At 39.6% G+C, this 115,343-nt stretch carries 105 protein-coding genes, 7 tRNA genes and 1 pseudogene (2 of these 113 running past the window's edge); 33 read left to right on the top strand and 80 right to left on the bottom strand.

Going from position 1 to position 115,343, the window contains the following annotated elements:
* From murJ to ndk, 4 genes are all read left to right on the top strand, one after another.
* On the top strand, window positions 1–1,483 hold the 3' portion of the coding sequence (gene murJ / locus ACZ5V8_RS02325; protein ID WP_464218186.1) for a murein biosynthesis integral membrane protein MurJ. The gene continues 62 nt to the left of window position 1, outside the view; only the last 1,483 of its 1,545 coding nucleotides appear in the window; its start codon lies off the left edge, out of view; it ends in the stop codon at window positions 1,481–1,483.
* Between the two features lie 63 nt (window positions 1,484–1,546).
* Window positions 1,547–2,620 (top strand): LysM peptidoglycan-binding domain-containing protein, encoded by a 1,074-nt coding sequence (locus tag ACZ5V8_RS02320; protein WP_464218185.1) that lies wholly within the window; start codon window positions 1,547–1,549, stop codon window positions 2,618–2,620.
* A gap of 9 nt (window positions 2,621–2,629) precedes the next feature.
* Complete coding sequence (locus tag ACZ5V8_RS02315) at window positions 2,630–3,091, top strand: hypothetical protein (protein WP_464218184.1); 462 nt, start codon at window positions 2,630–2,632, stop codon at window positions 3,089–3,091.
* A gap of 101 nt (window positions 3,092–3,192) precedes the next feature.
* The gene (gene ndk / locus ACZ5V8_RS02310) at window positions 3,193–3,618 is read left to right on the top strand and encodes a nucleoside-diphosphate kinase (RefSeq protein WP_464218183.1); all 426 of its coding nucleotides are present in this window, start codon (window positions 3,193–3,195) and stop codon (window positions 3,616–3,618) included.
* A 13-nt stretch (window positions 3,619–3,631) separates the two neighbouring features.
* Here ndk and ACZ5V8_RS02305 read toward each other — a convergent pair whose 3' ends face one another.
* Window positions 3,632–5,728, bottom strand: a complete 2,097-nt coding sequence (locus tag ACZ5V8_RS02305) for an ATP-dependent helicase (protein WP_464218182.1) — start codon at window positions 5,726–5,728, stop codon at window positions 3,632–3,634.
* A 131-nt stretch (window positions 5,729–5,859) separates the two neighbouring features.
* Here ACZ5V8_RS02305 and rsfS point away from each other — a divergent pair, with 131 nt between their 5' ends.
* A complete protein-coding gene (rsfS, locus tag ACZ5V8_RS02300) occupies window positions 5,860–6,204 on the top strand; it encodes a ribosome silencing factor (RefSeq protein ID WP_464218181.1) in 345 nt (114 codons plus the stop codon).
* A gap of 15 nt (window positions 6,205–6,219) precedes the next feature.
* Here rsfS and ACZ5V8_RS02295 read toward each other — a convergent pair whose 3' ends face one another.
* Window positions 6,220–6,489, bottom strand: a complete 270-nt coding sequence (locus ACZ5V8_RS02295; protein WP_464218180.1) for a hypothetical protein — start codon at window positions 6,487–6,489, stop codon at window positions 6,220–6,222.
* A 264-nt stretch (window positions 6,490–6,753) separates the two neighbouring features.
* Between ACZ5V8_RS02295 and mltA the strand changes: the two genes are divergently transcribed.
* The 8 genes from mltA to ACZ5V8_RS02255 all read left to right on the top strand — a co-directional run bounded on the left by mltA (window position 6,754) and on the right by ACZ5V8_RS02255 (window position 16,481).
* On the top strand, window positions 6,754–7,875 hold the full coding sequence (mltA, locus tag ACZ5V8_RS02290) for a murein transglycosylase A (protein WP_464218179.1): 1,122 nt from the start codon (window positions 6,754–6,756) through the stop codon (window positions 7,873–7,875).
* Between the two features lie 113 nt (window positions 7,876–7,988).
* On the top strand, window positions 7,989–9,323 hold the full coding sequence (locus ACZ5V8_RS02285) for a TldD/PmbA family protein (RefSeq protein ID WP_464218178.1): 1,335 nt from the start codon (window positions 7,989–7,991) through the stop codon (window positions 9,321–9,323).
* Complete coding sequence (locus ACZ5V8_RS02280) at window positions 9,324–10,238, top strand: LysO family transporter (RefSeq protein WP_464218177.1); 915 nt, start codon at window positions 9,324–9,326, stop codon at window positions 10,236–10,238.
* Window positions 10,239–10,254: 16 nt separating this feature from the next.
* Window positions 10,255–10,611, top strand: coding sequence for a (2Fe-2S) ferredoxin domain-containing protein (locus ACZ5V8_RS02275; RefSeq protein WP_440616266.1), 357 nt, complete (start codon window positions 10,255–10,257; stop codon window positions 10,609–10,611).
* 407 nt (window positions 10,612–11,018) lie between these two features.
* The gene (locus ACZ5V8_RS02270; protein WP_440616264.1) at window positions 11,019–11,189 is read left to right on the top strand and encodes a hypothetical protein; all 171 of its coding nucleotides are present in this window, start codon (window positions 11,019–11,021) and stop codon (window positions 11,187–11,189) included.
* Window positions 11,190–11,241: 52 nt separating this feature from the next.
* On the top strand, window positions 11,242–14,553 hold the full coding sequence (locus ACZ5V8_RS02265) for a UvrD-helicase domain-containing protein (protein WP_440616262.1): 3,312 nt from the start codon (window positions 11,242–11,244) through the stop codon (window positions 14,551–14,553).
* Between the two features lie 154 nt (window positions 14,554–14,707).
* A complete protein-coding gene (locus ACZ5V8_RS02260; protein ID WP_464218176.1) occupies window positions 14,708–15,790 on the top strand; it encodes an MFS transporter in 1,083 nt (360 codons plus the stop codon).
* 16 nt (window positions 15,791–15,806) lie between these two features.
* Entirely contained in the window at window positions 15,807–16,481 is a 675-nt protein-coding gene (locus tag ACZ5V8_RS02255) for a transaldolase family protein (RefSeq protein ID WP_464218175.1), read from the top strand.
* Here ACZ5V8_RS02255 and ACZ5V8_RS02250 read toward each other — a convergent pair.
* The 3 genes from ACZ5V8_RS02250 to ACZ5V8_RS02240 all read right to left on the bottom strand — a co-directional run bounded on the left by ACZ5V8_RS02250 (window position 16,468) and on the right by ACZ5V8_RS02240 (window position 17,488).
* Window positions 16,468–16,743: a helix-turn-helix domain-containing protein gene (locus ACZ5V8_RS02250; protein WP_117003486.1), complete on the bottom strand. Its 276-nt coding sequence runs from the start codon at window positions 16,741–16,743 to the stop codon at window positions 16,468–16,470. The genes ACZ5V8_RS02255 and ACZ5V8_RS02250 overlap by 14 nt on opposite strands.
* The gene (locus tag ACZ5V8_RS02245; protein ID WP_440616257.1) at window positions 16,733–17,059 is read right to left on the bottom strand and encodes a type II toxin-antitoxin system RelE/ParE family toxin; all 327 of its coding nucleotides are present in this window, start codon (window positions 17,057–17,059) and stop codon (window positions 16,733–16,735) included. The genes ACZ5V8_RS02250 and ACZ5V8_RS02245 overlap by 11 nt, the downstream gene beginning before the upstream one ends.
* A 352-nt stretch (window positions 17,060–17,411) precedes the next feature.
* Window positions 17,412–17,488, bottom strand: a tRNA-Ile gene (locus ACZ5V8_RS02240).
* A 157-nt stretch (window positions 17,489–17,645) separates the two neighbouring features.
* Here ACZ5V8_RS02240 and ACZ5V8_RS02235 point away from each other — a divergent pair.
* Window positions 17,646–19,094 carry a M17 family metallopeptidase gene (locus ACZ5V8_RS02235; protein WP_464218174.1) on the top strand — a complete coding sequence of 483 codons (1,449 nt, stop codon included), beginning with the start codon at window positions 17,646–17,648 and terminating at the stop codon, window positions 19,092–19,094.
* Window positions 19,095–19,218: 124 nt separating this feature from the next.
* On the opposite strand, the gene polA is transcribed toward ACZ5V8_RS02235, so the two are convergent.
* From polA to ACZ5V8_RS02135, 20 genes are all read right to left on the bottom strand, one after another.
* Entirely contained in the window at window positions 19,219–21,939 is a 2,721-nt protein-coding gene (polA, locus tag ACZ5V8_RS02230; protein WP_464218173.1) for a DNA polymerase I, read from the bottom strand.
* A gap of 982 nt (window positions 21,940–22,921) precedes the next feature.
* On the bottom strand, window positions 22,922–24,112 hold the full coding sequence (gene ftsZ, locus ACZ5V8_RS02225) for a cell division protein FtsZ (RefSeq protein WP_440616252.1): 1,191 nt from the start codon (window positions 24,110–24,112) through the stop codon (window positions 22,922–22,924).
* Window positions 24,113–24,202: 90 nt separating this feature from the next.
* The gene (gene ftsA, locus ACZ5V8_RS02220; protein ID WP_464218172.1) at window positions 24,203–25,438 is read right to left on the bottom strand and encodes a cell division protein FtsA; all 1,236 of its coding nucleotides are present in this window, start codon (window positions 25,436–25,438) and stop codon (window positions 24,203–24,205) included.
* Between the two features lie 215 nt (window positions 25,439–25,653).
* Window positions 25,654–26,373, bottom strand: a complete 720-nt coding sequence (locus ACZ5V8_RS02215) for a cell division protein FtsQ/DivIB (protein WP_464218171.1) — start codon at window positions 26,371–26,373, stop codon at window positions 25,654–25,656.
* Complete coding sequence (locus ACZ5V8_RS02210; RefSeq protein ID WP_464218170.1) at window positions 26,370–27,278, bottom strand: D-alanine--D-alanine ligase; 909 nt, start codon at window positions 27,276–27,278, stop codon at window positions 26,370–26,372. The genes ACZ5V8_RS02215 and ACZ5V8_RS02210 overlap by 4 nt, the downstream gene beginning before the upstream one ends.
* A 315-nt stretch (window positions 27,279–27,593) precedes the next feature.
* The gene (locus ACZ5V8_RS02205) at window positions 27,594–28,307 is read right to left on the bottom strand and encodes a tetratricopeptide repeat protein (RefSeq protein WP_464218169.1); all 714 of its coding nucleotides are present in this window, start codon (window positions 28,305–28,307) and stop codon (window positions 27,594–27,596) included.
* 5 nt (window positions 28,308–28,312) lie between these two features.
* Complete coding sequence (locus tag ACZ5V8_RS02200) at window positions 28,313–28,969, bottom strand: OmpA family protein (RefSeq protein ID WP_464218168.1); 657 nt, start codon at window positions 28,967–28,969, stop codon at window positions 28,313–28,315.
* A 54-nt stretch (window positions 28,970–29,023) separates the two neighbouring features.
* Complete coding sequence (gene tolB / locus ACZ5V8_RS02195; protein ID WP_464218167.1) at window positions 29,024–30,346, bottom strand: Tol-Pal system beta propeller repeat protein TolB; 1,323 nt, start codon at window positions 30,344–30,346, stop codon at window positions 29,024–29,026.
* Between the two features lie 5 nt (window positions 30,347–30,351).
* Entirely contained in the window at window positions 30,352–31,446 is a 1,095-nt protein-coding gene (gene tolA, locus ACZ5V8_RS02190) for a cell envelope integrity protein TolA (protein ID WP_464218166.1), read from the bottom strand.
* An 11-nt stretch (window positions 31,447–31,457) separates the two neighbouring features.
* Window positions 31,458–31,889: a protein TolR gene (gene tolR / locus ACZ5V8_RS02185; protein ID WP_464218165.1), complete on the bottom strand. Its 432-nt coding sequence runs from the start codon at window positions 31,887–31,889 to the stop codon at window positions 31,458–31,460.
* Window positions 31,889–32,584: a protein TolQ gene (gene tolQ / locus ACZ5V8_RS02180; RefSeq protein ID WP_117002196.1), complete on the bottom strand. Its 696-nt coding sequence runs from the start codon at window positions 32,582–32,584 to the stop codon at window positions 31,889–31,891. Before tolQ ends, tolR begins: the two co-directional genes overlap by 1 nt.
* 339 nt (window positions 32,585–32,923) lie before the next feature.
* The gene (gene mazG / locus ACZ5V8_RS02175; protein WP_464218164.1) at window positions 32,924–33,712 is read right to left on the bottom strand and encodes a nucleoside triphosphate pyrophosphohydrolase; all 789 of its coding nucleotides are present in this window, start codon (window positions 33,710–33,712) and stop codon (window positions 32,924–32,926) included.
* Window positions 33,702–34,478 (bottom strand): hydroxyacylglutathione hydrolase, encoded by a 777-nt coding sequence (gloB, locus tag ACZ5V8_RS02170; RefSeq protein ID WP_464218163.1) that lies wholly within the window; start codon window positions 34,476–34,478, stop codon window positions 33,702–33,704. Before gloB ends, mazG begins: the two co-directional genes overlap by 11 nt.
* The gene (locus ACZ5V8_RS02165; RefSeq protein ID WP_464218162.1) at window positions 34,475–35,647 is read right to left on the bottom strand and encodes a hypothetical protein; all 1,173 of its coding nucleotides are present in this window, start codon (window positions 35,645–35,647) and stop codon (window positions 34,475–34,477) included. Before ACZ5V8_RS02165 ends, gloB begins: the two co-directional genes overlap by 4 nt.
* Window positions 35,644–36,894, bottom strand: coding sequence for a hypothetical protein (locus tag ACZ5V8_RS02160; RefSeq protein ID WP_464218161.1), 1,251 nt, complete (start codon window positions 36,892–36,894; stop codon window positions 35,644–35,646). Before ACZ5V8_RS02160 ends, ACZ5V8_RS02165 begins: the two co-directional genes overlap by 4 nt.
* Window positions 36,895–36,908: 14 nt before the next feature.
* Window positions 36,909–37,649 carry a uroporphyrinogen-III synthase gene (locus ACZ5V8_RS02155; RefSeq protein WP_464218160.1) on the bottom strand — a complete coding sequence of 247 codons (741 nt, stop codon included), beginning with the start codon at window positions 37,647–37,649 and terminating at the stop codon, window positions 36,909–36,911.
* The gene (locus ACZ5V8_RS02150; RefSeq protein ID WP_464218703.1) at window positions 37,630–38,052 is read right to left on the bottom strand and encodes a SufE family protein; all 423 of its coding nucleotides are present in this window, start codon (window positions 38,050–38,052) and stop codon (window positions 37,630–37,632) included. The genes ACZ5V8_RS02155 and ACZ5V8_RS02150 overlap by 20 nt, the downstream gene beginning before the upstream one ends.
* Before the next feature lie 58 nt (window positions 38,053–38,110).
* Complete coding sequence (locus ACZ5V8_RS02145) at window positions 38,111–38,644, bottom strand: TIGR00645 family protein (RefSeq protein ID WP_464218159.1); 534 nt, start codon at window positions 38,642–38,644, stop codon at window positions 38,111–38,113.
* 27 nt (window positions 38,645–38,671) lie between these two features.
* On the bottom strand, window positions 38,672–40,081 hold the full coding sequence (locus ACZ5V8_RS02140) for a TolC family outer membrane protein (RefSeq protein WP_464218158.1): 1,410 nt from the start codon (window positions 40,079–40,081) through the stop codon (window positions 38,672–38,674).
* 29 nt (window positions 40,082–40,110) lie between these two features.
* On the bottom strand, window positions 40,111–40,779 hold the full coding sequence (locus ACZ5V8_RS02135) for a protein-L-isoaspartate O-methyltransferase family protein (protein WP_440616228.1): 669 nt from the start codon (window positions 40,777–40,779) through the stop codon (window positions 40,111–40,113).
* Between the two features lie 668 nt (window positions 40,780–41,447).
* Between ACZ5V8_RS02135 and trpR the strand changes: the two genes are divergently transcribed.
* Both trpR and ACZ5V8_RS02125 read left to right on the top strand, forming a co-directional pair.
* Window positions 41,448–41,744: a trp operon repressor gene (gene trpR, locus ACZ5V8_RS02130; protein ID WP_464218157.1), complete on the top strand. Its 297-nt coding sequence runs from the start codon at window positions 41,448–41,450 to the stop codon at window positions 41,742–41,744.
* An 11-nt stretch (window positions 41,745–41,755) separates the two neighbouring features.
* Complete coding sequence (locus ACZ5V8_RS02125; protein ID WP_464218156.1) at window positions 41,756–42,256, top strand: GNAT family N-acetyltransferase; 501 nt, start codon at window positions 41,756–41,758, stop codon at window positions 42,254–42,256.
* Window positions 42,257–42,294: 38 nt separating this feature from the next.
* Here the strand turns inward: ACZ5V8_RS02125 and murG are convergent, their stop codons facing one another.
* Window positions 42,295–43,398, bottom strand: a complete 1,104-nt coding sequence (gene murG, locus ACZ5V8_RS02120) for an undecaprenyldiphospho-muramoylpentapeptide beta-N-acetylglucosaminyltransferase (RefSeq protein ID WP_464218155.1) — start codon at window positions 43,396–43,398, stop codon at window positions 42,295–42,297.
* Window positions 43,399–43,592: 194 nt separating this feature from the next.
* On the opposite strand from murG, the gene purD reads away from it, so the two are divergent.
* The 7 genes from purD to ACZ5V8_RS02085 all read left to right on the top strand — a co-directional run bounded on the left by purD (window position 43,593) and on the right by ACZ5V8_RS02085 (window position 49,125).
* Entirely contained in the window at window positions 43,593–44,885 is a 1,293-nt protein-coding gene (purD, locus tag ACZ5V8_RS02115; protein WP_464218154.1) for a phosphoribosylamine--glycine ligase, read from the top strand.
* Window positions 44,886–45,066: 181 nt separating this feature from the next.
* The gene (locus ACZ5V8_RS02110) at window positions 45,067–45,855 is read left to right on the top strand and encodes a hypothetical protein (RefSeq protein WP_464218153.1); all 789 of its coding nucleotides are present in this window, start codon (window positions 45,067–45,069) and stop codon (window positions 45,853–45,855) included.
* 142 nt (window positions 45,856–45,997) lie between these two features.
* Window positions 45,998–46,879 carry a hypothetical protein gene (locus ACZ5V8_RS02105; RefSeq protein WP_440616220.1) on the top strand — a complete coding sequence of 294 codons (882 nt, stop codon included), beginning with the start codon at window positions 45,998–46,000 and terminating at the stop codon, window positions 46,877–46,879.
* 3 nt (window positions 46,880–46,882) lie between these two features.
* Window positions 46,883–47,248, top strand: coding sequence for a hypothetical protein (locus ACZ5V8_RS02100; protein WP_440616219.1), 366 nt, complete (start codon window positions 46,883–46,885; stop codon window positions 47,246–47,248).
* A gap of 103 nt (window positions 47,249–47,351) precedes the next feature.
* Window positions 47,352–48,071, top strand: a complete 720-nt coding sequence (locus ACZ5V8_RS02095) for a hypothetical protein (protein ID WP_440616218.1) — start codon at window positions 47,352–47,354, stop codon at window positions 48,069–48,071.
* Window positions 48,072–48,520: 449 nt separating this feature from the next.
* Window positions 48,521–48,700 (top strand): type II toxin-antitoxin system HicA family toxin, encoded by a 180-nt coding sequence (locus ACZ5V8_RS02090; RefSeq protein ID WP_117003371.1) that lies wholly within the window; start codon window positions 48,521–48,523, stop codon window positions 48,698–48,700.
* 14 nt (window positions 48,701–48,714) lie between these two features.
* Complete coding sequence (locus ACZ5V8_RS02085) at window positions 48,715–49,125, top strand: type II toxin-antitoxin system HicB family antitoxin (protein ID WP_464218152.1); 411 nt, start codon at window positions 48,715–48,717, stop codon at window positions 49,123–49,125.
* Window positions 49,126–49,605: 480 nt separating this feature from the next.
* Here ACZ5V8_RS02085 and ACZ5V8_RS02080 read toward each other — a convergent pair whose 3' ends face one another.
* The 15 genes from ACZ5V8_RS02080 to ACZ5V8_RS02010 form a co-directional block, all read right to left on the bottom strand.
* Window positions 49,606–49,968: a hypothetical protein gene (locus ACZ5V8_RS02080; RefSeq protein WP_464218151.1), complete on the bottom strand. Its 363-nt coding sequence runs from the start codon at window positions 49,966–49,968 to the stop codon at window positions 49,606–49,608.
* 52 nt (window positions 49,969–50,020) lie between these two features.
* Window positions 50,021–50,320, bottom strand: coding sequence for a hypothetical protein (locus tag ACZ5V8_RS02075; RefSeq protein WP_464218150.1), 300 nt, complete (start codon window positions 50,318–50,320; stop codon window positions 50,021–50,023).
* Between the two features lie 334 nt (window positions 50,321–50,654).
* Complete coding sequence (locus ACZ5V8_RS02070) at window positions 50,655–51,611, bottom strand: AAA family ATPase (protein WP_464218149.1); 957 nt, start codon at window positions 51,609–51,611, stop codon at window positions 50,655–50,657.
* Entirely contained in the window at window positions 51,608–52,504 is an 897-nt protein-coding gene (locus tag ACZ5V8_RS02065) for a toprim domain-containing protein (RefSeq protein WP_464218148.1), read from the bottom strand. Before ACZ5V8_RS02065 ends, ACZ5V8_RS02070 begins: the two co-directional genes overlap by 4 nt.
* On the bottom strand, window positions 52,491–53,060 hold the full coding sequence (locus ACZ5V8_RS02060) for a hypothetical protein (protein WP_464218147.1): 570 nt from the start codon (window positions 53,058–53,060) through the stop codon (window positions 52,491–52,493). Before ACZ5V8_RS02060 ends, ACZ5V8_RS02065 begins: the two co-directional genes overlap by 14 nt.
* Window positions 53,057–53,347, bottom strand: coding sequence for a hypothetical protein (locus ACZ5V8_RS02055; protein WP_464218146.1), 291 nt, complete (start codon window positions 53,345–53,347; stop codon window positions 53,057–53,059). The genes ACZ5V8_RS02060 and ACZ5V8_RS02055 overlap by 4 nt, the downstream gene beginning before the upstream one ends.
* A gap of 4 nt (window positions 53,348–53,351) precedes the next feature.
* Complete coding sequence (locus tag ACZ5V8_RS02050) at window positions 53,352–53,873, bottom strand: antA/AntB antirepressor family protein (protein ID WP_464218145.1); 522 nt, start codon at window positions 53,871–53,873, stop codon at window positions 53,352–53,354.
* Window positions 53,870–54,082 carry a helix-turn-helix transcriptional regulator gene (locus ACZ5V8_RS02045; protein WP_464218144.1) on the bottom strand — a complete coding sequence of 71 codons (213 nt, stop codon included), beginning with the start codon at window positions 54,080–54,082 and terminating at the stop codon, window positions 53,870–53,872. Before ACZ5V8_RS02045 ends, ACZ5V8_RS02050 begins: the two co-directional genes overlap by 4 nt.
* Window positions 54,083–54,283: 201 nt before the next feature.
* Entirely contained in the window at window positions 54,284–55,321 is a 1,038-nt protein-coding gene (locus ACZ5V8_RS02040) for a hypothetical protein (protein ID WP_464218143.1), read from the bottom strand.
* Between the two features lie 232 nt (window positions 55,322–55,553).
* Window positions 55,554–56,816, bottom strand: coding sequence for a tyrosine-type recombinase/integrase (locus ACZ5V8_RS02035; protein ID WP_464218142.1), 1,263 nt, complete (start codon window positions 56,814–56,816; stop codon window positions 55,554–55,556).
* A gap of 185 nt (window positions 56,817–57,001) precedes the next feature.
* Window positions 57,002–57,084: transfer RNA gene (locus ACZ5V8_RS02030), tRNA-Leu, on the bottom strand.
* Window positions 57,085–57,090: 6 nt separating this feature from the next.
* A tRNA-His gene (locus tag ACZ5V8_RS02025) sits at window positions 57,091–57,166 on the bottom strand.
* A 179-nt stretch (window positions 57,167–57,345) separates the two neighbouring features.
* Window positions 57,346–57,422, bottom strand: a tRNA-Arg gene (locus ACZ5V8_RS02020).
* A gap of 30 nt (window positions 57,423–57,452) precedes the next feature.
* Window positions 57,453–57,529, bottom strand: a tRNA-Pro gene (locus tag ACZ5V8_RS02015).
* An 11-nt stretch (window positions 57,530–57,540) separates the two neighbouring features.
* Window positions 57,541–57,616: transfer RNA gene (locus ACZ5V8_RS02010), tRNA-Phe, on the bottom strand.
* A 200-nt stretch (window positions 57,617–57,816) separates the two neighbouring features.
* On the opposite strand from ACZ5V8_RS02010, the gene ACZ5V8_RS02005 reads away from it, so the two are divergent.
* Window positions 57,817–58,305, top strand: coding sequence for a dihydrofolate reductase (locus tag ACZ5V8_RS02005; RefSeq protein WP_440616215.1), 489 nt, complete (start codon window positions 57,817–57,819; stop codon window positions 58,303–58,305).
* A gap of 135 nt (window positions 58,306–58,440) precedes the next feature.
* Here the strand turns inward: ACZ5V8_RS02005 and lolD are convergent, their stop codons facing one another.
* The 4 genes and pseudogenes from lolD to carB form a co-directional block, all read right to left on the bottom strand.
* Window positions 58,441–59,136, bottom strand: a complete 696-nt coding sequence (gene lolD / locus ACZ5V8_RS02000; protein WP_464218141.1) for a lipoprotein-releasing ABC transporter ATP-binding protein LolD — start codon at window positions 59,134–59,136, stop codon at window positions 58,441–58,443.
* Window positions 59,129–60,379 carry a lipoprotein-releasing ABC transporter permease subunit gene (locus ACZ5V8_RS01995; protein WP_440616280.1) on the bottom strand — a complete coding sequence of 417 codons (1,251 nt, stop codon included), beginning with the start codon at window positions 60,377–60,379 and terminating at the stop codon, window positions 59,129–59,131. Before ACZ5V8_RS01995 ends, lolD begins: the two co-directional genes overlap by 8 nt.
* Window positions 60,380–60,919: 540 nt before the next feature.
* Window positions 60,920–62,545: pseudogene (locus ACZ5V8_RS01990) on the bottom strand (ABC-F family ATP-binding cassette domain-containing protein); the annotation flags it as partial.
* Window positions 62,542–65,760, bottom strand: coding sequence for a carbamoyl-phosphate synthase (glutamine-hydrolyzing) large subunit (carB, locus tag ACZ5V8_RS01985; protein WP_464218140.1), 3,219 nt, complete (start codon window positions 65,758–65,760; stop codon window positions 62,542–62,544). The gene carB and the pseudogene ACZ5V8_RS01990, both read right to left, overlap by 4 nt.
* Window positions 65,761–66,383: 623 nt before the next feature.
* On the opposite strand from carB, the gene ACZ5V8_RS01980 reads away from it, so the two are divergent.
* Together ACZ5V8_RS01980 and ACZ5V8_RS01975 are read left to right on the top strand one after the other, a co-directional pair.
* A complete protein-coding gene (locus ACZ5V8_RS01980; RefSeq protein ID WP_464218139.1) occupies window positions 66,384–66,755 on the top strand; it encodes a type II toxin-antitoxin system RelE/ParE family toxin in 372 nt (123 codons plus the stop codon).
* Window positions 66,752–67,057: a helix-turn-helix domain-containing protein gene (locus tag ACZ5V8_RS01975; RefSeq protein ID WP_464218138.1), complete on the top strand. Its 306-nt coding sequence runs from the start codon at window positions 66,752–66,754 to the stop codon at window positions 67,055–67,057. Before ACZ5V8_RS01980 ends, ACZ5V8_RS01975 begins: the two co-directional genes overlap by 4 nt.
* Before the next feature lie 9 nt (window positions 67,058–67,066).
* Here ACZ5V8_RS01975 and ACZ5V8_RS01970 read toward each other — a convergent pair whose 3' ends face one another.
* From ACZ5V8_RS01970 to ACZ5V8_RS01960, 3 genes are read right to left on the bottom strand one after another with little or no spacing between them, the layout of a single operon-like run.
* Window positions 67,067–68,257 carry an acetyl-CoA C-acyltransferase gene (locus ACZ5V8_RS01970; RefSeq protein ID WP_464218137.1) on the bottom strand — a complete coding sequence of 397 codons (1,191 nt, stop codon included), beginning with the start codon at window positions 68,255–68,257 and terminating at the stop codon, window positions 67,067–67,069.
* A 17-nt stretch (window positions 68,258–68,274) separates the two neighbouring features.
* Window positions 68,275–70,956: an acyl-CoA-binding protein gene (locus ACZ5V8_RS01965; RefSeq protein WP_464218702.1), complete on the bottom strand. Its 2,682-nt coding sequence runs from the start codon at window positions 70,954–70,956 to the stop codon at window positions 68,275–68,277.
* A gap of 60 nt (window positions 70,957–71,016) precedes the next feature.
* On the bottom strand, window positions 71,017–73,314 hold the full coding sequence (locus ACZ5V8_RS01960; protein ID WP_464218136.1) for an acyl-CoA dehydrogenase: 2,298 nt from the start codon (window positions 73,312–73,314) through the stop codon (window positions 71,017–71,019).
* A gap of 552 nt (window positions 73,315–73,866) precedes the next feature.
* On the opposite strand from ACZ5V8_RS01960, the gene ACZ5V8_RS01955 reads away from it, so the two are divergent.
* Entirely contained in the window at window positions 73,867–75,561 is a 1,695-nt protein-coding gene (locus ACZ5V8_RS01955; RefSeq protein ID WP_464218135.1) for an AMP-binding protein, read from the top strand.
* A 29-nt stretch (window positions 75,562–75,590) separates the two neighbouring features.
* Here the strand turns inward: ACZ5V8_RS01955 and coq7 are convergent, their stop codons facing one another.
* The 3 genes from coq7 to ACZ5V8_RS01940 form a co-directional block, all read right to left on the bottom strand.
* Window positions 75,591–76,229 (bottom strand): 2-polyprenyl-3-methyl-6-methoxy-1,4-benzoquinone monooxygenase, encoded by a 639-nt coding sequence (gene coq7, locus ACZ5V8_RS01950; protein ID WP_464218701.1) that lies wholly within the window; start codon window positions 76,227–76,229, stop codon window positions 75,591–75,593.
* Window positions 76,230–76,328: 99 nt separating this feature from the next.
* Complete coding sequence (locus ACZ5V8_RS01945) at window positions 76,329–77,207, bottom strand: LysR family transcriptional regulator (RefSeq protein ID WP_464218134.1); 879 nt, start codon at window positions 77,205–77,207, stop codon at window positions 76,329–76,331.
* Between the two features lie 198 nt (window positions 77,208–77,405).
* A complete protein-coding gene (locus ACZ5V8_RS01940; protein WP_464218133.1) occupies window positions 77,406–78,596 on the bottom strand; it encodes a thioester reductase domain-containing protein in 1,191 nt (396 codons plus the stop codon).
* Window positions 78,597–78,786: 190 nt separating this feature from the next.
* On the opposite strand from ACZ5V8_RS01940, the gene ACZ5V8_RS01935 reads away from it, so the two are divergent.
* The 4 genes from ACZ5V8_RS01935 (at window position 78,787) to clpA (ending at window position 83,435) form a co-directional block, all read left to right on the top strand.
* Window positions 78,787–79,428: an alpha/beta hydrolase gene (locus tag ACZ5V8_RS01935; protein WP_464218132.1), complete on the top strand. Its 642-nt coding sequence runs from the start codon at window positions 78,787–78,789 to the stop codon at window positions 79,426–79,428.
* Window positions 79,422–80,342, top strand: coding sequence for an oxygen-dependent coproporphyrinogen oxidase (gene hemF / locus ACZ5V8_RS01930; RefSeq protein ID WP_464218131.1), 921 nt, complete (start codon window positions 79,422–79,424; stop codon window positions 80,340–80,342). The genes ACZ5V8_RS01935 and hemF overlap by 7 nt, the downstream gene beginning before the upstream one ends.
* Before the next feature lie 410 nt (window positions 80,343–80,752).
* Window positions 80,753–81,076, top strand: a complete 324-nt coding sequence (locus tag ACZ5V8_RS01925; RefSeq protein WP_440615969.1) for an ATP-dependent Clp protease adaptor ClpS — start codon at window positions 80,753–80,755, stop codon at window positions 81,074–81,076.
* Between the two features lie 124 nt (window positions 81,077–81,200).
* Window positions 81,201–83,435 carry an ATP-dependent Clp protease ATP-binding subunit ClpA gene (clpA, locus tag ACZ5V8_RS01920; RefSeq protein ID WP_440615970.1) on the top strand — a complete coding sequence of 745 codons (2,235 nt, stop codon included), beginning with the start codon at window positions 81,201–81,203 and terminating at the stop codon, window positions 83,433–83,435.
* A 72-nt stretch (window positions 83,436–83,507) separates the two neighbouring features.
* On the opposite strand, the gene cyoE is transcribed toward clpA, so the two are convergent.
* The 8 genes from cyoE to ACZ5V8_RS01880 all read right to left on the bottom strand — a co-directional run bounded on the left by cyoE (window position 83,508) and on the right by ACZ5V8_RS01880 (window position 91,368).
* Window positions 83,508–84,392, bottom strand: coding sequence for a heme o synthase (gene cyoE / locus ACZ5V8_RS01915; RefSeq protein ID WP_464218130.1), 885 nt, complete (start codon window positions 84,390–84,392; stop codon window positions 83,508–83,510).
* Window positions 84,350–84,688, bottom strand: a complete 339-nt coding sequence (gene cyoD, locus ACZ5V8_RS01910) for a cytochrome o ubiquinol oxidase subunit IV (protein WP_440615973.1) — start codon at window positions 84,686–84,688, stop codon at window positions 84,350–84,352. The genes cyoE and cyoD overlap by 43 nt, the downstream gene beginning before the upstream one ends.
* 1 nt (window position 84,689) lies before the next feature.
* Window positions 84,690–85,295, bottom strand: coding sequence for a cytochrome o ubiquinol oxidase subunit III (gene cyoC, locus ACZ5V8_RS01905; RefSeq protein ID WP_440615974.1), 606 nt, complete (start codon window positions 85,293–85,295; stop codon window positions 84,690–84,692).
* Window positions 85,292–87,322 carry a cytochrome o ubiquinol oxidase subunit I gene (cyoB, locus tag ACZ5V8_RS01900; RefSeq protein ID WP_440615976.1) on the bottom strand — a complete coding sequence of 677 codons (2,031 nt, stop codon included), beginning with the start codon at window positions 87,320–87,322 and terminating at the stop codon, window positions 85,292–85,294. The genes cyoC and cyoB overlap by 4 nt, the downstream gene beginning before the upstream one ends.
* 24 nt (window positions 87,323–87,346) lie before the next feature.
* A complete protein-coding gene (gene cyoA, locus ACZ5V8_RS01895; RefSeq protein ID WP_464218700.1) occupies window positions 87,347–88,213 on the bottom strand; it encodes a ubiquinol oxidase subunit II in 867 nt (288 codons plus the stop codon).
* A 578-nt stretch (window positions 88,214–88,791) separates the two neighbouring features.
* On the bottom strand, window positions 88,792–90,441 hold the full coding sequence (locus ACZ5V8_RS01890) for a CTP synthase (RefSeq protein ID WP_464218129.1): 1,650 nt from the start codon (window positions 90,439–90,441) through the stop codon (window positions 88,792–88,794).
* Window positions 90,442–90,588: 147 nt separating this feature from the next.
* Complete coding sequence (locus ACZ5V8_RS01885) at window positions 90,589–90,798, bottom strand: helix-turn-helix domain-containing protein (RefSeq protein WP_440615978.1); 210 nt, start codon at window positions 90,796–90,798, stop codon at window positions 90,589–90,591.
* Between the two features lie 9 nt (window positions 90,799–90,807).
* Window positions 90,808–91,368, bottom strand: a complete 561-nt coding sequence (locus ACZ5V8_RS01880) for a DUF2975 domain-containing protein (RefSeq protein ID WP_464218128.1) — start codon at window positions 91,366–91,368, stop codon at window positions 90,808–90,810.
* 396 nt (window positions 91,369–91,764) lie between these two features.
* Between ACZ5V8_RS01880 and ACZ5V8_RS01875 the strand changes: the two genes are divergently transcribed.
* Entirely contained in the window at window positions 91,765–92,412 is a 648-nt protein-coding gene (locus ACZ5V8_RS01875) for an outer membrane protein (protein ID WP_464218127.1), read from the top strand.
* A gap of 284 nt (window positions 92,413–92,696) precedes the next feature.
* Here the strand turns inward: ACZ5V8_RS01875 and nuoN are convergent, their stop codons facing one another.
* The 18 genes from nuoN to glmM all read right to left on the bottom strand — a co-directional run bounded on the left by nuoN (window position 92,697) and on the right by glmM (window position 110,165).
* Entirely contained in the window at window positions 92,697–94,139 is a 1,443-nt protein-coding gene (gene nuoN / locus ACZ5V8_RS01870) for an NADH-quinone oxidoreductase subunit NuoN (protein ID WP_464218126.1), read from the bottom strand.
* A 6-nt stretch (window positions 94,140–94,145) separates the two neighbouring features.
* Window positions 94,146–95,759 carry a complex I subunit 4 family protein gene (locus ACZ5V8_RS01865; RefSeq protein WP_464218125.1) on the bottom strand — a complete coding sequence of 538 codons (1,614 nt, stop codon included), beginning with the start codon at window positions 95,757–95,759 and terminating at the stop codon, window positions 94,146–94,148.
* A gap of 27 nt (window positions 95,760–95,786) precedes the next feature.
* Entirely contained in the window at window positions 95,787–97,796 is a 2,010-nt protein-coding gene (gene nuoL, locus ACZ5V8_RS01860) for an NADH-quinone oxidoreductase subunit L (protein ID WP_464218124.1), read from the bottom strand.
* A 4-nt stretch (window positions 97,797–97,800) separates the two neighbouring features.
* The gene (gene nuoK / locus ACZ5V8_RS01855; RefSeq protein WP_440615989.1) at window positions 97,801–98,118 is read right to left on the bottom strand and encodes an NADH-quinone oxidoreductase subunit NuoK; all 318 of its coding nucleotides are present in this window, start codon (window positions 98,116–98,118) and stop codon (window positions 97,801–97,803) included.
* Entirely contained in the window at window positions 98,111–98,749 is a 639-nt protein-coding gene (locus ACZ5V8_RS01850; RefSeq protein WP_464218123.1) for an NADH-quinone oxidoreductase subunit J, read from the bottom strand. Before ACZ5V8_RS01850 ends, nuoK begins: the two co-directional genes overlap by 8 nt.
* A gap of 6 nt (window positions 98,750–98,755) precedes the next feature.
* On the bottom strand, window positions 98,756–99,247 hold the full coding sequence (nuoI, locus tag ACZ5V8_RS01845) for an NADH-quinone oxidoreductase subunit NuoI (protein WP_464218122.1): 492 nt from the start codon (window positions 99,245–99,247) through the stop codon (window positions 98,756–98,758).
* Window positions 99,248–99,258: 11 nt separating this feature from the next.
* Window positions 99,259–100,272 (bottom strand): NADH-quinone oxidoreductase subunit NuoH, encoded by a 1,014-nt coding sequence (gene nuoH / locus ACZ5V8_RS01840; protein WP_464218121.1) that lies wholly within the window; start codon window positions 100,270–100,272, stop codon window positions 99,259–99,261.
* The gene (gene nuoG / locus ACZ5V8_RS01835) at window positions 100,269–102,671 is read right to left on the bottom strand and encodes an NADH-quinone oxidoreductase subunit NuoG (protein ID WP_464218120.1); all 2,403 of its coding nucleotides are present in this window, start codon (window positions 102,669–102,671) and stop codon (window positions 100,269–100,271) included. Before nuoG ends, nuoH begins: the two co-directional genes overlap by 4 nt.
* Window positions 102,672–102,743: 72 nt before the next feature.
* Window positions 102,744–104,015: an NADH-quinone oxidoreductase subunit NuoF gene (nuoF, locus tag ACZ5V8_RS01830; RefSeq protein WP_464218119.1), complete on the bottom strand. Its 1,272-nt coding sequence runs from the start codon at window positions 104,013–104,015 to the stop codon at window positions 102,744–102,746.
* Between the two features lie 3 nt (window positions 104,016–104,018).
* Entirely contained in the window at window positions 104,019–104,522 is a 504-nt protein-coding gene (locus ACZ5V8_RS01825; RefSeq protein WP_464218118.1) for an NADH-quinone oxidoreductase subunit NuoE family protein, read from the bottom strand.
* 13 nt (window positions 104,523–104,535) lie between these two features.
* Window positions 104,536–105,789, bottom strand: coding sequence for an NADH-quinone oxidoreductase subunit D (locus ACZ5V8_RS01820; RefSeq protein ID WP_464218117.1), 1,254 nt, complete (start codon window positions 105,787–105,789; stop codon window positions 104,536–104,538).
* 11 nt (window positions 105,790–105,800) lie between these two features.
* Window positions 105,801–106,469: an NADH-quinone oxidoreductase subunit C gene (locus tag ACZ5V8_RS01815; protein ID WP_440615999.1), complete on the bottom strand. Its 669-nt coding sequence runs from the start codon at window positions 106,467–106,469 to the stop codon at window positions 105,801–105,803.
* A 2-nt stretch (window positions 106,470–106,471) separates the two neighbouring features.
* Window positions 106,472–106,957, bottom strand: a complete 486-nt coding sequence (locus ACZ5V8_RS01810; RefSeq protein ID WP_117002266.1) for a NuoB/complex I 20 kDa subunit family protein — start codon at window positions 106,955–106,957, stop codon at window positions 106,472–106,474.
* Window positions 106,948–107,343 (bottom strand): NADH-quinone oxidoreductase subunit A, encoded by a 396-nt coding sequence (ndhC, locus tag ACZ5V8_RS01805; protein WP_170137198.1) that lies wholly within the window; start codon window positions 107,341–107,343, stop codon window positions 106,948–106,950. Before ndhC ends, ACZ5V8_RS01810 begins: the two co-directional genes overlap by 10 nt.
* Before the next feature lie 20 nt (window positions 107,344–107,363).
* Window positions 107,364–107,449, bottom strand: a tRNA-Leu gene (locus ACZ5V8_RS01800).
* A gap of 93 nt (window positions 107,450–107,542) precedes the next feature.
* Window positions 107,543–108,037, bottom strand: coding sequence for a preprotein translocase subunit SecG (gene secG, locus ACZ5V8_RS01795; protein ID WP_464218116.1), 495 nt, complete (start codon window positions 108,035–108,037; stop codon window positions 107,543–107,545).
* A gap of 13 nt (window positions 108,038–108,050) precedes the next feature.
* Window positions 108,051–108,824 carry a triose-phosphate isomerase gene (tpiA, locus tag ACZ5V8_RS01790; protein WP_464218115.1) on the bottom strand — a complete coding sequence of 258 codons (774 nt, stop codon included), beginning with the start codon at window positions 108,822–108,824 and terminating at the stop codon, window positions 108,051–108,053.
* Window positions 108,825–108,836: 12 nt separating this feature from the next.
* Entirely contained in the window at window positions 108,837–110,165 is a 1,329-nt protein-coding gene (gene glmM, locus ACZ5V8_RS01785) for a phosphoglucosamine mutase (RefSeq protein WP_464218114.1), read from the bottom strand.
* Window positions 110,166–110,427: 262 nt separating this feature from the next.
* Here glmM and ACZ5V8_RS01780 point away from each other — a divergent pair, with 262 nt between their 5' ends.
* Complete coding sequence (locus ACZ5V8_RS01780) at window positions 110,428–111,984, top strand: ATP-binding protein (RefSeq protein WP_464218112.1); 1,557 nt, start codon at window positions 110,428–110,430, stop codon at window positions 111,982–111,984.
* Here the strand turns inward: ACZ5V8_RS01780 and dsbD are convergent.
* The 3 genes in view from dsbD to xseA are tightly spaced (each overlapping or abutting the next) and all read right to left on the bottom strand, a layout consistent with a single transcriptional unit that may run on beyond the window.
* The gene (gene dsbD, locus ACZ5V8_RS01775; protein ID WP_464218110.1) at window positions 111,958–113,811 is read right to left on the bottom strand and encodes a protein-disulfide reductase DsbD; all 1,854 of its coding nucleotides are present in this window, start codon (window positions 113,809–113,811) and stop codon (window positions 111,958–111,960) included. The genes ACZ5V8_RS01780 and dsbD overlap by 27 nt on opposite strands.
* Window positions 113,789–113,998 (bottom strand): exodeoxyribonuclease VII small subunit, encoded by a 210-nt coding sequence (gene xseB, locus ACZ5V8_RS01770; RefSeq protein WP_117003579.1) that lies wholly within the window; start codon window positions 113,996–113,998, stop codon window positions 113,789–113,791. Before xseB ends, dsbD begins: the two co-directional genes overlap by 23 nt.
* Window positions 113,988–115,343: the 3' portion of an exodeoxyribonuclease VII large subunit gene (gene xseA / locus ACZ5V8_RS01765; RefSeq protein WP_464218108.1), read on the bottom strand. Its footprint extends 123 nt past the window's final position; the window shows 1,356 of its 1,479 coding nt (coding positions 124–1,479); its start codon lies beyond the right edge, outside the window — the gene reads right to left on this strand; its stop codon occupies window positions 113,988–113,990. The genes xseB and xseA overlap by 11 nt, the downstream gene beginning before the upstream one ends.

Below are 115,343 nucleotides of genomic sequence, written 5' to 3'. Positions count from 1 at the left end.
CTCGCGTATTTTCGGATTTATTCGCGATATGCTTTTTGCTAAATACTTTGGTGCTACTGCAACGATGGAGGCTTTTTTGGTTGCCTTTCGTGTCCCTAATTTTATGCGCCGCTTGTTTGTCGAAGGATCATTGACACAGGTGCTTGTGCCAAGCTTAAGCAAACAATCATCTCATAAACGGTTAAATTACTTATTCTCTACCTTGCTCAACATTATTGCCTTAGCAAGCTTTCTGATCTCATTAACAGGTATTATTTTTGCCAGCATTTGGGTGATGATTTTCGCCCCTGGCTTTTATCATGATCAAGCGCAATTCATCCTTGCCAAAGAGCTACTACAAATCATGTTCCCCTACGTGTTTTTCATTTCCATTTCTGCTCTTTTCTCCGCTCTTTTGAATCGTTATGAACAATTTAATATCCCCGCATTCATGCCCTGTATTTTAAACATCTGCATGATAATCTTTATTCTAAGTGCCTCACACTTTAAAGCGCCTATTTACGCCGTTGCTTGGAGTGTGTTTATCGCAGGATTCATTCAAAGTGCCATTCTATTTATATGTGTACGCCGTTTGAGATTTAGGCTCACACTGATTTTGCGAAAACCCAGTTACCATTTAAAGCGCATATTAAAATCACTATTACCCGGCATCTTCGGTGCTTCAGTCGTGCAAATCAGTTTATTGCTTGACACTATCTTTGCCTCATTTTTAACTGTTGGCAGCTTGTCATGGCTCTATTACCCTGATCGCTTAAATCAGTTTCCTTTAGGTATTTTTGGCATTGCGATTGCCACAGCCATCTTGCCCAAGTTAAGTAATATCAAAACCTCAGCACACAATTTTAGTCAAATCGTTAATTGGGGGATGAAGCTTAGCCTTATCATCACAATTCCTGCGGCCTTTGCGATGAGTGTATTATCCGCACCGATTCTAATTACGCTATTCCAATATGGCAAATTTAGTGCCTTTGATGTCATCCAATCGCAACGTGCCTTGATCTGTTTCGCCATTGGACTCATTGCTTTTGTGCTTATCAAAGTATTTATTTCAGCACTCTACGCTAAAGGACATACCAAAGCGGCATTAAAAATTGGTATGATTTGCATTATCTGTAATATTCTAAGTAATATCCTATTCATTCTAATTCTTAAAACACACCATTTAGGTTATCTGGCATTAGCTATTTCAACGACCATTACTGCCAGCATCAATGCATGGTTGTTATATCTAACCTTAAGGCGTATTACTCATGTGCGCCTTGATCTTGCGACATTCACTCTTATTATCAGAGCCATTATCGCCTCAAGTATTATGTTTTTTGTTTTGTATTATCTTAAACAGGATATAGGGTATTGGTTAGCACTGAACTTTGAATCCCGCGTTTTAAATTTATTGATTATTATTGGCATTGGAAGTATTAGTTATGTTTTTTGTTTGTTTCTCGTGGGTGTGCGCTTGAAACATATTAAGCTTAGCATATAGTCATTGCTGCTATTTTCGATTACAATCACGCCTTAGATTGATGACTTATATTAAGGAGAGGCTGTGAAAAAAAGTACCAGACTTTATCTCAAATCACTTACTCTAATGACTGCGGCATTTACTGTGCCAAGCTTTGCGATTACCACCTATACCGTTAAGTCAGGTGATTCACTGTGGCGCATTGCCAGTAAACACAGTATCTCAGGCATTCCTAACAAAGATATGATTGCCGCGATTAAAGGGATCAATGCTAAAGAAAGCCCTTCAATTAATGATAATATTGTTAATGTTAATCAGAAGCTTTTAATTCCAAGCACCAAGGCAGAACTTGAAGATGGTTTAAAGCTTTATAACCTAAGACATACACAATACCTCACGCCAAAAGCGCCCACACCCGCTCCAGTTAAAACTAAGCCAACAGTTGACGCACCAAATACAACTGAGGGACTAGAGAGCGCAAATACCAACACACCTACTTCTGATAATCAGCAAACCACAGTAGTGTCTAGTAACAACACATCTAGTAGCGCTAATAGCTCGATAGATAATACCAGAGAAAACACACAAGAGGGTGTTGTTATTCCTACAGCAAATACTGACAATCAATCTCAATCCACCAGTGACACACAGACCACAGTCACTACTGAAACAAAAAGCTATAGTAGTAAGTGGTATATTATTCTATTAATTATCATTATTGCCCTGTTGGTATGGCGTCGCCGTTATAAACGTAAATCATCAAAATCAAATGACGATAAACGCCTATTAAAAGAGCAGTTTTATGCCAGACAGCCTGAGGTAAAGGTTAATATCGACACACCAGTTAACGCATCAAATGATAAAAAGACTACCAAAAAGAAATCCAAAGATGAACTTGCAGTTCTGCTTAAAAAGGCCGATGAATTAATTGAAACACATGATATTACTCAAGCTAAAGCCCTCTTACAAGAGGCGTTAAATAGCGATGCTAAGAATCTAAATATTCGTCTTAAGATCTTAGCAGTCTACGCTGCTGATGGTGATGAGATTTCATTTAATAGTGAGCGCGATTATTTGGCATCTAATCTTTTACCTTATGATGATAATCGTTGGCTAGAAATTAACGCACTTTATAATAAATATTTTGGTATTAATTAAGGATATCCCATGAGTGAACAAACAACGACAACTAGCAAGAAGGCCTCTAGTGGCAAGCAAACCGTTGCCATTTTGGTACTACTTATCCTTGCTGGTGTCTTACTGTATATGGCTTTTATTTTCTTTGCTAAATTTCAAGCTTATAAGAAAATCTCAGAGAACTTAAAGGTTGAACTACAAAGCAATTACAATCAATATTTAGCACTTAATCACACCACGGTGAATAATGTCATTCATATGCATAACTATGACTATGCACAAACCATTAAGGCACTTGGTGGCGTGTTTGGCAATATTCAATGCACAACCCAGTACAGCTGTGAGATTAATGGGATTGTTTATCATTTTGAGGTTAAAAACCAAGGCAGTAGCGCGCGTATTGCAGGTTATCATGCTAATTTATCCAATGAAACGGTAAAGGCTGCAGATAATAGTTTTGTCGTGGCGCAAACTTATTCAAAATATTTTTAAATTTCTTTTCATTCCTTTGCCATCAGCTTAATCTTGCAATCCCTTCGTTCATTTGTATAATGCCCAAGACTTTTATCAAACATAAAATAAGGAAAATACACATGACTATTGAAAGAACCCTTTCGATTATCAAACCTGATGCAGTTGCTAAAAATGTCATCGGTCAAATTTACTCACGTTTTGAACAAGCAGGTCTTAAAGTCATTGCCGCTAAAATGAAACAATTATCAGCGCAAGAAGCCGGTGAGTTCTATGCCGTGCACAAAGAGCGCCCCTTCTATAATGACCTTGTAAAATTCATGAGCTCAGGTCCTGTGATGATTCAAGTATTAGAAGGTGAAAATGCTATTCTTAAAAACCGTGAATTAATGGGTGCTACTAATCCTAAAGAAGCTGCAGCTGGTACCATCCGTGCTGATTTTGCTGATAGCATTGATGCCAATGCCGTTCACGGCTCAGATGCGCAAGAAACAGCTGCTGTTGAAGTCGCTTTCTTCTTCAGTGGTTTGGAAATTTGCGCACGTTAATGTTAATTTTTCTTTACTGTATTGCTGCTGCTAACTTCTTAAGATAATTTGCCATAGGGACGCTGTGTTTTGACTTTTGCTTTAAAGCGGTCTGATCTTGATCTAAGTGTGCTTTTAGCAACATCTCACATTGATGCAGATGGCTTTCATATAAGAATCGCACTGAATTGGTTTTGCGTAAACCTTGTGGTGCGCCACTGATACCTTCAAAAAACCATTTATTAAGTTTAGCAACATCATTGCCTGCGACAATACTTAGCTTTGAAATTGCGCGCGTGATTGCCACATAAAATAAACGACGCTCACTTTCTATTTCATCAGGTGTAGGCGGTTTGTCTTTAGTATTACTAAAAAAGCTTTGCTCTGTCATGTCACATAGAATCACATGCTGCCACTGTAGCCCTTTTGCTTTATGAATCGAGCTAATAAGCAATCCATTTTTATCATGCTTTGATAGATTTGCCTGCACCTGCAAAGCATTAAAATGATCTAAAAACTCAGTAATTGTCTGCTTTGTTTCCAAGCTAAAATTAAGCCATGCATCAGCAACATCACTGTCGGTGTAGACAGGACTCACTGCTGCTTTTTTTGCCAAATAGGCGGCAAGATCCAATAGTGTATATAGCATTTTAACCACTGTTGACGCTGGCGTTTTTGGCTTAACACCAAGCATATCTTGCCAAAGCTCCAGACGCTCTTTAATGCGTGATACTTGATAAAACGGCAGGTCATATTGTTGTTTGAAGTTTTGTAATGCCATCATTGGTTTTAATGGATTTACACTGAGTAACTCACTTAAACACTCCAGTTGCGAGATATTTAGATATAAACTTGGAAATGACAACATTTGCACAACTTTTTCTTTGCGTATCTGCTCTGGCAATTGCTGAAAATATTTACTTTTATCTACCAATGATAAATAGCCAAAAATCGATTGTGTTAACGGCAGTTTAAAGACGCTTTGACCTCCGGCAATATGATAATCCAAACCTTCTTGCAAACAAGATAGCTCTAGCAGCACACCTGAGCTATATTTTCTGACTAACACGGTAATATCATTAAGTTTGTATTGACCATTACGAATGCTTTTCGCAACCTCTTGAATCAATACCTTCAATTTATTTTTACTGATGATATTGACATCGGTTTTCTTCGCTGCTTCAGGCGCTGAGAAGCATAATGTTTTTAACCGTTGTTTATTATGTTGAATCACTTCATTTGCCATTATTGACAACAAATGACCATAGCGGAATGTCAGCGATAAAGTATACGTTTTGGCATTTTTAAAATCCTGTGCAAAACCTTTGAGCATATAAAAAGGGCGCGAACCTCGCCATTCATAAATTGTCTGATCAATATCGCCAACTGTAATTACCGATTGCGCATTACTTGAAATCAATTTAAGTAATGACTGCTGTACATCATTGATATCTTGATACTCGTCAACTATGACATAGCGGTAGCGATTACCAAAACGTGCTGCTAACGTTTTATTGGCAGTTAATACTTTCATAGGCTCGTATAGCAAGTCATCAAATGTTCGCCAACGATAATGTGCTCTTAATTGCTCATAAAAACGAAAGAAATTCTCCACCTTGCTCTCTTCAGACTGCTCTACCTGCTTTAGCATCTTTTTAAGATCCAAACTTGATTTCAAAAGCCCAATATATTGTTGATAGCGATCGATAACCTCGGGCGTTATCGGTTCTTTTTCATTAAGTAGCTGATTGGTTTTCTGTAGTGCTTCACGCACCAGCTTCTCAAGCATACTATTTCTATCAATGAGTTGCGCTGTTGACAATAATCCCTTTTTCTCCAAGAAACCAACTGTTTTAAGCCCCAACGCATGAAAGGTCTTGATATCTATAACTGCATTAATATTCAGCGCGTTCAATCTTCGCGTGAAGTCGTTTGCTGCAGACTTGTTAAACATCAACACCAAAATCTCACTTGGATTAACGTTATTTTTCAGTAAGAACTCAATGCGAGCAATTAAGGTTTGCGTTTTACCACTACCTGCAACTGCAGAAACTAATGCATGCTGAGATAGACTATGCTCAATAATCGCCTGCTGTTCAGGGGTGTAGCAAATAGTTGTCGCCTTATTCACAGGTGGGGCTCCTAACAACAAAGACTCACATTGTAACTAAGTTTTTGGCAATGAGATATACCGCTTGCTTGTCTTTTCAACTTCGACTAAACTGCTATGCTTTGAAAATAGACAAAGCATCCTATCAAATTATGGAAACAAAAGAAATTCTAGATCTAGCTGTTAACGCTTTAGAAGATGTTAAAGCTGAAGACATCACGGTTATGAATGTGGAGCATTTAACTGAACTGATGAGCTATGTCGTGGTTTGCACTGCAAATTCAGGTACACATGCCAAAGCATTAGCTAGTAATCTTGAGATGACTGCCAAGAAAAATAATGTCACAATTTTAGGTATCGAAGGTGAAGTTAAGAGCGACTGGGTTCTTGTTGATTTGGCAGATATCGTTGTCCATATTATGAAAGCAGAAACTAGAGAATTTTATCAACTAGAAAAATTATGGGATATCAAGCCAAACTCACCTAAAACGGTTTAAGGTCTATTGTTAAGCTTATACACTGATTAATAACAGTTTCATCTCCTCAGGAGATACAAACCCCGCTAGACGCTTGGCACCTTTGCGAATCTCAGTCACTGGCAACACTGTATGGCATAGCCTCTCTAAAAACATCGAACTTGACTTGCATCCTCGTGCTGCTGCTAATTTCATAATATAGCGCAGACGCTCAAGTGTCTTTTTATCTTTATTTGCAGCTTGGTTAAATGATTTAAAATAATTAACAACCCAATCAAAGGTGAGCAAAAATTTTCCTTTCAACATGCGAACTCCTTATTTGACCGTTAAGTTCATATCCTCTTAAAATAATGGCTTGAAGCTTTCAAATTTTCAAGATTTATCAGCAAATTAATAGTAGGTAGATTCGTATAATAAGCACACAACACTTCTAGAATAGTAGTAGTAAAAGAGATTGTTTACTGACAGAAACAACTTAGGATATGATCACAAAAAATACACTTGACATCTGGCGGTAGATCGCGACAATAGCAACATCTTAAAATATAAATGCCTGTTTTAGATACGTCTATGCGAATAAAATACTTGCTTTGCTTAAGCACATTGACCTCGTTTTTGCCTTTGTGTTTATCGGCAAATACAAGTATTAGCTTTGAACCGGTTGCCTATCAAGCACTACCCGACTGGGATTGTGGCGATCAGATGCAAGCCTATCAAGCACTACAGATTTCGTGCAAAGCCATTGTTAAAAACAATAATTATAATAAAGACTGGCAAGGTAGCTGCCAAAATATATTAGCCGTATCAGCGCATACCGATCGACGTGCGCGTGAGATGATTGAACAAAACTTCTCCCCTTTTTTGGTGCGTTATAATGATGAATCACAAGGTCTTTTTACTGGTTACTACGCGCCAGCCATATCAGGCAGCCTATATCCTACAGCAGAGTTCCAAGTCCCTATTTATAAAACACCTGCTAATTTAATCCAAAAAAAGACATCCTCAGGCACACAGTACGGACGCATGGTTAATGGGAAATTCACACCTTTTTACACCCGTGAAGAGATCGCCAAGAATAATTTTTTCACACGAAAAGACGTCATTGCATGGGTGAGTTCACGTATTGAGCGCACCTTTTTACAGATTCAAGGATCTGGTCGTATTGAGCTGACTAATGGCGATAGCATTCTTGTCGGTTACGACAGTCAAAATGGTCACCCTTACCGCCCAATTGGTCGCTATTTACTCGAAAACAAACTCATGCCCCGCGAAGATATCACCATGCAATCGATTAAGAAATGGCTATATAAACACCCAAAAGATGCCGATAAGGTTTTAAACTATGATCCTTCTTTTGTCTTTTTTCGAGTGCTTAGCCATGGTAATCCCATTGGTGCCCAAGGCGTGCCATTAACGCCTGGTTATTCCATTGCCATTGACAGCAAGTTCTATCAATATGGGACACCTGTTTGGTTAAGCACAACCTATCAAGGTAATCACAATAAAACACATAAACTCGATCGTTTAATGATTGCTCAGGATACTGGCGGGGCGATTCGTGGTGCGATTCGTGGTGATGTTTTTTGGGGCAGCGGTGAAGAAGCTGAGTATTACGCGGGGCACATGAAGAACCTAGGAAAGATGTTTGTCCTTCTTCCAAGAGCAGATGCCCTTCACCTTGCTAAAAAATAATTCCCTTTAAATCGTCAAAACGCATAAAAAAGCGGCAATCAAGATTTGCCTTATCTTAAGCAATTGCTGATAATGTAATACATTAAACTTTAAAGATTTCAATATTACTAAACATGTCTATTCTCGATAAAAAGCGCTATTTACAAGATGTCCTTCGATTTGCAAGTCGCGTGTTGCATAAGAAAAATATCGATGCTTTTGAAATAAATTGTAGTTATGACCAAGGACATGTTATTGCCGTTCGCGATCAACAGACCGAAACTTTGGAGTATAATGTCACCCAACAGTTGAGCGTCACCATTTATCACCAAGGAAAAACTGGCTACGCTGAAACCTCTGACCTAAGTGAAAAAAGTATTCTATCCATTATTGATAATGCCAAAACTATCTCTAACTTTACCGAGAAAGACCCTTTTGCCGGAGTTATCGATAAGCGCTTTCTATGCACGCCACCTGAAATGCCCGAGCTTTACCAACCGATTGCAAACTTTAGCATTGATAAACTCATTGATCATGCTAAGCATTGCGAGGCAATTGCACTAGAGAATCATGATATTGACCATTCTGAAGGTGTTGATATCGACAGCTTCGAGATTTTGCATGGCTTTGCTAATAGTCACGGTTTTTTGCATGTTTATCCTGAAACACGTCATAGTATTGGCATGGGACTTATTGCCAAAGATAATCATGGAATGCAGCGTGATAATGCTTACTATAGCGCGCATGATTTTACTACACTGCCGAGTATTGAGCACATTGCTAAGCTCGCACTTAAGCGCACACTCAATCGCAGGAACCCGCGACGCATTCAAAGTCAACAATTGCCCATTCTGCTGTCGCCAGCTATTGCCCGCTCATTTTGGGGTGCCTTATTATCCGCCATCAAAGGACAACGCCAATACCATAAAGATACTTTCCTTTTGGATAAAATTAATCAATCCGTCATTTCTGAAGATATTAGCCTTATTGAGAACCCTAATATTCCACAAGCGCTTGGCAATCAACCTTATGATAACGAAGGGGTGAACCTGGGTGAAAACCCGATTATCACCCATGGCGTTTTGAATCGCTATTTATTAAGTAGTTATAGCGCGCGCCAGCTAAAGCATGAAACCACAGGCAACGCCGGTGGCATAAGTAACTTAACGGTTCATAGCAGCAGTACGCAATCGTATGATGACTTGATTAAATCGATCGATAAGGGCGTGATTATCCATGAAACCATGGGCCAAGGCTTTCATATTACCACGGGTGATTATTCACAAGGCGCGATGGGCTATTATGTTGAGAAAGGTGAAATTTGCTATCCGATTGATAACTTCACCATTGCCGGCAATCTAAGCGATATGCTACAAAACATCATTGCAATGGGTGATGATATTGAGCCTTTTTCACGCATTCAAAGTGGTTCACTGCTCATAAAACAATGTAGTATCAGTGGTGAATAAATGATTCAAGCACTTATTATTCTATCAGCATTGATTCTTGGTTATTTTATTGACCTGAAAGTCTTATCTAACAAGCTGATGAATAAACTACTGTCAGCGATGATTAGCCTGATTATTGCCGTCATGGGCTATAACTTTGGCGAGCTTATCTACAAACTGCAAGGTGAGCTTGTTTCCATGCTTGGCATTACCTTAAGCTTTATTGCCGCATTATTTGCTATCAACGTGTTAGCAGTCTATGGCTATTTGCGCTTAAAGCCAAAGCGCGCAATCAAAGCGCATCACGACATGGTCAAAGCACAAAGTCCATTGAAACCCATACTGACCAGTTGTAAATACCTATTGTATCTTGTCATTGGTACTTTAGTTGGACTATTTATCAATAAACCCCTTGTGCATATCGGACTAATTATTGATGGTATTTTAATTCTTATTTTATTTATTATTGGGATCCAAATGCGGCGTGAAGGTCATTCACTGACACAAATTCTCAAGAATAAAACGGGCATTATGATTGCGATTATTTTAATGATCAGCTCCCTTGCTGTTGGTGCCATCTTGGGCGTTTTCTTTGATATTCCATTATCACATGCACTCATGCTCACAAGTGGCTTTGGTTGGTATAGTTTAGCCAGTATCTTAAATGCTCAGCTGATTGATGCTCACTTTGGCACGATGACATTTTTTATCGATTTCTCACGCGAAATTATCGCCATTATTGTAATTCCCATGTTAGCCAAACGTATTCCTACCGAACTGGTGAGTTATAGTGGCGCCACAGCGATGGATTTTAGTCTACCTGTAATCAAAGATCATATCGGCATTCAAGCCGTACCTGTCGCCATTAGTAGTGGATTTGTATTAACATTGGCAACGCCGATTCTTATTCCACTATTCAACCTGATTCCCTTTTAAATTTTTAAGGATTGCTATGCAAGATGAATTATTAACCCAAAAAGCGCAAACATTAGGTTTGAATAATATTAAACGCCATATTTTTTTATGTTGTGACCAAAGTATTGATAAATGCTGTAATAAAGAGGCATCACTCGTTGCGTGGGACTATCTGAAAAAACGTCTATCTGAGCTTAAACTCTCGCAATCTGGTGAAATCTATCGTACCAAAGCCAATTGTCTACGCATATGTATACAAGGGCCAATTGCTGTTGTTTATCCTGAAGGAGTATGGTATCACTCATGCACTCCCGAAGTGCTTGAAGACATTATCCAATCACACCTTATTAAAGGTGAAATTGTGACACGATATCAAATTAAAAATGAGCGTTAAAAACCATAACCAACTGGGTGAACTCATGCTCAACGCTTAAATAATCTTTCCCTTACAATGACTTACCAATGCGGCGCGCTCCCCATAGGAAAGTTGACTGCCACTCTGGTAAATTTAACTTTAAAATACGTTTGAACATTTTCTCTAACTTTTAGTGGAACTATCTAGCAAAAAGTAAGCCAATTTGTTGAATAAAACAACAAATAGCTGCCCTATTTGATGAGTTACACAACATAAAATCACAAAACTAACTGTCTCTGACTACTTAATTAAAACGCAACTGATCGTTAATTCATTGCAGGGAAATTCTCAAAGACAAAAATCACCTCTGAGTTGAATTAAAATTATTCGCATACTACCAAGTTTTACGCTACTATGTTTTAAACAATTAAAAAGGAGATCGTATTATGGATATGCAAAATGGATGCAATACACAGCCATTACAGACACACGTTTATAATGACGCTATGGCAATGCTTAAAATGGGTGTGCCGATTTCTGTTGTCGCTAAAACTTTACAGATTCCAAGTGAACAGATTCGCCATTTGAAAAATGAACGCAGTAACAATAATGAATAAAGCATAAGAATCGATTAGGATAATACTCAATTTAACAAACCTTCCTTCAGTTATGATTCCTAATGATGCTGCGGCACGCAATGAAGCACTGAACCCCAGAAAATCCTTTATCGTACAAGCACCTGCAGGCTCTGGCAAAACCGAGACCTTGACACAACGTTATTTAAATCTACTGGCTCATGTTGAAGCACCTGAGGAAATTATTGCCTTAACCTTTACCAATAAAGCTGCTAATGAAATGCAGCAGCGGATTTATCAATCCCTCTTAGCGGCACAAAATAATCCTGAACCAGATGAGCCACATAAGAAGCTTACTTTTAAGCTTGCCCAACAAGCCCTATTACAAGACAAATGCAAACAATGGCAGCTGTTAATGAGTCCTAAGCGCTTGCGCATTATGACCATTGATGCATTTTGTCAGAGCCTATCCAAACAACTCGTGTTTGAAACCGATGAAGCATTTAATGCCGAGATTAGTGACGCCCCTGAGCTGTTGTATGAACAAGCCATTGATGATTTTATCAATGACACGCAACAACAAAGTCCTTATTATCAGGATTTACATGATCTGTTAGCTCATCTTGATAATGATATTACTCGCGTAAAGAGCCTGCTTAGCAGTATGCTCTCAAGACGCGAGCAATGGCTTGGCATCTTGCTATCATCTCAACTGATAGATACCGATACAACACACAGCAAAAAAAGTAAAACAATTATTGAGTCTGGCTTTACAGCGCTTTTTGCTGAGCTTCAACGGCGCTTAAGTACATTGTTAAACATCGATCAAAATCAATTGATCTTAAATGAAATACTGGCATTTTGTGATAATAAACATAACGACACCCTGATAGATCAAGACAATCCGATCTTTTGGCAACGACTCATTAAACTGCTTTTTACCAATGACAATACTTTTCGTAAAACTTTTAATGCAAGACAAGGCCTACCCGCCAAAGATGCTAAAGCAAAAAATTATGCCCAATGGCTTATTGAATATACGCAATCGTTTAGCGATAACAGTATATTACACATTTATCCATTAGTTGCTGAAATCCGTCTGTATGAAAACTTATTATTAAACGATCAAGAGTGGCTGATATTAAGTGCGATCGCGCGTATTGCATTGCGCTTGGTTCAATATTTAAAGCTTGTGTTTAAAGCACGCGCTTTGCTTGATTTTAATGAAGTGTCGCTACAAGCGTTATCAGCCCTTGGCAACAGTGAGGCACCAACTGATTTGATGCTTTATCTTGATCACCAAATCAAGCATCTTTTGATCGATGAGTTTCAAGATACCTCAATTTTACAATTTAAGTTACTGCAAATGCTCACGCTTGAGTGGCAACCCAATGATAGTAAAACACTGTTTATTGTTGGTGATCCAATGCAGTCTATCTATCGTTTTCGCCAAGCGGAGGTTAATCAATTTATAGATGTTAAAACACATGGCATCAATCAAGTAGCACTTGATTTTCTACCGCTTGATTGCAATTTTCGCTCACACAAATCAATTGTTGATTGGGTGAATCATCATTTTTGCAGCATCTTTCCTAAAGAAGATGATAGAAACTATGGTGGCATTAGCTACGCGCCGGCAACAACGTTATCGCAAGAGACTAATCAAGAGGCTATTAATTATCGATTATTTGCAGATTCAACACAAGAAGCATTGTTTATTGCCGATAGTATCAAAACGCATCTTAATAAACATCCAGATCATCAAGTTGCTATTTTAGTGCGTACTCGCAGCCATTTAAAACATCTTGTGCCTGAATTAAAAGCTCAAGGGATTGACGTTGTTGAAAATGAAATAGAAACATTCTACCACCAACCAATGATTATGGATCTATTGTGCCTTTGTGCACTTTTAAACAATCCTGAGCAGTCTATTTACTGGGTGAGTTTATTACAGTCACCCTTGTTTGGCTTTTCTTTAAATGAACTGCAAACGATTGAAAAAATAGAATTAAATGAGCAACAAAGTCAGATACCTCATTCGTTTTATGACAAGTTAGCACGTTATCTTGGTACGCACCGAACACACCCTCATCAACAAAAAGCATTTTATTTTATAAGCTGGATCAACGATGCTTTTTTTAATGGTGTGCGCAGCAGTTTGATAGCGCGCTCAAAGATTATTTGGCAAGCACTCGATGGCTTTAGTATTCATCAAGATCATGCGCTGTTTGCAAACTTTATTAACCTTTTGCAAAATCATTTAACCGACGACAAAACGGCTATTGCACAATTTGATCGCTTTGTCGCACAATTAAAACGCAAGTTCGTTAGTAGTCCATCACAAAGCAATGTATTGATTATGACTATCCATAAATCCAAAGGTTTGGAATTTGATTTTGTGATTTTGCCGCAACTTGATAAGCGCGGCAAAGCAGATGGCACCCCCCTTTTCTTGCATGATACGGTACGCTTGAGCGATGGCAAAGATCATTTATTACTAAGCCCTATTAAACATAGCTGGGACAAAGACACACCGCCACTTTTCAAAGTCATCCAAAGCATGCAAAAAAAGCGTGCTGAGTATGAGCTGCAACGGCTCTTATATGTTGCTGTCACTCGCGCGAAATCAACGCTTTTATTTACTGCGGTTACTGACAATGGCAATGATATCAAAGCTGCTAATAATAGCTTTTTAGCACTTCTAGCTCCACTGAATCTCCCTTGGGTGACGTGTGAGGATTCAAATACTGATATTTCAGCTGATAAAGAGCCAAGCCCACGCTATAAAGTAATCAAGCAAATCCAAAGCTACTCAACCACTACCGTACCCAACTTTGAACATTATCAAACATTACTTGAAACAGATAAAGCAGATGATTTAAATCACCCTGATCTTAGTGAACTAGTGCTCAGTAGTGAACGTCAAATCGGCTCGGCATTGCATCAACTGTTTAATTACTTAAGTAGCTCCAAAGATAACATCAACCATTGGCAAAATTATTTTGCACTTTGCTTGCATCAACACGCGATTACCAAAATCAATCACGCGCAATCATATGCTTTAGCTAAAGAGGCAATAGCCAATACACTAACGCAATATCCTTCTATTCTTACTGCTTCCGGCATGCATGAACAAGTTATACTCCATTCTAGCTTTGGCAAAACTCAAAAACACATAGCTGATCGAATTATTATCGAGAATGATCAATATCATATTATTGATTATAAATTTGCTAGACCACTGAGCAATGAGTCTTTAGAGGACTTTGCAAGCACCCAGATAGCAACCTATCGTGTACAACTTATCAACTATCAAAAGCTGATTGCTCGCTACTTTAGAATAAACTCTGGGGATATCAAGCTGTCACTTTATTTTCCATTGATTCCGCACCTTCAAAATTTGTAAAATACTGAAAACTCCCCAAAAATTTAAAAGTGTGCACAATACGCCCGTAGCAATGATACAAGAACAGGAATCACAAGGATGGCGCACACTACTTTTGGTAACCACATGAGTAAACTATTAAACAAAATGGCATCAAAGGTGTCTTTTAAAAAATGTGAAGACAATACTGGAAAAAGTTTTAGAGCATGGCAGCTTAAACCTTTACTCAATCAGTAGCAGCCAAAAGGAGTACGAAAAATTGAGACGGACAATTACAGGTGACAATAAGCTAAATGACTTTGACCCTGAGCAAATTAGTGAAGTGTTATGTACTGAAACAGCCAAGAAATACGAAGCTGCCGATAATGTTATTTTGATTCATGATCCTAGTGAGATACGCAAAAAATATACCAAGCAAGCAGAGCCTATAGGAAAAGTAAAGGATCTGAATAAGAAAACCATTAATGGCTACAGCAGCTTCAATACAATTGCCGTTAATTTAGATAACAAGCAGATTGATTTATTAAGTCATGAGTTGTACAGCAACAAGCAGCCAGAGTTCTTATCAAAAGAAACGATTGAACAGTTAAGTGCCGGTGAAGATATCGTGATTTCACAGGCGTCTAGAGAAGCCTTTGATGAACCGATGCTTTTAATCACGAATAAGCAACTTGTGAATCAATATGACGTTTACAACGTATATGATTGCTATTTAAAGCGCTCTCGTATTGAGGGTGTGTTTAAATTTATCAAAGGTGAGCTTGGCTGGGAAGAGTTTAGACTTAAAAATTTTGAGGGAATTAAAGCCATTACTGCTATTGGTTTCTTTGTCGCATCTTATTTATATGAAATTGGTCAAGGTGAAGTTTATGATGACTTTGTTGTATTGATTTGCCTATTCAGTTATATATTTTACAATCAGCTGATCGATGGATATCTAAACACTCTTTTGCTAATGCTTATTTTTGCCTTTTTTGGAATGCTCGCATCAACCTACACTGTTATAATAGCCGAAATATCTCAAGCAAACTTTAGATGTAGAAGCATCGGGCTATCCTACAATCTTAGCTATTCAATATTTAGCGCGCCAGTTCCTGCGTTATCAATACTCATTTTAGACTCTACAAATTTAATAATGCTACCATTTTGGTTAATCGCTTTAAGTTCAATCATTGGCATAATCGGAACTGTAGCAACACTAAGCATATGGAAAAATATAAAGCAACATCAAACCTTAGCATACAATCAAACCACATAAATTTTAAGGAAACACTATGGAAATCTGGCTAGACAGTTCAAACTTAACAGACGCTACATATTTTGATGCCATAGGGTTAATAAATGGCATCACAACTAATCCTAAGATATTAGCAAACAGTCAAGACAGTCCCTTGACTACGCTGCAAAATCTGCTTGCCGTAAATAAGCACCCCGTATGCGTTCAGGTTACCGCAACTGATGCAAATGCGATTATTGCTCAAGCTCAGCATCTAAGGACTATATCTAATCGTTTTATAATAAAAATCCAAGCCAATGAGCAAGGCTTTAAGGCTATGAAAGAGCTTGAAAACATTCCCGTATTATCAACAGCTGTTTTTACTGCCGCGCAGGTGCTTACATCTTGCAAACTCAACGTTGACTACATTGCGCCATATTTAAATCATATTAAACAATCAAATCAAGACTGGCAAAAAGAAATTCAACGCATGTCTGATATTGTCAAAAGCTTTAACTGCAAAAGTAAACTGATGATGGCAAGCATAAAAAAAAGCATTGATGACATTTACTACAGCATGGACATTGGTGCGCAAGCGGTGACTGCACCAAGTGATGTTTTACGACAATCAACCGCAGAACCGATGCAAACATCTGACGCGTTAAAGATGTTCAGCGACAGCTGGGCGACTGTCGAGGATGATTTGTTTGGTCACCAAATTATAAGTGGCTAAACTTGAATCCAAGCTTAAATCCACAAGCTCTGGCATAATTTTCTAAAGTGCTGACTTTTGGGTGAGTTCCAAGCTTCTCTAGCCGACACACATTACTTCTTGTGGTGCCCATCTTTAAAGCTATTTGCTCTTGAGTAAGACCTGATTTTTTACGAAGATGTATTAACTCATTAATCAACTCAAACTCCGCACCAAGCTTATTGTATTCGTGCTTGACATTATCATTTTTAAAAGCTTGCTCTTTTAGCTGTTTAAGATTCACTTTTAACCTCCTTCATTCGGTTTATAGCTACCTCAAGTTCTTTCTTTGGTGTTTTCTGGGTTTTCTTTACAAAAACATGCAAAACTATTATCTTTTTACCATCAACATAACAGAATATGCTTCTAGCGATACCTTCTAACGCTTTGGCTCTCAGCTCAAACAAGCCATTGCTTAACGCCTTAGTATGAGGCTCGCCTAACTGCGCCCCATGTTCTTCCACTAAATCAAACAATCTTAACATTTTTGCTTGCAGCTTAACTGGAAGTTCTAAAACATTTCTTTCAACTCCAGAATAAAATTCTACAACCCAAGACATCACAATCATCCTCTTACAATGTTATCCCTTATGATAACATCAAAATGCAGAATATCAAGAATATTGCAGTAACGATTGGAAAACTGCCGAGGATGATTTGTTTAATAGCCCAACTACAGCAAATAACTTTGTGTAGCAAAAATTTAAAATTTACACAAACTCAACTCATACCATCAGTTATCTTAAATCAAAATTTTTATCAGTTGTGCTACCTTGCTTTGTTACCTGCAGTGGATATTTCTCAGGTAACAATATTTTTCTTGTTACCTATACGTTACCTATAGTTTAAATTTTATTTTGAAAGCTTCGCAATTAATTTCTCTAAAAAGCTTATGGGAAAAGGATTTGAAGGTGGTGGGCCCTGCAGGACTCGAACCTGCGACCAACGGATTATGAGTCCGCTGCTCTAACCAACTGAGCTAAGAGCCCTTAAACTTCCGGCTATTTTAGCCCATCATCTTAGTTTTGCAAGCATAATTCTGCTGTTTCCCACGCAGTTTTACGAAAAATAGGTAATTCTGGTTCATACTACCTAAAAGTGTGTTTATACTGTAATCTGACAAGATTTCTCAACAAGGTTAAATCAATGCATTCATTACACACATTAACATCAGCACGTTTACATTTTTCCGCTCACTTTGATGAAAACCACCATAGTGCAGATCTCATTATTGCGATTGCCGATAACGAAGTACAATGGCAAAGTTTGCCTTCAGGAGAGCTCCTTTACGCACGCAAACAATCTCAAGCGCCAAAGTCCAAAAAAGGCTATCACACACAACTACCCAATGCCAAAGGCACACACATTATCATCAAAGAAAATGTTGGCGAATGTGAGCTCTATTTATGGCTTAAAGATTTATCTGAACTACTTAAAGGTACAAATATCGCCAAGGTCAAGCATATTGTTTTCCTTGCCGAAAATGCTGTCGAATCAACAGCTGAGGCTTGCATGCGCGCACTATTGGCACATACTGAAGAGATGCCTAATTATAAACGTGAACATAAAGCACAAGAGGTTAGCATTGAGATCATTGGCGATTATAGCGAAAGTGATTTTCTCGATGTACTTGCTAAGCACAAAGGTAATGCTCTTGCTCGCCGCCTAACTATTTTCCCAACCAATTATTTAACTCCGCAGATTTATATCAACCTACTAAAAGATATCGCCAAATGCGAGAATTGGCAATACACGCTCTATGACAAAGAAACCTTAGCTAAAATGGGCGCTGGTGCCTTTAGTGCGGTAGCACGCGCCTCTGAGATTGCGGGCATTGTCAAGTTAACCTATACGCCTAAAGACTATAATAAAACAATTGCTTTGGTTGGCAAAGGAATTTGCTTTGACACCGGTGGCGTAAGCTTAAAGCAACCACAATATATGTATGGCATGAATGATGACATGATGGGCAGCGCGGTTGCTGTTGGCAGCTTGCTGTCATTAAGCCTCTTGCAAGTGCCTTATCAAGTACACTGTTATCTTGCAATCACCAACAACAACATTGGTGAGCGCGCTTTCCTACCCAATGAAGTGGTCACAGCCTTAAATGGTAAGACAATTGAAGTGGTTGATACCGATGCTGAAGGGCGCATGGCTTTATCTGATACCTTATGTTTAGCAAGCCAAGATAAACCTGAAATGATCATTGATTATGCGACACTAACAGGTGCTGCGGTGCGTGCACTCGGCACTGAATACTCCGCCATCTTTAGTAATAACTATGATTGGCAACCAAACTTAGTTAAATATGGCGCCAAATGCGCTGAAAAAGTCTGGCCTTTCCCAATGGATAAACATTATCTTAAGGCACTTGACTCGGATATTGCGGATTTAAAACAATGCTATGTTACAGGTAATGCTGATCATATTTTGGCTGCTAAATTCTTACAACAATTTGTCGGTAAAGACATTCGTTGGTTACATATGGATTTGGCTTCATGCCGCCATAAGGATGGACTAGCACCCATACCTACTGAAATCAGTGGTGTTGGGGTTTGGTATACCTGTGAGCTTGTTGAACAATTCTTAGCTTAAGATCGTTAGTAATGATGGAAGAATAAGTTGAGTTTTAATTACCCCCTCACCCGCGCAGCTTAAGCTGCACGACCTCTCCCACAAGGGCAGAGGTGCTAGCTGATGCAACTTATTTTTAATATACTTAATGCGCCTCATCCCAATTATCGCCAATGCCAACATCGACAATAAGCGGCACTTGTAATAATGCGGCTAATTCCATAAATTGTTTAATCTCTTTGCTTATTTGCTCTATTTGATCTTCTTTGACTTCAAATACTAGCTCATCATGCACTTGCATAATCATTCGCGCATCAATTTTTTCTTTGATTATCCATTCATCGATTAAAATCATCGCGCGCTTGATAATATCAGCGGCTGAACCTTGCATCGGCGCATTAATAGCAACACGTTCTGACGCGCGCCTTTTTGCCATATTACGTGAATTAATCTCAGGCAAATGCAAACGTCTACCAAAAATCGTCTCAACAAAACCATGCTGCATAGCATACGCCTTAGCATCTTCCATATAGCGCTTAACCCCAGGATAACGCGCAAAATAGATATCAATATACTCCTGTGCCTCGCCGCGTGGAATACCTAATTGCTTTGCCAAACCAAATGCGCCCATGCCATAGATTAAGCCAAAATTGACTGCCTTAGCTTGACGACGTTGCTCGGGTGTCACATCATCCGGCTTAATACCTAATGTTTCCGCTGCTGTTGCACGATGCACATCTAAACCTTGCTGAAATGCATGAAGCAAATTAGGATCTTGTGATAAATGCGCCATGATTCTAAGCTCTACTTGTGAGTAATCAGCGGCTAGTATCTTATAACCTTTCTCAGCAATAAATGCCTTTCTAATCTGGCGCCCAACACTTGAACGAATCGGGATATTTTGCAGATTAGGCTCAGTTGATGATAAACGCCCCGTACTTGTCACTGCCTGCTGATAGGAAGTATGCACTCTCGATGTTTTGCTATTGATCATCAATGGTAGTTTGTCAGTATAGGTTGTCTTTAATTTCACTAAATGGCGATGCTCGATAATAAGCTTAGGCAAGTCATATATCTCTGCCAACTCCTGAAGTGCATCTTCTGCGGTTGATGCTTGCCCTCCTTGTGTTTTTTTCAAGATTGGTAAACTCATCTTATCATAGAGAATCTCACGCAATTGTTTGGGTGATGATAGATTAAAATCTTCCCCCGCCAATTCAATACACTCTTTTTCTAACTGAGCTATTTTTGCCGTGAGTGAGGCACTTTGCGCTTTTAACAAGTCCGCATCAACTTTTACACCGATACGTTCCATGCGATCAATAACAAAGCTCACCGGTAATTCTTCTTTGATATACAACTGGCGTAAACTGTCGATATATTTTAATTCAGTCCAGATACGCTCATGCAAACGATAGGTAATATCGGCATCCTCCGCGGCATAAAATCCGGCCTTAGTAATATCGATCTGATTAAAGGTAAGTTGGTTTTTACCTTTACCTGCTAACTCTGTAAAACTGACTGTTTTAATTTGTAGATAATGATTAGCCAATGAATCCATATCATGCCTTGTTGCTGAGCTATTTAACACATATGACTCAAGCATCGTATCATATTTAACACCTTTTACATTAATGCCCACACTACTTAAAACTTTTAAATCAAACTTGGCATTTTGGGCAATTTTAGCAACCTGGTCATCTTCTAAAATCGGCTTAACTTTATTAACAACCCACTCTAGAGGTAATTGTATTGGTGCACCTTCATAATCATGTTGCAATGGAATATAGACCGCGTGATGTGGCTTTAATGCAAATGACATGCCAACAAGACGCACATTAAAGGTATCTAAAGAATCTGTTTCGGTATCAAAAGAAAAAATTTCAGCTTCTGCTAATTCAGCATAAAAGGCATTGAAATCATCTTTCGTTAAAATAACCTGATAGTTTAAGGTTGATTGAGCATCAACAGGTTCCACTGGATTGTTTGGAGCATCAGTCACAATACTTGCTTGATACTCAAGCTCACGCAACCAACCTTTAAATTCATATTGTGTAAACGCTTTCTTAAGGTAACCAACATCCGGCTTAACACAAAGCATATCTTGAACTTTATATGGTAGTTCTAGGTCGCATTTAATCGTAGCTAGCTGATAAGACAGTGGCAGAAAGCCAATACTATCCCTTAGATTCTCACCAACCTTCCCAGATATTTTATCCGCATTATCGATGACTCCTTGCAGGCTTTGATATTCTGCTAACCATTTGACTGCCGTTTTTGGTCCAACCTTTGGCACACCGGGGATATTGTCTGATGTATCTCCAACCAAGGCTAAATAGTCAATAATCTGTTCAGGGGTGACGCCAAATTTAGCAATGACTTTTTCGCGATCAGTGATTTCATTCTTCATGGTATCTATTAAGGTGATATGCGTATCAACCAATTGCGCCATATCTTTGTCACCCGTTGAAATGACTATCTCATGCCCTTGACTGGCAAAGCGTTTAGCCAATGTACCGATGACATCATCGGCTTCAACCGCATCGATGACGATCAATGGAAACCCAAGCTTTTGCACCATCTCATGTACAGGAGATATTTGAGCTCTTAATTCATCCGCCATTGCCTTACGATTGGCTTTATATTCAGGGTAAAGATCATGCCTGAAATTTTTACCCTTAGCATCAAATACGACAGCAATATGATCGGTGTTTAGCTGTTTAGGCAATTTTTTTAACATATTGATTACACCGAAGATTGCACCTGTTGGTTCACCTTGGCGATTGGTTAATTGGGGTAAGGCGTGAAACGCACGAAAAAGATAAGATGATCCATCAACAAGAACGATTTTTTGAGTGTTTGACATACAAGCAATCTGATTTATAAAAAGATAAGCTATCATACCCGATCAGGCTTTAAAGATGTAGTACTCTCAGCGGTAGTCACTGAAATAAAGATATCCTGCTTAGTAATGATCTCAAATTGCATCCGTCAGTACCTCTCCACTTGCGGGATTGCTCGTGCAGCTTAAGCTGCATGGGTGAGCGTCCCCAACTGTTTTGCGCTGATGGTACCAGAGTGAATGCGCAGAGGAGGTGTGCTTTTTGTATTTGAAAGTCACAAGTATTAGGTTCCAATGTCATTTTTGATGTGTTGGCGTTGAGACAGTCATTCCTTACTCGCTTGTTTGAAGTCATAATATTTTTTACTTACTTTCCTTTACATTATTTATCAAAAGTAGCCTTGGCGAGAATATTAATAATAAATAAACAATAAAACTTAGTAATGTATACAAATTCATACTTGACCATTCATTTTCTTTTAAAAATATATTAATTAAACTTAAAGGTAATGACAAAATTGTTAATACTCCTTCGTATATAGATATATAAAATAGAGACATAACAAAAAAAGAAAATGCACTTAGTTCATGAATACTTTTAATCCTTATATTTAATGGTACTAATAAATCAGTCAATGGCTTTCTATAAAAATAAAAAATAAAGGAAATTAAAAAAAGCAATAATGGTGAAAATATCAATGCGTAGTATTTCAATATAAAACTAGAATTATAATCTACCTTAAAAGATAGGCTTTGTATATTTAACAAAACAGTCATAACTGCTCTTGTAAAAACAAATGCTGAAAAAAGTATAAATAATTTACGTGAAATCGATTCAATCATAAAAAATTTCATTCTTGACCTCATCATCTATAAACAAAACCTCACCCAATTCAAACCGATCTCCCCGTCAATGTGGGACACTTTTGATTTTCGGATTTCATAATATCTTCAAACTGTTTTGGTTTCATATAATTTATCGTTGTGCATAACTTGCCAAACTCTATTAATCCGCCTTACGACGTAGGAAAGTAGGAATATCTAAATATTCATTATCACCTTCAGCTGCCACTTTCTGTTCTTTTTCAACTTCTTGCGCTTCAACTGATGGTGCTTGACGTCTTAACGTATTATTTGTATTTGCACCATTTTCTGATGATTTAAATGATACATTTTGTCGACCATAAGGACTTGCTGATTTTTGACCTGTCGCACCACTGACAAATTTCGCATGCTCATCAGCTGTATCAAGACCAGTCACCACAATAGTAACACGCAACTCATCCGACATATCTGGATCAATCACCGTACCGACAACAACAGTTGCTTGATCTGAAGTAAACGCTTTAATCACATCGCCCACTTCTTCAAACTCACCGATAGACATATCCATACCTGCCGTGATGTTAACAAGCACACCTTTAGCGCCCGCTAAGTTGACATCTTCTAATAATGGACTTGCCACAGCGGCTTCTGCTGCTTCACGTGCACGATTTTCACCGGCTGCCGTTGCCGTCCCCATCATTGCCACACCCATTGCGGACATCACCGTTCTCACATCCGCAAAGTCGACGTTGATTAAGCCAGGACGTGTGATCAATTCAGCAATACCTTGTACCGCACCTTGCAATACACCATTAGCTGCTTTAAATGCATCTAATAAACTAATATTTTTGCCCAACACACTCAGTAATTTCGCATTAGGAATGGTAATCAATGAATCAACACTTTGTGATAATTCGCTAATACCATACTCAGCCAACTGCATTCTGCGACGCCCTTCAAATGGGAATGGCTTAGTGACCACAGCCACGGTTAAAATACCCATTTCTTTAGCAACTTCAGCAATAACAGGAGCAGCACCCGTACCCGTGCCACCGCCCATACCTGCGGTAATGAACACCATATCAGCACCTTCTAGTGCTTGCTGAATACGTGCACGATCTTCTTGTGCCGCGCGCTTCCCCACTTCAGGATTAGCACCAGCGCCTAGACCTTTCGTCAACTCATTACCGATTTGAATCGCATGACGCGCACTTGAATTTTTAAGCGCTTGCGAGTCAGTATTGGCACAAATAAATTCAACGCCTTCGATATTTTGTGTCAACATATGCTCAACAGCATTGCCGCCGCCACCTCCAACACCAATGACTTTAATAACGGCATTGTCTGTCAACGATTCTGAAATTTCAAACATGTAATGGACTCCTTTTGTAACACTGTATTTTAATTCTTAATTCTTAATTCTTATTAGGCTTACTACATTTATTTAAATGCTTTTTAAATATTAAAAATGCTTACCAAACCAACCTTTCATTTTACCCCACATACCAGAGCTTTCAGCATCTTCTTCATACATCAGCTGCCCTTCTTCAATCTGCATATGACTATATTTAATTAAACCAACACCTGTCGAGTGCACAGGATTATGTAGTACATCTTGAACACCCGTTATATTAGTAGGACCTCCAATACGCACAGGCACTTTAAAGATTTCCTCTGCTAATGGCGCAATACCTCTCATCTTAGCAGCACCACCGGTTAAAACGATACCGGCTGAAATTGCTTCTAATAAGTTATTCTTATCTAGCGCCTCATATACGATACCAAACAATTCTTCCGTTCTTGCTTCAATAACACCGGCTAGTGTTTGCAACGGCACGCGTCGCGCTAAACGATCCGCAAGTCCTGGAATCTCAATCGCATCATCCGATTTAACCAAATTACTCATTGAGCAACCATATTGAATCTTGATCCGCTCAGCAGTATCTGTCGCGACACGCAAAGCATGCGCTATATCACTAGTGATCTGGCTTCCTGCAATTGGAATAACTGAAGTGTATTTAATCGCTCCTTCGACAAATACAGCCACGTCAGTCGTTCCAGCTCCGATATCAATCAAGCAAACACCCAACTCTTTTTCATCATCGGTTAAAACGGCATAGCTTGAGGCAAGCTGTTCAAGTACAATATCTTGAACTTTAATACCGCAACGATTCACACATTTTTTGATATTCTGCACAGCACTTGAAGAAGCCGTCACCATATGAACTTTGGCTTCTAAACGAACACCAGACATACCTAATGGTTCTTTGATTCCATTGTGATTATCAATCATAAAATCTTGATACAAAATATGCAAAATCTCTTGATCTGCGGGCATTGGCACGGCTTTTGCTGATTCGATAACACGATCTAGATCACGTTGTGATACCTCTGCACTCTCAATAGCAACAACACCATGTGAGTCAAAGCTACGAATATGACTTCCAGCAATACCAATATAAGCTTCTTTGATGCTAAAGCCGCACACATCTTCCGCTTCTTGCACAGCTTTCTGAATGGCTTTAACCGTTGCATCAATATTGACGATCACACCCTTTTTAAGGCCTTTTGAAGGCTGTGTACCAATGCCAATAATATTGATCTGCTCATCTTCATTTAACTCTGCCACCAAAGCCACAACTTTTGACGTTCCGATATCAATGGCACATAATATCTTCTTTTCCACGATTTCAGACATATTCTAGATACTCATTCCAGTTTTAGTGTTTTAACTTACGTCGCATTCTTTTGTTACTTACCCTGAGCCTCAATGATATCATGTATCATTTTCAACCAAAAACAAGGGCAAACCAACCTAAGCTAAGGGTTTCAACCAAATTGCTGTATACTCTAACATAAATTCGGCAAAACTGAATCTTGCTTATACGGTAAACTTACGATTTTTTGTTAATTTTAAGCCTTTTGAGCATCATTATCCGTCGCTTTGAAGCCAACAGCAAAACCACTATGATAACGCATATCAACCGTCGCTAATTTCTTACCCTTAGGAATTTCAATACTTTTATAGTTCTGTAATAACTGTAACAGCTTTTGCTCGATCTGACTCGAGCCAAGCCATACTCTAACATCCGTATTTAATGTCACTTGCCATTGATTACCTTGGAAACTAATATCACGAATGCTAAAGCTATTATCTAGCGCTATATTTTGCAAATGCTCATAAGTCTTTTCTATTGTGTCAATATCATCTTTCTGCCCATAGAAAACAGGTAAATTTCCTATGCCTGAGAAATATTTTGGTGCAATAACCTCTTTATCTTCAAGTAGTATTTCATTGCGCGAATTCCAATAGGCTTTTGGTTGATACTCTGTTAATTCAACAACTAGTTGGTCAGGCCACTGTTTTTGCACTTTGATTTCTTTGATGCCTGGGTATGCTTGAATGGCTTGTGTCACATTCTCAACATCAAGTTCCCACCACGTGTCTTGTTGAAAGGGTTTAATCAAATCAATAATCTGTGGCTTTGAGATATAATCAAGCTCGCCTTTTGTGACAATCGCAACTTTCTGTAAATGCGCACTACTTTCCTTAAACACATAGCGCACACCCAACAAAAGTCCGACAAAAATTAAGACGAAACAGGCTGACTTGATATATAGCTTTAGTTTCATAATGAGCTTTCTAGTATTTTAAGTACAAGGGTTTCAAAATCCCAACCATGTGCCTTAGCTGCTTGCGGCACTAAACTTAGGTTGGTCATTCCTGGCACTGTATTGACTTCTATCAGGTATAATTCATTATCTGTAGATAGCATAAAATCAACACGCCCCCAACCACTGCATCCTACCGCTGCAAATGCTTTCAGTGCAATACTTTTAAGATTTTGCTCCATGTCTGCTGTTACTCCACTTGGACAATGATAGCAAGTCGCAGCTTCCTTAGTATACTTAGCTTCATAGGTATAAAACTCAAGCTTTGGTTCAATCCAAATAGATGGCAACGCGACCTGATCAACGATCGAAACAGTAAGCTCTTTGCCTTCGATCCATTCTTCTGCCATCACCTCACCATATTGCGCGGCATCTTCATATGCTTCAACTAAGGTTTCTATTGATAATGCCTTATGAATACCGACACTTGAACCTTGGGTTGTCGGTTTTATTGCCAATGGAAACTTAAGACCCGATACATCAAGCCGCTCATCAATTATTTTTGACTTAGGTGTTAACAAACCTTCGGCTTGCCATAGTTTTTTGGTACGCATTTTATCCATTGCTAAAGCGCATCCCAGTGTATTAGAACCGGTATATGGAATACCAAGTTGATGCAATAAGGCTTGCACATGTCCATCCTCACCATCACCGCCATGTAGCATTATTAAACAGCGATCAAGACTAGCATTGGCAATCTGATTAACTAACTCTTTACCTGAAGCATCAATGGCAACCACATCAATACCAAGCTTCTCTAATGCGTCAATGACTGCAGCTCCTGAACGTAATGACACCTCACGTTCAGCAGAGCATCCGCCATACAATACTCCAACCTTGCCAAATGCACGCTCTATGTGTGACAAGTAAAACTCCTAAAACAGCAACTCATTCAAATGACAAATATGTTAGTCAGATTCTCTTGTTTTATCTAGCGCAATCTGGCAGCAAATATACAGATGAATTGAATCAAATTAAAAATTACGAAAACAACAGTTAATTACGTGTAATTAATAGATGCATTACATGCTTGCTTGACTACCTTGCGCAACGGGCTCAAAACTTTAATGGACATTAAGTCATACAATGAATCAAGAATAAGTTGAACTTAATCACCCCTCAGCCGCGCAGCATAAGCTGCACAACCTCTCCCGCAAGGGGAGGTGAAAATGGGTATATACTTACTTTAATTTAGCAAGTTGTGTTTTTGCTTTGTCAGCCACATATGGATATTTGTCGACAACACGTTTTAAGTAGGTGCTTGCTGTTTTGGTATTACCTTTGCTTAACTCCAATAATGCCAAAGCATAAGTGGCATCCGCAATTTTAATGCTTTTTGGATAACGAGTGACAATCGTTTTGAATTGTGCATAAGCGTCATCTATATTGCCATCAATAAGATATATTTGCCCTAATAGATATAATGATTCGGAGTAATGCTCACCATTGTAATAGGCTTTGAGATACTGTTTAAATAATTGCTCAGCCTCTTTATAATTCTTGGCTAATAATGCCTTATTGGCTTTATCAAAGGCTGCATTATCTTGTTGTAACTTAAGCTCTTTAGGTGATGGCTTATTTACTTCAGCTTTAAGGCTTTCAAGTTCTTTTTCAAAAGCGGCTAACTTAGTCGACACCACATCATTTAGTTGACTTATTTTATAACTATTAACCTCAATCTTACCGCGCAAATCAGCTAGCGTTTGACTAAAGTCCTGATTGCTCGCATTGGCTTGTTGATTAATCAAATATTGCACTTGATTATTCAATTTAGTTGTTTGCAATTGTAGTGTTTGTATATCTGACTCAACACTTGCAAAATTGACACTAGGCAATAAAGCAATTGCCAATATGCCAATACCAATACTTTTGGTTTTGTTAAACGAAAGAAACATAAGAGTTAACCGCAAGTTTGTCCAAAGTCAAGTTCAGCACGTCGATCTAAATAATAGGCATGCTGCTGTGCTTTGGCTTTTGACATCTCACCATAAAATTGTGAAGGTGCTGCCACAGGTTGCGACTTGCCATAGCTCACCGTACATAGCTGGCTGCCACTAACGCCTTGTTGTAGTAAATATTGACGCACGCTATCAGCACGACGCTGCCCAAGATTTAAGTTATATTTCTCACTCCCGCGCGGGTCAGTATGCCCTGCCAAACGTAGTGGTTGATTATATTTCAATAAATAACTTGCTACTTGATTTAGACATGTTTTCGCATCATTGGTTAATGAAGTACTATCAAAGGCAAAGTAAACTGTCTTACATGAGCTCATACTGTTTAACGCCGCAATCATTGCTTGTTGTTGTGCTGGCGTATATTGTCCGATATTGGCAATTTGACTTTGTAAATCAGCAATACTCTGGCTATCTAAGCTGCCTGCTTGCCCTAACGCATTCGTCTCAACACCACTGCCTTGTGCTGACATGCCTGCACTTCCCTCAGGACCAATACCTTCAATCGGTGCTTGACGCTGTGAAGCACATCCTGCGATCAATAATACTGACAAAATGCCTGCTGCCGCCAGTGAAGTGGACTTTTTAATTCTTAATTTCATTGGGTTTCCTTAAGCTTCTAGTTGTTTTTTAATTTAATTATTGGAGTTACGCTATTACACAGCTGGTGACCATGCGGGTGATTGAATGGCGCCTTGTGTGTTAGATGGTAAGCTAATTTGAACCTTGCCGTCAATCGACACCATCGCAAGATTGGCACCCCCTGAAGGCTGACCTTGTGCATAGATAATCATGTTGCCATCTGGAGACACACTCGGAGATGAGTCCATTGAACCATGCGTTAATACCGTAATCTTCTTATCTCTTAAATCGACTTTGGCGATCTGCGTACCTGAGCTACTGTCTTTTTGATACATAAACACAATACTTTGACCATTTGCCGTGTATTGCGGATCAAACGCTTGTTTTGTGCCATATGTTAAGCGCTCTGAAGCAGGATATTTGCTATCAATATCGGTGGTATAAATTTGTGGATTGCCACCACGGTTTGAGACAAAAGCAACCTCTTTACCTGATGGCGAGAAGGTTGGCGCTGTATTAATACCATTTAAAGTCAGCTTCTTATACAGTTTATCATTATTCAAATTCATTAAATAAATATTGGTATTCTCAGAATAGCCTTGAGATAACGCCATTGCCAAAGTTGTACCATTGGGTGAGAATGCTGGCGAGCTATTAATCCCTTCATAGTTCGCAACCTTTTTACGCTCACCGGTATAGACACCAATCGTATAAATTGCCATGCCACCCTTGTGATAACTGACATAGGCAAGATATTTGCCATCTTTCGACCAAGTCGGTGACATAATCGGTTCTTTGGTTTGGCGCAACAACACATGTGGATTAAAGCCATCATAATCCGATACAACTAGCTGATAAACTGCCTTTTTTACATTATAAGGATTCTCAACATCGATATATGCTAATTTTGATGTAAAGTAGCCTTTGCTACCGGTAATCGCCTCATAAATATAATTACTAATGGTATGCGCTAATAATCGCAATTGACTTTCTTGAAGATTGGTAAATTTACGTGCACTTAACACCTTGCCACTGAGCTTACTGGCTAGCTCATACGTGATATTATAGCGTCCATTGTTTTTATCAATCTGTCCGATAAGTACATAATCTGCTGACCATTTCGACCAGATGATTTGTTGTACATTATCAACCTTTTGTGCAAAGTCTGACGTCTGTGGCTCAATACGCCCTGAATTGCGAAGGTCATCAGCAATAACCGCTGCAATACCATCTGGCAGCTGACTATTTTTAATCATTTGCCCATTAAATGGCATCACTGCCACAGGAATTTGTTGAGACACCCCCTGAGTAATATTAATGGTCAAACGTGCCTGCGCTGAGCAGGCTACTATCAATGTTAAAAAAAGCAACCAATATAGTTGTATCATTTTGCGCATATTTATCACCCTTGTTGTCCAAATTTAAAATCAATACCTTGTGCAATAAGCTCTCTTGCTTTTTTATCCTGCGGTAACGCTGGAGCTTGTGCATTTTTAAAGGCTAACAGCAGTGAACGATCACACTGTTTACTACCACTGGAAACAGAAATTGCTGGATCAGCTCCAGGGACAATCATTACTGTAGGTAAATGATCTGCACTTATTTTGCGACAATCATCCATTATCCACACCGCTTCAATTCGCGCCTTATAAGCACTTGCATATGCTTGTAGCGCTTTTTCAGTAGCGCTTTGCGCCGAGGCTTCCGCACTTTGCGCGTTTAGATCATTTAAAGCAGACTGCCTTAAGGCATCTAACGCGGCTTTTCGCGCCGCTGCTTCTTTTGCCTCTTTCGCTTCTTTTTCTACCTGAGCTTTCTTGGCTTCGGCTAGTTTTTCAGCTTCTTGTTGCGCTTTTAGTTGCTCCGCCTTTTCTTTAGCAATCTTTTGTGCTTTCTTTTGTGCTTGTTGTTGAGCTTTTAACTGTTTTTCTTGTTTTTCCTGCTTTTCTTTTTCCGCTTTCTTTGCTTCTTCTGCTTGTGCTAAGGCTTTTTGCTTTTGCGCCTCTTTAGCTCGCGCCTCTGCCTCTGCTTTTAACTTGGCTTCTACTAATGCTTTTTGTTTGGCAGCCTTTCTTGCCTTTAATTCCTCTTGACGCTTTATCTCCGCAGCATGTGCTTTTGCAATCTTCTCTTCAATCGCTTTGATCTTCTGTTGACGCTGTTCTTCTTTAGCAAGCTTTTCTTGTTTTATTTGCTGCTGTTTTTGATCAAATGCAGCAACTTGCTGATCGACACTTTCACTGGAAATTGCTGTTGCTTGGACAATCTCCTTGCTATTCAATGTCACAACAGTACGTCCACCAGTAAGATTAAGCGTGTTCTTTTTTGTTTGCAAAACACTGGCAATGATAATTAAACCAATCACTAACGCCACATGCAACAAAACAGAATAGCAAAAGCTCAAACGCTCAGGTGTTGCAGTGGCCGCCACATAAAGCCTCTTAACACATGCCTTTAGTTGATTAAACTTGCTTGATTGCTTTGACTTATTGGTCATAAATACGTCGCTTACTCTTTAGGATCATCAGTAACCAACCCAACACTCGCTAAACCTGCTTTTTGCAGCAGAACCATCGCTTCAACCACTTGACCATAACTTGCATTTTTATCACCACGCACATAGATCTGCTTGTCTTTATCTTGCGCTAATGTCGTGGCAACAAGCTCACTTAGTTGACTTGCTGTTAATGCGTTTTGCTCATCATTGCGATTTATAAAATATTGACCTTGTTGATTGACTGTCACAATCAACGGTTTTTGATCAGAAGGTGGGATTTTCTTGGCTTGTGCTTGCGGTAAGTCAACCTTGACACCCTGTGTTAGCATCGGTGCCGTAATCATAAAAATGATTAATAACACCAACATCACGTCGATATACGGAACGACGTTGATCTCAACCATCGCTTGACGTTTGGTTCGACGCGAGTTTCTTCGACGCATTATGCTTCCTCGCTTATCTCAGATTTATACGCTTCGCGATAAAGCAAAGTACATAATTCATCTTGAAAGTTTTCATACTCAAGCAACACCCCATCGACCAAACGTGAATAGCGGTTATAACCAACCACCGCAGGAATTGCCACAAACAGACCTAAAGCTGTAGCAATCAAGGCTTCAGCAATATGTGGCGCCACCATTGACAAAGTGGCTTGCTCCACACCACCTAAGGCGGTAAACGATGCCATAATACCCCATACCGTTCCTAACAAACCAACATAAGGCGCAATAGAACCAATCGTCCCTAATAGCGAAATTTGATGTTCAAGTTTTTCACTTTCTTGCATCATTGCCACGCGCATTGAGCGCTCAACACCTTCTAAAACAACATCACCATGTAATTCACCTTGTTTACGTAACCGCATAAATTCACGAAAGCCACAGCTAAAAAGGTAGGATAACCCTTGGTTTTTGTGTTTATTGTGCTGCAGCTCTTGATAGACTTTATTGATATTTCCACTCGACCAAAAACGCTTAGCAAAAGCTCTTGCTTCAGTTTTGGCAGACTTCAGCACTTGATAACGCTGAATCATAATCGCCCACGACCAGATAGAACCAACGATTAAAATTAAAATAATTAACTGCACAACGATGTCAGCATTTAACACCAAATGCCAGAAAGACAAATTATTGGACACACAAGATCCTTTTAAACTTAAATAAAACAGGTGCTTTATTGTATTATGATTACATAAATTACCAAAGGAAATTACGGCGGATTTCTTATCTTGTTACAGCGCATAAGTAATATGAAAAAGCTTTTTTCACTTTAATGGCACTACCTTAATAATTAGCTTATGAATATAGGCTTTGCAACGAACTTAACTCTACCATCCCTGACAAAAATGGATTGCCGCGCATCCATGCTCGCAATGACACCTTCTGACTCGTCATCCTGAGCCAGGATGGCGTGAGGATCCAATGCGAAGCTGCCATGGATGGTTAGAGATCCTGCTAAAGGTAGTGCTATTAACTTTTCACTTAACTTGCTTTTGCAAATCCCACAACCTGTTTAGCTCATCAGCATCCGTATCAAGCATACTACGATCTTGCGCTTTTAATGCAGCTTCCACGCCGCGAAAACGTCTGGCAAATTTTTGATTCGCTTGACGCATTAACATCTCAGGATCTGCTTTTAAGTGTCTGGCAAGATTGACACAGCTAAAGAGTAAATCACCAAGCTCATCTTGTGCTTTTTGCTGATCATGTAATAGCACTTCTTTAAGCTCATCCACCTCACTTTCAAGCTTGTCAAAGACATCTTCTATTTTCTGCCAATCAAAACCGACACCTGAGGCTCTTATTTGCATTTTCTTGGCGACAGTTAATGCCGGAAGATTCAAGGCAATACCATCAAGCTCACTGTTTAATTTGCCGCGTTCACGCCGTTTTATATCTAGCCATTGTTGCTCTAGCGCCTCAACATCTTTGATATTACCTTTAGCAAAAACATCTGGATGGCGTTCAATCAATTTTCGGGCTAACGCATCCACTATATCGCCAAACTCGAATAATGCCTGCTCTTTGGCAATTTGCGCATAAAAAACCACTTGGTTTAACAGATCTGCCAACTCATATTTCACCGCTTCACTTGAGTTATTCTCTATTGCATCCACTAACTCATAAGCTTCTTCAATCGTATATTCTGTTAAGCTTTGCCACGTTTGCGCTAAACTCCATGCGCACCCCTTATCTTTATCACGCAATGCTGACATGACATCTAAGAGATCAGAAAGTTGATATTTTTCCAAAGTTTTAGAAGACATCTTTACGCGCTCTTAATTCACAAAATGCTGTTTGCGCATCAATGACATGCTCATTTTGCTGGCGTAGAGTTGCTTGAAGTCCACTTTCGTTTGCTCTAAAGAAAATATTCATTTGATTCTCATCAGCAAGCGTTGTGATAGGTTTATCCTCAGGCGCTATGTCCGTGACTTTATCAAACCATTGACGATAATAGCTATCTTGCGGCTGAATTGATTGCGCAAAAGACAAATTATTTTCAAAATAATCATGCGCTGGATACAGTTTTGTTGTTTCCGGCAGTGATCGCAGTTTCTCAATGCTATGATATAAACGCAGCACATCCGCCGTACTATCTTTGACATTGCCAACACCTGCTGTAAATATCGTATCCCCACAAAAAAGAAGCTCTTGTTGCGGGAAATAAAAACTGACATGCGAGGCAATATGTCCAGGACATTTAATTACCTGACAATTCGCTGTATTAAAGTTCAGTATTTCATTATCCTGAACATAATGATCAACCTGATGACCGCGATAATGCTCAAAATGTGCATAAACGGGAATATTGTATTTCGCCTTTAACGCAGCCACTGCTGCAATATGGTCACCATGATCATGCGTGAGTAAAATAGCTTCTGCTTCAATATTATATTCAGTTAAAAATTGTTCATAATGATCCGCCATTGTTGGATCAATAATCAACGCCTTATGATTGACGTCGTTGACAACAAGATAATTATAATTTCTAAGTGGATTGTTCAAATACCAACGTTTAACATATATCATAAATGCTCCAGTAATAACTGATCATGCAGCGCACGGTACTTTTGTGCTTGATTTGGCATCGATTGCTTATAAGCTAGTCGCTCTTTTGCTAATAAATATTTCAACTGTTCAGCTATCGTTAAAGCGCTTTCATGCACCTTGGATAAGTTTGCAGCGACAAATTCATCATCTTGATAAATCAAGGCAAAACTTATGATCAAGATATTCAAGCTTTGATCATCTTGCTTTAACTGTTTAAGCCAACATGAACGCACAAATTCATACGCCGCATTCTCTTTTGTAAGCTCTAAATATAAGCTAATAAGTGGTTTATCAAATGATGCAAGCAAGCGCTTTTGCATGCGCTCTTTAAATTCATCTTGCGGCACCAAGCTATATAAACGATTGAAATATGCATATTCTGCATCAAGTGACAGATTATGTGTCCGTGGCACACTTTGCCAGATTTCATTTAAATCGCGTAAGGAAATCGCATGACGAAATAACTGCTGAAATGCATTATCAGCAGTTAATGAAGATAAAACTCGATGATATTTTAATAGCGTGTTTTTCGCATCAATAATTCTTTTTTCAGCCAACTGACTGTTAATTAACGCCTCAATAATTTCAATGCTATTTGGTGAGTCTTTGATTAATGTAAGCAACAACGGCATCGCTTCATCAAATGCTGCCACCTTATAAAAAACCATTGCCTGATAATAGCGCCAAACAAATGTCTTTTTGTTGGCTTTACTTGAAGTTTGCAAGATGCTTTGCAGTTCCTGAAATTTTCCCTGCAAAAGTAAACTCTGCCAATACAACATCACCAAACCATCACCAACTATAGGCATATTAAGCTTTGCTAGCGTATATTTTTTCTCTAATCGATGATGGTCTTTTAATAAATATGCCCTTTGCATTTCAACCAACTTATAAGTCAATCTATCACGCCTACGTACACGCAAACCTTGCCACCACTGTTTTGGGCTCAACAATACAAGCCTTAATAAGTGATATAAAAGACCAAGAATACAAAAGAGCGCGACAACCAATACCACAAAAAGCCATAGTGGTAATTTGATCAAGGTATCTTTTACAAAAAACGCCACAACCCCAGGATTAGCAATTACCCATAAACTAATTAATACGGCTAACGCACAAACCAACACCAACCAGATGATTTTTTTCATGGCTGATTACCTTTGGTTTCAGTTGCCGGAATATCTTTGGATGAAACGTTACTTCCTTTTAATATTGCATGAGTTAATGCATCAATATCACTATTCATCACATCGGTATTGATAACGTGAACCTTACTTATAACATCTATGATTTTCTTGCTAGAGTCATCAGTCTTAAAATACTGCTCAAGCGTTTGTTTAAACTGTGTTTTCACTTCAGTAAGCATCTGTGAGTTGTTATTAATCACGGCAAGCTTTAACTGCCAGAGCAACTGATAGAGACTTGCTAACACTTTCATCTGCGCCTGTTGGCTTAATAATAATTGATCCTGAGGTTTCATTTTCTCAACTTGGATAAGTGACTTCATTTGTTGCCAAGAATGCGATAATGCATCCTGCCAAGTATTCTTTTGATTAATTTCATTCACATCATTTTTGTCTGACTGATTATTTTTAACCAAAGTCAATGGTGGCTGAATATGCAAACTTAATAGTAGTTGCTGTAGGTTATTAATTTTAGCCAAGCTTTCATCAATACTCGGTTCATTATTAATTTGCGTAATCAGTGCATCTAAAGCGGGCATCCATTTAGCGGCACCATCAACATTCATTAATAACGCTTTTGCTTGATTTAGGAAAAATAAACTCTGCGTTTTACTACCTAAAACCTGCCAAGCCTGTTTGGCAAATTGCAGATTAATAACAACCGCTTGTTTATGCATTTGTTGAATCTGTTGACTAAGCTGTGAACTAGGAAGCAAATAACTTTGTTTTAGTTGTGCTACATTTTGTGCTAGTTGCACTTGATTAAGCTGATTGGCTTTTAGCGCTTCAGTGACCGCATTTTGCTGATTTGCCTGCTTTGCTTCAAGCGCATCGATCATCTTGGCTTGATTATCAAGTTTTACCGTCTGAGCGTCTAACTTACTTTGTAGAAGCTTCGCTGCTGTATCATCGGTCTTAACAGGTGCTGACACCACTGATTCAAGTTTTTGCAACGTTTGGTTATAGCTTTGCTGCTTATATAACACAAACATACTTGCTGCCAAGCCTGAAATCGCAAAAATAAACACGACAATGACAATAGCAACGTAGCCTCGCCAACAACTTATTTTACTTTCCTTGCTAGCCTTCTTTACCACTTTACTCTCGCTTTTAGATTTGTCAGCAGTCAAGCTTCCATTATCTTTCTTTGCATGAACTGTCGCTTCGGCTAAATCAGCGTCGTTACCCTCATGAGTTCTTTTTTCTGACATACTGTCACATCCTCTTATCGTAGCTTAATGATCTGTGCTACAAGCTGATCATGGGTTAAATTCTCTAACAGATATAATTTAACAAAACCTTGGCGTTTAGCCCAGTCCAACATTCGCCTATTTGTCACAGTAACCGTACATTTTTGCTGCCAATCACTAAAAATATGAAAAATGGGCATTGATGCTTTGAGTGCATCAAAGCTTGTATAGAGTAAAACTTTAGGATGCCTAGTGCACCAATCAATCTGCTGCACTTTCCTTAGTAACTCCCTTTTATCACAAGGCTTACGTTCATAACAATTGATCAGTGAAAAACTTGCCGCTTGTTGTTGTAGCACATTGGTTAATAATTCACGCCCACCTACGCCTTTAATCAGCAAAAAATGGCGATCACTTAGCGATTGATCAGTATCTGACAAGATTGCTAACAGATGCTCTGAATCGGCTTTATCAGGATAATGCGCCTTAATACCATGCTTATGTAAGGCTAACGCTGTGGCGCTACCAACTGCCCAAATAGTCGCATTAACCATTATTGCATGATCAGGAACAGCACTGAAAAATGATTCCACCGCATAGGTACTGGTAAAAATAATATCTGTATATGCCGCATTCGCTATTTCAAAAGGAATATATTTAATCGTAAATGGCTCAACTGCCAACGCAGAAATATCATGGCAATGAAGTGCATCAACCAATAGAGAAGCTTTTGGTTCAGGTCTAAAAACAATAACCTCAGGCGCTAACATCGACATATTTCTGTGCCGTACCATAGATATAATTAATCATTGCATGCAGCCCATTGTTGCGCGTGGGACTTAAATGTTTTGCTAAGCCAATCTCGCTCATAAAATCAGTATCTGATGCTACAATTTCTTTTGGCGTAGATCCGCTATAGACTTTCAATAACAATCCAATTAAGCCTGAAACAATTGCCGCATCACTAACCGCATAAAACTTGAGTTTGCCATCATCGAAAATGGCATCAAACCACACTTGTGATTGACAACCTTTGACCATATGCGCTTCATCTTTTTTATCCTCTGGAAATGGCTCAAGACTCTTACCTAAGCCAATAAGATAGGCGTATTTATCACTCCAGTCATCAAAAAAATCAAAATCATCAACTATTGCCTGTTGGCGGTTTTTAATTGTCATCATCTATCCAGTAGTTTTTAGTGACACGCCTTGCATTCAGGCGCTTAACCACATATGTCTATTCTTTAATTTTCTTCTCTAGCAACCCAACAAACACCAAAATAAGTGCTGAGATTAAAAACGTCAAATGCAATACAACATACCACAGTAACTCACGGTTTGATAACTGCGGGATATCTAGAAATTGTTTTAACAACGAAATCGATGAAATCGCTACAATTGAACCTGCAATTTTAAGCTTAACCCCCGTATGTGATAAACGCTTAATCCAAATCGGCTCACCAGATTTGTGCTCAACGTCAATCTTAGAGACAAAATTCTCATAGCCACTAATAATAACAATAACAATCAGGTTTGCAACTAAAACGGTATCACAAAGTGTCAACCCCAACACGATTAATTCATGCGGCTTAAGCACATTGATACTGGTAAAAAGATGCAATACTTCATTGGCCATTTGATAAACAAATGCCAAAAGCACCAATATCAAAATAAGATAAATCGGTGCCTGAATCCAACGGCTAGCAAAAACAATGCGTTCGAGAAAAACTTCTAGGTAGCTTAGTCTGCCGTCTTTTTTATTATTTGACATTTAAGGTATGCCTTCTATTAACTAATACTAAATTTTGCCACTACTTTTAGTAGAAACTTTATCTGCAGTTAGCCACTTATTAATCGCATTGATATCTTTGTAACTAATCACACCGGCAGTATTCTTGAGTGTTAGCAAGTCATTAATATAGGCGTATTTCGACTGTGCATATTGCTGCTGCGCTTGGAAAAGCTGCTGTTGCTGCTGCAAAAGATCAACAATCGTATGCGTTCCCACCTCATAGCCAGCTTTCATTGCTTTCACGGAAGCCTCTGCGGCAATCACCGCCTGCTTATAAGCTTCAACTTGCGCAATGTCAGATAAAACGGTCAAATAAGCTGTTTTCAACTGGCTTTCGGTCGCTCTTTGCGCTTCTAGTAACGTATATTTTGAGGCTTCTTTTGTATATTGCTGCTGTTTTAATGAGGCATAATCACTGCCACCGTTTAACACATTCCAAGACACACCGACACCAACTGATGCACTATTGCTTCCTGAAGTGTAATTAGTATTTTGATAGTTTAGTCCTCTTGAAGCTTTGGCTGTTAATGTTGCTGCGGGTAAAAAATTACCCCATAAACCACTGACACCCGCCTTAGCAGCCTCCAAAAGAAACTGATTCTGGACGATGTTATAATTTTGCTTTAAGGCAATATCCATCCATTTATCCATATTATCTGGATCTGGCTTATCAAACGGGAAGTTATTACTTAAATTTTCAATTGAGGTCACTTGTTGACCGATAATTTGACTTAATGTCGCATAGGATGTTGCCAAATCATTTTTTGCTTGAACCGTTGCCGCCACAGCTTGCTCATATTGTGCTTTGATTGCCTGAACATCGGTAATGGCAGATAAACCAACTTTGTATTTCTCTTGTGTTTGATTTAAAAGCTCTTTGTTCCATGATTGGTTCGCTTGTGCATATGCTAGATTATCCTGAGCTTGCAACACCGCAAAATAAGCACTGGCAACATTGGTAATCAGACTTGCTTGCGCCATTACAAAAGTAATTGCATCAGCTTTTGCCTGATAATCTGCATAATTATAACCACCCCAAGCACCCCAGTTAAAAAGTGCTTGAGTTGCTGTTAAGCTTGGTGATTGTGTAAAGTATTTTGACTTTGCCCCAGTAGATGCATCAGCAGTCGAGCTGTAGTTGCCTTGTGCATTATAACTTAGCGTAATATTTGGCAAAAGCTTGCCTAATGCCGCTGGCACGGCCTCTTGAGTAGAGTGAAATGTAGCTTCTGCCGCCAAATACTGTGCATTTCGTTTTTGCGCTAACTGATAAATATCCGATAAGTTTTGCGCTTGTGTCTGTGATACATTCGCTGTAGTAGTTGTTGTTTGCGTTTTTGTCGGAGAATCAGCAGGCTCTGCTGATGCATATCCCAAGAAAAGCAATCCACTCATTATTAAGGTGATTTTTTTCATCTATTTACCTAACCTTTTATCATTATTACCTAAAATTGAAATGTTTCATCCTGCACTTTTTGCCCTACTGGCTTATAAACATCAAACGTTGACATTTGCTGGTAAGATCCATCCGCATTCTTTTGTACCAAAACAGCCTTAGCATAGCTATCTTTTTCAAGAAAGTACAACATTCTACCATTGGCAGCGAGATATTTTAGATAATCCGTAGGCTCTGATTTTTGCATCTCTTTAACAATCACTAAGTCAAAAACATTATGCTGTTGCAGCAACTGGTTTAAAACATCCACGCTATTTTCTTTATTCACATGATATTTAGCATTGTAAACGCCAATCGTTTTTAGCGCATTTCTGACATGATTTAACATATCTTCATGCTGATCGACCACATCAACTAACTTGGTGAGCTTTGCCAAAAGTGCTGTTAAATAACCGCTACCACAGCCAAGTTCAAGTACTCTTTCATGCTTTTTAGGTTGTAGTAATTGCAGCATTTTAGTCACTGTTTGTGGTGTTAATTCATATTGATGGTGATTAAGCGGAATCTCAACCTCTGAATATGCAACCTCTTTATAATTACTAGGAACAAAAACCTCACGCGGGGTGTCAATAATCACACTGAGCAAATCACCATAGGGTACACCTAATGTTCGTATTTGCTGTTTGATCATATTTTCTTTTGCAAGCTCTATATTCATGCACAAAACCTTTTTATCTACTTTGATTATTTCAAATCTTAATCTATTGAGTCAGTGGCAACTTTGGTCACTTCAACTTCACATTTTCAATTAACGCGCACTATACCACAATTTAGTGCTGGTTATTCTAAATGCATTGATGAATATATTCAAATACTGTTAGCGCTTATTACATAGCTTTTACGCCCATCGTAAATCATTTTGCGGTGTTTAGTTGCAAAGCAGTTTATGAGGGTTTTACAAAGTTGGATTGCAGGTAATAGCTAGGACTATTGCCAAAATTCAACTTTGTAAAGGCGCGGCAAATGCAAAGCAAGAGATTCTGTAAAATGGTTTATGATGTAATGGCGCTACCTTAAGAAGTAGCTTATAAATATAGGCTTTGCAACGACGTTAAATCAATCATCCCTGATAAAATGGATTGCCACGCATCCATGCTCGCAATGACAGCCTCTGACTTGTCATCCTGAGCCAGGATGGCGTAAGGATCCAATGCGGAGCTGCCATGGATGGTTAGTCATCCTCCTAAAGGTAGTACCATTAGTTTATGATGGGTATATGTCATTATATTTTGCCAAGCACTGAACGCGTTTTTAAATTTTTCCAATTTTAGCTGGACAGATCACAATCACGCATGTATCGTTACACTAATACAAAGATTTGGTCGCATGATCATGGAATCCAACTGGAAAAACTTAGTTAAACTGTTACAACAGACAAATGATGAAACTGAAATGACAACATTATTGGATTTTTTGTTCACACTTGAGGAAAAAAATCAGATAGCTAACCGCTATGCTTTAGCAGAACTTATGATATTAGGTGAAAAGCCTCAGCGTGAAATTGCTAAAAACTTAGGGGTCAGCATCAGCACTGTGACGCGTTGTTCTAACGCATTAAAAGTGTTACCTGGCGAAATAAAACAAAAGTTCATACAACCCAAAGCTAAAAAAGCTAATACTTAAAGGAGCGCCTTATGACGATTCAAGCACTAACAAAAGCACATCAATCACAAGTTCAACAACTTTTTGCTGATGTAAACTTTTTTAATGCTGAATGGTTTTTTAGCCCAAGACAGCTCTTTTTTGGCTTTTTTACTAAGCGCAACGAACTTGCCGGCGTTGCTCACATCGAAATTTATCACAATGCCATGATTGTTAAAGCATTAACAACACACAAAGCACACCGCAATCAAAAAATTGCAGCGAAATTACTCAATCATATCGAACAGCTTGCTGATAATCTTAATTGTGATGCGTTATATGCGTTTACACACTTTGGAGCCAACTATCTTGAGTGCGCAGGCTTCGAACAAACAATCAAGATCAAGTTACCACTGCAAATCAGCGATTACATCTCTAATCAAAATCTAAGTGATATTATCATTATGAAAAAGGTGTTATCCAGCGCAAAAAAGCATCTAATGCGGCAAGAATCGCCAATAGCTCAAGTTCAATTGAGCCATCTTGTCGCATAAACTAATTTCTTGATTTAAATACGGCTATTTACTTTAATTCAGACAGCAAAGTATTTTTTAGTTTCTGCCACAACTTTTGCAACAGCATCTAACTTTGCAACACCCTTTGCATGATTCGACATTTTCTCAAGCTGAGCACGATTCATATCCATCGCACGCACAAAAGCCATTAACTTTTGCGCATTAAAATTCTGCTCACGGATGCAAATTGCTGCCTCTGCCTGAACTAGAAATTGCGCATTGTGATATTGATGATCATCTACCGCTTGGGCAAACGGCACAAAAAAAGCAGGTACACCGGCGCAAGCAACCTCGGAAACAGTTAGAGCACCCGCACGACAAACAACAATATCTGCCCACCGATAAGCAGCTGCCATATCACTGATAAATGGCTCAATTTTAAGCTCACATTTATAATCAGGAGATAATGAATTATAGGCATCTTTAGTCTCTTGATACGTTTTCTCACCTGTTTGGTGCCATAGATTAACGCAAGCATCCTTTGGCAAATCACGCACAAATTCTGGCATCGCGTCGTTTAATAGCTTAGCTCCTTGACTGCCTCCTAATACCAAAACATTTAATACATGCTTATAAAAATCATGGTTTTGCTCATGCAACACCTTTATCTCATCACGAATCGGATTACCAATCACCTCAATACTTGACTTTGTTTTAAAGGCACTGGTTGGAAAAGCGCACAGCACTTTACGCGCAAATTTAGCGAGTGTTTTATTGGTCATCCCAGGACGCGCGTTTTGCTCATGGACAATCAAAGGCACACGCATAAGGCGTGCGGCTAACCCACCAGGACCTGCTGCATAACCGCCAAAGCCAATAACCACTTTGATTTTTTGTTTGCGAATAACTCGCACTGCCTGCAAGACCGCATAACTTAAGCTAAAGGGCAAACACAGTTTTTTTAGCATGCCTTTTTTACGCACACCACGAACAGATAGATAATGCAGTGGATAACGCTCACCAACCAGTTTAGTCTCTAGACCATATTCAGTCCCAAGCCAAAACACTTCAATGCCTTGCTCTTTAAGCTCATCTGCTACCGCTAACGCTGGGAATATATGCCCACCAGTTCCTCCTGCCATAATAAGCACACTGTGTTTTGAATTATGATTGTGCTTCACGCCATCCCTTATCTATTTCATCTCACAAGTTTTGCTAAATTGTACAGCACATCTTAGTTGCAGCAAATGATTATGCACTAATTTGTATATCCACCTCCAGTATACGCTTAGCAAATAACACCTGCAAAATGATTTCCCAATGATATACTAACGAGCATCTAAAACTTACAAACTTAACGCCAAAGGAATCCTGCATGAAAATATTAGTTATTGGTAACGGTGGTCGCGAACACGCACTGGCGTGGAAGCTTGCTCAATCTGAGCATGCCAAACACATCTATGTCGCCCCTGGTAATGCCGGCACTGAATGTGAGGCAAAGGTTAGCAATGTTGACATTGCGGTGACTGATATTCCACATTTAATAAACTTTGCCAAAGATAATGAAATCGAGCTGACTATTGTCGGCCCTGAATTACCCTTGAGCCTTGGAATTGTCGATGAATTTGAAGCCCATGGTTTAAATTGTTTAGGACCGAAAAAGCAATGCGCACAACTGGAATCCTCTAAAGCTTTTAGCAAAGACTTTATGACCAAATACAACATCCCAACAGCGCGCTATCAAAATTTCACCGAAGTTGACAAAGCCAAGGCTTATCTGAAAGAAGTGAGCTTACCGATTGTTATCAAAGCTAGCGGTTTGGCTGCAGGCAAAGGCGTTGTTATCGCTCAAAGCATACAGGAAGCCGAAAGCACTATTGAAGATATGCTTGATGGAAATCGCTTTGGTGATGCCGGTTGCGAGATTGTTATCGAAGAATTCCTTGATGGCGAGGAAGCAAGCTTTATTGTACTGTGCGATGGCACACATGCATTAGCCATGGCAAGTTCACAAGATCATAAAGCACGTGATGATGGTGATAAAGGACCAAACACAGGCGGTATGGGCGCTTACTCACCAGCACCAATTGTTACTAATGAAATTCACCAACAAGTGATGCAACACATTATTCAACCGGTCATTGATGGTATGAAAAATGAAGGTGAAGCCTATAAGGGTTTTCTGTACGCAGGACTTATGATCATGCCAAATGGCGATATTAAAACCTTAGAGTTTAATTGCCGCTTTGGAGACCCTGAGACTCAACCAATTATGATGCGCTTAGAATCTGATTTAGTTGAACTTGCATTTGCCGCATTAAATGAAGAACTTGATGAATACGAGACTCAATGGAACCCAGATACAGCCTTAGGTGTAGTAATGGCAGCTGGTGGCTACCCTGATAGTTATAACAAAGGGGATATTATTATTGGACTGGATCAAATCAATGATGCCAATAGCAAAGTCTTTCACGCTGGCACCAGACGCGATGGGGTAAGTATTGTTACCAATGGTGGCCGTGTACTTTGCGCTACCGCATTAGGTGGTGATATTGAAGAAGCTTATAATCACGCCTATAAATTAGTAGCCAACATTACATGGCAAGACGAATATCACCGCAAGGATATTGGTAAAAAGGCATTCGCCAAATCATCAACATCTGCTTGAATAGGCGTGCAAGATAAAATTAAGCTGACGCTTTTATCTCTTGGGATAATATCAATAATAGTGATTCAGTTCACTAGAGTTAATGGTCTAAGTTTTTTGTTAACTGAATAGCTACTGGCACAACCAAATAATGTAGTCTAAAATTTTGCATAACAACGTGATATGTATTGGAGTATACATAATGAAGAGCATATTGATTTGCATTTTATCCTTGATTCTTTGCTCATGTGCTATTTTTACTGATAAATACACATACAAAAACCCAAATCCTAAAGCACTTACTAAAAATATTAAATGTTTAAAAGAAGGTGTATCCTTTTCTCCTCCGCCAACTAAAGATACTTTAGTCTCGAATATAGGTGATAGTATGTTTATCTCTTCTAGAGATATAATTATGCAACAAAGAAAAATAAATACTCAAAACTTGAGAAATGGTTTTGGCTCCTCTAATCCATCAGATTGGAGTGACACCTACATATATGATGATGGTAATATGACATCTTTAGTGTTTACAAGCCCTAGCTTTTATGCTGGGATTCTTGGAGTTATTGCTAATACAGAAGGCAAATTTATGACAGAAGAACCATTTGTAGCTGTTAAAGGTAGTAAAAAAGGATGGCGATGGGAAAAACCTAGTAATTCAGGTAATCATTTTTTCTCCATAATAGAAAATACAATTACTGTACAGCAATGGAGAGTTCGCTATTCAGGTTTCAAAAATAATAATCTGCATATCCAAATCATACCACTCATAGGGGAAACCTCTGAAAAAGGTGTAATACATGACATATATATTACTAAACAACAGTTCATGCAGGGTTTTTCATTGAAAGAAATATTTATTAAAGGAATCTCAATAAATAAAGATGCATCCATAACCTATACCGTTAAAAATACTAAGAACTATTTCCCTTGCAATAGAGACCCTCAAAGTTTGAGCTTTTTAACAAATAGTCAAAATGACAAATGACTTTAAAGATATCACTTAGCAGTGCAATAGTACCATGCCATTTGCACCCAAGCCCACACTGGAACTGACTAACAGTTTTACTATACTCATATCTGAACTGAAAAGTTAGTTAATATTCATAGCTCATGCATAAGGATAGGACATGTCAAACGATAGCGATAATACTCAAAACTCTATTGATATCATTCAAGATATTGCCATCAAAAATGGCTATCTACTCGAATTCGAGGTGTGTCAATCAATTGATAAATTAATCAATACACAAGAACAATCAGAAATTAGAATGGGGGAGCTCATTGGCAGGGATAACATTGAAGTTGATATCATTGCTGCTTTTTATGATAAAAATTATATAATTGAATGCAAAGGAGCTCAAGAAGGAACAAATTTAATCCTTGTCAAAGCGCCTAAAAGCATTTGTGATAAAGACAATGATACTACTGAGGGCTATTCCAGTGATGTTGTATGTCCGCTAGTTACTAAAAAACATAGGCTAGCTTCAGGCAGAGATATCAACTATAGAGTTCTTAACTTTAATATTAAAGATGGTCAGTCAGCACCATATACAATTAATGGCAACTTCCATCAAATGAAGTCGAATAAATGCTTTGATTCAGCAGACTCCAGAAATAATTTTTATAAAGCACAGCAACAGATATGCCAGACCATGGAAAATTTCTCACCAATCCAATCTATTGAAGATGATGATAAACCATACCCTTCAATAGTAATCCCTATAATAGCAACTAATGCAGATATCTGGGTTATTGACTATGAGACTAACAGTGGAGGCAATATCAATCCAGTGATTGAAAAATATGATTGGGCTATCCATAGGGTAGTAAACCGGAGTCAAAATATAAAAATTATTATAAACCCCGAGCTGCAACACGCTTCACCAATCATGCAAGTGCTTATAGTTAATAAGCACAAAATCAGAGAATTAATCAAGCTTTTGAACGATAGGATTAATATTTATAGTGTGCCAAAATTTACATTACCAGCTCAAAGACAAGAGGAATAAATTATGAATTCAGAAAGTATTGGACAAGAGCTAATTGATTATATTAAAAATCACGCTTGTTTACCTAAACATGCTAATTATCGCCATCAATATAATGGTCATGGCAGTGATTATAAATGCTATATTGATTGGGCTGTGAAGGATGATGGATTGCCAAGTACATATTCAAAAATTATCGAGATTGTAATACCTAGAGAAACACTCGATGACTACCCTTGCTATAAAGATAAGACAAAAGCTAAAAATAAATTAGTCTTAATAATCGATGATTTTATATCTCACTTTAATCCAACAACTTCCCCTTCTCCTTATACACTCAGACCAATAATACCAATTCTCATTAAAAGCGAAGACATCTGTAATTATTGATAATACTTAAAGCTAATACACACTAAGTATTACTCATAACCTAAGCTTTTTACTATACTTGCGAATACTGTTTATCTCTCACACAATCAATAAGGACATCGTTATGTGGGTTGAATTTTTTAGTGCGCTTGTTGGTGCATTTTTTGGTGGTATTGCTGCACTTATAGCCAACATAATACTTCATAAAAAGCAACAGAAAAATTCTGAGCATGTTTCAATTAGCACTAATATCGCTATGATAAATACTATCTTAACCAGAGTCTTTGAGTTCAAAAAGTATTTGATTGAACTTAAGAATGACCTAAATAATGAACACCAATGGTTCGACCCCACTAAAAATGTAATCCAATTTGAGACATTAATTCCACCCATTAGCATAGTAGAGTTAAAGCTTATGACTTTAAAATACCCAAATATTATTTTGTTATTAAATAGGCTAAACTCATCTATAACAGAATTTAATACAAGCTTAAATGAATACAATAACGCCATTAAGAGTGCGCATAAACTTGAAAATAATGCATGGCACTATAAATGGTTTAAGTTTTATGAATGCCTATTAGGTTCCACAGATAATGTTATATATTTTTCCACGCTAGCGCAAAAGCAATTGGCTATATACGGGGCTCGCACATATGGCAAAAGATTTATTTTAAAAGAAAACAAGTACACTGACCGAGGCGATTTAATTCCTCCACCTAAACCTTGCTGGGAGGAAATAGTTTATTTTCCCAAATCAGACACTCGCATAAAAGTGTTTAAATTTCAATACGGAACTTATAAAGTCGAGTGCACTATATCAAAAAACAATATAAGCAAGTAAATGTCGAATAATTTGAGGCATTATAATATGATTATGTGGTGCGACGGGGGAGGCTCAAAGAACATGCTAAAAACTTTGATTTAAAAGCATTTAAAAATAGATTATTCACTCAAGAGGACATTACAGGGGACACTTATCGCAATGTGCCCCTAACCATCTATTTAGTACTTCCCAAGATTTTCTCAATTATATCATTCGATAGGTATTTCGCTTTTTGAATACCTTTTCCATTTACATAGGTGTACAAAACGAAACGAAATCAATTTTTTTTAGGCAGTAAGAAAATGCTATTCGCGCATGTCAAACCTGCCCGCTTTCAAGCCTCCGGAAGTACCTTAAAGGCTGAGTGTCACGCTTGAGCATGTGTTTTATCATTTTTGATAACTTTACCTTGACGTTTTTATCATTTTTGATAAAATAAAAACATAGCAAGCGCGGAGCGTCATTGAATGAAATACAGTGAGTTTAGAAAATGGTTAAAAGACAATGGCGCAACGTTCAAAAAAGCAAAAGGCAGCCATTTCAAAGTCTATTTAAATGGGCGCCAAACTATCTTCCCTGACCATGGTGCAAAAGAAATTGGTAAAGGGTTGGTTGAGAAAATTAAGAAAGACCTAGACTTGAAATAATACGAGGTGAGCTGATGAAATATAATATTAATATTCAAAAAGACAATAACGGCGAAGACTTAGTGACATTCCCTGATGTACCTGAGGCAGTGACAACTGTTGAAAACCCATCCGAATTACAAACTCAGGCTGTTGACGCGCTTATTTCTGCTTTTGACTTTTATATTGAAGATAAAAAACCCATTCCAATACCTCAAAATATTGACGTCGATTACATTACATTACCAGTTGGTCTCGCTGCCAAAGTATATCTTTATAACGAATGGCTAGCGTCTAAACTTAAAAAAACCGACATCGCTAGTAAAATAGGTGTCGCGCCATCAAATCTAGATAGATTATTCAACCTACGTTATCGCTCTAAAATTGAAGCAATAGAACAGGCTTTGGCGGCGCTTGGTAAGCATCTAGATATCAATGTAGCTTAGGCTTAAAAGGAAGCTTTAATGTTATTAGCTAGCTTGTAACTGAGTAATTAAAGCAAGGTACAGATTTGTACCCTTTAATGTTATTAGATAGCTTGTAACGACTCACTCACACAACACATTGTTAGCAGGTGGCTCTCAATTTATTAAAAGGTACTTTCTAGCCTTTGTAGCAACGCAGGTTTGATACGCGCAGACAACACTTTCTGCGTGGGTTTTCGGATTACTGGGTGTAGGACTAGGTTAACACCCCTCAAAGGTATACAACAAAAGGGATTAAGACAATTTCAAACATATAGTGCAATAGTCGATTTAGGCAATATAACCACTTTAAACGCTCCTGCAAATTCAAGAGCTTAGACTTGGGAATATTTTAACCCCTTCATTTCAGAGGTTAAACTTTAATCATGCCAACCCTCACTGGGAGGGCGGAGAAAAATCAGTTAATGGGTTAGTTGAAAAAGTTGAGATACACAGTAAGTACTACAATGCCAGCACAGCCTTCTTAATGGTTTTTTTATGAAACCCACATATATCAACAATCTCGGCTTCGCTATAGCCTTTGTTAACCATGTATTGAATGATGCTTTGCTTGGCAAAAGCCCTTTTATCACGGTGATGCTCTTTTTTGCTCACATATAAACGCTGCCCTCCAAACTCACTCACCAATTGTATAAGCACCTCTCTGGGTAGAATCTTCTTAAGCTTCAAGGCTGTTTGCGTATATATGGGGATATAAATCATTCCACGAGCATTACTTTGCGCAAGGTCGCACACTACATCCGCATAGTGTTCACCGATGGCATGCTGTATAAGTTTATAACCGATTGATTTTTGAACGTTCATTTTAAGTCACTCCTGTTAAGCTTTAATACTGTAATATTAATTGTTTACTGCATCATTGGTTTAGATATTGACGTATCCAATTGTTAGCCTTTCTTCTGGCTAAGTTGGTGCGTTTTATTGGACAATCCTCAGCATAATATTCTTCAATCCATACTTGGCAATACTGCTCGATGATTGCATACCGTGAAAACCAGCGCGTATGAATAAGCTGCCCCCTGACATAGGCAGCATCTAATGGCGTTATTCCATATGGTACTAAATCAACCAGTGTTTTTGGTGTCGAATTTTCAGGTTCACCAAAGGGAATCTCACCCCCGAAATTGATACTTTTTTGTCTTATAACTTCACTCATTTTTTGTCACCTTTAGCATGGCAAAATGTGTAGATTTTGCGACCATATTATTGAATTATTACTGCAACAAATTTAGCCCTTTTTGTTGCAGATCAAATAGCATCCAGTTGCAGTTTGTTGCAGAAAAAGTTGCAGTTGCAACACCTATATAAAATAAGGGTTTGAAGCACATTCCTCACCTGTTACTGTTGCAGTATTTGTTGCAGCGTTTTTCGATTTGTTGCAATGTTGCAGCCCCTAAGGGAGTGCAACACTGCAACATTTACAAAAATTACTTTTATTTTTTCAAGAAAAGCATGGCAAATTCTGGCTCGTAATTTAATCAATTCACTCATCATACACCCCTTATAATTCCATCGCATTTTTGACGCTTTTGGATGATTCTAGACACTTGATATCTTTCGAGTTCAAGTTCCTTGGCTATATCTATCTGCTTCATCCCTTCTTGGAGCATTGCCATCACCTTATCATCAATACCATCGTCAAAATCTTCACACACCCAACCGTCACTGGTTAAAGCTGCTTTAAAGGGCTTGGCATCCTCGCCATAAAACAAACGTGCTTTAGTATAACTTACCTTAAAAGCCGCACCGTCCTCTGCGCTATAGCCTTCCTCATGTTCAAGCTTTATTACTGTGCTGAGTACATCTTCTTTCTTACTGGTTCCACGTTGGTCACCGTTCTTATTAGAATGATGGATAAATAAAACCGCTTTCCCTTTAGCTCGTAACTTAAGTGCCCATTCCTGCACTGGTATCCAACTATCTGCTTCATTATCTCTGCCATTACGGCATAAGGTGCTGATATTATCCACGATAATTAATTCAGCATCGTTAACTGCATCCTCAATCAAACTGGTATCCCTTATGGTTGATAAATCTGGAGATATTTTATCCTCCAATAAATCAGGGGTTATAATGCTTAATGTATCGTCTGCAAGCTGCCTGCCGTTATCAATACTTTTTAAACGCTCTTGTAATGTATAAGCAGGCATTTCCCCATCAATAAACAAAACCTTAGCTTTACGCGGGGCACTCCATTTTAAAAAGTTAATACCTGCTGCTACAGCATATGCAATATTTAAGCTGACATGCGTTTTTCCTACACCACGCATGGCATATATCATTGCTAAGCCTTGTTCCTCTATTATGGGGTACAATAAAAAATCAGCAGGCTTAAGCCGTATATTCAAAAACTCACCCAGCTTTACAGGTAAAATCATTTTCTTTTGCGCCTGAAGTTCTGCCGTTATTTGGTCTGTATCTTTAGTCATTTGATTAATACTACTCATCCTCGCCCCCTCATATTCAGCATGCCCCTAGCACTGAGCCAATCATTCCAATCAGTGCCTTTTTCACCGTCTTCAAATCGCGGCACGATATAATCACAATCTGCGGCTTCGGCTGCTTCTCTGGCTGCTAATACGCCTGTGTTTTTTGCACCCATACGGTCATTGTCTGCGCATATAACAATTTTATTGAATGGGTAACGCTTACGTAGTGGTACTGCAACTTGCTTTAAATTACCCGCATCAAACGCACAGTAAACGCTATCATTTGGTTGAATCATTGCCCAACTTGCTGCTGTCGCGTACCCCTCTGCAATTAATATCTTAGCGTCCTTACCTTCTCTTACCTGCAATGGATAAAAACCTGCCGCCTTCTTGCCTCCCTTGAAAAAGCGCTTATTTCCTTGTGGCGAAATAATTTGCAGCGATTGCAGTGACACATTGTCATTAAAGCCATAAATAGGGACGATTAGCGCATTATCTATGCCTTGAAGATGAGGTGCCCAGCGCAACCCAAAAGATACAACGCTTTTCTTAACCAAATAACCATGACTATCAAGTGCTTCTTCTGAATTATCCAGAATATACTGACATCTTTTTGCTACATCTTCCTGCTGCTGCACAAGTTCTTTTTTTAGTGATTCAGCCCGCTCAATAGCCTCATTGTATGTTGTCATTCTCTCAGCATGTGTCATATTCTCCATATTGGCATGCCATACATGCTTTTCATGGCTAATCCAATCACTGAACACAGCACACTCCTCGTTAAACATAATTAACCAAGCGGCTTTATTATCTTTGCCTTTATCTGGTGCGGGAAAACGTATAATTCTGCCTAGCTCAATGCCTTCTGGGGGCGTATGACCGCAACTAACCATAAATTCACGCAAATCCATAACGCACCCCCATGTGATTACAAATAATACGTGTTGATGAAGTAACCCGCGACCGTGGTGAATAATAATACTTAACTGCCATTTTTTTAGCTCCTGTTAGGTTTTCCTTACTAATCGGGTGGTTAGAAACTGCCCTAACAGAAACAGCACGCATTATTCCCCTAAGAAGGGTATTGTATTGATGCGTCCACCCGACTATACAAAACCACAAGCTAATGGCTAGCCAAAATTTAGATATAATCGTATTGTGATTATCAAGTTTTACGGACTGATAAGCTCCGCTGTTAGTTCCATGGGTTTCTACGCCCGCTCTATTTTGCTGGCTTTCTACGACCAACATGGCAGAGCTTAGCAAAATCTTAGCACAAAGCCAAGGCGGAATTATTGATACATTTATAAGCGCATAACTGTTTCGCCATAAGCATAGCTTTGATTGAATTGTTTGAGCCAACGAAAATAATTGCTGCACTTGTCGAGGGGGCGGAGTAAACAGGGGACTATTAAGCGGGTTCCCTTTTACTTCCACATTAAACTTATTACTATTTACCACCATCATTTTGCACCATCCTTGCCATTCCTAGATGCAACTATCTGCCGTGCTACATCTTTTTGGCTATCATCAAGGTGATAGAAACCTGTGTGGACCTTTACCCCATATTGGTCAATACGTGATTTTTTTACCATATTAATAACAAAGCCTTTCTTACGTAACTGCCTAACAGTCTCAGGAGAATTTAACCCACCAAAGCGATTTAAGTCATACCTTGATATTTCACCTCTTAAAGTGAGTTCTTTAAGTGTTCTTAATTGACGTTTACTTAATTGAATTTCATTACTTAACATAGCCTTACCCCTCTTTACTTACTAAGTCATCATAAAAACCTAAATCCAACGAATACTGCGCTTCATCAACGAGCCTTTTAAACTCTTCTCTGGCTTCCTTTTTGGTTCTTTTTAAACTCGCACCCACTTTCCCCCAGGCACTACCCATTTGCTTAATTTCATTAATCTGTTTTGATACGGCATTAATTGACTCTGTGAATGTGTAGGCATTAACAACACTGTGTAGCTTTTTCTCACACCCAATAAAATACTTACGTGCTTGCTTTCCTTTATCACTACGCTGGAGCATCGCTATCTCTTTAGCGCAATCAATGGTTAGGAAATAATCCACTTTATTGTGTCCACCATGCCCATTTGCTTGCTTAACAAATTTGTTAAGCAAGATATAGTCATCATTTTCCTCGAAACCATATTCAAACATCCTATTGCACCAGTTAGTAAATTGCGCTTTAGGCGCTAAAAATGCATATAGTTCCCTAGCGGATACCGCTTGTTTAAATGCTTTATATTCTTTAATACTAATCATACTTTCACCCCCTTGTTTACTTTGCTATCGCGCGCTTTTATGCGGTTATCTATCCATTGGTTAATATCTGATTCCAACCAGCCGCTAGAGCGCTCGCTTAACTTAATAGGTGCGGGAAATCTTCCCTCTTTGGCTAATCGATATATTGATGCAGTAGAAAGGCTTGTTTTCTCTACCACGCAAGGCAACTTAATAATATTTGAATTCATTGGCTCATCCCCCTTTAATACACTTTTACACAATCATTACTTAACAAGACATGGCGCCGCGTCTTGTGGTGTATTATGGAAAATAAAAAAGACAAATAAAAAGGGGGGTGAATATGGGGTAATTAACCAATCACCCCACATTTAAATCCTTATTAAATAAAGGGTTCAGGTATATTGAAAAAAATGAAAGTCACTCTACATTTAGTGTTTTTCAGTAGTATCTTCCATGCTTCTTCGTCCAGAATTTAGGGTAAATAACTGCTGCTTTTTGAAGAAGTCATTAAACGTTGCTTTTGCTCTAATGAATAATTCTGGTGATGCCTGCTTTAGTATTTCATGAACTTCTGCCTTTGTATGGCTTTTCTTTATCACCCCGAGGTTTATAGCAACTTTCAAGACTAACTCTCGCTGTTTTTGAGTATTATTGACTGCTCCACCAACATCTTGCTCGCTACTAGCATTATGAGGCACGCTCTTTAAAACGTCATTACTTCTTGACTCATCATTACTACTCTTATTACTTAACCTTTGCTCAAACTCCATAATATCTGCATATGCAAAGTACAATTGTAATTCAACAAATTCTGGCTTTTTAATGCTTAAAGAGAAATCAGGTTCAAGCTTAGTTTGAAATAGAGTGGTTATATGGTTATCCCCAGTCATCTCATCAACAGATAACCAACCATACCCTAACTCTTCTGCATAGCCTTCATAACGGATTTTAACCAACTCAATTATAGGGGAGTTAATAGTAACTTCATAATCGATGTGTGATGAAAGAACAGAGTAGAAATCATCAGACTCATCCTGTTCTATCAATCCATAATTAACCAACACCTTAATCAACTCGAAAGGTAACCAGTATTGCCACAAAACTCCATCATAAAAAGCCTCCCGCCAAACCCTAAGTGGCTTAAAAGGCTGTTGTTCATGCAAGTTATTTTGAAGAAGGTTTAAAGCCAAGCACAATTTGCTTTTAACTTCTTTATTATTGCTGATTTTACTTTTAAGGGTAAGCTTGACAGCTTGATACTTCTCCATCGCTTCCATAGAACGAATAGTTACGGGGATGTCATAAAATGTAATATATTCAGAAATTCGCTCAAGTGTTCTCCCATTTTCCGTCAGCCCCCACCTTTCAATTAGTTCATGATAAGTTAACTCCAATGGGGGGCGGTAAAAATTCTTTTTTAAACTCCATTTGCTTTCCCAAGCATCCACTAGGTAAAACAGTGCCATACTGGTGGATAATCAGCTATTCGGTAGCGAGCCTAGACACTGTTTAAGACGTTATGATAGTTTAAAATAAAATTGCTGTCTAGGGTAGTAAGTCAGCACTTAAAGATATGTAATACATATGCTCAAAACACCATTCCCCACTGGGGGCTTGGGTATTGCAGCTCTTGTTTTTAACCTCCTCAATTTGAGGGTTGGGGTGATTGAGTAAATCCATTTGATACTATAATATCAACTACCCCGCTTTAAAATCCGACATATTAACAACATTCTCACCATCTCTTAGGTTGTCTAAGTAATCTGCCCATATCTGCATCATTCTGGTACGCTCTTTGATATATTGCGCATGGTTATAAGCCGCTTTCACTTTATTGGATTCGGCATGTGCCAACTGCAGCTCTATCATATCACTATGAAAACCATACATGCTTGCCATTTCATAAAGTCGTGTACTTGCCATATGCCTAAAACCATGAGTATCATGCTTTGGCTTATCTCCTTCTTGCATTGGCTCTGCGCTATCTGATGAATGCTTATAACCCATTGCTCGCAATGCCAATCTTAACGAGTTCATATTCACAGGATTATTAGGCTTTTTTGCGCTGGGGAAAACGTATTTTCCATTACTAGAATATGATTTCATTTGCTCAATAATAGCCCATGCTTGCTTTGATAACGGCACCATATGTGCTTTGCGCATTTTCATACGCTCTGGCTTAATATGTATTTGACGGTCGTCTTCGTGTATCTCTTCCCATTCAAGTGCCGCTAATTCAGTAGGGCGCAACATCACATAAGGGGCAAGCTTTAATGCCATAACTGTAGTATAAAAACCATGGTAGTTATCAATATCACGCAAAAGCTGACCTATGTCCTCTGGCTTTGTTACTGCTGCATAGTTTTTGCCTTTTGATACTTTTAAAACAGGGCTGATGCCTGCTACTGGATTATGAGAACATACACCACTAGCCACACCATAAGCAAAGATTTGATTCAGATGACTCTTAACCTTATCTCTCTGCTCAAGGTGACCTTCAACTTCAAAACTTTTTAAAAACCTAACGACTTCTGGCGCCTCTATCTTATCAATATTCCTTTTCCCAAAGGTCGGCAGAATAAAGCGATTTAACCTACTAACGGTTTGCTTATAGTGGCTGGCTGAAAACTCATTCTTTTTGACATCTAACCAGTAGGCAGCAACATGCTCAAGTGTCTTATCATTTTCTGCTTTCTGTTTGTCTTTATAGGTTTTTGGGTCAACTCCATTAGAGAGTAACTCCCTATATTCTGCTGCTTTTTCTCTTGCATTTTTTAACGACAAATCAGGGTAAGTCCCTAAACTAAGTTTATAGGTCTTGCCAGAAAGTTTGTATTTAAACAGAAAAGACTTTGAAGCTTCCCTTAAACGAAGATATAGCATGCTACCTCTCCCATCACTGAAAAGCTTTTCTTTCCCTGTATACTTCAAACCCTTTATTTTACTATCATTCAACTGCATAAGTGTCCCCAAATCCAACATTTGGAAATTTTTATTGATAAATTATAGCACAGGGGACACTACAGGGGACACTTAAACGCAAGTCCTTATGATACGCTATAAAACGTTATGAATACGTAAAGCTTTATAAAACAAGGACTTAAAGATGGTGATGAGATGATTTGAGGCGTTATAATATGATTATTTGGTGCGGACGGGGAGACTCGAACTCCCACGGTTGCCCGCTGGAACCTAAATCCAGTGCGTCTACCAATTTCGCCACGTCCGCAAAGACTGGGGTGAACGATGGGACTTGAACCCACGACAACCGGAATCACAATCCGGGGCTCTACCAACTGAGCTACGCCCACCATAAATTGTAATATTGCAGCCTAAGTTGCTAGAGCTGCTTTTTCTAAGCTCGACTCCTGCCTCACTAAGAAAACCGGTGCTGCGCTGTCCGTGCTCCGCCCGTTCGATCTAAAACTGCTTCACAGTTTTTTTTACGATCTCACCCAACTGAGCTACGCCCACCATAAACTCTTTTTAATGGTACGCCCGGCAGGATTCGAACCTGCTACCCTCGGCTTAGAAGGCCGATGCTCTATCCAGATGAGCTACGGGCGCATTTTCTCTATCCGCCATTGACGGTAAAAATGGTCGGAGCAGAGGGATTCGAACCCCCGACCCTCTGGTCCCAAACCAGATGCGCTACCAAACTGCGCTATGCTCCGAATATTTCTAATGGTGGCCAGAGGCAGAATCGAACTGCCGACACGAGGATTTTCAGTCCTCTGCTCTACCGACTGAGCTATCTGGCCAATGCCGCATATTAAAGCGGATTTACCTAAACCGGTCAAGCACTTTTTTGAATAATTTACCGCATCCGCGAGAAAGGCTACAAACTAGACAAATAAAGGCTTCAGTTGTTTGCATTAAATACAATTTGATGCCCAATCTTGCTGAATTTTGCGTTACAATGCCTTTCATTCATTTTAATGACTAAAAAGAGAAATCTATTATGTTATCAATTATCGTTGCATATGATCAAAAACAAGGCATTGGCATTAAAAATAGCTTACCTTGGAAACTATCTGATGATTTGAAAAATTTTAAAAAACTGACTGAAAATAATTATATCGTCATGGGACGTAAAACCTTTGACTCGATTGGACGGGCACTACCCAATCGCAAGAATATTATTTTAACGCGTCAAAAAGATTACACTCAAGACAAATGTGCCATCGTTCACGATATCGAGCATATTCTTAACCTGGCTAAAGACAAGTCACACTATGAAATCTTTATCATCGGTGGCGCTGAGATCTATAGTGTGTTTTTACCCTTTGTCGACCGGCTATACATTACCAAAGTACATGCATTAAAAGAAGCTGATGCCTTTTTCCCACCTTGGCAAGAAGAAAAATTTAAACGCATTGGACAACGCAGTTATCAAAAGGATCAGAACAATGAATGTGATTTTGATTTTGAAGTATGGGAAAGGCTTTGAGGTTAAACATTAATGTAATAATTCAAAAATAAGTTGAGCTTCAATTACTCCCCTCACCCGCTGCACAAGCAATCCCGCAAGGGGAGAGGTACTAGCTGACGCAACTTATTCTTGATTCATTACATGAAGTAAAAACTACTCTTCTATACGCCCATCCGTAAGTCGATACACCCTGTCCATTTCGCTAGCAAAGTGCTCATCGTGTGTTACAACAACAAATGCAGTTTTAAATTCATTGCTCAATTGATGCATTAATTGCAATACTTTCTCGGAGTTCTCAGCATCAAGATTACCGGTTGGTTCATCAGCCAAAATACAACTAGGCTTAGTCACCAAAGCACGCGCGATAGCAACACGTTGGCGCTCACCACCAGATAATGTACTTGGCTTGTGTTTAATGCGATGTCCAAGCCCTACCGCTTCAAGCATTTGCACAGAATCTTTTTGTGCTTGAGCTTTAGAGATATCTTTACGCATCATCAATGGCAACATAACATTATCTTGCGCACTAAACTCAGGCAATAAATGATGGAACTGATAAATAAAACCTAAATGCCTATTTCTTAGCAAGGCACGTTTATTGGGTGACAATGCATCCATACGCTTCTCCGCAAGGTAGACTTGACCTTTGGTAGGTGAGTCAAGTCCAGCTAACATATTCAAAAGCGTGGTTTTGCCAGAGCCAGATTGCCCTAAGATTGCAACTTTTTGCCCATATTCAACCTGCAAATCAATACCGTGCAAGACACCAGTTTCAAGCTTGCCTTCTTTATAAACTTTATCAACACCTTCACAAGAGATAGCACATTGCTTCAATTGAATATCATTCATAACGCAACGCCTCCGCTGGTTGAACTCTTGAAGCACTCCATGCCGGATAGAGTGTCGCTAAGAAACTTAAAATAAGTGAAGCAATCGCCACATGTACTAAGTCGCTCACAATCAGTTTTGATGGAATAAAATCAATTTGATACACACTTGGACTTAAAAATTGCACGTGAAAGACTATCTGAATCCAATTCACAATTTCTGTTGCATTAACCGATAATACAACGCCTAAGAGAATACCAATAATCGTACCAATCACGCCAATTGCTAATCCTTGGATAATAAAAGTCATAATAATTTGCCGCGATGACATACCCAAGGTACGCATAATCGCAATATCTGAACGTTTATCAGTAACAACCATCACAAGAGACGATAATAAATTAAAAATCGCCACGGCAATAATCAGCATCAAGATAAAAAACATCATCGTTTTTTCCATCTGCAATGCTTGAAAGAAGCTCTTATTCTCATCTGTCCAATCGCGCGCCATATAGAAATCTGGCAATATTTTCGTATTTAACGTCTCCTTTAAGAAAGGGGCTTGATAAATGTCTTTGACACCAAGCTGCAACGCGCTAACTGAATTGCCCATTTGAAATAATTTAGCGGCATCATTGATATTAACCAATGCATAATAACTATCATATTGATAACTGACACTAAAAATGCCTGAGACTTTAAACTGCTTTAAGCGCGGAATCATGCCAGCAGGTGTTAGATTCGCTTGTGGCACAATAAGGGTAATTTTATCACCAACTTTGACACCTAATGAGTCTGCTAAATACTTACCCAGAATGATATTAAACTTACCCGACTGTAATGATGATAAACTCCCTTGTTGCATATGCTCAGCAATAGGCACTACTGATCCTTCATATTTTGGATCAATTCCTTGAATTGCAGCAAAGGCATTGGTGGCATTAGCGGATAACATCCCTTGCCCTTCGATAATTGGAGCAGCACCTGCAATACGCTTATCTTTCTGCTCCAGTGTTTGCGCTAAACTCTCCCAGTTATATAGCTTACCGCCTGCTTGGTAAACCTTAACCGGTGGCACCATCATCAATATACGATCTTTGATTTGCTCATCAAAGCCATTCATCACTGACATCACTGTAATTAATACAGCAACACCTAACGCAATTCCAACAAATGAAATCGCTGAAATAATTGAAATAAACTGGTTTTTCTTTTTCGCGCGCAAATAACGCAAACCAATAAACAATGGCAACGGTCGATACATATATACATCCGTCAAATTAAACGCATCGGCATCATAACATAGTTGCGCTTGATGACATATACCCATCGCAAATCATTTTCAGTGCTTGATGACAAAGTAGTTTGTGAAGATTTTGGCAAGTTGAATAACCGCTAATAGATCGAACGATTATCAAAATCCAACCGGCTGAGTCGTTACAAATTTAGTTAATTTCACAAGTGTCTCTAATCGAACCATTATCTAATTTGAAACTTCCAACTGCTCATTTAACTTAAGCCAAACAAGCTCTTTTTCTTCAAGCTCAATTTGTACTTGTTGATGCGCTTTGAGTAACTCATTTAATTGCGCCTTATCCTGATAAATCGCTTCATCCTGAAGCTTAAGATCAAACACTTCTTTTTGCGCTTGCAACGTTGCCATTTCCCTTTCGATTTTTTTAATTTTATCCATAAGTGGCTTTAGTTTTGCTTGTAATTGCGCACGTTGCTGGCGTGATTCTTTTTTGTTTTTTGGTATTTCTTGCGTTTCTTGCCTTTCTTGCGCCTCTGATATCTCTGCTATTTTTGAATCCTTATTAGCTACATCGTCAGAAATCACTTTCTGCTTATCTTTTTTCTTTTGCTCAAGCACATATTGATAATAATCCGTTAGATCGCCATCAAAAGTAGACACCTGCCCTTGATCAACTAACCAATATTCATCAACGGTGCTCTCCAGTAAATAACGATCATGCGATATCAACACTAAAGCTCCATCAAAAGATTGTAATGCATAAGCCAAGGCTTCACGCACTTCAATATCTAAATGGTTTGTCGGCTCATCTAAAAGTAAAAAGTTAGGCTTTTGATACACGATTAATGCAAGCGCCAAGCGTGCCTTCTCACCACCTGAGAAACCACCGACTGCCGATAACGCCATTTCATTACTAAAGTTAAATCGACCTAAAAACTTGCGTGCCTGCTCCTCAGTAATTTTCGTATCCAAACGCTTCATATGTGTTAATGCAGAGGCATTAAAATCAAGGGCATCTAACGAATGCTGGGCAAAGTAACCAATCTTTAGATTAGGATGTTTTTTAGCTTCGCCTTGTAACAATGGCAAATCGCCAACTAAACCTTTAACAAAGGTTGATTTACCGGCTCCATTTTTACCCAAAAGACCAATACGCATCTCTGGTAAAATCATAGTGTTAAGATCACCTAGAATAATCTTATCACCATAGCCCAATACGCCATTTTCAAGTGTTAACAAACTACCTGTGGGCATTTTGGCATTCTCAGCAAAGCTAAAACTAAAACTTTGCTTATCATGCACGGCTTTAATACGCTGCATTTTCTCGAGCATTTTAACACGCGATTGCGCTTGTTTTGCCTTGGATGCTTTGGCTTTAAAGCGATTAACAAAACTCTCTAAATGCGCAATTTTTTGCTGTTGCTTGACATGCGTTTTTTGTTGTAACAAGCGTTTTTCATGATATTGCTTTTCAAAAGATGAATAGTTCCCCGTGTAACTATCAATGCCTTTATTTTCAATATATAAAACACGCTCAACGACATTATCAAGAAAAATTCGATCATGTGAGATAAGGACAATCGCACCTTGGTAATTCTGTAAATAACGCTCAAGCCACATCACCGCATCTAAATCTAAGTGGTTTGTGGGCTCATCTAATAGCAGAATTTCGGCTTGTTGTAATAAAGCTTGCGCTAAGTTCAAGCGAATACGCCAACCGCCTGATAGAGACTTCACCGGCTCATGCAACTGCTTTGGCTCAAAGCCTAAACCATCTAACAGTTGAGCGGCTTGTGACTCCAGTTGATAGCCACCTAATGCTTCAAAATCAGCATGAAATTGTGCATGCTCTTCATAGGCCTCATCCGCTAATGCTTTCTCCATTGCCATCGTTAATTGATGCAACTCAGCATTGCCTTGCATGACATAGTGAACAACCGAGGCTTCTAAATCATCGACTTCTTGTTTAACCGTCACAATACGCGTGCCCTTGGCAATCTCAAGTTCACCTTGATCTGCTTGCAGCGTTTGTGCTAAGAGCATAAATAATGAAGTCTTGCCAGCGCCATTAGCACCAACAAGACCGATTTTTTGCTTATCATAAATTGCGAAGCTGACATCATCAAACAATGTCTTTACGCCGCGCTGTAATGAGATATTTTGTAATGTAATCAAGCACGAGTCTCCATAAACTCTCGCCACGATTTAACGTGAATTGGTGCATCATGCAATTCAGCCAATGATCGTAACGTTAACTCAGCAATTTGCAAATTAGTAATCAATGGAATATGATGATCAATTGCAAGACGACGAATCTTAAAACCATCAGACAGATTATCATCACTGACATGTTGCTGGCGTCGTGGAATATTGATAATCAAATCGACACAATGATCTGCAATCACCGTTTCCACATTTGGTGCTTCCGACTCACTGATTTTGTGCGTCAATTTCGTTTCAATACCAAGGTCACTCAAATATTGATGTGTACCCGTTGTGGTGTATATCTCCCAACCTTGCTCATGCAAGCGCTTGATCTCAGGCATCAACTTCACTTTCTTATCACCACCAATGGATAAAAGTATTTTCTTGCGCTTAACAAACATCTCTGTCGCCTGCCATGACTTATAAAATGCATCTAATAAATCATAACCAATGCATCCTACTTCACCTGTGGATGACATTTCAACGTGAGCAACTGGGTTAGCACCCTTTAAGCGATTATACGAAAATTGCGATGTTTTAACACCGACATAGTCAAGATCCAATGTGTTATAACGCTTTTTCTCGTATTTACCCATGATGATTTCAGATGCGATTTCAATAAAATTGTGCCCTGTAACTTTTGAGACAAACGGGAAGGATCTTGAAGCGCGTAGATTACACTCAATCACCTTAAGGTTATTATCTTTAGCGATAAATTGAATATTAAAAGGCCCTGAGATCTTTAATGCTTTAACAATCTTCTTAGTAACGCGCTTAGCACGACGAATCGTCTCTAAATATAGATTTTGTGGTGGCAGTACAATCGTGGCATCACCTGAGTGAACACCGGCATTCTCAACATGCTCAGAAATCGCATAAATCACGATTTCACCATTCTCAGCCACACCATCCATTTCAAGCTCTTTGGCATTATTGATAAAATCTGAAATAACCACAGGATGCTCAGGTGAGACAGAGGTAGCTTCTGCCAAGTATTGCTCTAGCGCATCTTCTGAGTAGATCACATTCATTGCCGCCCCCGATAACACGTACGATGGGCGTACCAAAATCGGATAACCGACCTTATCTGAGAACTCTTTGGCTTTTTCAAGCGTTGTCACCGATTGCCACTCTGGTTGGTCAATACCCAAATCATTGAGCATCGTTGAGAAAATCGCACGATTCTCCGCTTTGTTAATATTCTGAGGGGAGGTGCCTAAGATCGGATAACCTGCTCTTGCCAATGGAACCACCAGGTTATTGGCAATTTGCCCACCAACAGAGACGACAATGCCTTTTAAGTTTTCAAAGTCAGCAATATCCTGCACGCGTTCAAATGTTAGCTGCTCAAAATACAAACGATCAGACTCATCATAATCGGTTGATACCGTTTCAGGGTTTGAGTTAACAATAATCGGTGACTCACCGAGTTTCTTTAAAGTATGAGCCGTCGTCACACCGCACCAGTCAAATTCAACGGATGAACCGATGCTATAAGGACCTGAGCCAATAATCAAACTTGCCTTGATTTCAGAAGGTTTGACATCATGCTCAATCCCATGATAGGTCATATATAAATAATTGGTCTCTGCTTCAAACTCACCGGCTAACGTGTCAATTTGTTTGACGTAAGGCACAATGCCTTGAGAGATACGCCAAGCGCGCAAGGCTTGGACATCCATCTCACGGAAACGTGCAATCGATTTATCCGAAAAGCCAAGTTTTTTGGCTTCTTTTAATAGCTCTTTGGTTAATGGATTATTTACATTCTTTAAGCGGTTTTCCATCTTGGCAATCGTATGCATATGGTTCAAGAACCACTTATCGATCTTTGATAGTTGATAGGCTTTCTCAATATCACCGCCTTCAACAAAAAAGCGATGCAGTGCAAAGATACGCCGGTCAGTGGCACGCTCAATCTCCAACTCAAGATCAGGAATCTCAAAAGGATAGTCCGATAAATCCGCCGCACCAATATTGAGCATACCTACAGCCTTTTGCAAGCCTTCAGGGAATGATCGACCAATCGCCATCACCTCGCCCACGGACTTCATCTCAGTACCTATAAAGCGCTCAGCTTTTTTAAGCTTATGTGTATCCCAACGTGGAATCTTAACAACGATATAGTCAAGCGCTGGCTCAAAATAAGCGCACGTTTTCTTGGTTACCGCATTTTGTAATTCATGTAGGTTATAACCTAAAATCAACTTCGCTGCAATAAAGGCTAATGGATAACCTGTGGCTTTTGACGCCAATGCCGATGAACGTGACAAACGTGGGTTAATTTCAATCACTCGATAATCTGAAGTTTCGAGATTAAACGCATATTGAATATTACACTCACCGATAATCTCAAAGTGGTTGGCAACATCAATCGCGATCTTACGCAAACGATGATACTCTTCATTGTTAAGGGACTGTGAAGGTGAAACAACGATACTTTCACCGGTATGAATTCCCATCGGATCAAAGTTTTCCATATTGCACACGGTCAGTACATTGCCTGCCATATCGCGCACAATCTCATATTCAAACTCATTCCATCCTAGCAAACACTCTTCGATCAATACTTGCGAGGTAGCATTTAAAACTTCGGTAACGCGATGCTTAAGCTCGCTTTCTGTTTTAACAATTCCGGAACCCAAGCCACCTAATGAGAAGCCTGAACGCATCATCAATGGAAAGCCAATTTCCTTTGCGGCGGCTAAAGATTCTTCTAAGGTTGTTGCCACAAAACTCTTGGCAGTTTTAACATTAATCTCATCTAATTTATCTTTAAAAAGTCCACGATCTTCTGCTTCTTTGATTGTTTGCACTGAGCTGCCTAGCACTTTTACATTATGAAGTGCTAAAATACCCTTTTCTTCGAGCTTAAGACCCAAGTTTAATGCCGTTTGCCCGCCGAAGCTTAGCATAATTGCATCAGGTTTTTCTTTCTCAATAATTTTGGTCACATGCGCCAAATCTAATGGTTCAAAATAAACCTCATCTGCCATGCCAGGGTCGGTTTGAATCGTCGCAATATTGGGGTTAACCAAGATGACTTTGATGCCTTCTTCTTTTAATGCTTTGATAGCTTGCGACCCGGAATAATCAAATTCACCTGCTTGTGAGATGCGGATGCCGCCAGAACCTAATAGTAAAACTGTTTGAATATGTTTGAATTGCTCGCGATGATTAATCATTGAAATTTCACGTTGTCCGAGGTTACCTTATTCTAAAGAATTTTTTGTGAAAGGCAATTGGCGATTTTTATTTTTATACCGCTTGTAAATCATTTTGCGGTGTTAGATGTCAAAGAAGTTTCTGATCCTTTTAAGCACTTGAATTGCAGATAATAGCTAGTACTATTGGTATTGGCAAAATTCAAGTGCTTAAAAGGGCGTAAAATTCAATGACAAGAATATTGTAAGATGGTTTATAGGCTAATGGCACTACCTTAAGAAGTAGCTTGTAAATATAGGCTTTGCAACGACGTTAAATCAATCATCCATGATAAAATGGATTGCCACGCATCCATGCTCGCAATGACAGCCTCTGACTTGTCATCCTGAGCCAGGATGGCGTGAGGATCCAATGCGGAGCTGCCATGGATGGTTAGTCACCCTCCTAAAGGTAGTGCCATTAATTTATGGGTGATATATAACTGCTGCAGATGCCATAAGACTTTAAAGATGACCTACCCCGTCGGCACCATCCCTGTAGCACTTAATGGGCGCTCTATTTCTATGATTTACATATCCAGTTTATTGACTAAGTGTGTCAGTGTATTATAATACTATGCATTACTTCGCTAACTATTTTAAGCATGAAAAATTATAAAATAAAAAAGTTTGCAAGTGAATCAAAACATATTAGCGATGAGACTTTGAAAGTAACATTAACTTACTTTGCTTCACTGGATGACTTGGGGAAGCAAAGATACGCATTAGGTGGCAGCTTGTATAAGCTTAGAGTGGCGACAGACAATAAAGGCAAAAGCGGCAGCAGTCGAACCATTATTGTTTTTAGTGATGGCGATGTGTGCTACTGGGTGCATTGCTTTAAAAAGAATGAAAAAGAAAACTTCACAAAGCGTGAGCTTGTGGACTTTAAAAAGTTGTCTAGCATATTACTGTCATTAAGTGATAGCGATGTGCAAACGTTAATAGCAGATAAAAAACTATTTGAGGTGATATGATGAGCAGCATAAGAGAAACCATCAACGACTTGTCAAATGATCTATACACCAGTGGCATTATTGACAAAACAACCTTGCGTGAATTAACCGAATTAGAAACGCCAACCGTATACGAATATACAGGCAATGATATAAAAGAAATTAGAGAGCGTCAAAACGTCAGCCAGGCAGTCTTTGCTAAATTTCTTAACATTAGTCCCGCGATGGTGAAAAGTCTTGAGCAAGGCACGCGACAGGCTAAAGGTGCTATTTTAAAGCTGATTAATCTTGTTGATGAGAATGGCTTAAAATATTTATCATAACTTCCTATATTAACACGCCTCAATAATACCAGCTGCCCCCATGCCCGTACCGATACACATCGTGATCATGCCATATTTTTTGCCCGTTCTTCTTAAGCCATGCAATGCTTTAACTGTCAACACCGTACCTGTGGCACCTAACGGATGTCCTAAAGCAATAGCACCACCACAAGGGTTGACTTTAGTCTCATCAAGCTTTAATTCATTGATTACAGCTAAGGATTGTGCGGCAAATGCCTCATTTAACTCAAACCAATCGATATCTTCCAATTGTAAATTGGTTTGCTCAAGCACTTTTGGAATTGCCTTAATCGGACCGATCCCCATAATGCGCGCAGGAACTCCTGCAACTGCAAATCCTAGGAACTTCCCAAGAGGTGTCAGATTATGTTTTTTCAAATAAGATTCACTGACTAACACCACAGCACCCGCACCATCCGAAACCTGCGAGCTATTACCAGCCGTAACTGAACCACCCGTTGCGAACACCGGTTTAAGCTTAGCTAGTGCTTCAATCGATGTATCTTTACGTGCACCCTCATCGATCTTAATCGTTTTTTCATTGTCAACAATCTCGGCTTTCGCCTCATCCGGTTTACGATGGTGTACCTTAACGGGGATGATCTCATCATTGAAATATCCATTTTCAATCGCATACGTTGCTTTTTGATGACTCTTTAATGAAAACTCATCCTGCATTTGGCGTGTGATATTCCAATCTTTAGCAACATTCTCAGCAGTAATCCCCATGCCATAGGCAATCGCGACATTCTCATCTTTGGTAAAAATCTCACTACTAAATGAAATATTATGACCACCAAATGGAATCATGCTCATCGACTCAATCCCACCGGCAACTGCGACGTCCATATTACCTTTAGCAATCTCATTAGCTGCAATCGCAATCGATTGCAGTCCTGAACTGCAATAACGATTAATCGTAAAAGCAGGCACCGAATCAGGCAACCCTGCCAGAAGTGTTGAGATACGCGCGACATTCATACCCTGCTCACCCTCAGGCATAGCACAGCCTATGACAATATCGCCAATATCTTGAGGATTAATACCCGACTCTTTCACCGTTTCCTTTAAAATATCTGCTAATAAATCATCCGGACGCTTCTTAGCAAAACCACCACGCTTGCCCTTAGTAACAGCTGATCTTTTCGCTGCAACAATATATACCGCTTGTTCAGTCATTTTTTAAAAACTCCTTATTAATTTCTTAATGGTTTACCCGTTTCTAACATATGCTGCATTCTTGCTGCACTTTTCTCAGAAAGCGCTAATTCAACAAAGTTTTCAAGTTCACGCTTAAGTAGCCAATCTTCCGAAACATAAGTATCTTTCTCGATCTCACCACCACACATTGCATCCGCTAAATTTGTCGCGATCTTGTAGTCATGTGCTGAGATTTGATTGCCATCACGCATATTAACCAAAAGCCCTTTAACGGTAGCAATACCTGCCTCACCAAAGACTTTGATTTTTTGCTTCAATGGTGGCTGATAACCGCAATATGCTAAGAATCGTGCTTTTTCGATTGCAACACTTAGGATTTCTTTGTTATTCATCACCACCGTGTCACTCTCACGCAAGAAGCCCATCTCAATGGCTTCATAAGCGCTTGTTGCGACTTGCGCCATGGCTAAGTTCTTGTAGCGCTTCTCAAAGTCTTTCCATGGATCTTGGGCAGTCGAGGCACGTTTTGCCATCTCTTTTGAACCGCCCCAACCAGGGATAATACCGACACCGGCTTCTACAAGACCGATATAACTCTCGTGTGCCGCAACCACTGCATCACAATGCATCAATGTTTCGCAGCCACCACCAAAAGCAAAGCCTTTAACAGCTGCAACCACTGGGATTTTGCTATATCGCAATTCTTGGGTAATGACTTGATGACCTTTTTGAATAACCTCATAAACAGCTTCTTTGCCATGCATCATGAATTTAAATCCAAATTCCTCAAGATTGGCACCTGCCGAGAAGATATCTTTCTCTTGCCAAATAACCATACCTTTAAGCTCACGCTCAGCGATCTTAATCGCCTCAGAGATACCTGCTAACACAGCATCACCTATGGAGCACATCTTGCTCTTAAAGCTTAAGATGCCAATCTCATTGTCAAGACTCCATAAGCGCACGCCTTCATTTTCATATAGGGTCACACTTGGTATAGTACTGTGCTCTCCTAGCACATAGTCCTTATGTAACTGACGCTTGTATACTGGTAACTCTTGACGCACAACGAGTGCATTATCAGTGAAACTAAAAGACTTATTATCACCATAAACACCATCCTCAAGCGCATACACCCATTGTGGTAAAGCCTTGCTTGAAAGCGTTTTTCCGGCTTTGATATCTTCATCAATCCACGCAATAATCTGATGCCAACCGGCTTGCTGCCATGTTTCAAAAATCCCTTCTTTCCAACCAAAGCCCCAACGAATCGCTAAATCCATATCTTTTGGATAATTAGAAATATCACCGACTAAACAGGCAGCATAGTGAAAGCTATCTCTAAAGCAAGACCATAAAAATTGCGCTTGTGGATGATCCATGTTTTTTAATTTTTCCAACTTCACTGACCAGTCTTTTTCACCCAGGATTTCAGTGACTGCTTTATCAGGCTTTTGATCCGACAAGCGATAAGTCTGGCTTTGCAAATCAAGCACTTTAAGCCCATCTTTCTCTTTGGCATAAAGACCTTTTTTCGTCTTTTGCCCAAAGGCACCCTGTTCAATTAATGCATGGATCCAGTTGGGTAACTGATATACTTTCTCCCAACCATCTGTGAGCGAGTTTTTCATCGTATCGACCACATGGGCAAAAGTATCCAAGCCAACGACATCTGCCGTGCGATAGGTTGCACTCTTCGCGCGTCCTAGTTTCTTGCCTGTTAGACCATCAACAACCTCAAGTGGGATATTAAACTTCTCAGTGTAATAGCAAGTTGCCAACATTGAGAAAACACCCAAACGATTGGCAATAAAGTTTGGCGTATCTTTGGCACGAATAATGCTTTTACCCAACTTTTGCACTAGGAAAGTTTCTAGTTGATCCAGTACTTCCGCCTTAGTGCCACCATGTGGAATCAACTCAACCAGCGGCATATAACGCGGTGGATTAAAGAAATGCACGCCACAGAAATGCGCATGTAAATGCGTTGGCAAACTTTCAGTTAATGACTCAATGCTTAAACCTGAAGTATTAGATGCAATAATCGCGTGTTTTGCCACGTGAGGTGCGATGTTGTGATACAAATCTTTTTTCCAATCCATACGCTCAGCAATTGCCTCAATAATCAAATCGCAGTCTTTGATCAATTCAAGATTATCTTCATAATTCGCCGCAGTAATATAATTAACCGCTTGCGCTGAACCAAAAGGTTTGGGATTAAGCTTAGTAAGTTTCTGTAACGCACCATCAATCAGTGCATTTGGCGCACCCTCTTTCGCTTTTAAATCAAAAAGTACGACAGGAATTCGCGCATTAGCAAAGTGTGCAGCAATTTGCGCCCCCATCACACCGGCACCTAGCACTGCAACTTTCTCAATCCCTACATGCTGGCGTTGTGAGGGTTCAGGCTTAACCGCCGCTTGAGTATGAGCTTTAGACTTAGGCACTTCAGATTCAGTAAACTCATGTCCAAAAACCGCCAGATAACCGCGCATTGCCTGATCTTTTGATTGCCCTTTGATAGAGTCCCACGCCATCCATTTAGCACGTTCCACCATTTTTAAAACCGATGGGCATTTGCCTTCAACATCACCAACCGTTGCTTGCTTATAAAAGGCATATAACTTTAGCTTTTGATTATTATCCGGCTTAAAATCAATGGTCGCATCACGCACAGCTTTCACCATCTCGTTAAACTTCTGCTCTAATTGGCTTATTTGCTCCAATTCACTCATTTACAAATTCTCCTTATTTTGACTTTTTATCTCTTACATGCTCTATACTGTTGCCTTTGATTTTTCACCTTTTTCAGACATCTTATGCATTGCTTCATAGGCTTCGCGCCACTCTGGATGCGCATTTTTAGGACCCAAGGCATACGGTGAGAACTCATCTGTTTGAATCACATCATTAACACGCTTCATCACATCTTTAAGTAAAGTTACCTCATCATCATTAATGATATTATGCTGGCGCGCTTTATCAATCGAATTTGTCCAACTGGCTTTTGGTATTGTCCCGGCTTTAATTGCTGCTTTGATTTTCTTTTGCACGGGTATTGCGGCAAGCACTGCTTGATACGCAATCTCAACGCGTCCTACCGGATCCTTGTCATCCTCTGGCACATAACACATTGATTTCATGCGCTGACGAGTCTTCTCATCTTTCAATAACGCTTGTGCTAGCTTATGATCCAAACGATCATCGGGCTTTTTAAATGGCTTACCATAAGGAAAAGCCATAAAACGCAATGTTCCTGCCAACGCCTTATTCGGGAAATTGGCAAAAATTTCACATAACGCATTTTGCGCTTCATATAGACAATGCTGTAAGCTCCAGCTAACAAAAACATCATCAGCGGCGACCTCGCCATTATCTTTATAATATTTCAATACCGCACACGCCATATATAAGTAACTCATCACATCACCTAAACGTGCCGATAAGCGCTCTTTGCGTTTGAGTGCACCACCTAAGCTCACCAGCGCGATATCATTCACACAGGCATATACCGTACTTAAACGGGTGATACGCTTATAGTATTTATTGAACTTAGATGAATAACCTTTTGCTGTCGCACCACAGGTGATGCCATACCAAAAAGTGCGTGCTGTATTTTTAATCATATAACTGATGTGTTTTTTCATAAGCTTTGAGAATTGCTCAAAGCCTTCTTTCTCATCTTTATTCATCAAGCTTTCAGATTCATCACGCACATAGGGGTGGCAACGCATCGCTCCCTGTCCAAAGATCATTAAATTACGCGTCATGATATTGGCACCCTCAACCGTAATGCCAACGGGTGTTGCTTGATAACCGCGCGCTAAATAATTGTTTGGTCCCATAATGACAGCACGCCCTGCGTGGATGTCCATTGCGTTATTAAGCACATCTCTTCCCATTTCAGTTAAATGGTATTTAGAAATAGCAGATGCTACCGAAGGTTTGATACCTGCATCAACTGCTGCTACGGTAAACTGTCTTGTGGCATTAGCAAGATAGGCAAGACCACCCATTTGTGCCAGCTTCTCCTCCACACCTTCAAAGTAACCAATGGGTGATTTGAATTGCTCTCTAACCATACTGTATGCAGATGTTGCAACACTTGATAATAACGTATTAGCCGTGCCACATGCAGGTAGTGATATCGCCCGTCCAATTGACAAACATTCAACGAGCATACGCCAGCCTTCACCTGCCATTTTCTGTCCGCCAATAATCCAATCTATTGGGATAAATAAATCTTTGCCACGAATTGTGCCATTCATAAAAGCTTGTGATAATGGATAGGCACGATTACCAATTTCAAGCCCCGGATGATCATGCGGCAATAATGCGCAAGTAATCCCCTCTTTCCCCGTATCTCCTAGTAACTGATCTGGATCATGTAACTGAAATGCCAAGCCAACTAAAGTGGCAATAGGTGCCAAGGTAATATAACGTTTATTGATATTCTCTAAGCGAATACCCAGAACTTCACGCCCATTATACTCACCCTTGCAAACAACACCTTTATCTGGCAAAGAGGTAGCATCTGAACCTGCTGTCGGACCTGTTAATGCAAAACAAGGAATATCAACACCGGTTGCTAATTTTGGTAAGAACATATCTTTTTGCTCATCCGTGCCATAGTGATGCAATAACTCACCAGGTCCTAACGAATTAGGCACCATCACCGTCACCGCAGCTGAAACACTTTTGGTTGCAACCTTCATCACAATTTCAGAATGCGCGGCAGCTGAGAATCCTTTACCACCATATTCCTTGCGAATGACTAATCCAAAAAAACCTTTTTCACGAATAAAATCCCAGACAGCTACCGGTAGATCGCGATCAACGTGCGTCACCTGCCAGTCATCAATCATTGAGCAAAGCGTATTGGTTTCATTATCTAAAAACGCCTGTTCTTCATCATTTAATTGAAACTTCTGCAAACGATGCAGCTCGTCAAAGTCTGGCAACCCTTGGAAAACTTGCTTTTCATACCAACAGTCTCCAGCATCTAAGGCGACTTGCTCAGTTACCGAGATAGGTGGCATAGATTTTTTACTTGATTTATAGATTTTCTTGATCATGCGCGTTTCCTTAATCTTAACTTACTTAATCCAGCATTCTAAAGCTCAACCCTAACTATTCTTTGCCGCAACAACCCTAAACGGTGACGCTTCTCTTAATGCAGCAAAGCCTTCCTTAAATCAGTTAGTCCTTTTAGAACACCCGCAAACCATTTGACAGTATTTTTGTCATTGAATTCTTCGCTCTTTTAAGTCATTTGATGTTGTTAACAGCCCTTGCTATTCACTGCAACCCAACAACTCAAAACCATCGAGCATTTCCTTGACATTAAACAACGCTAAATGATTCACGAGTAGCATCTTTCCTTAGCAATATAACAGCGATTTTGTAAAAAATTAAGCGACACCAACCAAAATATTCGCTAAATCATACAAAAAATATTGCAAAGCAACATAATTAATGCAATTCGCAGTGAATTTATTTACAACACACAAGGTAGACGTCTAGAATGTGGCTAAGCTTATTTTTGGTATATTTGCTTATTTAGCTTTTTAGCTTAGCTTGATTATTTATGCTTTTTTGATTTTATGATAAAACGGAGAGAAGACACTATGTCAGAAAAACCATGGATTAAACACTACCCAAATGGCGTACCGAGCGAAATTTCAGCTTCAACGGAAACATTAACCTCAATGCTAAAACAAGCAGCATTGAAGTTCCCAAAAAACCTCGCTCTATCCTGCCATGATCATGATATAACCTACGAACAAGTCGACCATTACAGTAACAAAGTTGCAGCATTTTTACATTATGAACTCGGCTTTAAACAAGGTGATAAAATTGCAATTATGCTACCCAACCTGCTGCAATTCCCGATCGTGCTTATCAGTATTCTCAAAATAGGCGCAAGCTTTGTTAACATCAATCCACTCTATACCGCACATGAGATTAAAGAAATCATGGAAGATTCCGGTGCCACCGGCATTTTTGTACTAAGCACATTTGCTCATTTAGTGCAAGAAGCAAAAAAAGATTTGCCACATGTTAAGCATATGATCGCAACAGATCTTGTCGACTTGTATGACTTTCCTAAAAAACAAATTATTCATTTTGTTGCCACACATCTCAAAGGCATGAAAAGCAAGCATGATCGTTCACAATTTCACAAACTAACCACAGCCCTAAATTACCACCTTGCATTTGATGAACAAAGTGTCACTATTTCTTGTGATGATATGGCATGCTTACAATACTCAAGTGGCACCACTGGCAAGCCCAAAGGCACCATATTATTACATCGCAATATTGTTGCTAACATCCAACAAGTATGGCTTTGGATTGGTAACCAAGTTGAGTTGGATAAGCAAATCCTTATTGGCGCATTACCGCTTTATCATATCTTTGCATTAACGGCTAATTTTTTCACCTTTTATCTTGCCGGTTCTAAGCATGTACTTATCCCTAACCCACGGGATATCAAGTCTCTGGTTAAAACCATGCAAAAAACGCCATTTACCATTTTTAACAGTATTAATACTTTGTATGCCGCGCTTTTGCATAATGACACATTTCGCCAATCGACATTCCCACATTTCAAATATACATTAAGTGGCGGCATGTCAACGGTTAAACGCATTGCAGATGATTGGAAAGCAGTAACAGGCGTGACCATTCACGAGGCATATGGTTTATCTGAGATGTCGCCAGCTGTTACCATTAATCGTTTTGATGATGATGTTTTCAATGGCACCGTAGGTTATCCACTGCCCAGTACCGATATATCCATTCGTGACGATGACGGCAATCATTTGCCTGCCAATGAAAATGGTGAAATCTGGGTCAAAGGACCACAACAATCTCCAGGGTTCTGGCATTTGGATAAAATCACTAAAGAGCACTTTACCGGTGATGGATGGCTTAAAACAGGAGACATTGGATTTTTGGATGACATGGGGCGCTTAACCATTTCAGGGCGCTCCAAAAATATGCTGATTGTTTCTGGCTTTAACGTTTTTCCAAAAGAAATTGAAAATACCATTTTGCAGATCCCCGCAGTCAAAGATGTTGCTGTTGTCGGTGCGCCATCGCACTCAAGTGGCGAGAAACCCTTTGCTTTCGTGGTGCTTGAAGATAGCCAATCACTTACTGCCAAAGAAATTACCGAGTTCTGCTATACGCGTCTTGCGCATTACAAAACACCAAAAGACATTATGTTTTTGGAAGAGTTACCTAAGAATCCAGTGGGTAAGGTATTAAAGCAAGAGCTTAAAGAGAAGTATATTCTAAGCCATAAAGAGCATCATTAACCGCATAGCACATTGGCGTATCCCGTTTTCTATATTCGATACGCCAAGGTTGTCATAACTTTTGACTGGGCTTTCATAATCAGCTTCGCCCATAATGGAAATTCAACACCTCCGGCAAGGGCTGCTTCATCGGCATGTGATTGCTCATCTTTATACATTTGCATCAAAATCACACGTGATTTCTCATCTTGGGCGGGTAATTCATTTAAATGTGCTTCTAAATGGCGCATCACCTGTTTTTCAGTTTCAATGACAAAACCATAGCTTACTTTATCACTAACAAGCCCAGCTAGCGCACCAATCGAAAAGGATCCAACATACCATAGAGGATTGAGGAAACTCTTTTTCGCATCCAAATCATCTAAGCGTGTTTCGCACCACGACAAATGATCATACTCTTCCTCTGCAGCATGATGTAAATGCGCACGTGTTTCATGCGTTTTAGCTACAAAGGCTTGTCCTCTGTAGAGCGCTTGCGCACAAATCTCACCGGTATGATCAACACGCATAAGTCCCGCCACATGTTTTGACTCAGTCGCGTCAAGTTCTGGTTCATTCATATCAAGCGCTGGTGTTGCTGACATTGGATTTGTTGCGGGCAAAACGACAGACTTCACAAAATGCTGCAGCTCCCCTAAGCATTGATCTAAAAATGAATGACGACGCATTGACATAATGACTCTTTTTTATTGCAGAATTCATGACTTGCATATTATACCCATCACAAACCATTTTAAAGTCTAACGGTATATTTTAACGCATTTTAGCTAAATCATTTCCTTAACCAATTCAACAAAAGTTTTAATCTTTGGCTGAACATACTGCTGTTTTTGATAGTACATATTGATATTGACCTGAGGCGACGTAAAATCCGGTATTTTAATCTCGACTAAAGTACCACTTTTTAACTCATCAGTGAGCATATAACGATGCGCTTGGATAATACCTAGTCCATCTATGGCAAAACGTTTCATGCAACTGATATTATTAACACTTAAACGCGACTGACATTGTGCATTTAACTGTGGTTGACCCAATATAATCGCATCACGCCCACTGTGTGTTATCAAGTCATGTGATGTTAGTTGTGCGATGCTTTTAGGTGAGCCTTTACGTTGCAAGTACTCAGCAGATGCACATAAAACATAATCGGTACTGCTTAAGCGATAAGCCACCACATCATCCGGTGGCGTCCAATTCACACCAAATACAATATCAACTTTTTCCTGATATAACTCCGGCATACGTTCCTCAACAATCAGTTTAACCTCCATGCTTGGATACAATTGCAAATAGCGCTTGATAATGGGCGCCAAATTTTCTTTAACAAAATAATAATTGCTACTAATACAAAGCACGCCTTCTGGGTGCTCATCAAAGCTATTAATCAACTGCCCAATGCCAAACCATTCACTTTCTAAACGCTGACACTGCATTAATAACTTGTGTCCTTCGCGCGTGAGCTCCACCTTGCGTGTTGTGCGTATCAGCAAATCTGCCTTTGCCAATGATTCTAACTGTTTAATATTCTGGCTAATCGCAGATTTTGTAATCCCTAGAGCATCAGCCGCCTTAGTAAAGCTCATGTGTTTAGCAACTGCCAAGAATGACGCTAACTGTACTAATGAAAAATCGCCTTGAAACATTGAATTGCCTTTAATTCATTCATTTATCTAAAATTAAATCTATCATTTGTAAGCACCTAAAAATAGTAATTAATCATGAATAAGTTGAGTTTACCCCTCACCCGCGTAGTTCAAACTACACGACCTCTCCCTCAAGGGGAGAGGTACTAGCCAATGCAACTTATGCTTGATTCATCAAATAGCCACTTAAAATAGAGGTTAACGTCTTAAACTAGTAAAATCTAATGACTGCCAATAATCTAAATACCTTGCAAATAACCCATGATAATCCTCGGTAATATTAACACCCAAGCGCTCTAAAGCACTCATCGTTTTGCTATTTTCTGTGGTAATAAAGGGAATAGTCTCCTCATTGTCATAGTAATCAATCAACGGAAAAAGCGGGTTGCTTTCAGCAATTTTTCTCAGTTTACTGCGCCATTGATCTAGTGCAATAACCTCAACTTTATAACCTAAATCATTCATAATGCCAAAGATATCCGCGTGTGTTATTTGTACGTTATTAACAATATTCCAACCATTGGCTTGTGTATAAGCCAATTGTGATAAAGCGATAATACTTTGTGCCACTTGATCCACCGGAATCATCTCATGTTGCGAGTGTAGATCAGGTGCGACACCCATCTCAATACAGCCTAGAATAAAACGTGTTAGATTATTTTTCTCATAATTACTTTTGGCCGTGGTCGATTGCCCTGTGATTTGCCCTAAGCGATAAATATCAACTGCAATACCATGCGCTTGCGCTTTCCACAGCAACCACTCTGCTGCCCACTTAGTCACCGTATAACCAAAACTAATATCTGGATGAATGGGTGCCACTGGCGGCATGCCTTCACGCGCAATGGTTGAAACGCAGTTAACCGCTGCATATTTTGTTGAAATAAAGTGAATACGCTTTGGCTTAATATGACAAGCTAGTTTAATAATCTCAGCAGTACTGCCAACATTGGTGGGCGCCATACGCTCATAACTTTGCAAATGGTGAACGTAAGCGCCATTGTGATAAATCGCATCAAGATTCGTACTTAGTGACTCCCAATCATTATCACTTAAGCCAAGTTTGACCTCTGCCAAATTGACAATAACAATCTTAAGGCGCGAATGATCAATATGCGCATTAAATCCATAGCGTTTAAGATTAGCATCAAGCTTTGCTTTAGCATCTGAGTATGAATCTCCTCGAATCGCACAATGAATTACTGCCTTGGTATTTCGCATCAACTCATCAATCAAGTGCACGCCAAGATAACCATTGGCACCAGTGACAAGTACCTGTTTATATTCTTCTGGTAAGCTTTGCACACTTATATTTGTAGGTGGAATATAACGCTCGATATCAGTTAATGCCATTAACAAATTATCGTTTAATCTTATTTCAGCGGACATTGAAACTCCATGTCAATCAGATATAAATCATATTGTAGAAGTAAACTTGCGCTGTTGCCAGTAGTGCATGCTTGATCATGACAAAAGCACGGGAAGTGCGAAGCAAGAAATTCTGTAAAATGGTTTGTGATGGGTATACATGCTTTGTTAAAATCAAGCGTAATATCATCAGGTAAACATCGTACGCAATATGCAACAATTCTTTATTCAAGGTGAGTCAGGCGTTATTGAAACAATCGTTGACACACCTAAGGAGAGTCTCTACCCTACAGTAACTGCAGTTATTTGCCACCCACACCCTTTATTTCAAGGCACAATGAACAATAAGGTTATCACCACCATTGCCAAAGCATTTAATAATCTAGGTATTGAAGCTGTACGTTTTAACTACCGCGGTGTTGGGCAAAGTCAAGGTGAGTATGCTGACGGTATCGGTGAACTACAAGACACTTTATCGGTGATTGATGATGTACACCAGAGAAAACCCAGTCAACAAATCATCCTAGCGGGCTTTTCTTTTGGCGGTTCTATTGCCTATAAAGCAGCAACACACTACAAAAATAGTATTAAATCTTTATTAACCATCGCTCCTGCTGTTGTTAACTTTCCACTGGAACAACAGCCTGAGCCTACAATGCCGTGGTGTCTTATTCAAGGCGTTGATGATGAAGTGGTAAGTTACACGGCAGTCAGTGATTTTTTTATCCAAAAGACCACGGTTGATGCAACATTTATTCGCCTGAATAACGTTGGACATTTCTTTCACGGGCAACTGGTTAAATTAAGAAAACATCTTGAACAACATTATCAAAGTGAGATCAAATCATGGTAACAACAGACGATATTCAACGCGTAAAAAACTATCTCTTAGCACTACAAGATGATATTTGCGCCAAATTAGAAGAAATTGATGGTCAGCGCTTTCAGGAAGATAACTGGCAATATCAAAATGGTCAAGGTGGTGGGCGCACCCGTGTATTAGAAAATGGCAATGTTATTGAAAAAGGTGGGGTGAACTTCTCACATATTGAAGGCAATGAACTACCCAAAGCCATTTTAGCCATGAAACCTGAACTGACAGGGTTTTCATTTCAAGCAATGGGCGTGTCACTGGTCATTCACCCACAAAACCCTTATGCACCAACTTCACACATGAATGTACGTTTTTTTATTGCTGAAAAAAAAGGTCAAACACCCTGTTGGTGGTTTGGAGGCGGGTTTGATTTAACACCCTTTTACGGTTTTGAAGAAGACTGCATTCACTGGCATACCATGGCATATAATGCCTGTAAAGACTTTGGTGACAACACCTATGACAAATACAAAAAACAATGTGATGAATACTTTTATTTGCCACATAGGCAGGAGTGTCGCGGCATTGGTGGTTTATTCTTTGATTATTTAAATGAGTGGGATTTTGAAAAATGCTTTGCCTTTACCCAGTCTGTAGGGAATTATTATATCAAAGCCTATGCACCCATTTTAGACACGCGCAAAGATATGGACTATGGTCAGCGCGAACGCGATTTTCAACTTTATCGCCGTGGACGCTATGTTGAATTTAATCTGGTGATTGATCGCGGAACTCATTTTGGTTTGCAGTCATCAGGTCGCACTGAGTCAATTTTGATGTCTTTGCCTCCTTTAGTGAAATGGGTTTATAACTATCATCCACAAGCAGGATCCCAAGAGGAAAAACTCTATACCGATTTTCTACCTGTTCGTGATTGGTTAGCCAGTAAGTAATGAATCAAGAATAAGTTGCGCTTTACTCCTCACCCGTGCAGCTTAAGCTGCACGACCTCTCCCACAAGGAGAGAGGTGATAGCTGGTGCAACTTATTTTGGTGAATTCTCTAAATGACACAATGCAACATTTCTAAAACAAGCAAGTGTGGACAAAAAGCACCTAGCCACAGGCTTTGAAAGACACCCATAAAAATTGGCTGCACATTAACCAGAGATTCACTTGCATTTTTAAATACTTTTTGCTGTAATACTGCCAGCGGTTAAAACGCGATCAACTTTTTGGCGTTTTGATCCGAGAGCCCACTTGATTGCATAGCAAACAACGTATAAAACAATTGAATAAAAATAAACTCAATCCATTCATCAACATGTAAATCAGGTGATTTTGTTGAACATAAGGAGTTAACCATGTTAGATCTTGATATTGAACTAACTCAACACACAAAAACCGCCTTTCAACAGCCAATGACTGAGCAAAATGGTGCGCTAATGCGCAACGTCTATGTTCTCAATGATGATTTTACACCCATGGAATTTGTTCTTGAACTAATGCAAAGCATTTTTAAACTCCATGCTCAAAAGGCTGAGAAGGTCACTATGGAAGCCCACTACAAAGGAAAAGCACTCTGTGGCAAATACGCTAAAGACTTAGCTGAAACCATGGCTTGCAAAGCAATGGAAATTGCACAAAAAGCGGGGCATCCACTGATGCTTATCACGAGTAAAGCTTAACGCGCTTATTCGTCCTGACTTACTTTTTTATTAAAAAAAACTCGATTTAATAGTTTCGAGTTTTTTTGTGCCTGCAATTCGTCTATTATAAAGCATAAGGATCATAAACTATTGCAGGTGTCGTATGCTAAGTAAGGAACTAGAACAAACATTAAATCAAGCATTTCAGCATGCAAGAGACCTAAAACATGAGTATTTAACTGTTGAGCACTTATTAAGTGCGTTGGTCGATAATGCTGATGCTAAAAAAGTATTAAAAGCATGTGGAGCTAACCTTCCCGAGCTTAAAAACATTTTAAATGCATTTATTGATCAATCCACACCAAAACTGACTGAGGACGGCAAAGATACCCAACCAACACTTGGCTTTCAGCGCGTCTTGCAACGCGCGGTCTTTCATGTGCAATCCTCAGGACGTGGTGAAGTGCAAGGTTCAAATGTGTTAGTCGCTATTTTCAGTGAGCAAGACAGCCAAGCCGTAAGCTTTCTTAAGCAGCAGAATGTTACACGTTTAGATGTCGTCAACTACCTTTCACATGGTGTTTCAAACAATAACAATACCAGTCAAAGTACGCAACAAACCATTTCAAATGCGCCAACTGAAGAGCAAAAAGAGAAAACACCCCTTGAGCTATATGCCGTTAATCTTAATCAACGTGCCAAAGATGGTAAAATTGATCGTTTAATTGGACGTGATTATGAAATTGAGCGTGTCACTCAAGTGCTATGTCGTCGTCGTAAAAACAATCCCTTGCTTGTTGGTGAAGCCGGTGTTGGTAAAACGGCTATTGCCGAAGGCTTAGCCAAAAAAATCGTCGATAAGCAAGTGCCTGATGTTTTAGCAAATGGCGTTATCTACTCTCTTGATATGGGCACATTACTTGCAGGCACCAAATACCGTGGTGATTTTGAGAAACGTTTTAAAGAAGTACTCAAACAGCTAGAGGAAGAAGAAGGTGCTATTTTATTTATCGATGAAATCCACACCATTGTCGGCGCAGGTGCTGCCTCAGGCGGGGTTATGGATGCATCAAACTTAATAAAACCGGCGCTTGCCTCTGGTGATTTAAAGTGTGTTGGTTCAACCACTTACCAAGAATATCGTACGATTTTTGAAAAAGATCACGCACTGGCGAGACGTTTCCAAAAAGTCGATGTCGAAGAACCGACAATTGATCAGACATTTGAGATATTAAAGGGACTGAAGCCCTATTTTGAAGATCATCATAATATCAAATATACATTACCAGCATTACAAGCTGCAGCTGAGTTATCCGCCAAATATATTACGGAGCGCTTTTTACCCGATAAAGCAATCGACGTGATTGACGAGCTTGGCGCTTATCAACGTACAAGTAGCAATGCAAAGAAAAAGAAACTGATCAATGTTACCGATGTTGAAAATATGGTTGCACGTTTAGCGCGAATCCCTGCCAAAACGGTTTCAGCATCAGATAAAAGCTCGATGGCAAACCTTGGTAAAGACCTTAAGATGCTTGTTTACGGACAAGACAAAGCCATTGAAGCGATGGTTGATACCATTAAACTCGCTCGAGCAGGGTTACGAGACCCTAATAAACCTTGGGGGTCATTCTTGTTTGCTGGTCCCACTGGTGTTGGTAAAACAGAAGTAACACAACAACTTGCTAACTTACTGGGTGTTGAGCTTCTACGCTTTGACATGTCTGAGTACATGGAAAGACATACCGTATCACGCTTAATTGGCTCACCTCCTGGCTATGTTGGCTATGAAGAAGGTGGTCTGTTAACCGAAGCAGTAACTAAACACCCTTATGCCGTTGTACTCTTAGATGAGATCGAAAAAGCGCACCCTGATATTTATAACTTGTTATTACAAGTAATGGATCATGGGACATTGACGGATAACAATGGTCGCAAGGCTGACTTTAGAAATATCATTTTGATTATGACAACCAATGCTGGTGCTTTTGAGTCACAGAAAAATTCAATTGGCTTTGCTAAGCAAGACAGCGCACCTGATAGCATGGATGCGCTTAAACGCGTCTTCACACCTGAGTTTAGGAACCGTTTGGATGCTGTTATCCAATTTGCGTCACTATCTCAAGAGGACGTTAAATCTGTAGTTGATAAATTCCTAGCCCAACTGCAAGGGCAACTTGATCAACGCGGTGTCTCACTTGAGGTTGATGACAAAGCCAAAGACTGGTTAGCCGCGCATGGTTATGATGAAAAAATGGGTGCTCGTCCAATGGCGCGTTTAATTCAGGAATCCATCAAGAAACCATTAGCTGAAGAAATTCTTTTTGGTAAGCTTGCATCTGGCGGCCGCGCTGAACTCACAATCAAAAACGATAAATTGGCGTTTAAATATAGCTAATTTTAAATTACCCGTAGGGGCAATTCATGAATTGCCCTTACCCATGAGCCCATGAGCCCATGAGAATTGCCCCTACACTGCCATGAATATACTGAGTAAAGTAATACTGACAATAGAGAATATAAACATCTTACGTGCCCAATGTGCTTTATCTTCAGCATTAAACCCTTTAACACTCAATGCAATCCATGCAACGCCTAAGATAAATGCAACAGCCAAATACAGCAAATGAACATGTGCAACCACTGCCAACATTAATGTAGCAATGACGTATAATACAACAAAGATAAGTGTATTAACTTGCGTGTACAACATGCTGCGCTTAAGTGGCAAAACTGGAATATTAGCTGCGGCATAGTCATCCTTGCGATAAATAGCAATCGCAAAGAAATGCGGCATTTGCCAACAGACTAAGATAATAAATAGCGTTAATGCAACTGCATCAAATCGATTCGTCACTGCTGTATAGCCAATGACAGGGGGCACAGCACCAGAAATAGCACCAACAACCGTACCAAAGATTGAACTTCGCTTAAACCATAGTGTATAAGCAACCACATAGGCAAATAAGCCAATCGCTGCAATAATAACGGTTAAAGTATTTGTCCCAAGATACAATGCCACAAAGCCAATGATACCTAAGATAAATGCATAACTCACGGCAAAACGTAATGATACTAATCCACAAGCTGATGGACGCTTTTGTGTGCGCTTCATCAACTGGTCAATATCGCGATCAATGTAGTTATTCAAAACACAGCCACAGGCGATGACAAATGCCATACCAATGAGTGCACTTAAAAAAACGATCCAAGAAAAATTACCTTGAACCGCGACAAAAAAGCCACCGCACAAGGTAACGATATTACCGAAAATAATTCCGGGCTTGATGAGTTTAATGAGTTTCATTAACGTTACATGACCATCATCATGCTGTAAAGATTGAACATAATCCATAACGTACCGATAACTAGAATTAATACAACAATCACTGCAAATATGAAGCTAATCATATTCCAGCGTGCTTTTGAGTCTGTACTTAAGTGCAAGAAAAAGACTAACTGCACATAAAGTTGGATAAGTGCCAAAATTGCTACCGAGATATACAGTCCAACTGGAGGAAAGACCTTAAATCCAACTAAGCTAAATGCGATAACGGTGATAATGATTGACAATACAAAACCGGTAATGTAGGTCTTATATGTACCATATGCTGCACCCGTTTCATGATCGTATAAATGTTCGCCTGCCATATTAGATCGCTCCCATTAAGTAGACGACTGAGAATACGAAAATCCACACGATATCCAAAAAGTGCCAGAACAAACCTAAGTAGGTTAACTTTGTTTTGCTCATTGGCGTGATACCATGCTTACGGATTTGAAAAATCATACTCACAATCCAAATTAAACCAATGCTTACGTGCAACCCATGCGTTCCCACCAAGGTAAAGAACGAAGATAGAAAAGCACTTTGTGCCCAAGAATGACCTTCCATATATAAATGATGGAATTCATAGACTTCCATAATAATGAAACCCAAACCTAAGATAAAGGTTACCCATAGCCAACCCGTAATAAGCTTAATATTACCTGAGTTACGCGATAGCGTTGCCAAACCAAAGGTAAAGCTACTCATCAAAAGCAGCATGGTTTCAACAAACACAAATGGCAAGCTAAATAATTCTTTAGCACTAGGGCCACCAAATGTATGCGTGTGAAATACTGCATATACTGCAAACAATGTCGCAAATAATACGCAGTCACTCATAATATAAATCCAAAAGCCAAATACGCTTTTAGAACCATCATAATGGTGGTGGTGTTCACCGTGATGGCTTTCTACTGCTGTAGTACTCATGCGCCCACCTTCTTCATTTTTTCAATTTCAGCTTCAGTTTCTTCCACTTCTTTTGCTTTCACATAGTAGTCGATATCATAATTAAATGAACGTGAAATCACCGAAGCAAGAATACCCAACAAACCAACGCCTGCTAACCACCAGATATGCCAAACAGCAGCAAATCCAAAAGCTAAAGCAAATGCGCCAATCACAAAAGCAACTCCTGTGTTTCTTGGCATATGGATATCTTCGTATGGGCGTTTCTCAGTCGCAGGACGATTTTCAATATTTAGCCCTTTCTTCTTGTGCTCCCAAAAGCCATCCAACGAATCAACGACAGGATCATGTGCGAAGTTATAAAAAGGTGCAGGAGAGGCAGTTGCCCACTCTAATGTGCGCCCATCCCAAGGATCACCTGTTAAGTCACGGTTTTTATGGCGATCTTTGATACTGACAATAATTTGAATGATTTGTAACAACACACCAATTGCAATCAACATGGAACCAACCCATGCCACAATCAGCCAAGGTTGGAAACCAGTTGACGCATCATAGTGATACAAACGACGCGTCATGCCAATAGCACCTAAGTAGTATAGTGGCATAAAGGCAACAAAGAAGCCGACGATCCAAAACCAGAAAGACCATTTACCTAAGCGTTCATTAAGCTTAAAGCCAAACATTTTCGGAAACCAATAGATAAGTCCAGCAAAGTAACCAAAGACAACACCACCAATAATGACGTTATGGAAATGCGCGATCAAGAACACACTGTTATGCATCTGGAAGTCAACACCTGGTACGGATAATAATACACCGGTCATTCCACCAATAGTGAACGTCACTAAGAAGCCCATCAACCAATACATCGGCGTGGTAAAGGTAATACGCCCACGGAACATGGTAAACAACCAGTTAAAGATTTTAACCCCTGTTGGAATCGCAATAATCATTGTCATAATACCAAAGAATGCATTGACATTGGCGCCAGCGCCCATGGTAAAGAAGTGATGCAGCCATACCGAGAATGCCAAAATGGTAATAACAATACTTGCGCCAACCATAGTGGCGTAACCAAATAGTTTCTTCTTAGAGAATACAGACGCAACTTCTGAGAAAATACCAAAGGCAGGCAAGATCAAAATATAAACTTCAGGGTGCCCCCAGATCCAGATCAAATTGACATACATCATCTGATCGCCTCCACCGCTAACGGTGAAGAAATTTGTACCTATATAACGATCCAACGTTAATAACGCTAAGGTTACCGTTAGCACGGGGAATGCAGCAATAACCAAAATAACAGAACAAAGCGATGTCCACGTAAATACTGGCATTTTCATTAATGTCATGCCTTTACAACGCATTTTAATGATGGTGACAAAGAAGTTAACACCCGTCATTAATGACCCTATACCGGATATCTGCAGTGCCCATATCCAGTAATCTACCCCGACCCCGGGACTAAAAGCAGTCTCCGAATAAGGTGGATAAGCCAACCAACCGGTATGCGCAAAATCACCGATCAATAGCGACATGTTAACTAAGACCACGCCAACTACAAAAAGCCAGAAACTTAATGAGTTAAGGTATGGAAATGCCACATCTCGCGCGCCAATCTGCAATGGAATCGCAATATTCATCAAGCCGAACATCAATGGCATTGCCACAAAGAAAATCATAATCACACCATGAGCGGTAAAGATCTGATCAAAATGCTGTGGAATCAAATAACCGGTACTGTCGCCTGATGCTAAGGCTTGCTGTGTACGCATCATTGCCGCATCGACAAAGCCACGAAACAGCATGACGAGTGCGACAATGATATACATAATACCAATTTTTTTATGGTCGACCGTCGTAAACCATTCACGCCATAAATAGCCCCATTTTTTGAAGTAGGTCAAACCACCTACTAATAACAACCCACCAACAACAATAAAGATAAACATTCCAAGAATGATCAATTGTTGGCTAACGGGTTCCCACAAATACGGGAAAGCTGTGTGCGGATCACTCAACCTTCCAATCAATGCTTCTAACATATTCGTTCCCTATTTATTCACACTTTAATGGCTCATTTCTGACATGTGATGCATATGCCCCATCATGCCAGGTTTATAGTTTGGCATCATGTAGTACATAACAATGTCATTAAATAAATTCTTATCAACTTGACCATAATATGTCACTGGGTTATCAATTGATTGTTTTGCCAAATGATCCCAGAAAAACTCCCAAGTCAGATCTTTCTTCGATGTCTTAGCCTCACTTACCCACTTCTTAAAATCAGCCTCAGAAGTTGCATCTGCATAGAACTGCATATGCGCAAAACCTTCACCTGTGTAATTTGCTGAGAAGCCACGATACTCGCCTGGGTTGCTTGCCAACAAATGAAGCTTAGTAATCATGCCAGTCATCGCATAAATTTGCCCACCTAGTTGCGGAATAAAGAACGAGTTCATAGGTGCTGCTGATGTGATTCTGAAGTTAATCGGGTGTCCTACAGGGATAACAATTTTATTAACCGTTGCAATATCATATTGCGGATAGATAAACATCCACTTCCAGTCTAATGCGACCACCTCAATCTCAACAGGAGACTTATCAGACTCTAATGGTTTGTATGGATTAAGTGAATGCGTTGTCACCCAAGTTACAATCCCTAAAATCAAGATAATCACACATGGAATCGCCCACCAGACGATCTCAAGTGCTGTGCTGTGAGACCACTCAGGGCGATATTTTGATTTAGTTGCAGAGTCGCGATAGCGCCATGCAAACCAAAACGTCAAGAAAATCACCGGGATTACCACGATTAACATTAATAAAATAGCAAACACTAACAGTCTAAGCTCATGATGTGCAACAGGCCCTTGCGGATCTAACACCCCTGAGGAACATCCCCCAAGCAACACTGCTGGCAATAATACCATCAATGCAACAAACGGCTTAGCTAAAGGTTTTTTGCGCTTTGATTTTCCGTCTCCAACACCTAACAAAGACAATGGCTTTACCATCTTTTTCAGTGCGGACACAAAAAAGTACAAGTACTTGATCATATCGATTTCCTTAGTTCCTTTATATCTAGCTAAGTTATTGGAAAATAACTTAGCGCATAGTATAACTATTTTTTTCCTAATTAAAACTGGGATGATTGAGTTTATGGCGAAAAGGTGCTGATGACATCAAGCGAATGTACAATTATTACCCAGGAACATGATGAATACTCTATTATTGCGCTCATTCAGAATTTATCAATGCTTTCTGCCTTCATCTCAGTCGCTAAGGCTTTTACTTCTTCGATTGATTAATGGCACTACCTTAAGAAGTGACTTGTAAATATAGGCTTTGCAACGAACTTAAGTCTATCATCCCTGATAAAATGGATTGCCACGCATCCATACTCGCAATGACACCCTCTGATTTGTCATCCTAAGCCAAGATGGCGTGAGGTTCCAGTGCGAAGCTGCCATGGACGGTTAGTGATCCTCCTAAAGGTAGTGCCATTAGTTTATGATGGGTATAAACACGCTTTAACAAAACCTTCAAATAAGCGATGTCCATCGCGCGGAGTTGAGGTAAACTCTGGGTGAAATTGGCAAGCGATAAACCACGGATGTGTTGGAATCTCAACCATCTCAACCAGCTTCTTATCCTGCGATTTACCACTGATCACAAGTCCTGCATCCTCCAATGCTCCAACATAATTGTTATTAACTTCATAACGATGGCGATGACGCTCTTTAATGCTATCTGCGGCATAGACCCTGTGCGCTAAGCTGTCCTTTTGCAAATGACATAACTGCGCACCAAGACGCATTGTGCCTCCCATATCAGATTGAGATGTGCGCTTTTCTTTGTCACCCGTTGCGGTTTGCCACTCAGTGATCAAGCCAATTAAAACATCTTCGGCTTTTGGATCAAACTCAGTGCTATTTGCATTTTTTAATCCCAATACATTACGTGCATATTCAATCACAGCAACCTGCATACCTAAGCAAATCCCTAAGAATGGGATTTTGTTTTCACGCGCGTATTGCACTGCTTTGATCTTGCCTTCAACGCCACGTGACCCAAAGCCACCTGGCACTAAAATACCATCGACTTTACCGATGACTTTTTCAACATCACCTTTTTCAATATCTTCTGAGTCAATAAATTTAATATTAACCTTGGCATGATTGTGAATTCCGGCATGAAACAGCGCTTCATTCAATGACTTATAGGCTTCCGTTAAACTAACATACTTACCAACCATGGCAATGGTGATCTCTTTTTGTGGATTATTAATCTCATAAACCACTTTATCCCATTCGGATAAATCCGCTGAGCGCACATGCAGTCCTAATTGACTGACAACACAAATATCTAACCCTTGATCGTGATATTTGCGCGGAATCTCATAAATACTTGACACGTCTTCCGCACTAAAAACAGCTGACTCAGCAACATTAGTAAACAAGGCAATTTTACGTTTCTCATCTTCACTAAAGCTCTTTTCACAACGACAAACCAAAATATCAGGCTGAATACCAATCGAACGCAACTCTTTGACTGAGTGCTGTGTTGGTTTTGTTTTTAGCTCGCCTGCGGCTTTAATATAAGGCAATAATGTCAAGTGTAAGAATAAACTACGTGATTTACCGAGCTCTTGCGCTAATTGGCGAATCGCTTCAAGAAAAGGTAATGATTCAATATCACCTACCGTACCACCGACTTCAACAATGGCAACATCAACCTTATCCTCAACACCTTGTAAGATTTTAAGCTGAATCTCATCCGTAATATGTGGAATCACCTGAATCGTACCACCAAGATAATCACCACGGCGCTCTTTTTTTATCACATCTTGATAAACGCGTCCTGTGGTGAAGTTATTACGCTTGCTCATCTTAGTGCGAATGAAGCGCTCATAGTGCCCCAAATCAAGATCGGTCTCAGCACCATCTTCGGTGACAAATACCTCACCGTGCTGCAATGGACTCATTGTGCCAGGGTCAATATTAATATAAGGATCAAGCTTCATTAAGGTAACATTTAAACCGCGACATTCTAATAAAGTTGCCAAAGAAGCCGCCGTGATCCCTTTGCCTAATGATGACACCACACCACCGGTAACAAAGACAAATTTAGTACGTTGATTTTCAATACGAGTTGACATAAAAGATAATACATTAAGCGCTGCTAATGTTGGCAAAGCATAGCAAAAAGCCCTTGGTGAAGCTAGCTAAATTTATAATATAAGAACTTTAACTTTACTATTTAAAGGTTACCGCTTGGCTCTCACTACTCTCACTATGTAATAAATTTATATATCATTACTATACATGAGAATATCGCCAGGCTGACAATCTAAGGCCTCACAGATAAGTGCCAAGGTTGAAAAACGTATCGCCTTAGCTTTACCCGTTTTTAAAATTGATAAGTTCTGCTCTGTAATACCAATTTTCTCTGCCAGCTCTTTTGAGCGCATCTTGCGCATTGCCATCATCACATCTAAATTTACAATAATTGCCATACTCATCTCCTAAATCGTCAAATGACTTTCTTCTTCAAGCTGTTGCGCTTGCTGCATTACCTTGGCAATTAAGATAATAACCGCTCCGGTGATCAAACTAACCAGATCGATACCTGATAAACTCAATGTTAACATGCGCTGCCCAGGCGGATTGGCAAAGCTTAAAATCACCGAAATAAGTGCATCATAAATAAGCCCACCAATTACCCATGCAAACAAGGTGTAACCTAGCTTCTTGTAAGCCAGTGTATTGTGATATACAAATACACTTCCTTGTGAATAGTTTTTAAATACGAGAATCAATTGACTCAACCCATACATTATAATCCCGCCTGGAATCATCGATATTAAGAATGCCAACAGTTTTGTCCCAAGTGGCACCGTATCACCATGAATATACTGCATCAAATCATTACCAATTCCAAGCTGCATAAATAAGCTTGACTGCCCACTACTTGCTGAGTCTTTACTAAAGCTTAACCAAAATAAAAAAGTAACAATTGGTACCAAATAAAAACATATTTGAAAAAACCAATAATAACGATAACTTGACTGTTTAAACTTAGACATATTTTCTCCTGAATGATTACTTTTACCACAAATAGGTACGAACACTATAACAAGTTGAAATGCATTTAAGCAATCATTTTTTATTGTTTATCGGTAATTATTTATTGCAAGATGAACATGAATGCATATTGAAAGACAACACTAAAACTCTAAAAAACAGCTTTAATATAAAGTTTCGCTTCAACTTCACACTCATCACAAAATCACACATTAAAAACACTACAAATATTTCCATCACCCCTTTTATATCGCTAAAATTTGATATTTTTTGATATTTTTCTGCATTTTTTATCCAAAATCATATGATCAAACTTGCATTTTTAGCATGCTTTGACTAACGTTGACGGCGGTAATTGTGTTCAAGTTACTTTTGAAATAAAAACAGGAGAGCAAATCATGAAGAAAATTATTGCAACAACTGTCGCTGCTGCGGCACTAATCAGTGGCTCAGCATTTGCTGCTGGCGCGCAAACCGGTCTAGTAGTCGGTGGTAATTTAGGGCTTGCCACACCAACAGGAAAACTAAAACTTGATGATCAATATAATGCTGCCAAAAATAATCTAGGCGCTACTTCAGCATCACAAGATACCGGTAATATTGCTGGTGGACTGTTTATCGGTTATGACTACGCACTTAGCCCAATGCTAGCCATGGGTATTGAGTTGGGGGGACAATATGCTTATGAGGTTAGCAAAGTTAGCGCCTCTAATGCAACAAACAGTGAGTCCTTGAAAGCAAGTGTTATTAGTGTGCCTCTATTCTTAACAGGTAAATTTTATATCCCTCACACAGGCGGCTTAAATGTCTTTGCTAAAGCAGGCTACGCCTATAACAGAATTAACTACACCTTAGATGTAACTGGTCTTTCTAATCAAGATAGTCATGAAACCCTATGGCGTCCAGTCGTTGCTGGCGGTATTGGCTATCAGTTACAGCAGTTTAATATTTTCGCGCAATACCAATATAACTGGTTGCCTTACAAAGGCGAAAACAGCGGATTAGGTACAATTTCAGCAGGTGTTGCTTATACGCTTCCTATGTAATCAACCATCTTAACCATCTTTTATTTTAGGCGAGTTTTAACTCGCCTTATTTTTTTGTATACCAAACAGATTTCTTATTCCACAAACGCTTATCGTACGCTTAAAAATTTGCAAAAAGATGATATGACGACTTAATTTTCTTAAGCTCAATCTGGTCTTTTGATACGCTTTAAGTGGTATACTTGGCTGCGATTGAGGTGGGTTAATTAGCGACGCTACCATTGTACACGCTTTTAAATTTTTGGGGAGTTTTCAGCATGGTAGGTAAGAATAATTTATAGCTCTTAAAACAACCCATAAATCGGTGAAATAAGTGTCACGAGTAACGCTGGGAATACGCCAAGGAGTAGAATAAGTGCCGCATTGATGCTTAAGCCAAACAAGGTCACCTTGTTGGCATAAACTGGCGTTTGATTTTTCGGTAGATCAAAGTACATCGACTTGATCACACGTAGATAATAGTAACACGCGATAACCGACATAATTAAGGCATAGATACCTAATCCTAAGTGTCCTGTATCAATCAAGCCCATAATCACAAATAGCTTAGCGGTAAAACCTGATAATGGTGGGATACCTGCCATTGAGAACATCACGATCAACATAATAAAGGCAATCCATGGGTTACGACGATTCAATCCCGCAAAATCTGCCAAGTTCTCAACTTCATTGCCGCGAACACTTAATACGATCAACACACCAAAACCAGCTGCTGACATGAGCACATAGATAATGACATAAAAAAGCGCCGTTGAGACGGCAAAAGCTGCGGGGTTTAATATCAGTGCTAATAACACAAAACCAATATGTGAAATGGTTGAATAACCCAACATACGTTTGACATTTTTCTGAGCTAACGCCAGCAAGTTACCAAAGAAGATCGACAGTACCGCTAATACAGTCAGCACTTTACTCCAGGCAAACGCTTGCGCTGGCATGCCAATCATTAGAATATTGACAAGCATTGCAAAAGCAGCCACTTTTGGTACTGAGGCTAAAAAAGCCGTAACGGCATTGGGTGAGCCTTCATAAACATCAGGCACCCACATATGAAAGGGCACCGCACCCAACTTAAAAGTCGCTGTTGCAATCATTAATACCATGGCAATTAACACAATTTGTGAATGCTCAACCTGAGGATTCGCAAGGTATTTACCGATTTCCGTTAAATCCAAGCTGCCGGTAAAACCATAGATAAATGACATGCCATACAGCAACAAACCTGAGGCAATTGCACCTAATACAAAGTATTTGATCGCCGCTTCCGCACCTGTCGCAAAACCACGACGAATGGCTAACAATGCATACAAAGGTAACGACAATAACTCTAAACCAATATAGATGGTTAATAAGCTATGCGCTGACGTTAACACAAGCGCACCTAGAATAGATAATATTGACAAGACATAAAACTCGCCTTGTGGCAGCTTTCTATCTTCAATATATTCTTTGCAATAGATAAAGACGAAAAAGGCAACCAGTATAATAACTTCTTGCAAGATAAAGGTCAGCTCAGTTGATAAGGTTTGCCCTTCAAAACCGACATGAATATGTGAGTTAAGTGACTTTAATAAAATCCAAGCGGCAATAATCAAAAAGACCTGTGTGAGAATATAGGCAATATTTTTGACTTTCTTGCCAAAAAATAAATCCGCCAACATCACAACCAGTGCGGCAATGCCTAGTGTGATTTCAGGAAGTATGGTGATAATATTTGCTAACATCATTTCTCTTTACCCTATCGTTACCGCATGCGCAGCTTGAATGATATGCGTCGAAGCTGCTGAAGAAAGTTGTAGAATTGGTTGTGGATAAACACCAAACCAAATAGTAGGAATCGCCAATAATACAAAGACAAAGATCTCAAGACCGCTGATGTCTTTTAAGTTAGCCACTTGCGTTGTAACGACCTTACCAAAGAACACGCGCTTATACATCCACAGCGTATAGGCAGGTGCGATAACAAGCGTTAACCCAGCAAGCAATGCCACCCATGGTGAGTATTTAAATACCGCTAAGATAATCAAGAATTCACCGACGAATCCACTGGTACCTGGCAAGCCGACGTTCGCCAAACAAAATAGCATAAAGAACGTCGCAAAGATCGGCATTGAACGCGCAACACCTTGGAAATCGGCAATATTGCGACTTTGCATACGTAAATACAAGTAGCCACAACCAATAAACATACCCCCCGATGAGAAAGCATGCGCAATCATTTGAAACACCGCACCTTGAATCGCTAATTGCGCATCTGCCATACCTAATACTTGATCTGGATTATTCTTCACTAATAAGAAGATAGAGAACATTGCCAACGTCACTAAGCCCATATGCGAGATCGATGAGTAAGCAATAAGGCGTTTGAAATCCGTCTGCGCAATCGCCACAATCCCAACATAGACAATTGCAATCAGTGAAATTCCAATCAATGACCAATCAAGGACTGCTGTGATACTCGGGATCAATGGTAAAACAAACCGTAAGAAACCATAAGCGCCAAGCTTTAACATCAGTGCTGCAAGGACAACCGAACCACCAGCAGGCGCCTCAGAATGCGCATCTGGCAACCATGAATGAAATGGCCACATTGGAATCTTAACGGCAAACGCCAAAAAGAACGCACCAAACAATAACCACTGTGCAGTCAAGGTAATATTGACCAATTGCCCCATATTATTAACTTGTGTTGCCCAGAAAATAAAGTTCTGAATTGAGAACGTACCACTATCCACCAAACTAGCACTTGGTAGACTTGCTACTTGCTGTTGGATATACAAAAACGCAACCAATAAGAAAATAGAGCCGGCAAAGGTATATAAGAAGTATTTAATCGCGGCATAGGCTTTTTTCTTGCCACCCCAAATACCGATACCTAAGGTGGTTGGAATTAATAGCGCTTCCCAAAATACATAAAATAGCATCGTATCCTGCGCCATAAATACCGCATTGGTTAAGCCGGTCGTAATCAGGAAAATCGCCATATATTGTCTCAAGCGCACTTTGATGCTACGCCAAGCTGCAAGCACAATCACGACATTGGTGAAGCTTGTTAAGATAATAAATAGCACGGAAAACCCGTCAACACCAAGATAATAGTAAACCGCATCATTATTATTGAATAAACTAAACCAACGCACACGCTCAACAAACTGCATGCTGGCACTGGTTGGATCAAACTCAAGGTATAAAGGAACACACAACAAAAGCGTTAATATGGCAACTGCTAAAGCTGTCCAACGTGCCGCCTCTTTTTTGCCATCTGGCGATTTCGCTGCCAATACAATAAAGCCACCGATAATCGGCACCCAGATTAGCAAGCTTAATAAATAGTGAGTTATAAACATAGTATTAACTTTCCTTTAACCAAAGCCTTAGTTTACCCAAAAAATTAGCCATGTAATCAATGCCAAAACACCAATCAACATCACTAGAGCGTAGTCAAACAAAAACCCACGTTGTACACGTGTCATCTTCTTGCCCGCAAAATAAATCAAATCCGCACTGCCTTGAACAGCAACTTTATCAATCATAAAGATATCGATCACAACCCATAGCACTTTACTTAACAGTACAACACCTTTAACAAACACAAGATCATATAAGCCATCGATAAAGTATTTTTTGACAAGGATGTAGTGCAAAATACCAAACCCTGAGCGCACGTTGGCTAATGCTTTTGGAATACTTGGGGCTAAGACATAAAAGATATATGCCAAAATCAGTGCTGAAATTGCCAACCAGAATGCAGGTGTTTGCACAGAGTGCATCACGAAATCCCATGGCGTTTTAGTGGCTGCTTCTTGTGCCAGGGTTGCGACAACTGTCATATTACCTAAAGCAGGTTCATAGTATTGTGCGATCGTATTACCAAAGAAACCATGTGCATTAGCAAGGTTTGGTGTTAATGCCGGCTCAAAGAACAACATCCCCGCAAATACCGATGGAATCGCTAATAAAATCAACGGAATCAAGATCGTCAATGGTGACTCTTTGACATGCGCCTTGGTGTGCGCATCCATTCGTGTTGTACCATGGAATGTCATAAAGATCATTCTAAAGGTATAGAAAGAAGTCACAAACGCACACGCTAATACTAAATAATAAGCAAACTCGTGTCCTGGCAAGGTTGTCGTTGCTGCGGCATTAATAATTAAGTCTTTTGAGAAGAAACCGGCAAACGGTGGAATTGCTGCCAATGCCCAGCCGCCAATAATCATACAGATATAGGTCACTGGCATATATTTTCTTAAGCCACCCATCTTGCGCATGTCTTGCTCGTGATGTAATGCCACAATCACCGAGCCGGCTGCTAAGAATAATAATGCTTTAAACATCGCATGTGTCATCAAATGAAACATACCAATTGAAAAGCCTGAGGCGCCTTGAGCGACCATCATATAACCTAATTGTGACAAGGTACAATAAGCGATAACGCGCTTAATATCCATTTGCACAATCGCAATAAGCCCCATAAACAAACAGGTAATCGCGCCAATGATCATGACAAAACTTAATGCTGTTGCCGAATGAACAAACATCGGTGATAAGCGCGCAATCATAAAGACACCTGCTGTGACCATCGTTGCTGCATGGATCAATGCTGAAATCGGTGTTGGGCCTTCCATCGAGCCTTCTAACCAAGTATGCAGCGGGAATTGCGCTGATTTACCCATCGCCCCGATAAACAGGAGCACACACATTAACGTGATCGGGCTAAATTGCATACCCAAGAACGAAATCATTTGTGTATTATCAAGATTGGCAACTGCTGTGAATACGGTGTTATAGTCAATTGAGTTACAGTAATAAATCACTGCAGCAATACCAAGTAAAAATCCTAAGTCACCGACACGGTTAATGATAAAAGCGCGTAAGCTTGCTTCATTGGCAGAGTCTTTATCAAAGTAATAACCGATTAAGAGATATGAGAATAACCCTACCCCTTCCCAACCAAAGAAGAGTATCAAGAAGTTGTTACCCATGACCAAACAAAGCATGGCAAATGTGAAGCCCGAGATATAGGCAAAAAAGCGCGCATAACCATCTTCACCCTTCATATAGCCAATTGAGTAAACATGCACTAATGTTGAGACAAATGTTACGATCAACATCATAAAGACAGATAGTTTATCAACGGTGAAACCGACTTTCATGCCTAAGCTTGGAAACAATGCCCAGTTGAAGTAGGTCACCGTATAAACATCATTATGCAAATAAACGCCTAACGCCAGAATAACACTCAAAATAAACGATAAAAGCACCAAGCCAATCGTAATGCAGTTAACACCTGTTAATTGCACCTTTTTAGAGAAAAAACCGGCAATGATTGCACCTAATGCTGGCGCCAAGATAATAATGGCAATAATAAAATCAATTCCCATCGTCTTAGCCCTTTAGTGTATTTAATTGACTGACATCGATTGTTTTGCGCGTTCTAAATAACACAACCACAATCGCCAAACCGATGGCTGCTTCAGCAGCTGCAACCGTCAAAATAAAGAAGACAAAAACATCACCTGTGTTTTGTTTCAGCATACTTGAGAAAGCAATAAAGTTTGTATTGACTGCCAATAACATTAACTCAATTGACATCAATAAAATCAATAGATTGCGACGATTCATAATAATACCCGCAATACTTAACGAAAATATAATCGCACTAAAAATCAAATAATGCGTAATGGGTACCGGAATACTAGTCATTCTTAGGTTCTCCCTGATCAGATTTTTTTGCTAATTCGTCTGCTTTAGTGCTTTTCTCTGCTTTCATTTTCACCATCGTTAAACGATCTTTTGCTTGTGTTTGAATCTGCACGCTTGGATTAATCGATTTGTTGCCTGGTTTTTTACCACGGAATGTCAAGGTAATGGCTGATACCATTGCCGCTAACAAGACCATACCAGCAAGCTCAAACGCATAGAGATATTTATTAGAGAACATCTCGCGACCTAAGTTTTCTACCGTACCTAAGCCACCAGTCATTGTTCTATCGGCAAACGCATGATTCACAACAATAGAAATAAGTACGGCTAAGAAAGCACACAATAAAATGACAATTGGCCAGTAGAATACTAGCTTTTTCTGTTTGATGACGATATCAATATCCAACATCATTACCACAAACAAGAACATCACCAAAACCGCGCCGACATAAACAACGATTAAAAGTAATGCAAGATACTCCTGCTGCATTGTTAGCCAAACACCTGCTGCGGCAAAGAAAGTAAAGACTTTGGCAATAACTGCACGCACTGGGTTTTTTGCACTGATCACTAATAGCGCGCCAAGCACTGTTAGTGCGGCAAATACATAAAAGATAATATTTACACTCATCGATCCCTACCTAAATGCTCTGTCTGCTTCACGATCTTTCGCGATCTCGGCTTCATATTTATCACCAACGGCTAAAAGCTTTGCTTTGGTCATGATATTTTCACCACGTTTTTCAAAGTGGTATTCAAACACACGTGTTTCAACGATAGAATCCACGGGACATGATTCCTCACAAAAACCACAAAAGATACATTTGAATAAATCAATTTCATATTTTGTCGTACGTCTTGAACCATCTTCACGTGGCTCTGCTTCAATGGTAATCGCTAATGCAGGACAAACGGCCTCACATAATTTACACGCGATACAACGCTCTTCACCATTTTCATAACGACGAAGCGCATGCAGTCCGCGAAAACGTCCTGATTGAGGCGTTTTCTCATCTGGGTATTGCACGGTTACTTTTCGTGTAAAAAAGTGTTTCCCGGTAATCTTCAGACCTTTTAACAATTCCCATAGCAAAAAGGTCTGACAATAGCGTTTAATTGCTTTAAACATCAATAAATCTCCTACCACCAAGGACCTAAGCCAAGTTTAACCATAAATGCAACCACAATAACCCATACTAAAGTCACCGGAATAAATATCTTCCAGCCCAATCGCATCAATTGGTCATAGCGATATCTTGGGAAAGTTGCACGAATCCATAAATACATAAACATAAAAATACCGGTTTTCAAAAACAGCCAGATCATCCCCGGCACAAAACTAAAGAACTGGTCAAGCACAGGGATATTCTCAAATGGCGAAATCCAACCACCTAAAAAGAAAACTGCCGTTAATAAGCTGATCAAAATCATATTGGCATATTCTGCTAAGAAGAATAACGCAAAGCGCGCACCTGAATACTCAACGTGATGTCCGGCAATGATCTCAGATTCACCTTCGATCACATCAAAGGGAGCACGCCCTGTTTCGGCAACGCCTGAGATAAAATAAATAATAAACAATGGAAAAAGCGGGATAAAATACCAGTGCCAAATACCGCCTTGTTGTGTTTCGACAATCGTACTGAGATTAAGTGAACCCGCGGCGATCAACACACCGATGATGGCAAAACCCATCGCAAGCTCATATGAGACGACCTGTGCTGCTGCACGCAGCGCACCAAACATCGCATATTTTGAGTTAGATGCCCAGCCGGCGATAACGACACCATATACCGCAATTGAGGTCATCGCCAGAATATACAATACACCAGCATTGATATCCGCCAACACGATGCCTTTGCCAAACGGAATGACGGCCCATGCAGTATAAGCAGGTGCAAAAGCGAGCATTGGTGCCACAAAAAACAAATAGCGGTTTGATTTTGCTGGAATAATAATTTCTTTAAGCAATAACTTAACCGCGTCAACGATGGGTTGTAATAAACCAAAAGAACCCACACGATTGGGGCCAATACGATCTTGCATGTAACCAATAACTTTACGCTCAGCATACGTGTAATAAGCCACAACCAAAATCAAAGGGATAACGATTAATAAGATCTTTAGAACAATCCAGATAATATCTAAAATCATGCGTTTACCACCGTCTGTTTAATTGGCGTGATTGTAACATTTGCCCAAGCTTTGCCACAAGTCGGCATAAGCTGAAACGGCACGATTATCGTTTCTTTGGCTAATGCTCCATCAACGATAAGATCAATCTCGTATGCTTTATCATCAAGCTTGACAATAGCACGACCCGATGTATCTATCTCATGTGCTGCGGCATACTCATTTGACACACGCAAGCTTTGCGCATAATAAGCATCTTTCGTCGCTTGTAATGGTTTAGCACGTCTTAATAACGAATTTGTACAATACATCGACACACATGGTGTCACATGATAACCTTCAGTCAATGCTGTTAAGCCGTTTTTAAACAATCCATCAACATCAATCTTTAAATCAGCCTGTTCATGTGTCGTAAACTCCTGATAAACCTCGTCAACTGTTTGGTAATCAAAGCCCTCTAAATTCAACAGATTTGCCAATACACGCAACACTTTCCACAAAGGTTTGCTGTCTTCATACGGCGGGATGACCGCTTTAAAGCACTGTGTTTGTCCAGCGATATTTACAAATGAACCATCTTCTTCAAAATGTGTGGTAATCGGCAGTATGATATCCGCATATTCAAACATCTCAGCGGTTGCATAGCTTGCAAACGCTGCCACGATATCAATATCTTGAAGCATTTCTAATGCTTTCTCTCCCCAAATAGAATCACACTCAGGCTCAACACCAAAGTTTAATAACAATTTGGTTTTATTACTCAATATCGCTTCTGCATTCATGCCTTGTTGTAAGTTTTGAGCGGCACCTGGCAAATACTCACTTGCTACTCCTGCGAGTAATGCGCCCTTGGCATTAGCGCCAAAGCTAAGCACGCCACCTTTGGCATTAAGTAATGTTTTAAGCTCAATAAATAACGCGTAAATTTCAGCAAAGTCTTTATTTAATATCGCATCGAAACCTAAAATCATCACTGGTTTTTCAGAAGATACCAGCGCTGTTGCTAAAGCTTCCACCTCAGGCAAAATCTCTAGTGTTGCAACGGTCTTATTAACTATCTCAGACGCTATTGGTTGCGAGATTTTTTGTGCCACGGCTTTCACTAAATTTGCCAACGCATAAACCATTTCATTGGCTTCAACTTGTGTCGTCTGAACTGCATAATTGAAGTCATATTCCTGACTATTGAGTGCCAAAACTTTAGCACCATTTTTCACCGATTTATGCACACGGTGATTGATCAATGGTATCTCTTTACGCAAATAACTGCCAACCAGTAATGTGATATCAGCGTTTTCAACCTCAGCCAATTCACAATCAAATCCGATACCTGTATGCAATGTTGAGGCATGCGCTCCTTGCATTAAGCGTGTATCAATATTGTTTGATCCAACTTGACGCATCAGTTTTTGGATAAGGTATAGACTTTCTGTGGTTATTGAATCCGAAGCTAAACTTGAAATTGCATTAACGCCATCTTGTGCCTTGGTTTGCTCAATGGCTACTTTAACAAAATCAAGCGCTTCTTCCCAAGACACATCAACCCAAGCACCTGCTTTTTTAATCATCGGTTGAGTGACACGATCTTCGCTATAAACACCGGTATAAGCGAAGCGATCTTTATCTGCAATCCATGTTTCATTAATGCTTTCGTTTTCTTTTGGCACAACACGCATCAGTTGATTGCGACGCGTATGCGCATAAATATTCGCACCAACGCAATCAGCGCCTGAAATGGTTGCATATTGCTGCAGCTCCCAAGCACGCGCATGGAATCTAAAGGGTTTAGACGTTAACGCACCCACTGGGCATAAATCAATAATATTACCGGATAATTCTGAATTGACGGTTTTAGCAACATAGGTGCCAATTTGCGTGTGATCCCCTCTGCCCATCGCACCAAGCTCTTTATCACCGCTGATTTCTTCGCCAAAGCGCACACAACGCGTACATTGGATGCACCGCGTCATATCAGTTGCGACTAACGGCCCCAAACTTGGGTCATCAAATACGCGCTTAGTTTCATTATATTTGGAGACGTCATTGCCATAGCCCATCGCGACATCTTGCAGCTCACATTCGCCACCTTGATCACAAATAGGACAATCAAGCGGATGGTTAATCAGCAAAAACTCCATGACTTTCTTTTGATAAGACAGGGTCGTTGGCGATTTCGTGAAAACCTTCATACCATCCATAATCGGTGTTGCACACGCTGGAGATGGCTTTCTTGCTCCTTCAACTTCGACAAGACACATTCTACAATTTGCTGCTATCGAGAGCTTTTTATGATAACAAAAGCGCGGAATATAAATACCATGCCTATCTGCGATCTGAATGATCATCTCACCGGGTTGCGCCGCATATGGCTGACCATTGATCTCGATATTAAGTTGTTTTGTTGCTTCTTTTTCTGACACGGGAGTCACCCTTCATCAATTACGTTTATTTTTAACCCTACGCTCAAATGAACCATAGAGTTTCACTATGTATTAAGCGCCGACAATACCGCGCTTATGTTCAATCATATATTCAAATTCATGTCTGAATTTTTTAATATAACTTTGCACTGGCCACGCCGCAGCATCACCCAAACCACAAATAGTATTGCCTTCAATGTTTGAGGCGACACGCGCTAAATTATCGATATCTTCTGACCTGCCTTCACCGTGCAAAATACGCTCTAAGGTTCTTGCCAACCAGCCTGTGCCTTCACGACATGGTGTGCATTGCCCACAGGATTCTTCATAATAAAACTCAGCTAAGCGCGCTAATAACTCGACCATACAAGTATCTTCATCAAGCACAACAACTGCACCTGAACCTAACATTGAGCCTGCTTGACCAATAGCTTCATAATCCATGGTTAAAGACAGCATCTCATCACCGGTTAAGATCTTACACGAACTACCACCTGGGATTACTGCTTTGATTTTTTTATTATCACGCACGCCACCTGCCATTGCGAGCAAGTCTTTAAATGGCGTACCTAACCCAATTTCAAAGACACCTGGCCTATTCACATGTCCTGAAACACAAAAAAGCTTAGTACCACCACTTTTCTCTGTGCCCATTTTCTGAAACCATTCACCACCATGCTCTAGTATCGGCGGCACTGAAGCATACGTTTCCGTATTATTAATATTAGTTGGACAATCATATAAACCTTTATTGGCTGGAAATGGTGGCTTAAATCGCGGTTGACCTTTACGCCCTTCCAGTGAATTAAGCAATGCTGTTTCTTCACCACAGATATAAGCACCTGCCCCGATTGAACAGTATAAATTAAAATCAACACCTGAACTACGCAGGTTAAATCCGATCAGACCCATTGCACGGGCTTCATTTAAAGCTGCTTCAAAACGTGCAATCGGCTCATAAAACTCGCCACGAATATAGTTATAACCGACGGTTGCACCCGTGACATAACCGGCAATTGCCATGCCTTCAATTAATTGGTGTGGGTTGTTGCGCAAAATCTCGCGATCTTTGCATGTTCCTGGCTCACCTTCATCGGAGTTACATACAACATACTTCTGACCTGGTAAATTGCGCGGCATAAAGCTCCACTTAAGTCCCGTTGGGAAGCCCGCACCACCACGCCCACGTAGACCTGATTTTTTAAGCTCTTCAATAATGACTTCAGGTGGAATCTTCTCATCAAGAATTCTTTTCCAATAAGAGTATCCGCCAATTGACTCGTAAGATTTCAATGACCACGGTCGTTCAAGGTGCAGGGTTCTAAAACATACTTCATTCGCCATCTGCTACTCCAAAGAATCAATAATTTGATCGACTTTTGCAATGGTTAAGTTTTCATAAAAAACCTTATCCACCTCCAACATTGGCGCACCACAGCATGCACCCTGACACTCAACAGACTTTAGGGTAATTCTACCATCCGCCGTTGTTTGCCCTGCTTTAATACCAAGCTTATTTTCAATGTGCGTCATGATTTTCTTAGCACCATTTAACATGCATGAAAGATTGGTACATACATTTAACTTATGTTTGCCCACTTTTTTAAGATCGTACATGCTATAGAAAGTTGCCACTTCATAGACTGAAGCTGCAGGCACATCCAAATAAAGTGCTAACTTATCCATTAGCTCTTCAGTTAAATAGCCATTATTGTAGTCCTGTAACACATGCAACCCAGGGATAATGACTGAGCGCTTCTGATTAGCAGGATAACGCTTTTCCCAATTTTCTAGCAACTCAGTGACTTGAGGTGAAAATATCTCTTTTTTATCTAACTTATTCTCTAACATAGACAAACCTTAATTATCTATCCACATCGCCAAACACAATATCTTGTGTCGCAATAATTGCCGGGGCATCGGATAACATATGCCCGCTTAACATTTCATTCATCGCACTTAAATGGGTAAAGCCTGGCGCTCTAATCTTTAGACGATAAGGTTTATTGGCGCCATCTGATACCAAGTAAATTCCAAATTCACCTTTTGGATGCTCTGTTCCCACATATACTTCACCTTCAGGCACGCAATAACCCTCAGAGAATAATTTAAAGTGGTGAATCAACGCCTCCATACTGTTTTTCATTTCATCGCGCTTAGGCGGAGTCACTTTATGATTTGGCGCCATAATAGGACCCTCGTTGTGACGTAACCATTCCACACATTGACGAATAATTTTATTGGATTCGCGCATCTCTGCCATGCGTACTAAATAACGATCATAGCAATCACCATGGCTACCAACTGGAATATCAAAATCTAGCTCACTATAGACATCATATGGTTGTTTTTTACGAAGATCCCAAGCTACACCAGAGCCTCTTAACATTGGACCACCAAAGCCTAATGCCTTGGCACGTTCTGTCGTTACCACACCAATGCCAACCGTGCGCTGTTTCCAGATGCGATTATTTGTTAACAGGTTTTCATACTCATCGACACACTTTGGAAAACGCTCGGTAAAATCCCAAATAAAATCAAGCAATGAGCCTTGGCGATTTTTGTTAATTGCTTTTAATTTACGCTTTGACGTAAAACGAGATTTTTCATACTTAGGCATGGTTAACGGCAAATCACGCGCAACACCACCTGGGCGGAAATAAGTCGCATGCATTCTCGCTCCTGAAACCGCTTCATAGCAATCAAACAGATCCTCACGCTCACGAAACGCGTAAAGAAACATGGTCATCGCACCTAAGTCCAAACTATTGGCTGCCGTCCATAATAAGTGATTCAAAATACGTGTAATCTCAGCAAACATGACACGAATATATTGCGCACGTTTTGGTACTTCGATCTCAAGCAACTTTTCAATTGCCAAGACATAAGCATGCTCATTACACATCATTGATACGTAATCTAAGCGATCCATATAGCCAATGCTTTGGTTATATGGTTTTGACTCAGCCAACTTCTCGGTACCACGATGCAATAGACCAACGTGAGGATCAGCGCGAACAACGACCTCACCATCAAGTTCTAATACCAAACGCAATACGCCATGAGCTGCCGGATGCACCGGACCAAAGTTCATTGTATAGTTTTTAAATTCTGCCATAGCATTCTCAACTACTGTTCATCTAAGTAACGGTTATCTTGACGAATAACCTTAGGCGCATTAACACGCGGATCAATTTCTACTGGTTCATAAACCACACGTTTTTGCGTTTCATCATAACGCATCTCAACATAGCCACTTTGTGGGAAATCTTTTCTAAACGGATGACCTACAAAGCCGTAATCTGTCAGTATTCGACGCAAATCAGGATGTCCTGTAAAAATAAAGCCAAACATATCAAACGCTTCACGTTCACTCCAATTTGCCGCAGGCCAAATATCGACAACGCTTGGTAACATCAGATCAAATTCATCTAAGTAAACCTTAACACGCAAACGAATATTAAGCGCCAAACTCATTAAGTGATAAACCACCGCAAAGCGTTTTTTGCCTTTATTGGGTTCTTTATGTAGTAACTCGCCTTGAACAACGCCGCGGGAAAAACCACTACTTGTCGCACTTTGTGTCTTCCACTGATCTTCGCCAAAGCTTAGGTAATCAACACCAGTAACATCAATAAGTTGTTCAAATTTGAATACATTCTTTAAACGTGTCATCACTTTGATGAGATTGTCTTTGGCAATTTCAACGGTAAGCTCATCGTGTTGAAAAGCTGTTGAGATAAATTGACTATTAAAGTCATTTTTTAAATCATCGATAAATTCTTGCGTTAACGACATCGTCATTTCCTCGCAATTGTATTAGTACGTTTGATTTTATTTTGTAACTGAATAATACCATAGATAAGCGCTTCAGCCGTTGGTGGGCAACCAGGTACATAGATATCCACCGGCATGATACGATCACAACCTCTAACTACGGAATAAGAATAATGATAATAACCGCCACCGTTGGCACAAGACCCCATTGAAATCACCCATTTAGGATCAGGCATCTGGTCATAGACTTTACGCAAGGCTGGCGCCATCTTATTACACAAAGTACCGGCAACAATCAATACATCTGATTGGCGCGGACTCGGACGAAATACAATACCAAAACGATCCAAATCATAACGCGCGGCTCCCGCGTGCATCATTTCAACCGCACAACAGGCAAGACCGAAAGTTACTGGCCACAAAGATCCTGTACGCACCCAATTTACTAAAGAGTCAGCGCTAGCAGTGATAAAGCCTTTATTATTGTTAATGCCTTCTTCTACTCCCATTCTAGCGCCCCTTTCTTCCACTCATAGATAAATCCAATTAGTAAAATAAACAAGAATATCATCATCGCAATGAAAGCTGCCCAAGAAATCCCACCAGCACCGCTATCGCGCACTAGCACACCCCAAGGGATCATAAAAGCGACTTCAAGATCAAAAACTAAAAATAAAATAGCAACCAAATAAAAACGCACATCGAACTTGATGCGCGCATCTTCAAATTCAGCAAATCCGCACTCAAATGGTGCGTTTTTTTCAGGGTTCGGGTTATGCACCCCAACAATAATTGATAGCATTTTGCCGCCAATCGCCATTGCTGATGCGATAGCAATCGCCACAATGAGGAAAATCAAAATCGGCAAAAACTCATGATATACACTATATTGCAACATGCCTATATCCTCGTTTTTGGTGCCAAAGGCGGGACTCGAACCCGCACGAGCATTGCTCACCACCCCCTCAAGATGGCGTGTCTACCAATTCCACCACTTTGGCAAAATAAACTTAACTTTACTATAAACAGCCTTTGACAAATCGCTACAAGCCCATAAGCAGCATAGCCCTTACCAATCAAAAACCCTACTTTAACTATTTAGTTGACGCGGGTATCGCTTCTTTTTCTTTAGTTGTTGCACTCTTCACATCAACTGCCTGCTTTGAATCATCATTAGTGTTTGACGTTGTCGCTGCTGGTGTTTTTAGAAGATTGCTCACTGGAAGTGTTGCTGTACCTTTGTTTTCTTTTGTATCAGTTGCTTTAGCCTGATCAATCAAAGCCTGTTGCGCTGCTTGCTGTTTTTGGTAATCAGCTTGCGACACCCCGCTTGATGTCTGAGTCTCAGCGCCCTTTGCATTCTGTTTGCCAATATAGCTTAAACTCACGCTTGTGACAAAGAAAACAGCGACTAAAAAAGCTGTGAACTTAAACATAAATGGCGCCGCTCCTCGGCTACCAAATACGGTTTGTGATGCACCTGACCCAAATGAGGCACCCATGCTTGCTCCTTTGCCTTGTTGCAACAATATCAATCCAACAATCAATATCGCAACAATAATATGTACAGTGATAACTAACGCTAACATTTATTCGCTTTGCCTATTTTACATGCTTTGCATTTTTAACTGCTTTTGCATGTTTAACAATTTCACCAAAGTCCTTCCCACAAAGAGAAGCACCGCCTATCAAACCACCATCAACATCAGCCAACTTCAATATCTCATCAGCATTCGATGGTTTAAGGCTGCCACCATATATAATTTTGATATTCTTGGCAAGCTCAACATGGAAGTTTGTGACGATCGAACGCAGGTAGGCATGGACTTCTTGGACTTGTGATGCCGTTGCCGCAAGCCCTGTACCAATCGCCCATACTGGTTCATAAGCAATGATAACATTTCTCAATTGATTGAGTGTCAGCTCGTTTAATACCGTACTAAGCTGAGTCTTCAATACTTCCTCAAGCTGACCTGACGTTCTTTCTTGCAAAGTCTCACCAACGCAAACAACAGCGCAAAGCCCCGCTTCAGTTGCTTTTTTGGCTTTTAATGCGACGTCTATATTACTCTCGCCAAATAGCGCACGACGCTCAGAATGCCCGACAATAGCGTATTGACAGTTAAAGTCCTTAAGCATATTGACACTAATCTCGCCAGTATAAGCACCGTTGTCATATTGGCTAACATTTTGCACTCCAAGAGCGACGCCTTTGATATTGTCGCTAACATACGGCAAATAGACATTAGGCACACACACTGCCATATCGGCAGAAAGCGAGTCTGTTGACAATTTATTTAGTGACTCACACAGACTCTTAATTGACAATAATGAGCCATTCATCTTCCAGTTGCCAATAATAATTTGCTTTCTCATTATTACTCCATATTAACCATTTAACTTTTCTTTAACTTTTTCAACCAGATAATCCACCCATTTCTTAGTAAGATCAACTGTTTTTGCTTCAACCATTACACGCAATACTGGCTCAGTACCCGAAGGGCGCAATACCACACGGCCATCACTGCCTAAGGTTTTCTCCACAAAACTGACATCTTCGATCAATAGACTCATATCATTAGCATCAAGCTTCTTTGCTAATGGGACATTGATCATTAACTGTGGCATTTTTTGACTACTCATAAGTGCTGATAAAGGTTTATTGACCTTTGTTAATAATGCCAATATTTGCAATGCCGCCATCAACCCATCACCGGTTGAGTTATACCGAAGATCAATAATGTGCCCCGAAGACTCACCACCAAGCGCCCAATTATTTTCAAGCAACAGCTCCATCACATAGCGATCACCCACTTTAGCACGCTTAAATGGCAAATTAAGCTTTGAAAATTCCTGCTCAATCGCAAGATTCGTCATCACCGTACCAACCACACCCTGTATATTTTCATTATATTTTGCTAGCGCCAGTAAAATATCATCACCATCGATCACGCAGCCAGTCTCATCAACAAGCATTATGCGATCACCATCACCATCAAAGGCAATGCCTAAATCAGCGTTTTGATTTATGACAGCCGTTTTTAATGCATCCAAATGCACCGCACCACAATTTTCATTAATATTTAAACCATCTGGATTTGAGGCTATATCGATAACATTTAAATTCAAATGCGCAAATACTTCTTTGGCGACACGAAACAGTGCGCCATTAGCGCAATCAACAATGATTTTTTTGTCACTCAAATTAATCTGATCCGCAAATAACCTCAAACAATGCTTGATATAGGGTTCAACTTCATTGATCTGACTATATATCTCACCAAACTCACCTTCTGGCTGATAGTAAAATGCCTCATCAATATAGCGCTCAATCTGATATTCAACATCATCAGGCAGTTTGTGCCCTTCAGGCGAAAACAGTTTAATCCCATTGTCATAAAACGGATTGTGTGACGCACTTAAGACGACTCCGGCTCCAGCTTTAAAAACCGGCACCATAAAGGCGACAACGGGGGTCGGCACCATGCCTAAATTAATCACATTGACACCCACAGCAGTGATCCCTGCAATAAATCCGGCCTTTAACATATCCGAGGAACGTCTAGTATCCTGACCGATAACGACCACAAGCGGCAAGCCTTTTTCACGAAGTGCTTGACCTACCGCATTACCCATCTTCATTGCAAATTCTGGAGTAATAGGACTAACGCCTACTTTCCCGCGCACACCATCGGTGCCAAAATATTTCCTTGCCATGTTTTTAATGCTTTTTAGATTTAAAACGCATGACATTATGCGCTACTTAATACAAATCGTTAAGTAATTTTCTCGGCGAAAGTCATATTTTCGCTGTGATAGTGCTTTAAAAACACTTAATCACAGACCACTCTCCACAAAAAACAAGGCAAATAGCAACCGTTATTATTTCTCACCTTATTGCTCACGTTCGTTTGACTTGAGTATATAGTATTAACAGGCTAAGATTGCTTCTAATTTTTAAAAAGCCAGCATAGATCACATGAAAAAACTTCCAATTGGTATCTCAGGTTTTGCAGAAGTCATCAGCAATGACCATCTCTATATCGACAAGACGCAACATATCTACAACCTGGTAGATAGAGGGAAATATTACTTCTTATCACGACCACGACGCTTTGGGAAATCGCTACTTATCGACACCATCAGACAACTTTTTCTAGGCAATAAAGAGCTGTTTAATGATCTATTTATAGAGAGACACTGGGACTGGCAAGTGCAATACCCTGTACTGCACTTTACCTTTGGTGAGGGCAATGCTGCCTCAACAGCAGAGTTAGATGCCAAAATCATGCGCTTCTTAGATGAATATTATCAAAGCTACCAAATAGAGAACGTCTACAGCGAAATCAGCAGTCGCTTTGCTTATTTAATTGAACAACTTGCCAAAAATCACCGTAAAGTTGTTATCCTCGTCGATGAATATGACAAACCAGTACTTGATAATATCGACAATACAGAGATTGCAAAAGCGATGCGTCAACGCCTTAGAAACTTCTATAGCGTGATCAAGTCTCAGGATGTTAATATTCAATTTGCAATGTTAACCGGCGTATCACGCTTTACTAAAATCAGTATCTTTAGTGAACTCAATAATTTAAAAGATATCACTCTAGACCAACGCTACGCCGACATTTGCGGTTACAATCAATCTGAGCTAGAACACTCTTTTAAAGACTATTTAACCGCTGGCAATGTTGATTTAACACATCTTAAGAAGTGGTACAACGGCTATAACTTTGCTGGTGAAAAGACACAAAGAGTTTACAACCCATTTGATATTCTACTATTCATTGATGGCGGCTATCGTTATCAAAGCTATTGGTTTGAAACGGCGACACCTGCTTTTTTGGTTAAGATGATCCAACAAAATCGTTACTTTATCCCTAACTTAGAAGATCTTGTTGTCAGTGAAACCATGTTATCGAAGTTTGATATTAACGATATGCCGATCGCCACTTTACTTTTTCAAACAGGTTATTTAACCATCAAAGAAATAACAGCACGCGGCAATCGCATGGCATATCGCTTGGGCTATCCTAATTATGAAGTGAAATCAAGCCTAAATGAATCTCTTGCCAATATTGGCACAACCACAGATAACAAAGATTTTATACTTGGTCGTTTAGTTAACAGTCTTGAACAAGGCAGTTTTGACGACTTAAAACTGATTTTAAGCAGTCACTTTTCCTCTATTCCACATGATTGGTATCGCAACAACCAGATCGATCAATATGAAGGGTTTTATGCCAGCATAGTCTATAGTTTCTTAAGCGCTTTGGGCTATGACACAATACCAGAGGACGTCACCAATCATGGCAAGCTCGATTTAACAATAATAATGGATGACAAAATTATCATTATCGAGTTTAAACTCGCTAAACTAGGTGATGCTAAGACCGCGATAGAACAGATCAAATCAAGAAAATATCCCGAAAAATATCTCGCTCTAGCTAAGCCCATCTACCTTATTGGCATAAGCTTTGATACTGAAGAACGCAACGTTGCTGAATTAAAGGTTGAGCTGTTCCAATCGTAAATTATTTGCAGGCTTAATATGCCGTTGTGAGAGCACTGTATTAAACTGCTGCTTCAATGTATTAATATCAACTACCCCAGCAATGCGCTTAATTTCACTGTTTTGTTGATTGCGCAAAATAAGTGTTGGTAAACCTAATACGTTCGCCGTTTTAAGCAGCTCTGTGCTATTAGCGTTATAGTCTGAAACATCCACCTTAATAACCTTGATCTTATTTTTCTTAAAGTACTCTTGCATAGCAGGCGATAGCAAAACCGCTTTAAGCTTTAAACAGTTCTCACACCAGTGTGCAAAGTAATCAATTAAAATATATTGATGTGTTTTTAATGCTAAATCGACTTGTCGCTTGAGCTCTTGGTTGTTAAAAACTGTAGTGAAGTCGTTTTGTGTAGAGGCTGTACTTGGTCTGTTTGTGGTGTTTAGGGTGTGATTAGCCACTACGGTTAACAGCGCCAAAAATAGCATAATAGCCGCGATAAAATGTTTGGTTTTTTGTTGAATAAATTCGGATATAACAGATGTGTAAACAAGATAGAGTAAATAAGCGCTAATTAATAGAACATATAGGCTAAAAATAATAGTTGCTAATAGAGCGATGCGGCTTAGAACGAAAATTGCCATTGCCAACATGGCAAAGCCAAAAATGACTTTAATTTCCTGCATCCATGCGCCCGATTTCGGTACAAAGCGCTTAAGCCCAAGCGCAATAAACATAAGTGGTATACCCATACCAAAGCCTAGCGCAAAAAGTGCTACTCCACCGTAGAGGATGTCGCCTGTTTGTACAATGGTCGTTAACACACCAATTAAAGGTGCTGATGTGCAAGGTGATAATACTAAGCTTGCAATTGCTCCCATGAGAAAACTCGCGAATATGCCACCGGTTTTAATATTATGTTGTGACTGTCCAAGGCGCGCGCTAAGCGCTTGAGGTAGCTGAATTTGAAATACCCCAAACATTGATAGCGCTAATACCACAAATAATAAAGAAAGTAAGATAATCACCCAAGCTTGTTGAAAGAAAATCTGAAAAGACAGCCCGATGCTACTAATAATGATACCTAAAATGGCATACATTACGGACATGCCTAGCACGTAGGAAAGCGCTAACAGAAAGCTGTAAAATTTACTGTGATTTTTACCGACAACGATGGCGCTGATAATTGGCAACATCGGTAAAACACAAGGTGTGAATGCAAGTAATAAGCCAATGCCAAGAAGTGCTAAAATGCCTAACCAGTTAAAGTCATTTTGCTCATAGGGCAATACACTTTGATCAATGGTGATTTCTTTGACTTGTGGCAAGTGGCATAAATTATTATCACAACTTTGGTATTTAACCTCGAGCTTACTTTTGGATGTTATTTCACCTGACAACGGGATACGCAATAATAATTGATTGGTATACACGGGCTCATTTTCAAACACAGGGTGTGTCGTTGCTGGGGGGAAGTAAACCTCACCGAGCTTTGCTTGATCAGCATGCTGCAGCTGTATGCTAATTTTGTTTTTATAAAGATACTGTCCTTTGGGAATACGCCAACACAAGGCTATTTCACCTTTGCTCTGGGTGTCAGTAACGCTTAGTTGACTAAAGGATTGTTCAGGCGAACTAAAGAGGTTAAAGTCAGTGAAATTATTTTTTGCTGGCAAACTATTCGTGCCAGAAAAGCCCATTAGCACAAACATCAATAACAACAACAAACTGTTTAATTGTCGCAACAACACAGAAAGCTCATCAAGGAAAGTAGTAATGGTGTCATGGTAGCACGATGCTGCTGGAAATGAAGTGCAACGTGGCGCCTTATAAATTATTTTTATTCTCAAATTCAGCGATAAACTTCTCAGCAGCAGCAATACGCTCTTTGCAAACCAAATAGCTCTTGGATGCTTTCTCCAACATTGGGGCAAGTTCATCAATCATATTGGGATTGTTTTGTCCCTGCTGAAGCTGGTAGTTTATCTCTTCTAAAATGGCATAATTTTCGGCATACGTTTTAGTTTTATTTGTCATTTGTAATCTCTGCTGCTATTTGCCCATCATGGTAATGAATGGTGAGTTTATCACAGCTTTTGGCACTTTGGGCAGAGGTAATATATTTCCCGCCACAACTCGTTAGGCTAAAGCCGCGCTTAAGTGTTGGTTCAATTGAAGCGTTTAAAATTGACTTATATTGTATTTGAATAGTGTTGTTGGCGTATTCTAGAGCTGCTTTTGCCTGTGTGAATGTATTGGCATGCCAGTGGCTAATTTGAAGTGTATGCTTTTGCAGTAAGGCTTTCGTTAACGTATTCACATGCGTTGCAATATATTCGATATTGCTTTGTGCAATACGTGTATAGCGATGTGTTAATTGCATTAGCTCATGGTAGTGGCGCTCATGCAGTTGTTTTTGATAACTTAAGGTTTCCCTTGAGAAGCTTATAATTAATTGGAAATAGTGCGCATAAATAGTTTTGTGATGATTAAGCGTTGTTTTTATAAGCTGTTGTGCTGCAGCGTGTTTAGATTCAACGTCTTTATGATGGTGCTGCACCCAGTGTCGTGCTTGGCTAATGGTGAAGTCAAAATGCTTTTGTGCATTTTGCGCTTTGGTAAGGATATTTTCTTTAATAAATTGGATTACTTTGGATGGGGTATCAAAGCTTTTATTGGCAAGCTCATCAAGTACCGTTTGATCACGCTTATGTCCAATGCCTATAAAAACCGCAATCGGCATATGACAAATTGCATTTGCTGGTTCAAAGTAATTAAAGCCGTCAAGATCGGATTCAGCACCTCCGCCACGTATAATGACGATACAATCATAGTTTTTTTGATGCGCTTTAATCGCTTTGTAAATCGTACGTAGCTGCACGGTGATATCAATCGCACAAGTTTTACCCTGCATGCTAGCATGATAAACATCGAATTGGCATAAGTGATGCTTATGTAAAAGTTCCGCTTCAGTAAAAAAATCTTGGAGCCCTGCGGCATGCTTGCTTGATATTACGGCAACATGCGTGAAATCAGTAGGTGTCGTAAGATTAAGATTTTTATGACGCAATTCCTCTTGCTCTAATCGAGTCAAAATAGCTTGTCTGCGCGCTTGGCGATCACCCAAGGTGAAATTTGGATCAATATCAAGAATATTAAGACTTAAGCCAAAGGCTTGATGAAAGCTCGGCTCAATTAAAAGCAATACTTTCAATCCTGACTTTAACGACTCACCTGTGCTGCGTTGGAATTTAGCATTAATCTTAATTGCCGTGTTTGCCCACATATTAACGCGTACTTTGGCAGTTATTTGTTGAGTGTTATCGTCAAACTCAACCAGTTCACCATAGAAATGTCCTGCATTTTTTTGCCATTGCGAGAT

It is taken from the genome of Cysteiniphilum sp. GTC20157 (assembly GCF_055396795.1).
This window is presented reverse-complemented; position numbering and strand designations above follow the sequence as displayed.

Coding starts and splice junctions, on each gene's coding strand:
- ACZ5V8_RS01875 (WP_464218127.1), top strand. CDS start 91,765: ATGAAGAAAATTATTGCAACAACTGTCGCTGCTGCGGCACTAATCAGT.
- tpiA (WP_464218115.1), bottom strand. CDS start 108,824: ATGAGAAAGCAAATTATTATTGGCAACTGGAAGATGAATGGCTCATTA.
- nuoF (WP_464218119.1), bottom strand. CDS start 104,015: ATGGCGAATGAAGTATGTTTTAGAACCCTGCACCTTGAACGACCGTGG.
- ACZ5V8_RS02050 (WP_464218145.1), bottom strand. CDS start 53,873: ATGATTAGTATTAAAGAATATAAAGCATTTAAACAAGCGGTATCCGCT.
- ACZ5V8_RS01980 (WP_464218139.1), top strand. CDS start 66,384: ATGAAAAATTATAAAATAAAAAAGTTTGCAAGTGAATCAAAACATATT.
- rsfS (WP_464218181.1), top strand. CDS start 5,860: ATGGAAACAAAAGAAATTCTAGATCTAGCTGTTAACGCTTTAGAAGAT.
- ACZ5V8_RS02075 (WP_464218150.1), bottom strand. CDS start 50,320: ATGAGTGAAGTTATAAGACAAAAAAGTATCAATTTCGGGGGTGAGATT.
- nuoN (WP_464218126.1), bottom strand. CDS start 94,139: ATGATGTTAGCAAATATTATCACCATACTTCCTGAAATCACACTAGGC.
- ACZ5V8_RS02205 (WP_464218169.1), bottom strand. CDS start 28,307: ATGTTTCTTTCGTTTAACAAAACCAAAAGTATTGGTATTGGCATATTG.
- cyoC (WP_440615974.1), bottom strand. CDS start 85,295: ATGAGTACTACAGCAGTAGAAAGCCATCACGGTGAACACCACCACCAT.
- ACZ5V8_RS01945 (WP_464218134.1), bottom strand. CDS start 77,207: ATGTTTCAAGGCGATTTTTCATTAGTACAGTTAGCGTCATTCTTGGCA.
- ACZ5V8_RS02090 (WP_117003371.1), top strand. CDS start 48,521: ATGAAATACAGTGAGTTTAGAAAATGGTTAAAAGACAATGGCGCAACG.
- cyoD (WP_440615973.1), bottom strand. CDS start 84,688: ATGGCAGGCGAACATTTATACGATCATGAAACGGGTGCAGCATATGGT.
- ACZ5V8_RS02095 (WP_440616218.1), top strand. CDS start 47,352: ATGTGGGTTGAATTTTTTAGTGCGCTTGTTGGTGCATTTTTTGGTGGT.
- gloB (WP_464218163.1), bottom strand. CDS start 34,478: ATGATATATGTTAAACGTTGGTATTTGAACAATCCACTTAGAAATTAT.
- ACZ5V8_RS01810 (WP_117002266.1), bottom strand. CDS start 106,957: ATGGGAGTAGAAGAAGGCATTAACAATAATAAAGGCTTTATCACTGCT.
- ACZ5V8_RS02145 (WP_464218159.1), bottom strand. CDS start 38,644: ATGTCAAATAATAAAAAAGACGGCAGACTAAGCTACCTAGAAGTTTTT.
- coq7 (WP_464218701.1), bottom strand. CDS start 76,229: ATGCGTCGTCATTCATTTTTAGATCAATGCTTAGGGGAGCTGCAGCAT.
- ACZ5V8_RS02140 (WP_464218158.1), bottom strand. CDS start 40,081: ATGAAAAAAATCACCTTAATAATGAGTGGATTGCTTTTCTTGGGATAT.
- ACZ5V8_RS02255 (WP_464218175.1), top strand. CDS start 15,807: ATGGAAATCTGGCTAGACAGTTCAAACTTAACAGACGCTACATATTTT.
- ACZ5V8_RS01925 (WP_440615969.1), top strand. CDS start 80,753: ATGTTAGATCTTGATATTGAACTAACTCAACACACAAAAACCGCCTTT.
- clpA (WP_440615970.1), top strand. CDS start 81,201: ATGCTAAGTAAGGAACTAGAACAAACATTAAATCAAGCATTTCAGCAT.
- ACZ5V8_RS02285 (WP_464218178.1), top strand. CDS start 7,989: ATGTCTATTCTCGATAAAAAGCGCTATTTACAAGATGTCCTTCGATTT.
- ndk (WP_464218183.1), top strand. CDS start 3,193: ATGACTATTGAAAGAACCCTTTCGATTATCAAACCTGATGCAGTTGCT.
- ftsA (WP_464218172.1), bottom strand. CDS start 25,438: ATGTCTGAAATCGTGGAAAAGAAGATATTATGTGCCATTGATATCGGA.
- ACZ5V8_RS01955 (WP_464218135.1), top strand. CDS start 73,867: ATGTCAGAAAAACCATGGATTAAACACTACCCAAATGGCGTACCGAGC.
- ACZ5V8_RS02100 (WP_440616219.1), top strand. CDS start 46,883: ATGAATTCAGAAAGTATTGGACAAGAGCTAATTGATTATATTAAAAAT.
- ACZ5V8_RS02150 (WP_464218703.1), bottom strand. CDS start 38,052: ATGACAATTAAAAACCGCCAACAGGCAATAGTTGATGATTTTGATTTT.
- polA (WP_464218173.1), bottom strand. CDS start 21,939: ATGTCAAACACTCAAAAAATCGTTCTTGTTGATGGATCATCTTATCTT.
- ftsZ (WP_440616252.1), bottom strand. CDS start 24,112: ATGTTTGAAATTTCAGAATCGTTGACAGACAATGCCGTTATTAAAGTC.
- cyoA (WP_464218700.1), bottom strand. CDS start 88,213: ATGGTATTATTGCCAGCAGTGTTGCTTGGGGGATGTTCCTCAGGGGTG.
- ACZ5V8_RS02295 (WP_464218180.1), bottom strand. CDS start 6,489: ATGTTGAAAGGAAAATTTTTGCTCACCTTTGATTGGGTTGTTAATTAT.
- nuoK (WP_440615989.1), bottom strand. CDS start 98,118: ATGACTAGTATTCCGGTACCCATTACGCATTATTTGATTTTTAGTGCG.
- ACZ5V8_RS02135 (WP_440616228.1), bottom strand. CDS start 40,779: ATGAATATAGAGCTTGCAAAAGAAAATATGATCAAACAGCAAATACGA.
- ACZ5V8_RS02315 (WP_464218184.1), top strand. CDS start 2,630: ATGAGTGAACAAACAACGACAACTAGCAAGAAGGCCTCTAGTGGCAAG.
- ACZ5V8_RS01975 (WP_464218138.1), top strand. CDS start 66,752: ATGATGAGCAGCATAAGAGAAACCATCAACGACTTGTCAAATGATCTA.
- ACZ5V8_RS02045 (WP_464218144.1), bottom strand. CDS start 54,082: ATGAATTCAAATATTATTAAGTTGCCTTGCGTGGTAGAGAAAACAAGC.
- ACZ5V8_RS02110 (WP_464218153.1), top strand. CDS start 45,067: ATGAAGAGCATATTGATTTGCATTTTATCCTTGATTCTTTGCTCATGT.
- ACZ5V8_RS02085 (WP_464218152.1), top strand. CDS start 48,715: ATGAAATATAATATTAATATTCAAAAAGACAATAACGGCGAAGACTTA.
- lolD (WP_464218141.1), bottom strand. CDS start 59,136: ATGAATGATATTCAATTGAAGCAATGTGCTATCTCTTGTGAAGGTGTT.
- glmM (WP_464218114.1), bottom strand. CDS start 110,165: ATGGCAAGGAAATATTTTGGCACCGATGGTGTGCGCGGGAAAGTAGGC.
- xseB (WP_117003579.1), bottom strand. CDS start 113,998: ATGACAAATAAAACTAAAACGTATGCCGAAAATTATGCCATTTTAGAA.
- tolB (WP_464218167.1), bottom strand. CDS start 30,346: ATGCGCAAAATGATACAACTATATTGGTTGCTTTTTTTAACATTGATA.
- tolA (WP_464218166.1), bottom strand. CDS start 31,446: ATGACCAATAAGTCAAAGCAATCAAGCAAGTTTAATCAACTAAAGGCA.
- ACZ5V8_RS02060 (WP_464218147.1), bottom strand. CDS start 53,060: ATGATGGTGGTAAATAGTAATAAGTTTAATGTGGAAGTAAAAGGGAAC.
- ACZ5V8_RS02200 (WP_464218168.1), bottom strand. CDS start 28,969: ATGAAATTAAGAATTAAAAAGTCCACTTCACTGGCGGCAGCAGGCATT.
- ACZ5V8_RS01880 (WP_464218128.1), bottom strand. CDS start 91,368: ATGTCTAAGTTTAAACAGTCAAGTTATCGTTATTATTGGTTTTTTCAA.
- ACZ5V8_RS01825 (WP_464218118.1), bottom strand. CDS start 104,522: ATGTTAGAGAATAAGTTAGATAAAAAAGAGATATTTTCACCTCAAGTC.
- ACZ5V8_RS02265 (WP_440616262.1), top strand. CDS start 11,242: ATGATTCCTAATGATGCTGCGGCACGCAATGAAGCACTGAACCCCAGA.
- ACZ5V8_RS02160 (WP_464218161.1), bottom strand. CDS start 36,894: ATGTCAGAAAAAAGAACTCATGAGGGTAACGACGCTGATTTAGCCGAA.
- ACZ5V8_RS01815 (WP_440615999.1), bottom strand. CDS start 106,469: ATGTCGTTAACGCAAGAATTTATCGATGATTTAAAAAATGACTTTAAT.
- ACZ5V8_RS02105 (WP_440616220.1), top strand. CDS start 45,998: ATGTCAAACGATAGCGATAATACTCAAAACTCTATTGATATCATTCAA.
- trpR (WP_464218157.1), top strand. CDS start 41,448: ATGATCATGGAATCCAACTGGAAAAACTTAGTTAAACTGTTACAACAG.
- cyoE (WP_464218130.1), bottom strand. CDS start 84,392: ATGGATTATGTTCAATCTTTACAGCATGATGATGGTCATGTAACGTTA.
- ACZ5V8_RS02065 (WP_464218148.1), bottom strand. CDS start 52,504: ATGGATTTGCGTGAATTTATGGTTAGTTGCGGTCATACGCCCCCAGAA.
- ACZ5V8_RS01890 (WP_464218129.1), bottom strand. CDS start 90,441: ATGTCAACTCGTATTGAAAATCAACGTACTAAATTTGTCTTTGTTACC.
- ACZ5V8_RS02165 (WP_464218162.1), bottom strand. CDS start 35,647: ATGAAAAAAATCATCTGGTTGGTGTTGGTTTGTGCGTTAGCCGTATTA.
- nuoL (WP_464218124.1), bottom strand. CDS start 97,796: ATGGGAATTGATTTTATTATTGCCATTATTATCTTGGCGCCAGCATTA.
- ACZ5V8_RS02040 (WP_464218143.1), bottom strand. CDS start 55,321: ATGGCACTGTTTTACCTAGTGGATGCTTGGGAAAGCAAATGGAGTTTA.
- ACZ5V8_RS02270 (WP_440616264.1), top strand. CDS start 11,019: ATGGATATGCAAAATGGATGCAATACACAGCCATTACAGACACACGTT.
- ACZ5V8_RS02070 (WP_464218149.1), bottom strand. CDS start 51,611: ATGAGTAGTATTAATCAAATGACTAAAGATACAGACCAAATAACGGCA.
- ACZ5V8_RS02125 (WP_464218156.1), top strand. CDS start 41,756: ATGACGATTCAAGCACTAACAAAAGCACATCAATCACAAGTTCAACAA.
- ACZ5V8_RS01970 (WP_464218137.1), bottom strand. CDS start 68,257: ATGACTGAACAAGCGGTATATATTGTTGCAGCGAAAAGATCAGCTGTT.
- nuoH (WP_464218121.1), bottom strand. CDS start 100,272: ATGATTTTAGATATTATCTGGATTGTTCTAAAGATCTTATTAATCGTT.
- secG (WP_464218116.1), bottom strand. CDS start 108,037: ATGTTAGCGTTAGTTATCACTGTACATATTATTGTTGCGATATTGATT.
- purD (WP_464218154.1), top strand. CDS start 43,593: ATGAAAATATTAGTTATTGGTAACGGTGGTCGCGAACACGCACTGGCG.
- ACZ5V8_RS01885 (WP_440615978.1), bottom strand. CDS start 90,798: ATGGCAATTATTGTAAATTTAGATGTGATGATGGCAATGCGCAAGATG.
- ACZ5V8_RS02245 (WP_440616257.1), bottom strand. CDS start 17,059: ATGTCTTGGGTTGTAGAATTTTATTCTGGAGTTGAAAGAAATGTTTTA.
- ACZ5V8_RS01940 (WP_464218133.1), bottom strand. CDS start 78,596: ATGTCCGCTGAAATAAGATTAAACGATAATTTGTTAATGGCATTAACT.
- carB (WP_464218140.1), bottom strand. CDS start 65,760: ATGATTAATCATCGCGAGCAATTCAAACATATTCAAACAGTTTTACTA.
- ACZ5V8_RS02035 (WP_464218142.1), bottom strand. CDS start 56,816: ATGCAGTTGAATGATAGTAAAATAAAGGGTTTGAAGTATACAGGGAAA.
- ACZ5V8_RS01960 (WP_464218136.1), bottom strand. CDS start 73,314: ATGATCAAGAAAATCTATAAATCAAGTAAAAAATCTATGCCACCTATC.
- mazG (WP_464218164.1), bottom strand. CDS start 33,712: ATGTCTTCTAAAACTTTGGAAAAATATCAACTTTCTGATCTCTTAGAT.
- ACZ5V8_RS01865 (WP_464218125.1), bottom strand. CDS start 95,759: ATGTTTATAACTCACTATTTATTAAGCTTGCTAATCTGGGTGCCGATT.
- ACZ5V8_RS01820 (WP_464218117.1), bottom strand. CDS start 105,789: ATGGCAGAATTTAAAAACTATACAATGAACTTTGGTCCGGTGCATCCG.
- ACZ5V8_RS02280 (WP_464218177.1), top strand. CDS start 9,324: ATGATTCAAGCACTTATTATTCTATCAGCATTGATTCTTGGTTATTTT.
- ACZ5V8_RS02275 (WP_440616266.1), top strand. CDS start 10,255: ATGCAAGATGAATTATTAACCCAAAAAGCGCAAACATTAGGTTTGAAT.
- hemF (WP_464218131.1), top strand. CDS start 79,422: ATGGTAACAACAGACGATATTCAACGCGTAAAAAACTATCTCTTAGCA.
- ACZ5V8_RS02235 (WP_464218174.1), top strand. CDS start 17,646: ATGCATTCATTACACACATTAACATCAGCACGTTTACATTTTTCCGCT.
- mltA (WP_464218179.1), top strand. CDS start 6,754: ATGCGAATAAAATACTTGCTTTGCTTAAGCACATTGACCTCGTTTTTG.
- ACZ5V8_RS02080 (WP_464218151.1), bottom strand. CDS start 49,968: ATGAACGTTCAAAAATCAATCGGTTATAAACTTATACAGCATGCCATC.
- ACZ5V8_RS02215 (WP_464218171.1), bottom strand. CDS start 26,373: ATGAAACTAAAGCTATATATCAAGTCAGCCTGTTTCGTCTTAATTTTT.
- ACZ5V8_RS01780 (WP_464218112.1), top strand. CDS start 110,428: ATGAAAAAACTTCCAATTGGTATCTCAGGTTTTGCAGAAGTCATCAGC.
- nuoI (WP_464218122.1), bottom strand. CDS start 99,247: ATGTTTAAAGCAATTAAACGCTATTGTCAGACCTTTTTGCTATGGGAA.
- ACZ5V8_RS01995 (WP_440616280.1), bottom strand. CDS start 60,379: ATGTATCGACCGTTGCCATTGTTTATTGGTTTGCGTTATTTGCGCGCG.
- ACZ5V8_RS02155 (WP_464218160.1), bottom strand. CDS start 37,649: ATGTCGATGTTAGCGCCTGAGGTTATTGTTTTTAGACCTGAACCAAAA.
- ACZ5V8_RS02005 (WP_440616215.1), top strand. CDS start 57,817: ATGTTATCAATTATCGTTGCATATGATCAAAAACAAGGCATTGGCATT.
- tolR (WP_464218165.1), bottom strand. CDS start 31,889: ATGCGTCGAAGAAACTCGCGTCGAACCAAACGTCAAGCGATGGTTGAG.
- cyoB (WP_440615976.1), bottom strand. CDS start 87,322: ATGTTAGAAGCATTGATTGGAAGGTTGAGTGATCCGCACACAGCTTTC.
- ACZ5V8_RS01850 (WP_464218123.1), bottom strand. CDS start 98,749: ATGAGTGTAAATATTATCTTTTATGTATTTGCCGCACTAACAGTGCTT.
- ACZ5V8_RS01935 (WP_464218132.1), top strand. CDS start 78,787: ATGCAACAATTCTTTATTCAAGGTGAGTCAGGCGTTATTGAAACAATC.
- ACZ5V8_RS02055 (WP_464218146.1), bottom strand. CDS start 53,347: ATGTTAAGTAATGAAATTCAATTAAGTAAACGTCAATTAAGAACACTT.